We start from the raw sequence: 113,540 nt of genomic DNA, 5'->3' as shown, positions 1-113,540 counted from the left end.
AGAGTTGCGAACAACTGATCGGCCGCATGCACATTGGCCTCTGTTAAGCGATTAAATAACGAGGATTTGCCGGCATTGGTATAGCCTACCAGGGACAATACCGGTACGGCAGCCCTTTGTCTGGCCTGCCGTCCCTGCTCACGCTGCCGGCTTAGCTTTTCCAGACGCTGGCGCAGTGCGGTCATGCGCTGACGCAACAAACGCCGATCGGTTTCCAGCTGGGTTTCACCCGGTCCGCGCAGACCAATGCCGCCTTTTTGCCGTTCGGCATTGTCCCACCCCCGCACCAGGCGGGATGACAGATGACGCAGCTGCGCCAGCTCGACCTGCAGCTTGCCTTCATAGCTGCGGGCGCGTTGAGAAAATATGTCCAGAATGAGAGTGGTGCGATCAATGACCCGGCACTGACAGCAACGCTCCAGATTGCGGGTTTGGGCAGGACTAAGTTCGTGATTGAAAATCAGCACTGTCAAGGCTTCTGCCTCGACACGCTGCGCCAAGGACTCGGCTATACCCGAGCCGACAAAGTAACGGCTGTCTGGCCGCTGTCGACGGCAGCACAAAGTATCGACCACAGCAACGCCTGCGGTACGAGCGAGCAACACCAGCTCTTGCAAGCTGTCACGCGGAGTCTGTGCTGAAAAGCTAACCTGAACCAAGACGGCCCGCTCCTGCTCTGTCACCGCAGTTGCGAACCTGTCTTGCTCAGTAGATGCAACAGACTTAATCGTCTGATTCGTCAGAGTCATTCCCACTGTTGGCATGAGCCATCATGGTATTTACTGCCCGTGAAGGCACCACAGTAGAAATGGCATGCTTGTACACCATCTGACTGACGGTATTCTTCAGCAAAATGACAAATTGGTCGAACGACTCAACCTGCCCCTGCAATTTAATGCCATTGACCAGATAAATAGAAACCGGGATACGCTCCCGCCGTAAAGTGTTCAGGAAAGGATCCTGTAATGATTGGCCTTTTGCCATGTGCCGCATTCCTTATTGTTATAAGTCCGCTAGATTTATGGTTTGTTTCGATTTTTTCAAGTTGCAGAACCGACTTTATTTTTTTGCATGCCAAATTTAGCTTAGCGAAGATAACACTGCTTGCAAGTTTTCGCTCGGTTTTGCTTCTGTTTTCAACCAGTTCACATCTGACCAGCCCCGCAACCAAGTGAGCTGGCGCTTGGCCAATTGCCGGGTAGCGGCAATGCCTTGCTCCAGCAGTTGTTCTGCATTCAACTCGCCATCCAGATACTGCCACATCTGCCGATAGCCGACACAACGCATCGAAGGCAGTTGCAGGTGCAAATCGCCACGCTGACGTAATTGCTGCACTTCCTGCTCAAAGCCTGCTGCCAACATCTGCTCAAAGCGTAATGCTATACGCTGGTGCAGCTCGGCCCGATCGGTCGGCGCGATGGCAAATTGCTGCACCGGGTACGGCAAGGCTGCGCCTTGTTGCGCGGTTAGCTCCGTCATGGTTTTGCCGCTGATGCGGTAAACCTCCAGCGCCCGGTTAATCCGCTGCGGATCATTTGGATGTATCCGGGCAGCTGAGACCGGGTCAATGCCCGAAAGTTCCTGGTGCAATGCCTGCCAACCTTTTTTTTGCGCTTCTTGCTCCAGCTCTGCCCGAATGTTCGGATCGGCCGCAGGCAAGGGCGAAATGCCCTGCAACAAGGCTTTAAAGTACAGCATGGTGCCCCCCACCAGCACCGGTTGCCGGCCTTGCTGGTAACTGCGCTCAATGCAAGCCAGCGCATCGCTGCGAAAATCAGCCGCCGAGTAGGCTTCCACCGGATCTTTAATATCAATCAGGTAGTGCGGTGCCAGCGCCTGCTCTTCCACGCTGGGTTTGGCTGTACCAATGTCCATGCCCCGATAGATCAGTGCACTGTCGACACTGATAATATCGACCGGCAACTCCCGTGCCAGCGCCAGCGCCAGATCGGTTTTACCGGAGGCCGTTGGCCCCATTAAAAAAATCAGTGGCGGCTGCATGCTACACCTCCAACGCCTGGATGGCCGGGCTGAGATCAAGAGGTACCGCAGCATCGGCCAGCTCAGTTGTTAGCAGCTCTGGCAGCAAGTCTGCCAAAAAACCAACATCCAGCCAATGCGCCTTTAGCAGCATATCGCACCCAGCTGCCAGGCCAGCCTGCTGCCACAGTTGGCAAAAAGGCAGCAAGCATTGTGCCAAGGGGCTCTGCTGCAGCCAGAGCGGCACAGCCCGGACAATTAACAGCTTGTCGTGCAGTACCAAATCAAAACCCGTCTGCGCCAAGTCGGTTGCCAGTTGCTGCAGTAGCTGCACTTCCTCATCGGCCAGCTTCAGCCGCAGCGGGATCAGCAGCGCTTTAGAAACAGATTGCCGGGGACTGAGTTGAGCCAGAGCTTTGGCGATGCTGCGCAGCTGCAAGCCATCCCTCTCTGGCAACACCACAAAACGATTCTCAACCACCAGCAACGAAGGGGCTGGACCTGGCGCTTCCTCGCAAGGCGCAGCAGGGGCCATCACATAGCCCGGCTGGGGATTTTCTTTCAGCTGGTCCAGGTAACGCAGTTGGCGGGCTACCTCGCTGCTAGCGGGTCGGTTCGCCGGATAGGATGAGCTGCGATGGATAGCGCCGCGGCCAGCAGTGGCGGCGACGGCTGCCCCGTGGTCACTGGCAGGGCGCTGCTGAGCAACTGGCTGCCCAAGGTGCGCTGGCTCTGCCAACGCCGGGGTATCGATAGCAGCTGACTGAGTCAGCGACTCGGGGGCAAGCTGACGCAAGGCATTTTCCAGTGCAGAGCTGACAAAGTCGTGCACCAGCCGGGCCTGATGAAAACGCACCTCGTGTTTGGCAGGATGCACATTGACGTCCACCTCCGAGGCCGGCAACTCCAGAAAAAGCACAAAAGCCGGCTGCTGTTCCTGCGTCAGTAAGTCCCCATAGGCCTGCCGAATGGCATGATTCAGCAACTTATCGCGCATCATCCGGCCATTGACGTAACTGTACTGGCAATTGCTCTGACGCTCGATGGCCGCCGGCGGCAACAGCCAGCCCCAGAGCCGCAACCCCTGGTGCTGATTCTCAATCCAGCAAGCGCTGTCACCGAAACGGCGGCCACACAAGGTGGCGACCCGTTGCAACTGTCGGTCCTGATCCGTAGCAGGCTTTAATCGCCGCAGCACCTGACCGTTGTGACTGAGCGTCCAGCCGACGTCAAAGCGACTCAGCGCCAGCCGCTTGATCAGCTCATCAATATGGAAAAACTCGGTTTTCTCGGTACGAAGAAACTTGCGACGGGCCGGGGTGTTAAAGAACAAATCCAGCACCTCGACCGTGCTGCCAACCGGGTGGGCCGCAGGTTTTAACTGCACCTGCATCTCCCGGCCCTCGGCACTGGCTTGCCAGGCGGTGTCCTGAGTTTGCGGGCGGGATGTCAGGCTTAGCCTGGCGACCGAGCTGATACTGGCCAGCGCCTCGCCACGAAAGCCCAAGCTGACTATTTGCTCCAGATCATCCAAACTGCTGATTTTACTGGTGGCGTGACGGCTCAGCGCCAGCGTCAGCTCATGCTGTGCAATGCCACAACCATCGTCACGAATACGGATTAAACGGGCGCCGCCTTTTTCAATCTCGATGTCGATTTGGTGGGCGCCGGCATCCAGTGCATTTTCAACCAGCTCTTTGACGACAGAAGCAGGACGCTCAACCACCTCGCCGGCAGCAATCTGATTGGCCAGCTGCGGCGGCAAAATCTGAATCGGCATCAGTCGGGAATCCGCAGTACCTGGCCAATACGAATGGTATCGCCACTGAGTTGATTGTGTTGGCGCAAAGCCTCAACAGTCACATTGTAACGCTGCGCCACCAGCGACAGCGATTCACCACGCTGCACCCGATGCTCACGGGAACGATGCTGCGCAAAGAGTGAGTCGGCCGGTGGCGACTCCCTAAAATGCCGCCGCAACCCCTGAAACATCGACTGGGCCAGCCGTTGCTGATGTTGGCTGGTCCGCAGCTGCTGTTCTTCTTGCGGGTTGGAGATAAAGCCCACTTCCACCAGAATGGAGGGAATATCCGGCGAGCGCAACACCGCCAGACTGGCCGCCTGCGGCTCCCGCCGGTGCAGCCGGGTAATCTGGCCCAGCTCCGCCAACACATGGGTCGCGGCCTGATGCGCCGACACCATGGAATGATTCATCGACAAATCCAACACGGTTTGTGCCAGGTAGCGCTCCTGCGCCGAATCGCGGATAATTTCACCCACCCCGCCCAGCAGCTCGGAGTGCCGCTCTTTTTGCTCCAGCATGCGGCCAACTTCTGAAGTAGCACGGCGCAGCGACAACACCCAGACCGCAGCGCCCCGTGGCTGTGGCGAGGTAAAGGCATCGGCATGGATCGATACCAGCAGGTCGGCCTGCAACTCGCGGGCGATGTCGGTACGACGGTTCAAATGCACAAAGTAATCGCCGGTACGGACCATCACCGCTTTCATGCCTGGCTCGTTGTTGATCAGCTCAGCCAGCCGGCGGGCAATCGGCAAGGTCAGGTTCTTTTCGAAGGTACCTGCCGGACCTATCGAGCCGGGGTCTTCCCCGCCATGGCCGGCATCGATGGCAATAATGATATCACGGCCGGGTTGGCGCTGAGCTCTGGCCTGCGCCACCGGCAGCTCACGCTGTTCGCCTTTGAAATCGACCACCAGACGATGACCGTAAGGCCCTGTTGGCGGCAAACTGAAAACGCTGGCACTGGCTTTGTCGGATAAGTCCAGCACAATGCGCAGGGTTTGATTGCTGGCAGTGTAACTTGAGCGGATGCTTTGAATCAGACTGGCTTCACCGCTGGCAGCGGGCAACCTTGGCTGAGACCGACTTTGGCGCAAATCAATGACAAAGCGATCCGGGTTATCGAGCGCAAAGCTACGGTGTTCCGGGGCTGCAGCCAAATCAAACACCACCCGGGTATTTTCGGGCGAAGGCCAAATCCGAATACTTTTAACTTCGTTGCCGGCAGCCAGCAGCCAGCTGGACCAACTGCATAACAGCAGCGCTGCCAAGCCGATAAAACTGATGTTTTTGTTATTCTTAGTCATCCGTACGCATCGCTTCCACTAGTGTCCACCCCAGCCGGGTTTGCCCAGTCAGGCAAAGCAAGCGCTCGGATGGCTCGTCCCCAGCCCGATAGTTCAGTTGCAGTACCAGATCAGGCTCGGGTAAAAAGCCAACACCGCGCTCCGGCCACTCGATCAGGCATATGGCCTCTTCGCTGAAATAATCTCGCCCGCCAATAAATTCCAGCTCTTCCGGGTCCGTTAACCGGTATAAATCAAAATGATAGACTTGTCTAGTTGGCAGCTGGTAGGGCTCCACCAGGGTATAGGTCGGACTTTTTACCGCGCCCTGATGCCCCAGCGCCTGCAAAAGCCCTCGGCTGAAGGTGGTTTTACCGGCTCCCAGTGGGCCTTGCAAAAACAGCACGGCTTTTGCGGGCAACAAAGAAGCCAACCGGGCAGCCAACTGCTGCGTCTGGCTCTCATCGGTTAAAGCAACATCAAGACTTGGGGACACCGACACAGCTGTTCTCTCTGGTTTAGGGGTATGACCGGTGATTTTAACAAAAATTCCGTGCAACTGTTATCCTTATGCTACCATCCGGCCATGCATTGCCAATCCAAACCTGGGCTATGGATCTAAACGCCCTCGCTGCCGACATTAAAACCTGGGCCAAAGCACTGGGATTTTCCGACTGCGGTATTACCGATACCGATCTGAGCCTTGAAGAGCCACGACTAAAAGCCTGGCTGGCCAAAAACTACCACGGCGAAATGGACTACATGGCCCGCCATGGCATGGTGCGGGCTCGCCCCCAGGAGCTACTGCCAGGAACCTTGCGGGTGATATCCGTGCGCATGGATTACCTGCCCAGGAACGCAGCTTTTGCCACCAATCTGAAGGATCCGCAACAAGCGTACATCAGTCGCTATGCGCTAGGGCGTGATTACCACAAAGTGATTCGCAAAAAGCTCAAGCAGCTGGCCGAGCGCATTGAAAGCAGCGGACTTCGCCTCGGCTACCGACCCTTTGTCGACTCAGCGCCGGTGCTGGAGCGTCCTTTGGCACAAAAGGCGGGGCTTGGCTGGGTGGGTAAGCACAGTCTGCTGTTAAATGAGCAAGCTGGCTCCTGGTTTTTTCTTGGCGAGCTGCTGGTGGATATTCCATTGCCGATCGATGCCCCCCACAGCGGCGATTGTGGCAGCTGTGTCGCCTGCATCACCAGTTGCCCGACCGGTGCCATTGTCTCGCCCTACGTGGTGGATGGCAGGCGCTGCATCTCTTATCTCACCATCGAATTAAAAGGCGCCATTCCGACCGAGTTACGGCCACTTTTGGGCAACCGCATCTATGGCTGCGACGACTGCCAGCTGGTGTGCCCGGAAAACCGTCAGGCACCACTCAGCCTCGAAGCCGACTTTCAGATTCGCAACCACTGGCGCGATCAAAGCCTGGTGGCGCTGCTGGGCTGGGATGAAGCGACTTTTTTGCAGCGCACCGAAGGCAGCCCGATTCGGCGCATCGGTTATCAGCGCTGGCAGCGCAACCTTGCGGTGGCGCTTGGCAATGCCCCTTATTCGACCGCCATTGTGCAGGCGCTGCAACAAGCCCGCCCCGAGGCATCCGAGCTGGTGCAAGAGCACATTGACTGGGCTTTGCAGCAGCAAAAGAAAAAGCAGTGGCTTCATGCGTCGCTGTTACCGCGCAAGACCGAGCGGCTGGTGCGGATTATTGAAAAGGGCTTACCACGGGATGCCTGAGCTCAGGTCGCAGGGGAAAACTCAGGGGCTATAAACCACAGAAGCAGAAAGCAAAAAAGCAGCCATAAGGCTGCTTTTTCAGAATTTGGAGCGAGTAACGAGGTTCGAACTCGTGACCTCGACCTTGGCAAGGTCGCGCTCTACCAGCTGAGCTATACTCGCATTATGTATCAGGTCTGGCATCGTCCTGATGCCGCGCATTTTACAAAAACCAGCGGCTATTGCAAGCCCTTTATTGCGGAATTTTGAAAAAATGCGTGCGATAGCTGACTAATTCACCAATGGAATCGCGAATGTCGTCCAATGCCAGATGGCTGCCCTGCTTTTGCACTTGCTTCAGTACCTCGGGCGCCCAGCGCCGGGCCAGCTCTTTTACCGTACTGACATCCAGGTTGCGGTAATGAAAGTAAGCTTCCAGCTCTGGGGCGTACTCGACCAAAAAGCGCCGGTCCTGACCGATGCTGTTGCCACACATCGGGGATTTGCCCGCTGGCACGTATTGGCGAACAAAGGCCAGGGTTTGCTGCTCGGCCTCGGCCAGACTGACTGTGCTTTGGCGACAGCGCTCTGTCAGGCCACTTTTACCGTGCTGCTCAACACACCAAGGGTCCATGCCATCCAGCACCGAGTCCGGCTGTTTAATGGCCAGTGACGGGCCTTCCGCCAGAATGTTTAACTGGCTGTCAGTGACGATGGTGGCAATTTCCAGAATAACGTCTTTTTTCGGGTCCAGCCCGGTCATTTCCAAATCCAGCCAAATTAAATTCTGTTCATTTGCTGCCATCTTTGAATTCCTCTGCCGGCCATGCCTGCCGGACACTTTGTAACTGAACGGATAAGCGGTATCATACACCCCATTGCACAGCGCGACCAGCAAACAACAGGCACAACCGAGTGAGCCCGAAACGTCGTTTAACCAAACAGCAGCAAGCCCGCATTGCCCGGCACAATCAAAAGCGGCTCGATACCAGCCAAGGGCCGGATCCGGCCGAGGATGCCATCTACCTGGCCGCAGAGCCCGGCTTAATTTTAAGCCGCTTTGGCAAGCACGCCGATGTCGAAGCAGAGGATGGTCAGGTCATCCGCTGCAACCTGCGCCGCACTCTGACATCGGTCGTCACCGGCGATCGGGTGGTGTTTCGCCGTGCCCGTCAGTCGCAAGGTGGGGTTGATGGCATTCTTGACGCCGTCGCTGAACGAACCACCGTCTTGCTGCGACCCGACTTTTACGACGGTTTAAAACCAGTCGCCGCCAACATTGATCGCATTGTGGTGGTCTCTGCGGTGCTGCCCGAGTTCTCTGCCCACATCATAGACCGCTACCTGGTGGCTGCCGAGGTGACGGGCATTCCCCCTGTACTGGTGCTCAATAAAACCGACTTGTTGGATGCCTCGCAACAGAAGGCGCTTGAAGATCAACTGCAGCTGTACCAAGCACTTGGCTACCCCTGCCTCTGGCTGAGCGCCAAACAAGGTCAGGGCATGGCTGAACTGCTGGCCTTATTGCAACAAGGCACCAGCATTTTGGTCGGTCAGTCGGGGGTTGGTAAATCCTCCATCATGAATGCCATTTTGCCGGAGTTGGCGTTATCCACCCAGCAGGTGTCGGATGTCTCCGGGCTCGGCCAACACACCACCACCGCCTCCCGCCTCTATCATTTGCCTGGCGGCGGCCAGCTCATCGACTCGCCCGGCATCCGGGAGTTTGGCCTCTGGCATTTTAGCCCGGAGCAGGTAACAGCCGGCTTTACCGAGTTTCAGCCCTTGCTCGGCCATTGCAAGTTTCGGGACTGCAAGCACATCAAAGACCCTGGCTGTGCTATCCTGCAGGCTGTGGCCGATGGCAGCATCAGTGAACAACGCTACCAAAGTTACCTGCGCATTCTGACCAGCATGGCAGAAGATAAACCCAATCATTTTTAACCGTGAAGAGCCCGTTATGGACCAAGTAAAAATTATCCTGCAATACCTTCTGCCCAAGCACCTGATCTCGCGACTGGTCGGCTATCTGGCAGCAGCCCGGCTGGGTTTCTTCAGCCACTTGCTGATCAAGCTCTTTATCAAAGCCTATAAAATCGATATGACTGAAGCCAAGTTTGAGCAAGCGCGTGATTACCGCAGCTTTAACGAGTTTTTCACCCGTCCACTGAAAGACGGTATCCGGCCACTGGCAGACGCTGCCGATATCATTGCTCATCCGGTTGACGGTACCATCAGTCAGTTAGGACCCATTACCGATGGTAAGCTGGTGCAGGCTAAGAACCACGATTATTCGCTGCAAAGCCTACTAGGAGGCGAAGCAAGCACCGCTGAGCCTTTCATCGATGGCCACTTTGCCACCATTTACCTGGCGCCGAAAGATTACCACCGCATCCATATGCCGGTTGCAGGCACCCTGCGGGAAATGATTTATGTGCCGGGCGATTTGTTCTCCGTCAATCCTTTAACGGCAGAAAATGTCCCCAACCTCTTTGCCCGCAACGAGCGGGTGGTCACCATCTTTGATACCGAGCTGGGTCCGATGGCACTGGTGCTGGTGGGGGCAACCATCGTTGCCAGCATTGAAACCGTCTGGGCCGGAACCATTACCCCACCGACCGGCAAAACAGTGCACCGCTGGCAGTACCCGGCCACAGGACCGACTGCGGTGCGATTGGAGAAAGGCGCTGAAATGGGTCGCTTTAAGCTGGGCTCGACCGTGGTGCTGGCTTTTGCCCCGGAGCAACTGGCGTTTTTACCCGAGCAAGAGCCCGGCAGCGTCACCCGGATGGGCGCGCCTTTTGCGCGGCGCCTGCAAGACAGCTAAGCTAACAGCAACAGTCGTCGCTGAGGAGTTCGCATGGAAATCATTGCCCACCGCGGTGCCAGTGGCGACTTCCCGGAAAACACCCTGCTGGCGATTGAGCAAGCGCTGCTGCAAGGTGCCGATGCCATTGAAATTGATGTCTATGCGGTCGAAGACGAGCTGATTGTCATCCACGACCCCAAGCTGGAACGAACCACCAATGGCAGCGGCACCATCTATCAGCATGCACTAAGCTACCTGCTGCAACTGGATGCCGGACAAGGCCAGCGCATCCCGACCTTATGGCAGGTGCTGCAGCTGACCCACGGCAAATGCTGGCTCAATATTGAATTAAAAGGCAAAAATACTGCCGAGCCTTTGCTGGCCTTACTTACCAAAGCAGAGCAACAACTGGGGTTGGACCCAGCTCAATTGCTGGTCTCATCATTTAACCATCATCTGCTGCTGCAATTGCAACAAGCCTGCCCCGCGCTCAAGCTTGGCGCTCTGACAGCCAGCCTACAACTGAACTATGCCCGTTATGTTGCTGATCTAAAGTTTTATTCCATCCATTGCGACGTCAACTTTATTGATCAGTCCTTGGTGGATGATGCCCATGCCCTGGGGTTGAAAGCCTATGTCTATACGGTGGACGAACTGGAAGATATTCACGCGATGCAGCAGCTTGGGGTGGATGGCATTTTTACCAATTACCCGGCCCGCAGCCGGGTCATTGCCAGTGAGCACCTAACGACAATGAGCTCGCTGTAGTAGAGCAGTAAAGTAGTAGAGTAGTATCAGACCGGTTCAGCGCTGTCTTTGCAGCCAAGGGGTTTGGTTGCACTCGCCTCGGTAGTGCAACCTTTGCAGCGCTTGCAAAGCCGCATATTCAGCAAATGCGCCAACACCACAAAAGCAGCCCCTACGGTCACTACCAGAGGCTCCCAATGGTGCCCGAGGCTGTCTTTGTGCCAGTATATAAAGCCACCCAGAAACAACGAGTAAAAGGGATACAACTTACGGTGGTAACGGTGAAAGCCGAAGAACAAAGCGATAAAACCAAGCACGATGGTGATCAGCAACACAGCACGTTCAAAGCTTTCGTCGGCCAGAAAGCTGGCCCCCAACAGCGGTAACACCGGCAATAGCACAGGCAGCAGAATGCAATGCAGCGCACAAAGCGATGTCAAGGCAATGCCTGCTTTATCCATCAGATTGCGTCCAAGATTCAGCACTGTTGTATCCGGGTTGGTTGTTTCAGAGATGAGATGATATAACAAATCGGCTAAAATTGAAAGAGAGGCCCCCGCAAAGGGCCTCTTTATGGCATAATCGACGCTTTGTACCGAGGAGTAGGCGGATGGAGCAATTGCTGGATCAACTGGATGCCAATCTTAAAGAGCTGTACCGAAAAGCACTGGATGCCGACCAGGCGCTGGATGCCCTGAAAAAGCAAGGCCAGGGCAAGCACCAGGCCATTTTCCCAGCCAGCGCCGGTTTTCAGCAGCAAAGCGATCGTTTTATGCCTTACCTGGCTGAAACAGCCGAACTGGTTGCAGCCATGCGTCAAAGCAAACAATTCAATACCGCCACCTTGCAGCGGGCCGTGCAGCAACTCAAGCAGCTGCACCAGACCTTGCTGGAGTTTCAGCAAGCGGTTAAGTCGTAACCACAAAAAAACGGCAAGCCCCGGCCTGCCGTTTTCAGAGTGTGTTGACCTTAAACCGGTTGCTCAGTCACTGACTTTCGGCAGTTTTGCCTGATGGGCCTCGACCTCAGCCAGCAGATCGCGCTCAAACCAGCGCTTAAGCATGGTGTACTCATAACGCAGCTCCTGATGGCGCGGACCGACCATACGCGGGCTTTGCATAAAGCCCATGTCCCGCAAATTCACATCACCAGCCGCAACCTGTGCGCCGTAGGCATCGCGCAGCTCATGACTAAAAGCCACCCGGGGTGAGTAAATATCTTTAACCACCCGAATGTCCTGCCCGGCACGGCTGTACATCGGGTTGACATCCCCCGCCAGATCGATGTCGGTGACCGTCACCTGCCAACGGTAGCCCTCTGGCAGCTCGGCAGCAAACTCTTGAAAAATGCGCTCAAAGCCCGCCAAAGTGCGTTCACGAAAACGGGCACGGCTTTCATTGGCTGGCCGGATATCGGTGAATTTCTCTGGCTCCTGAAAGCTCAGACTCAAATTGGAACTCTCGTCTGCCAGCGCATGAACGCTTACCCCCAGCAGACCGCTGAGCGCCACTGCCATTGTTAATTTACGCCAAATAGGTTTCATGCTTGCCTCCAATACGACAGCGTTTTACCACAGCACAGGAAGGACACATTGCCCCTCCTGTGTATAAAGTTTAGTCAAGTGTATATGACTATAGACTGAACTGGGTTCATTAAGTTGTCATTTTTTGTAATGGGTTGTCGCTCAACAGCAAAAAGCCCGGTGCTGTGGCCGGGCCTTGTCACAAGGTCGGTGATGCTTTTTACCGCTTGCGTTTGTTCCAGAACTGCTGCGATATCTCATTCAGGTCTTTTGATAAATTGACCACAGCCGAAACACTGGAGTGGTTGTTTTCACCATACGCCACATTGTCATTGGCTGCATCACGAATGCAGTTCACGCCCCGATGTATGTTGCTGCTCATCACGCCTTGCTGCTCGGCAGCAGCGGCAATTTGTACGTTCATTTCGCTGATTTCATTAACTTTCCGTCCAATGCTTTTCAGTGCCAATGCCGCTTTCTCCGCATCCCCGACACAGCCATTGGCTTGCGTACTGCTTTGCGTCATAGCTGTGACAGCGGTACGGGTTCGGTGCTGCAAGCCTTCAATCATTTGCTGAATATCTGCTGTGGATTGCTGGGTGCGACCAGCCAGACTTCGGACTTCATCAGCTACCACAGCAAAGCCCCGGCCTTGTTCACCTGCTCTTGCTGCCTCAATCGCCGCATTTAAAGCCAGTAAGTTGGTTTGCTCCGCAACACCCTGAATTACCTCCAGCACTCCGGAAATCTCGACACTCTGTTTTTCCAACTCGTGGATGACTTGCGTTGCCTTGCCAAGCTCCAACTCCAATTGCTTGATCGAACTTCGAGCAATCTCCACCAACCGTTCACCCTGAGCCGTTTCTTTATTCGCCTCTTCAGCTGCGCTGGCAGCAACTTGAGCACTGGTTACTACTTGTTGAATACTGGCAGCCATTTGTGTCACAGCCTCAGCCATTTGATCCGTTTCACTTTGCTGCGCGGCACTGGCTTTGTTGCCAGCCATGACCTGCTGCAATGAGCTTCGGGTATGGGTAGTCAGCTTGTCAGACGCATCATTAATACGTCCAACCACGGCACCGGTTTCTGCCTGCAACATCCGTAAAGCAAATTCTACCTCACCCAATTCATCCATACGATTGGTATAGAGTTTCTGACTAAGCGGGTTATTAGCAATACCGCTGGCCATTGCCTGCAATTTTTTTAACGGACTTAACCAATGGTGTACTGAGATCGCAATCAAAGCCAGCGGCAGGGCAAAAGCACTGAACAGCTGCAACCAGAAACTACTCATTGCAAAGCTGACAACTTGCCCAAGTGTCAAAGCAAAAACAGAGCACAGCAACAGCTTGGTTCGAATCGACCACCTGTTTTGGGCTGGCACCGCTTTGCCGGACTTCAACCCGGCATAGCACTGCTCTGCCCTGTGAATAGCTTCTTGGCTGGCTTTGGTCCGCACAGACTGAATTTCAGTGATCTCTCCATTTTTTGTAATGGGAGTGACATAAGCACTGACCCAGTAATAATCGCCATTTTTGCAGCGATTCTTCACCAAGCCCATCCAGGAATTCCCGGATTTAACGGTGGACCACATATACTTAAAGGCTGCTTCCGGCATATCGGGATGACGCACCATATTATGCGGCTGCCCAAGCAGCTCTTCCTCGGTAAAACCACTGATCTGGATAAAGTCCGAGTTCACATAGGTGATTCGGCTATCTGGTTGGGTGGTCGACAAAATATTGGAGGCATCACTCAAGTGCACCTCTTGGTTGGTCACAGGTAAATTATTTCTCATGGAGCAAACTCAAGGCGGCTAAAAGCCAATGGTAGGAAACGCTAATGCGGTAATGCACTCAACGTTTGTATGGTTCATGACTGAACTTGGGCGGAGAATATTTGAACAATAATCCAGAATACAACGAAATAAATCGATTAAGATAATCCATTTTATCGATAATGAGCAGCCATAAGGCCTGGCGAATAAATCACCAAATTACAGCCAGTCAAAAAGAAAAACCCGGCGCACTGGCGCCGGGTTTTCCAAGGTCAGACGAGGTCTGAGTGCATCACATCATGCCACCCATGCCGCCCATACCACCCATGCCGCCCATATCCGGGGCTGCTGGCTCATCCTTAGGGATTTCAGTCACCATAGCCTCGGTGGTGATCATCAAAGAGCCGACAGAAGCAGCGAACTGCAGTGCAGAACGGGTTACTTTGGTTGGGTCCAGGATACCCATTTCCAGCATGTCGCCGTAGGTCTCGTTGGCAGCGTTGTAACCGTAGTTGCCAGAGCCATCTTTCACTTTGTTGACGACCACAGACGGTTCTTCACCGGCGTTGGCGACGATTTGACGCAGTGGCGCTTCCATCGCACGCAGGGCGATTTTAATGCCGTGGTTCTGATCTTCGTTTTCCGCTGTCAGGGCGCTCAGTTTGGCCGCAACACGGACCAGAGCAACACCACCGCCAGGGACCACGCCTTCTTCAACGGCGGCACGGGTTGCGTGCAGCGCGTCTTCAACGCGGGCTTTTTTCTCTTTCATTTCGATTTCAGTGGACGCACCGACTTTGATCACGGCAACACCACCCGCCAGCTTGGCCAGGCGCTCTTGCAGTTTTTCTTTGTCGTAATCTGAGGTCGCTTCTTCGATTTGCTGACGGATTTGCTTCACGCGGCCAGCAATGGCGTCTTCGTCACCGGCACCATCAATGATGGTGGTGTTGTCTTTGGTGATCACCACACGCTTGGCTGTGCCCAAGTCTTCCAGCGTGGCTTTTTCCAGCTCCAGACCAATTTCTTCAGAGATCACAGTACCGTTGGTCAGTACAGCGATGTCCTGCAGCATGGCTTTACGACGGTCACCAAAGCCTGGCGCTTTGACCGCAGCCACTTTGACGATGCCGCGCATGTTGTTGACAACCAGAGTTGCCAGCGCTTCGCCTTCAACATCTTCAGCGATGATCAACAACGGCTTGCCTGCTTTGGCCACACCTTCCAGCACCGGCAACAGCTCACGGATGTTGGAGATTTTCTTATCCACATTCAGGATGAACGGGCTGTCCAACTCGACCTGGCCGGCTTCCTGATTGTTGATGAAGTAAGGCGACAGGTAGCCACGGTCAAACTGCATGCCTTCAACCACATCCAGCTCGTTGGCCAGCGCCTGACCTTCTTCAACCGTGATGACGCCTTCTTTGCCCACTTTGTCCATCGCGTCGGCGATGATCTGACCGATTTCAGCATCGGAGTTGGCAGAGATGGTACCGACCTGAGCGACTGACTTGCTGTCAGCACAAGGTTGAGACAGATTTTTCAACTCTGCAACGGCTTCAACCACAGCTTTGTCGATACCGCGCTTCAGATCCATCGGGTTCATGCCCGCAGCGACGGCTTTGACACCTTCGTTGATGATGCTTTGCGCCAGCACAGTGGCTGTGGTGGTGCCGTCACCGGCTTCGTCGTTGGCTTTAGAAGCAACTTCTTTCACCATCTGGGCGCCCATGTTTTCGAACTTGTCTTCCAGCTCGATTTCTTTGGCGACAGAAACACCATCTTTGGTGATCAAAGGCGCACCAAAGGACTTATCCAGGATCACATTGCGGCCTTTCGGGCCCAGAGTCACACGAACGGCGTTGGCCAGGATGTTGACACCTTTCAGCATTTTATTGCGAGCATCATCGCCAAAACGAACTTCTTTTGCTGCCATTTTTCAATTCCTTCCTCAATTAAACTGTTGGTTACGACGGGGGCACTGCTTATTCAGTGATCACGCCCAGAATGCTGTCTTCTTTTACGATGACGTATTCTTCACCATCAATTTTCTCGGTGCGCTCAACATAGGCACCAAACAAAACTTTGTCTCCGACCTGAACATCCAATGGACGAACTTCACCATTCTCCAGAATACGGCCTTTGCCAACCGCAACCACTTCGCCACGGGTTGACTTTTCTGCGGCGGAGCCGGTCAGCACGATGCCGCCAGCTGATTTGGTTTCAGCTTCCAGACGTTTGATGATGACACGATCATGTAAAGGACGAATATTCATGCTCTATCTCCTAAAGCGAGTTTGCGTTTTAACATGGGTTGTTAAAAAGGGTTGCGCTCTATATGGGGTAAGCAAAAACTGAATCCAAGGGGGCCTGGAAATTTTTTTTTGCCAATTTTGCTAATGGTGGCCTCTGGCTGGTATTGTATCGCTTCGAACCAGACCAGAAGCATCTTGTTGGCGTATGCTCTGGCAGTGACCATGCAAACCGTGAAGTAGGATCCGATGTTAAGAGCTTTATTAAGTTGTGTAGCGCTGCTTTGGCTGACGCTGCTTCCCGTCCAGGCGCAGGACAGCATTCTGGCCAGCCTGACCGGCGAGTCGTCCCGTTTTTTACCGGTTGATGATGCCTTTGTGTTTGATTTTCGTCAGAACGACGACGAGCTGATGCTCAGCTGGACCATCGCCGACGGTTACTACCTGTACAAAGAGCAGTTTCAGTTTGCCGGCATCGCCGTCAGCTTCTCGCATCCGACCTACCCGGCCGCCATGACCATTGAAGATGAATTCTTCGGCGTCACCGATGTCTACTACCACCAGGTTATTTTGCGCTTGCCGTTATCCGACATTGGTGAAGACGCAGAGCTGAGGATCCGTTACCAGGGCTGTGCCGAAGCAGGCTTTTGCTACCCTCCGACCACCAAGACAGTGCCGTTAAGCCCGACTGGAGCGACTGGTGCAGCAGAGCCGATTGCTGCGGGCGGTGCTGGTACGGCACCGGTTTCCAGCCAGAATACTCTGGCCGAGCGCTTAGCCGGCTCTGGTTTTTTGCTGACGCTGGGGGTGTTTTTCCTGCTGGGGCTGGGGCTGGCCTTTACCCCTTGCGTCTTTCCAATGTACCCGATTTTATCCAGCATCATCGTCGGCCAGGGCAAGGATTTATCCAATAAAAAAGCCTTTACCCTGTCCTTTGCCTATGTCCAGGGCATGGCGCTGACCTATGCCCTGCTTGGCCTAGTGATTGCCAGCCTGGGGGTTCGTTTTCAGGCCATGCTGCAACACCCGGCCATTCTGCTGGTCGTGAGCCTGCTGTTTGTGTTACTGGCGCTGGCGATGTTTGGTGCGCTGAATTTTAGTCTACCCAGCGCCTGGCAAGCCAAAGTAGCAGCCATCAGCAACAAGCAACAACGAGGCTCCAGCAAAGGCGCCTTTGTGATGGGCAGCCTGTCGGGGCTGATTGCCTCACCCTGCACCACGGCGCCGTTAACGGCGGCATTAATTTATGTAGCACAAAGCGGCGACTTGCTGCGCGGGGCCATTACCCTCTATGTGCTCAGCTTGGGCATGGGCTTGCCACTGCTGCTTCTGGGCAGCTCGGGGGCCAAGTTGTTGCCCAAAGCCGGTCAGTGGATGTACGCGGTGAAAAACATCTTCGGCTTTTTGCTGCTGGCGGTGCCGGTCTGGTTATTGGATCGTTTTGTGCCCGGCTGGGTAACCCTGCTGCTCGGTAGCTTGCTGGCGCTGAGTGCCGCCTACTACCTGCATTATGTGTCGCAGCAGCTGAGCAATGCCAAAGCCCGCAGCGCGCTCTGGTTGCCGGCCCAACTGCTGGTGATCCTGACCGTGCTGATCAATGTGCAGCTGCTCTGGCCGCAATCCTCTGGCACTGTTGCAGCGCAAACGACAGCAGGCCAACAGCTGCCCGGCCAGTTCCGCTTACTGGCCGATCAGGCCGAGCTGGAGCAGGCGCTGGCCGAAGCCAAAGCCAATGGCCAGCATGTGGTGCTGGATTTCTACGCCGAGTGGTGCGTCGCATGCAAAGAGTTTGAGCTGCTGACCTTTCCGTCCGACCAGGTCCAACCCTACTTGCAACAAATGGTGTTGCTGAAAGTGGACGTGACCCGCATGACGCGCGCCGACCAGCAGCTGCTCGACCGTTATCAGGTGCTGGGCCTACCCACCCTGTTGTTCTTCGATGCCGAAGGCAAGGAGCTGACGCAGTCGCGGGTGACCGGCTTTATGGCAGCCCGGCCTTTCGGCCGGCACCTGGCCGCCATTCTGGACTAAAGCCTCGTCTTCAAGCGCTAAGCCCCAAGACAGCACACTGGTCTTTTCCTGCTGATTAGACCAGTATTTTGCTGCCATTTGTCACGATTTCACTATAATAAGCCGTTAAATCGAAACCAAGCGCACGTTTTGACCATCGAAAGCTTCAGGCTGCTGTTTATTCTGGCAGCTTCAGGCATAATGGAAACAACAAACGTGAACGTGCAGGATATGTGCAGCTTATGGTGAATAAAACCCGGATTTTGTTGTTAAATGGTCCAAACCTGAACATGCTGGGGGTACGGGAGCCTGAGGTCTATGGCCGGCAAACCCTGGCTGAGCTGGTGGCGCAACTGGACGCCTTTGCCCAGACACAACAGGCAGAGCTCAGTCACTTTCAGAGCAATGCCGAGCATGCGCTGATTGACCGTATTCACCAAAGCTTGGGCCAGGTTGACTTTATCATCATCAACCCCGGCGCCTTCACCCACACCAGCGTTGCGCTGCGTGATGCGCTGCTGGCGGTGGCCATTCCCTGCATCGAAGTACACTTAAGCAATGTGCATGCCCGGGAACCCTTCCGGCAACACTCGTATCTTTCCGACATTGCCAAAGGCGTGATCTGTGGTCTGGGGCCACAGGGCTATCGCTTTGCCATTGAGGCGGCCGTGTCGTACATCGCATCCAATCCATCCACCTAGAATGACAGGTTAAACCTTTATGGACATTAGAAAAATTAAAAAACTGATTGAGCTGGTCGAAGAGTCCGGCATTTCTGAACTTGAAATTACCGAGGGCGAAGAATCCGTTCGCATCAGTCGGCAAAGTACCGCACCGCAACCGCTGCACTATGCGGCAGCACCGGCGCCAGTGGCCGCACCCGCCCCAGCGGCAGCCGCACCAGCAGCGTCTTCAGCGCCTGCAGCAGCACCAGAGCCAAGCGGGCACCAGGTCCGCTCGCCAATGGTCGGCTCTTTCTACCGGGCTCCGTCACCAACCGCCAAGCCCTTTGTTGAAGTGGGTCAAAGCGTCAAAGTCGGCGATACGATCTGCATCGTGGAAGCGATGAAAATGATGAACCAGATCCAGTCCGACAAAGCCGGTGTGGTGAAAGAAATCCTGGTTCAGGACGGTGAGCCGGTAGAGTTTGACCAGCCTCTGGTGATTATCGAATAAGCAAAAGGCCTATCCTATGTTAGAGAAAGTCTTGATTGCCAACCGGGGCGAAATTGCACTGCGCATTCTGCGTGCCTGCAAAGAACTCGGTATCAAGACGGTCGCTGTGCACTCCACGGTTGACCGTAACCTGAAACACGTGCTGCTGGCCGATGAAACCATCTGCATTGGCCCGGCACCTTCGCCAAAGAGCTACCTCAATGTGCCGGCGCTGATTGCCGCTGCCGAAGTGACCAACGCTCAGGCCATCCATCCCGGCTACGGCTTTTTGGCAGAAAATGCCGAGTTCGCCCAGCAAGTGGAAGAAAGTGGCCTGGTCTTTATTGGGCCGCGCCCGGACTCCATTCGGCTGATGGGTGACAAAGTCTCGGCCATTGAAGCGATGAAAAAAGCGGGCGTGCCTTGTGTACCGGGCTCCGACGGCGCTGTCGGCGATGACGCTGCCACCAACAAAGCCATTGCCAACCGCATTGGTTACCCCATTATTGTCAAAGCGGCCGGTGGCGGTGGTGGTCGCGGTATGCGGGTGGTGCGCTCCGAAAGCGAGCTGGTCAGCTCCATCGAGATGACCAAAGCCGAGGCCAAAGCGGCTTTTGGCAACGACATGGTCTACATGGAAAAATTTTTGGAAAACCCACGCCATGTGGAAGTGCAGGTGCTGGCCGATGGCCAAGGCCATGCCATTCACCTGGGCGAGCGTGACTGCTCGATGCAGCGTCGGCACCAGAAGGTGGTCGAAGAAGCACCGGCTCCGGGCATCAATCAGGAGCTGCGTGACTTTATCGGCGGCCGTTGTGTCGAAGCCTGCAAGGTAATGAATTACCGCGGCGCCGGTACCTTTGAGTTCCTGTTTGAAAACGGCGAGTTCTTCTTTATTGAAATGAACACCCGTATTCAGGTTGAGCACCCGGTCACAGAAATGATCACCGGGGTCGATCTGATCAAAGAGCAACTGCGCATTGCCTCCGGTTTGCCGCTCAGCATCAAACAAGAAGACATTGTCATTCGTGGCCATGCCATTGAGTGCCGGATCAATGCCGAAGATCCTTCAACCTTTATTCCTTCACCGGGCACCATCACCCGCTTCCACCCGCCGGGTGGTCTGGGCGTCCGCTGGGACTCGCATATTTATGCCGATTACACCGTGCCACCAAACTACGACTCGATGGTTGGCAAGTTGATCACCTATGGGGATAGCCGCGAGGTGGCCATTGCCCGGATGCGCAATGCCCTGGCGGAGCTGCTGGTTGGCGGTATTAAAACCAACATCCCGCTGCACAAAGACATAATGAATGACGCAGGCTTTTGTGCCGGCGGTACCAACATTCATTACCTGGAAAAGAAACTCGGTTTATAAGCCGGGCACTCACTCCTTTTGAAACAGGCTCTGCGGAGCCTGTTTTGTTTTTAAGTGCAGGCTTTTTTCCGCTTTTTGGTTGCGGGTGATAGAATACCGTTTTTAGCACAACGCCGAGACCCCTCATGCCCTGGATCCAACTTCGCATTCAAACCACCGAACACCATGCCGAGCAAGTCAGTGACATGTTGATTGGTTGGGGCGCTCAGGCCGTGACCTTTATTGACAGCAAAGATACCCCGATTTACGAACCTTTGCCCGGTGAGGTGCTGTACTGGCAAGACACCACGGTGATGGGGCTGTTTGAAGCCGATCACCCGATGCAGCAGGTGCTGACCCACCTAAAACAAACCAGCCTGTTTAAACAGGGCCTGTCCTACAAGCTGGAGCAGCTGGAAGACAAAGACTGGGAGCGGGAATGGATGGACAATTTTCATCCTATCCAGTTTGGCGAGCGGCTCTGGGTCTGCCCCAGTTGGCGCGACATTCCGGATCCCAGCGCCATCAACGTGCTGCTGGATCCGGGCATTGCCTTTGGCACCGGCACCCACCCGACCACCGCCCTGTGCATGCAGTGGCTGGATGCACAGATCCGCCCCGAGCAAACCGTGGTCGACTTTGGCTGCGGCTCCGGCATTCTGGCCATTGCTGCTTTAAAGCTGGGGGCGAAGCGGGTGGTCGGCATTGACATCGACCCGCAGGCCATTCAGGCCAGCCTGGCCAATGCCGAGCGCAATGGCGTGGCCGATAAACTGGAGCTGTACCTGCCGAAAGACCAGCCCAGCTTAAGCGCCGATGTGGTGGTGGCCAATATTCTGGCCGGCCCGCTGACGGAGCTGAATGGCATCATCGCCGACTATGTGCGCCCCGGCGGCAACCTGGTGATGTCGGGCATTTTACCGCAGCAGGCCGAACAGGTGATGGCAGCTTACCGCGACCGTTTTGACTTTGACCCTGTGGTTGAACTGGATGAATGGGTCCGATTGAGCGCCATCAAACACCAAGCGTAAACAGACACCCGACCGAATCACCGCTCAATGGCCACAAAACAGCGGCCAAAGAGCTGGTCAGCACCAAGCATTTAATGTTATGTTATAACAAATCATAACCTGACTATGGAGATTTGTTGTGCGTACATCCACCTCTTTCCCGCTGGCGGCTGGTCTGGCTTTGGCCAGTGGCTTGTTACTTACCGGTTGCAACGACAGCCATACCTATTTGGACACCGTTGCCGATGACTCTCATGACCATGGGCATGATCACGGCCACGATCATGGCCATGATCACGACCACCACAGCACCGAAGGGGGCCGGCTGATCATCACAGCGGCGCCACATCACGACGATGAGCATGACCACGATCACAGCCATCATCATGTCTATGTGTTTGACTTGCATGACAACGACATCATTGCCGAACTGGAAACCGAGCATGAAGTCTCCCAACTTTTCGCCAGCCCCGGTTTTCGCTTTGCGTTGCTGAACCAACGTAGCGACAACATCACCCAGCTGCTGGATGGTGGCCAGTGGCAGGAAGATCATGGCGATCACATGCACGACTATGTACAGGCGCCTGCCATGCTGAGCTTTCAACTGGAAGGCCCAGCCCCAACCCACTACGAAGCACACGAGGGTCTGGCGGCTCTGTTTTACGATGGCTACGCCGATCCGCAGCAAAACGCAGCAGTTGCCGTATTTAGCGATCACGACCTGGCCCATGGCCGCATCGGTGCCAGCCTGACACTGGATATCGACCAACACGGCACCGCTGAGGTGCGCGGTGATTACCTGCTCACCACCTACCGGGCAGCAGGTACCGCGACCACCTTACCGACTCAGGTTGAGCTGTACCATCGCCACGATGACCACTACGATTTTGAAATCCGTTTTACCGAGCCTTGCGATCGCTTGCATGGCAGCTTTTCCATTGCAGATTACACCCTGTTTGGCTGTGCCGACGGCGTGCTGCTGGTAGAACAGCGTGGCACCCAGTTTTTAGCCAGTAAAATTGCCAACGATGAAGCCCTGACCGGCCGTATTGGCAGCTTCAGCGGCCACAAGCACCAACATGAAGTTGTTGGCTATGCCGGCCAGGCCATCTGGATCATCGACGCCGTAAACGGCACCATGCGCGAGCTGGACTGGCGTGGAGACTCCGAGGTCACCCGTATCGCCTCCGCAGTCGACGGCCACGGTGAGCACTATGCGGTACTGGACAGCAGCGGCAGCTTGCATGTCTTTGACTGGGATGCCGGTTTTGCGCTGAAAGACAGCTTGGCGCTGATTGAAAGCATCGACAACAACAACCGCCCGCGCATTGCCGTGAATCAGCAAAATGAAACCATTTACCTGACCGATCCGGTCGCGAAAGAATTGGTGATGGTCGACTTGCACAGCCTGACGGTCGAGCGCATTGAGCTGGATTTCGAGCCGGCACTGATCACCTGGTTGGGGGTTGCTGAGCCCGCTGACGATCACCACGATCACTAAAGGGTCCTTACCCTCCCTGTTTCCCGCACCTCTGTTCCTGAGTGTTGGATATTGGCGTCACTTCGCAGTGACGCCTTTTTTCTGCCCAGCCAAAGCCGGTTAAAATTCAGCCAGTTCGATTTTGTCAAGCCACAAAACGGCAATAAAATTGAAAATTGTTTAAATATTAGCCTTTGCAAGGCCAGTAAAAATCCGTAAACTTAGCGCCCCTTACGGGGTATGCGCTGTATGAGCCGGGGGTAACGATGCGGATTGGTCCGTACCAGCTGCCAAACAATGTGATCTGTGCGCCTATGGCCGGCGTGACGGATGTCGCCTTTCGGCAACTGTGCCGTCGCTTTGGTGCCGGACTGGCGGTATCGGAAATGCTGTCAAGCAATCCGCAAGTGTGGCAAAGCGAGAAATCGCAAAAACGCATGACCCATCAGGACGAGTCGGGGATCCGCTCGGTCCAAATTGCTGGCGCCGATCCACAACAAATGGCGGAAGCAGCGCAATACAACGTGGAGCTGGGCGCCGATATCATTGATATCAACATGGGCTGCCCGGCAAAGAAAGTAAATAAAAAACTGGCTGGCTCTGCGCTGTTGCAATACCCATCCTTGGTGGAACAGATCATCCAGGCTGTGGTCCAAGCCGTGTCGGTGCCGGTCACGTTAAAAATCCGTACCGGCTGGCACCCGGACCATCGAAACGGAGTTGAGATTGCCCGTATTGCTGAAGCCAATGGCATTCAGGCGCTGGCGGTTCATGGCAGAACCCGCGCTTGTATGTACAAAGGGAACGCAGAATACGATACAATCCGCGCCATCAAACAGGCCGTCACCTTACCGGTGATTGCCAATGGTGATATCACATCACCGCAAAAAGCCAAAATGGTACTCGATACCACCGGCGCCGATGCCATTATGATTGGCCGCGCAGCGCAGGGACGCCCCTGGATCTTCCGGGAAGTCGTGCACTTCCTGGCCACGGGCCAAGAGTTAGCGCCTCCTGCACTGTCGGAGGTCGAGTCCATTTTGCAAGAGCACGTACAAGGATTGCACCGGCTCTACGGGTCTCATTTGGGGCCACGCATCGCCCGCAAACATGTTGGCTGGTATCTGGCTGAGCATGACGCGGCAGGTGCATTTCGTCGGGAATTCAATGCCATCGAGTCGCCGGAGCGGCAACTTGCGGCATTAACTACGTATTTTCATCAACTAGCAGCAACTTAAGTAAAGAGAATCGCAATGTTTAATGAAACTGTTTCTTCGCCTTTTATCACCAATGCCCATGTGCAGTCTCAGGAAAAACCACAAGCGCTGAGAACCGCTGCTCAAAAAGCCGTTGCGCACTACCTGCAGCAACTGAATGGCCAGGACGTCAATGACCTGTACGAGCTGGTCCTGTCTGAGCTGGAGCGCCCTTTGCTGGAAGAAGTGATGAAGTATACCCGTGGCAACCAGACCCGTGCTGCCAATCTGATGGGTATCAACCGCGGTACGCTGCGGAAAAAGTTAAAACAGTATGGCATGAGCTGATACTGGCGCAGGGGCCCCGCCCCTGCTTAAAAGCACCGCAAGGTGCTTTTTTCGTTTTAATCGCCCCGTTTAAGCAACAGAGAACTCAAGATGACAACCTATCGCCCCATTCGTCGCGCACTGCTGAGTGTGTCGGACAAAACCGGTATTGTTGAATTTGCCCAGGCCCTGCACCAGATGCAGGTCGAAATCCTCTCGACCGGTGGTACTGCCAAGCTGTTGGCCGAACATGGTATCCCGGTGCAGGAAGTTTCCGACTACACCGGGCACCCGGAGATTATGGCCGGCCGGGTCAAAACCCTGCATCCGAAAGTACATGGCGGCATTCTGGCCCGCCGTGGCCAGGACGAAGAGGTGATGGCCGAACATGGCATTGGTGCCATCGATCTGGTGGCGGTTAATCTGTATCCTTTTGCCAAAACCGTGGCCAACAAAGATTGCAGCCTGGACGATGCCATCGAGAACATCGACATCGGCGGCCCAACCATGGTGCGCGCTGCGGCCAAAAACCACAAAGACGTGACCATCATCGTCAATGCCAGCGATTACGATACCGTGCTGACTGAGATGCGCTCGCATCAGGGCGGCACCACCCACTCCACCCGCTTCAGCCTGGCCATTGCGGCCTTTGAGCATACCGCCCAGTACGATGGCATGATTGCCAATTACTTTGGCACCATGCTGCCGGCTTACGACACCCCAGCCGAGCCTGCCAGCCGCTTCCCGCGCACCTTCAACAGCCAGTTTGTCAAAAAGCAGGATCTGCGCTACGGCGAAAACAGCCATCAGCAAGCCGCTTTTTATGTCGACTCAGCTGCCACAGAGGCCTCTGTCGCCACCGCCACCCAGCTGCAGGGCAAGGCGCTGTCCTACAACAACATCGCCGACACCGATGCGGCCCTGGAGTGCGTAAAAGAGTTCAGCGAGCCGGCTTGTGTCATTGTGAAGCACGCCAACCCTTGCGGTGTCGCCATTGGCGACAGCATTCTGGCGGCCTATGAGCGTGCTTATCAGACCGACCCAACCTCGGCTTTTGGTGGCATCATCGCCTTTAACCGCGAGCTGGATGAGACCACCGCCAAAGCCATTATCGAGCGGCAATTTGTCGAAGTGATCATCGCACCGAAAGCCACCGATGCGGCCGTTGCTGTGATTGGCAGCAAGCCCAATGTGCGCTTGCTGGTGTGCGGTGACTTCAGCGCACCAGCTGCAGCGGTGGATATCAAGCAGGTCAATGGCGGTGTCTTGCTGCAAGACCGCGATCAGGCCAGCGTCAGTGCGGATGACCTGAAGGTAGTCAGCAAGCGCCAACCAAGCGAGCAGGAGCTGCGCGATTTACTGTTCTGCTGGAAAGTGGCCAAGTACGTCAAGTCCAACGCCATTGTCTACGTCAAAGACAGCATGACCATTGGCGTGGGCGCCGGCCAGATGAGCCGGGTCTACAGCGCCAAGATCGCTGGTATCAAGGCAGCCGATGAAGGGTTGGAAGTGAAAGGGTCAGTGATGGCCTCGGATGCCTTTTTCCCATTCCGCGATAGCATCGATGCCGCCGCTGCAGCAGGCATCACCGCCGTGATCCAGCCAGGTGGCTCGATGCGCGATGCCGAAGTGATCGCCGCCGCCGATGAGCACGGCATGGCCATGGTCTTTACCGGGGTGCGGCACTTCCGCCACTAACACCAGCTTTTTGGAATCCACGGCAGCCACTGGCTGCCGTTTTTTTTGGCGGCCAGACTGGTCTATAATCAGTGAGCATCGGATAAACAAGGAGCCCCCATGCACCACGAACGTTGGGACTTGCTGATCCAGGGCAAGGTCCAGGGCGTGTTCTACCGCGCCTCCACCGAGCAACAAGCCAAAATGCTGGGGTTAACCGGCTACTGCCAAAACCTGACCGATGGCCGGGTCCAGGTGGTGGCGGAAGGTTTGCCCGATGCGCTGCAGCAATTGCTGGAATGGTGCTGGCAAGGACCGGCCAGAGCCGAGGTCCGTCAGATTGATGTTGAGAAATCAGTGCCCACCGATGAATGGTCCGACTTTCAAATCCGGCGCTAATGGCATGCCCTGCCTTTGTTCGCCTATTTTAAGACGAGAACCCAAAATTCATCCATGATTCAGTCTCAGCGCCTATACTTGCCCTGAATTCAGCAAGCGAGGAACCATGCCATGCGTTCATTACCCATCCCCTTCTTACTGGCCAGCCTGTTGCTGCTCGGCTGCAGCGAGCCCGAAATCGCCGTCAGCACCCAGCCGGATGACACCGTGCAGCTTGCCGATCCAGCCCACAACAGCCGTAATGCGCTGGACTGGGATGGTCGCTACGAAGGCATGCTGCCCTGTGCCGATTGTGAGGGCATTAAAACCCGTTTAACCTTGCAGCAAGATGGCCAATTTATGCTGGAAACTCAGTATCTGGGTAAATCCGACGACTGGTTCCACGAACAGGGCGCCTTTCAGTGGGACAGCAGCGGCCAGATTGTAAAGCTTGAGCGTGAGCGCTCCGGCCCGGCTCAGTTTTTTGTGGGTGAAAATGTGTTGTGGCAGTTGGATATGAGCGGCCAGCGCATCCAGGGTGAGCTGGCCGAGCGCTACCAGCTGATTAAAGTCCCGCCTGCCGAGTTGGCTCAGGCCCCTCTGGCCGGTACTCGTTGGCAACTGGTCGAGCTGATGGGCCAGGCAGTGCCTGCCGACAGCCCGGCGTACATCGTGTTCAGTGGCACAGAGCCCAAAGTTTATGGCAATGCTGGTTGCAACCGCTTTTTTGGCAGCTATGCCCTGGTCAGTGAGCAACAGCGGTTGAGTTTATCCGGCATTGGCATGACGATGATGGCCTGCCCCGAGAGCCCTATCGAGCCGGGCTTTGCCGAAGTTTTGCAGCGCTTTGATAACTTCAACCTGAGCGACGACAGCCTGACGTTGAACCGCGCCCGCATGGCGCCGCTGGCCCGCTTAACGGCGGCCGGTCCGGCCGACGAGTAACGGCACCGGAAAGGATGAATGACAGCGTTGTCATTTGTCCTTTTTTCTGCTACCTTAGCTGCATAAAATTCCGCCGTCTGTTCCAGCACGGTTTGAGTCAGGCCACAGGAACCCCTTATGCAGATAGTGATCCAACCCAATGCCGATGCCGTCGCCGAATACGGTGCCGAGCAATTTCAGCGTTTATTGAGTAAAAAGGCCGATGCCGTGCTGGGGCTGGCTACCGGCTCTACCCCGGTGGCGCTCTATCAAAAACTGATTGCCCGCCATCAGGCCGGTGAGCTCAGTTTTGCCAGGGCGACCAGCTTTAATCTGGACGAATACCTGGGCCTATCGCCCGAGCATCCGCAAAGCTACCGCTATTTTATGCAGCAGCAATTGTTTGGCTTGATTGATATCGCCCCGGAGCGCACTCATGTACCGCCGGGCGATGCCGCCGACCCCATCGCTGCCTGTCACGACTACGAAGCCGCCATTGAAGCCGCAGGTGGTATTGATTTGCAGCTGCTGGGAATTGGCCGCAATGGCCATATTGGCTTTAACGAACCCTCGTCCGGCCTGCGCTCGCGCACCCGGGTCAAAACCCTGACTCAGGCCACCATCGACGACAATGCCCGCTTTTTTAGCGAGGGTGAGTACCAACCGCACTTGTCCATCACCATGGGCATCGGCACCATCCTGGATGCCCGCAAGGTGCTGCTGCTGGCGACCGGCGCAGCCAAAGCCGATGCGGTTAAAGCCATGGTGGAAGGGCCGCTAAGCGCTGCCTGCCCGGCCTCAGCCCTACAGCTGCATCAACATGCGGTGGTGGTGCTGGATGAAGCTGCCGCCAGCAAGCTGGCTGATCTGGAGTTTTACCGCCATATCGAGCGGGAAAATCAGTTGCTGCTGCAGCGGTTGGGAAAGCTCTAAATCAGGCATAAAAAAACGGCCACACGAAGTGGCCGTTTTTTGGTATAGCGCTGCAGCTGTTAGCTCCAGTTCAGGATCACTTTACCGGATTGGCCTGAGCACATAATATCAAAGCCCTGCTGATAGTTATCGACCGGCATTTCGTGCGTGATCATTGGGCTTAAGTCCAAACCAGATTGGATCAGGCTGGCCATTTTGTACCAGGTTTCAAACATCTCCCGGCCATAGATGCCTTTGATGATCAAGCCTTTAAAAATCACCTGATTCCAGTCCACCGCCATATCCGATGGTGGAATACCCAGCATAGCAATCTTACCACCGTGGTTCATGGTGCTAAGCATGCTGTTAAAGGCCGACGGTACGCCGGACATCTCCAGGCCAACATCAAAGCCCTCGGTCATGCCGAGCTCTTGCATCACATCGGTCAGCTTTTCTTTGCTGACATCCACCGCCCGACTGGCGCCCATATTCAGCGCCAGCTGCAAGCGGTACGGATTGACATCGGTGATCACCACATGGCGGGCTCCGACATGGCGCGCTACCGCTGCGGCCATAATGCCAATCGGGCCAGCGCCGGTGATCAGCACATCTTCGCCGACCAAATCAAACGACAGCGCGGTATGCACCGCATTGCCGAAGGGGTCAAAAATCGAGGCGATGTTGTCCGGAATGTTGTCCGGGATTTTAAAGGCGTTAAAGGCCGGAATCACCAGGTACTCGGCAAAGGCACCAGGCCGGTTCACCCCTACCCCGGTGGTGTTGCGACAAAGGTGCACCCGGCCAGCACGGCAGTTACGGCAATGGCCGCAGGTAATGTGGCCTTCGCCGGATACCCGATCACCGACCTGAAAGCCGCGCACTTCCGAGCCCATGCCTTCGACCACCCCAACGTATTCATGGCCGACCACCATGCCATGCGGGATGGTGTTTTGCGCCCACTCATCCCATTTGTAAATGTGCACATCGGTGCCGCAGATGGCGGTTTTTTTGATGCGGATCAGTACATCGTTCGGGCCGACCTCGGGTTTGTCGGCCTCGGTTAACCAGATGCCCGGTTCGGCTTTTAATTTGGCTAAGGCTTTCATTGAATCACTCCCATCTCTTTGCCAATGCGGATAAAGGCATCAATGGCCTGATCCAGCTGCTCGCGACTGTGGGCCGCCGAGATCTGGGTACGGATACGGGCTTGCCCTTTTGGCACCACCGGGAAAGAGAAACCCACCACATAAATGCCTTCGGCCAGCATCCGTTGCGCCATCTCAGCGGCGACTTTGGCATCGCCCAGCATCACCGGGATGATGGCGTGATCTTTACCCGCCAGGGTAAAGCCAGCCGCTTCCATCCGCTGCCGGAAATATTCGGCGTTTTGCCACAGCTGCGCCCGCAGCGCACCGCCTTCCGCCAGCAAGTCCAGCACCCGAATCGAGGCCGTGACAATGGCCGGAGCGACCGAGTTGGAAAACAAATAAGGGCGCGAACGCTGACGCAGCCACTCGACAATCTCTTTGCGCGCCGAGGTATAACCGCCGGATGCGCCGCCCAGGGCTTTGCCCAAAGTGCCGGTAATAATATCGACTCTGTCCATCACCTGGCAGTACTCGTGGGTGCCTCGGCCGTTGGCACCGACAAAGCCTACCGCATGGCTGTCGTCGACCATCACCATGGCATCGTATTGATCGGCCAGATCGCAGATGCCTTTCAGGTTGGCAATGACACCATCCATCGAGAACACACCATCGGTGGCAATCAGTTTATAGCGGGCACCATCGGCTACCGCTTGCTGCAGTTGCTTTTCCAGTTCGGCCATGTTGTTGTTGGCATAACGGTATCGCTTGGCTTTGCAAAGCCGCACCCCATCGATGATGGACGCATGGTTCAGTGCATCGGAGATAATGGCATCTTCCGGCCCGAGCAAGGTTTCAAACAAGCCGGCATTGGCATCAAAACAGGAGGTGTACAAAATGGTGTCTTCCATGCCAAGGAAGTCACTGATTTTCTGCTCCAGTTGTTTGTGGATATCCTGGGTACCGCAAATAAAGCGCACCGAAGCCACGCCGAAGCCATGACTATCCAGCCCCTGCTGGGCGGCTTTAATCAGCTCGGGATGATTGGCAAGCCCCAGATAATTGTTGGCGCAAAAGTTCAGCACCTCGCGCTCACCGACCCGGATGGCAGCACTTTGCTGGGAGCTGATCAGACGCTCGGCCTTGTACAGGCCTTCGGACTTCACCTCATCAATTTGCTGTTGTAAATGCTGCAAAAACGCAGTGGCTGGCATAAAACACTCCTGAAAAAAACGGCATGAATAGTCATCAATACTGCATATTGTACTGACTTGGTCGCCGTTCTGCAGTGTTTTTCACAGCAGACCTGTTGGCAAAATGCCGCCCTGTAAAGTTGCTTATACGCTGATACGGCTGGCCTGCTGTGCCAGCTGCTGATAATGGCGCTGCAGTTGCAGGATACGGGGCATGGCCAGCGTACTGGCGTAAGGCTTGAACAGCAGCAAGACTTTCAGCACCCCCTGGTAGACACTGGCTTTGTCGATACGTTGCTCGGGTGCCTGGGTTTTCAGATAGCTGATCCAGAAGGTCACCACCAATTTGACGGTATGAGCGAACTCGGCCGTCTCTTCGGGTGGCATCTCAATAATGCCGGCAAGACGCAAGGCATCCAACACCTTCACCACCCGGGCCAGCACCTGCTCCTGCACTGCTTGGTACTCCTGGTGCAGCACCGGGTCCCGCGCCAGAATATCCGGCAGATTGGCGTAAAAAAAATGGAAACGCCACATCAGCTCAAACACCACATCCAGGTAATTGGCCAGTGCATCCAGCGCTTCGGCATGGTGCCCCGGCGGCTGAATACGACTTTCCAGCAGCCGGCTGTATTCTTTGAAAATATGACGCAGGATGTCTTCTTTATTGCGGAAGTGGTAATACAGGTTGCCCGGACTGATGCCCAGATGGGCAGCAATGTGGTTGGTGGTGATTTGGCGCTCACCCTGCGCATTAAACAGCTCGATGCTGGCCTGCACAATTTTGTCTTTGGTGCGAAGTTTCTTTTCCATCCCGGCCTGACTTTGTTGTTTTTATTTGGACTGGTTTCTTTGTATAGTAACGCTAAACTGACTAAAAACTCTAGTCGCTATTTTCAGACCTGTGGATACCTGCCTGCCGATGAATATTACCGCCATTTACCCCGGAACCTTCGACCCGCTGACCAATGGCCATGCCGATCTGGTGTTGCGTGCTGCCCGGCTGTTTAGCACCGTACTGGTGGCAGTGGCAGCCAACCCAAGTAAAAAGCCATTGTTTACCCTGGGCGAGCGGGTCGAGCTGGCACGGGAGCTGTTTGCCGGCCACAGCAATGTCAGGGTGATTGGTTTTTCCGGTTTGCTGGCCGATCTGGCCCGCGAGCAGGATGCTCAGGTGCTGATCCGGGGGGTGCGGGCTGTGGCCGACTTCGAGTACGAGTTTCAGCTGGCCAGCATGAACCGCACGTTAAACCCGAAACTCGACAGTATTTTTATGACGCCTTCGGAGAAAAATACCTTTATTTCCTCCACTCTGGTCAAAGAAGTCTGCCGCCACGGCGGCGATGTCAGCGGCTTTGTTTCACCCGAGGTGGAAAAAGCCTTAAAGACGAAGTTTGGCCAGTAGTTATTCAGCAGCCTCATCAGGCCGTAATTGCCGCTGCAGCCCCATCAAAAAGTTACGCAAAATCTGATTGTGGCACTCGCGATAGTTCTTGTGATCTGGCTTGCGGAAAAAGGCGCTGAGTTCATGCTTGCTAAGCCGAAAGTCCACCAGCTGCATAATCGCCAGAATATCCTCCGCCTGCAGGTTTAATGCGATACGCAGCTTTTGAAACACCATATTGTTGGTGAGTTTGCTTTCCACTTTCGGCTGCTCGCCCTCGCGCTTGCCGCGCTTTAAGGCAATAAAGCCATTTAAAAAGGCAGCCAGTTCGCTATCTGCCAGCGCCACAAAACCTGGCTCGTCCTCTTTTTTCAGCCAGGCTGTCACTTGCTGCTGATGAACAGGGACTTCGGCCAAGGCAAACACCTCAATAAGAGCGCTGTTTTTTAAATCAAATACATAGCGAATACGGCGTAAAATATCGTTGTTGGTCAAAATAGATCCCAGTCTTAGGTGGGCCAGCAGCATCACCACGATGGCTGGCAAACCGGGATTTTAGCAGACATAGTGCCGAAGCCCTATCATTGGCTGGCTGTTCATGCCGGATTTCGACCGCTTAAAGCTTGATAAAAATCCGCCGCTGATACAGCCAGTACGACAGCCCCCAGAACAGCAGCACATGCAGCAGGGCAAAAACCAGCGAGGCCAGCTTGGCTGGTAGCAGTACATTCAGGCTATCAAAACCAAACTGATAGAGGCTGATGGTCTGGCCGCCATAGCTAAAACGTATCAACTGACTGGCCGCGCTGGCCCAGAGCCAGGACAACATGTAAATAAACAGCGGATTGCTGCCGTACACCACCAGCGGCTGCAGCGTTTGCCGCTGCCGGACATCCATCCACCAGACCATGGCAGCCAGCAACAACAAGATTAAGCCACTGGAAAATACGACGTAACTGCCCGACCAGAGCGGCTTATTGATAGGCCACAGCAAGTGCCAGAAGAGCCCAAACAGGCATAGTGCCAGGCCCCACCGCAGCAACCAGAGCACACTGCTGGCTTTGTCCATTTGCCGCAGTGCCGTCGCCACCAGATACCCCACCAAGACCGAGCTTACGGCAGGCAAGGTACTGAGCAGCCCTTCCGGGTCAAAAGCAGCGCCAAAGCCTTGATACAGATGAGCGCTGCCCAGCAACCAGAGGTCGAAACGCTGCACCGCATTGCCACTTAGTTCATAGGGGTGCTGGAGTGAGAACTGCCACAGCAGCCCCCAATACAACAGTGGCAGCAACACCGCCACCCACAACAGAGGGCGCGGTTTCAGATAAAGCAGCAACAATGCGGCCAGGCCATAACAAAGCGCGATGCGTTGCAGCACGCCAGGAATCCGCAGCTCCGTCAGGCTTTGAGAAAAAGGAAACCAATGCAGAAATAAGCCGCAGCCAAACAGCAATAAGGTGCGTTTGGCTATTTTACCAAAGACAGCCGCGGTTGGGGTGGCTTTGGCCATGGAAAAGGCCATCGCAGCCCCTACCGCAAATAAGAACATCGGGAAAACAAGATCGGCAAAGGTAAAGCCGTGCCATGGCGCATGCAACAAAGGAGCGTAGACATGGCTCCAGGAGCCGGGCGTATTGACCAGAATCATCAGGGCAATGGCCAGGCCACGCAACGCATCCAAAGCGATAAAACGCCCGGATGTCGTATCCGGGCGGGGTACCACAGGGGTGTTCATGCTATTTCCAGCTTTTCATCTTATGACCTTTAACGGCATAGAACAAAATAAAGGCGTAGCACGGCAGCATGACAAAGTAAGCGCCCTGTTGGCCTAAACCTGTTCCGCTAAAGAGACCCCAGAACAGCGGACCGAAAGCGCCACCGGCAATGCCCATAATAAGCAAAGCAGAGCCGATGCTGGTCAGATGGCCCAGGCCAGACAACGCCAGAGGCCAAACCGCCGGCCAGACAATGGCATTGGCAAGGCCCAGCAGTGCAATAAACATCAGAGTGTCTGGCAAGGCCACACCACCAAAAGGAACCAGCACTGCATTGGCAATGGCGTAGGACTCGTTATTGCCAAAGACCACCGCCAGGGTCAGCACCACCCCAAGCACCGCCGAAATCGCCAGCGCATTTTGCTGGGACAACACCCGCGGGATCAGCGCAATACCCAAACAGTAGCCCACCACCATACAGACCATGGTGTAGGAGGTCATCACGCTGTAACGTTCGACACCAAGCGACAAGGCATACATGCCAATGGTATCGCCGGCAATGACTTCCACCGCCACGTAGACAAAGAGTGCCACCACACCCAGCACCAATGCCGGTTTGGCCAACACCGCTTTCAGTTGGCTTTGGTCGGCACTGGTCGCATCCGCCTGCTCTTCTTCCAGTTCCGGCAAGGGTGAAAAGCGCACCGCCAGTGCCAGCAAACCAAGAAAGACCGCCAGCCCCAGATACGGCAACACCATGCGATCGGCCATGGTGTCGATTTGCGTTTGTGTCAACTCGGTTCCGGTAGGTGCACTCAAGCTACCAATCACCAGGGCAGTAAATACCAAAGGTGCCACCACACCGGCCCCTTTGTTCAAAATGCCCATAATGCTGACCCGCACTGCGGCCGTTTCTTCCGGGCCAAGCCGTACCACGTAAGGATTGACCGCGGTTTGCAGCAGAGTCTGGCCGGCACCAATCACCAATTGGGCAAACAGAAACACCGCAAAGATCTGGGTTTTCGCTGCTGGAATGTACAACAAACCCGCCAGCATCATCACGCCAATCCCCAGCGCCATGCCATTTTTGTAACCTACTTTCCGAATCAACCAGGCCGATGGAATGGCGGTAAAGGTCACGGCGATGTAAAAGGAAAACAAGATCAGCGAGGCTTGCAAAGGTGTCAGTTGCAGCATCTGCGTCAGATACGGCATTAAAGAACCATTGAGCCAGGTGGCAAAACCCAGCACGAAAAACAAAATTGCGACGATCACCATCGGCATCACTTGCGTCCGCCGGTTGGCTTGTCTGACTGCAGCTTCCATAAAGTACCCCTTGTTGAACTGAATGCCCGGCTACAGCCGGATCTAGTTACAGCGCCGAGGCGCCAATTTTTTACGCTGAAACACTCAGCTGCGGCTGCCCTTGCCACCAGCTTTGCTGGCAGTTCAACTGGTCATCCAGCAGCACCATATCGGCCCAAAAGCCTGGCAACAGCTTGCCCCGCTTATCGGCACAGCCAATGGCCTGAGCCGGGTAAAGCGATGCCATGCGCAGCGCTTCGCCCAGTTCAAGCTGCAGCACCTGGACGGCGTAGCGCACCGCAGCCGCCATATCCAACACCGAGCCCGCCAGGGAGCCGGCTTCATTGGTCAATTTGTTGCCCTGCCGCATGACTTTGCCTTCGAAAAAAGCAAACTCGGTGTCGGTGGTGCCGACCGGTGACATCGCATCCGTCACCAACAGCAGCTTGCCCTTCGGCTTGGCAGCTAAGGCAACCTGTGCAGCGACAGGATCCATGTGGTAGCCATCCAGAATGATGCCGCACCAGCTACTGCGATCAGCCAGCGCCACGCCCACCATGCCTGGCTCGCGCGAGGTCAAAGGCGACATGGCATTGTACAAGTGGGTAAAGCCAGTAGCTCCAGCTGCAAGCGCCGCCTGCACAGTGGCGGCATCCGCATTGGAGTGGCCTAAAAATACAATGACACCGGCATCAGCCAACTGCCGGATTTGCTCAGGTGCTATGGTTTCCGGCGCAACAGTGACCATGCGAATACCTATGTCCTGACGTTGATACAGCGCCAGCTCATCGGCAGATAAAGGACGGATGTGGTGCGCCGGGTGCACTCCCTTTTTCGGCACCGACAAATGCGGCCCTTCAAAATGAATGCCGACTATGCCTGGCAACTGCTCTTTGAGAGCGGCAGCAACGGCGTCAGCGGCCTGCTGCATGGTGTCGAGGTTATCGGTAATAACGGTCGGCAGCATGGCTGTGGTACCAAACTGAGTGTGGGCATTAAAGATGGTGCTCAAGCTGCTTAAAGTGGGCGCCGTGTTCAACAAAGCGCCGCCCCCGCCATTCACCTGCACATCAATAAAGCCAGGAACCAGGGTGCCGGAGTCCACCGTGCCGGGATCGCAAGGCGTGATGCTGTGAATACGCCCCTGCTCCAGCTGGACCGCTGCATTGCGATGCCACTGCTCGCCATCAAAGAGTTGTGCGACCCGAAGTTCTGCTGTGCTGCTCACGCGGTTTTCTCCTGCTGCTGTGCCAGCTTTTGAGCATACCATATTGCTCCCCACTCCGGACTGGCATCCGCGGTCACTAGGCACTTACGCACAGCGGCATCCAGATAGGGTTCCAGCTTATATGCCAGGCCACCAATCAACGCCAATTTCGGTGGTTGAATGCTCAGCAAGCGATGGGCAATGCCATTAATATGAGCCGCTCCCTGCTGCACAATGCGCTGGGCACAAGCATCGCCTTGCTCGGCACAATCAAACACCAGAGGGGCATACTGGGCATACAGGGTTGGGCTGGCATGCATAAAGTGCTGCACCAGCGCCAGTTGATCATGGCAGTGGCTGGCTTTTAAAAGCGCCTGGCTCAGGCTGGTCGGAACGCTCAACCCATCCAGACTTAACAAAACATGATGCACCAGCTGCAAACCAAACCAGGCACCACTGCCACTGTCGCCGTAAGGAAAGCCATGGCCGCCGATTTCCAGCATCTGTTGCCCTGACTGCGCCAGACCGCAAGAGCCGGTCCCGATAATAATCACCGCACCGTCCTGGCCATGATGCGCCCCCATGCAAGCGATGTGCAAATCGCTGGTCAGATGAAATGCCGCAAAGGGATGCTCCCAGTCACGGAATAGTGCATGGTACTGCGGCACATTGACCCCAGCCAAACCAGCACCGACGGTCAAATCGGCCATACTGCGCTCCGGCAAGCCAGCACACAGCAGCGCCTGACGGGTCGCATCCATAATGGAGGCGGTGGCAATTTCCATACCGCGCAACGGATTCCCCGGCCCGGCAATGCCCTCCCCCAAGACCGTCATCTGCTGATCGACCAGAATAGCGCGACACTTAGTGCCGCCACCATCGATCCCCAGATACAGCGGTTGCGACTCTGCTGATGTGATCATTCCCCTACCTCGATGCAAGCTGTGGCTTAACGCTGTCGATAAACTAGACAAAAAACCCGATTGACAGCGTTGTCATTTTTACCAAACAGCATATAATAAATCTGTGAAATGACAAGACCCATGATGATTATTTGAGCTTATTTTTTCGGGCAGTATGGTGTAAGCTTATGAAAATACGGAGATAAACCGATGATAAAAAAGTTACTGACACTCAGTCTGGCGGGGTTAAGCTGGCTGGCACTGGCCGGACCATTTCAGAGTCAGCAGCAGCTGGCTGATTTTACCGGGCAGAGTCAATGGTTCTTCGCCGTTGAGTCCAACCTGCTGCCTGAGCCTGGCCGCTTTAGCGCCCGCATCGAGGTTTACAATGGCTCCAATCATGCCTTGCCAGCCGGCGAAAGGGACTGGGCCTGGTATTTTCATTCCATTCGAAAAATTGACACCACCCAGAGTCAAGGCTTGCAACTTGAGCACGTTCAAGGCGACTTACACCGTATTCGCCCCACATCGGAATTCGCCGGGTTGGCCGCAGGTGACAGCATTGCTCTGCGCTTTACCTCCGCCCCCTGGATCATCAGTTACTCCGATTGGATGCCGCGCGCTTTTATGGTATCCGGCAGCCTGGCGCCGTCCATTTTTGCCAACACCGACAGCGAAACCTTTCATGATTTTGTGCGCCCAATGACTGAGCCTGAGCAGCTGCTGCGCAACTTTGGCGATGGCGACCAGTTTCAGACCATGACCCCAGAGCGTCGCTTTGCCAACAACAGCAATAACCCAAGCAGCACGCCGCTCAACGCGAGTCAGCTGCAGCAGCGCATTATTCCCCAGCCGGTACAACTGCAGCATCGCCGCGGCCACACCAGCTTTGGACCACACTGGCAGCTGCAAGCCCGAGGCGCTTTGGCGCAGGAAGCCGACTATTTAACGGAGCAGCTGAGCCAGTACTTTGGCCAACCGCTATCCAGCGCCCCCAATAGCCCGCAGATAGAATTGCAGCTGGACAGCAGCCTGCCTAACTTAAAACCTGAAGGCTACCAGCTGAGCATAGAGCGGCAACGGATCCGCATCACCGGGTACGATGAGGCCGGTGTCTTTTACGGCATTCAAAGCTTGCTAGCACTGTTACCAGTGCAAAGCGCTGCCGAAGTGACGCTGCCGCAGCTCAGCATGCTGGATTACCCGCGTTTTTCCTGGCGCGGCATGCACTACGATATGGCACGTAATTTCCATGGCCTGGAAGTGACCTTGCGCTTAATTGAGCAAATGGGACGCTACAAGTTAAACAAGCTGCATCTACACCTGACTGAAGATGAGGGATGGCGGCTGGAAATTCCGGGCTTGCCCGAGCTGACCGAGATCGGGGCCAACCGCTGCTTTGATTTGACCGAGCAGCAGTGCTTACTGACCCAGCTGGGTACCGGGCCATTCAGCGATGGCACTGGCAATGGTTACTACAGCCGGGAGGATTTTATTCAGATCCTGCGCCATGCCAAGAAACACCACATTGAAGTGATCCCGGAAATCGATATGCCAGGCCACGCCAGAGCGGCCATTAAAGCAATGGAAGCACGCTATCAACGCTTGCAGGCGACTGGGCAACCCGAAGAAGCCCGGCGCTTTCTGCTATCGGAAGCCGATGATCGCTCCGAATACCTGACGGTGCAAAACTACAATGACAACTCCATCAATGTCTGCCTGGACTCCAGCTATGCCTTTATTGATAAGGTAATGTACGAGCTGCAACAGATGTACCGCGAGGCCGGTTTGCGCCTGCGGGTCTTTCATATGGGCGGCGATGAAGTCGGCGCGGGCTCCTGGCAAGGGGCGCCCGCTTGTCAGCAGCTGATGGCAGAGCCACTGAATGGCGTGGCCGGTGTGGGCGATTTAAAACCTTACTTTATTAATCGGGTTGCCCAGCTGGCCAATCAGCGAGGCCTGGCAATGGCCGCCTGGGAAGATGGCCTGATGGCCGACAGCACCCGACCATTTCGCCGTGAGCAGTTTGACAACAGCGAGGTCATCGTCAATGCCTGGGATAATATTTGGGAATGGGGCTATGGTGACAGAGCTTACCGCTTCGCCAACGAGGGCTATCAGGTGGTGCAATCAGCTGGCACCAACCTGTACTTTGATCACCCACAAGATGTGCATCCGGAAGAGCGGGGCTATTATTGGGCGGCTCGCTACACCGACACCGAAAAAGTGTTCTTTTACCGCCCCGATCACCTATACAGCAATGCCGAGTATACCCGGGATGGCACCCCCATCACCGACTTAGAAGCCTTGCTTGGACGCGCCTTGCCTGAACTGGAGAAACCGGACAATATGCTGGGCATCCAGGGGCAGGTCTGGACAGAGACCATTCGAACTGCAGAGCAGCTGGAACCGATGATCTACCCTCGCCTGATAGCGCTGGCCGAGCGCGCCTGGCACAGGGCCGAGTGGGAGCCAAACAAACAGAGCGCTCCAGCACGTCTGAGTTGGCAACAGTTTCTGCAACGACTGACTAGCGTTGAATTTCCCCGCCTGGCACAAACGGGGGCCGGCCATTATATGCCGCCACCGGGCGCCATCCGAGAGCAAGGCAACATCAGAGCCAATCATGCCTGGCCTGCGATTCGCATTGAGTACAGCCTGGATCAGGGACAAAGCTGGCAGCAGTATCAGCAGCCATTGCAGCACGATGGTGATGTCTGGTTGCGCGGCCGCAGTCTGTCCGATCAACGCAGTCGTATCATCCGGCTGTAACTTTTCAAGCCCAGAGCCCCGCAGCTGCGGGGCTTTTTTTATAGCAAAAAAAGCCAGCAAAGCAAGCTTTGCTGGCAAATGACCCTTGGATAAAGGATTGGCAATCAACTCAACATCCGTGTCTGCCGTGGGTGTTTATTACCAACTACCAATAACAAACACCAGGGACTTACACTCTGATCCGGCATCATCAGAATCCCAGGGAGTGGGTGCGGTGAGACACCCAAGCGCTGCCAACTCAGGATGACAGCGCTGTCAAAAGAAACTATATGCTGTTTTTTTCAGCAATGCAAGTGTTGGATAAAAAAAAGGGCCTGCCGGCCCTTTTTCAATACAAAAACACGGTTAGCCGTTGGCAGCCTGCGCCGCAGGGGCTTCGCGCTCACTCTGCCAGCGCGTTAAACGCTGCACTTGCTGGATCGACAGCATGTGGGCATAGATAGCCGCCAGGTAGCCTTGCTTACGCAGCTCGACAAACTGCTCATCCGTTAGCTCATTCAGCTTTTTCTCATCGATCAGGAAAAGACCGTTGATTTCACGCTTCTGGCCATTGATCTGCACTGTCAGGGTTTTACCTTCCAGCAAGTTCAGCTCGGTCAATTTTTCAACAAAGGTGCGGGTTGCCCGGCTGGTATCAAAGAAATCGGCCAATTGCTGTTTGGCGCGTTGCAGCAGCTCAGACTCTTCACCTTGCTCCGTATACAGCGCTTCGCCTTCGTCTTTACCCAGCCGCGGGCTGTTTTCATCGATACCGATGGTCAGTTGCTTGTCGTTTTCCGGATCCGGGGTCAGGAAAAATGGGTAATTACGAGCAGCTAGTGGCACGTAAGAAACCTGCATTTGATCATCTTGCAAATACAGGTTTTGACCTTGCTCCAGGCCCATTAAAGCGACAGGCTGGAAATTGCCGGAGTCGTTGTTTTTGACAAAAACAATGGGAAACACTGCCGCTGTCGGACCAAACTCATGCACCACGACTGGCAACAAATGTTCAGAAGCAATATGCGCAAAAGGTTGTTTGAAATTAACTCGCAGCCCTTGGTGCTGCTCTTTGGAAAGAGGAACTATCTTCGTAGTCATAAAAAATCCATACGTCCTGTTGTGTACAAAAAAATCGCTTGCCTACCTTACTGCAGTTTGCGGCTTTCAGCCAGCCCAAAACAGCAAAACTTTGTGCAGGGTTTTAGCCGGAGCCTTGTTGAGCGTTTACATATTGCTGTAACTCATTAACCAGCCAACGATAAATTTCTTGCTCTCTCGGACAGCTGCCTTCAGCCAGTACACCCCGCTTACTTTTTGGGATATGCGTCAGTTCAGCCTCACCGGTATTCAAGTAATGCAAAAAAACGGCTTGCCAGGACTTCTTCTGTGCTTCGGGTAGTTGCCGCAGTTGCAGCAGACTATGCAACAAGGCCGCAAATGGACTGCCTCTGTTGTCAGCGTTGCCAATCGAGCCATTCCACCAATAGTTGCACAACAAGCTGAGGTCCGAACAGGATTCCACCTGATGCCACCACAAAGCTGGAATATAGAGTGCGTCGCCTGGTTCCAACTCAGCGACCTGAGCATGGGCCAGAGCTTCAGTTGCTTTGGGGTAACGTTGCAAATCCGGTTCAGAAAAGTTCACCAGGCTGATAGGCGTTCCGGTTGGCGCATAATCGAGCGGCCCAATGTACATATTACCGATCTGCTCTGGTGGGAATAAGGTAAAGCGCCGCCGGCCGGCAACCACGCAGGCCAGATTATCCGCATCATCAAAATGCGCCGGCACCATCACCCGGTTGCCGAGCCAAATCCGTGGCCTCACCTCACTGGGCAATAATGGGTTAACATTGTCTTGCTCAAAGCCAGGCAAGCACTGATGCACTAAAGCACTTTGTGCCGCTATGCGTACGGCTTGCGCTTGCCCCTGAGTTTGAATCAGTTGTGCCACAATAGCCGATACAGGATAGTGCCGTCGCTCAAAATTGAAACCATCCAGCTGTGGCTGGTAGCCGATTTGCCCTTTCGTTTCAGCCGCAAGTAGCAAGGTTGTGACTTCATGGCCGTTATCAAAACCATGCAGGTACCTGCCTAGAGCCCCATCCGACTGCAGCCCTTGCTGCACTGCAGGCCAGTTTGCAACCAGGCCTTTTAACACAGCAGGCTGTTGCAGCGGCCAAATTTCGTTAAAGAACACCTCTGAGGTTGGTGCCTGCCAACTGCGAATAGCTCGGGTCATGTCAACTCCTGATAAAAAAAGGGCTACACTGGATGGTAGCCCTTTCTAATCCGTCGGGTAACCTGTTTAGAAAGCGACCCGGATGCCTGCCACGAAGCGACGGCCATTCTCATAAATAGAGAAAGTACGTGCTTTGTTGGTGTTGTACTCCAGCACCTGCTCATTGGTCAGGTTGATGGCCTCCAACGCTAAGCTGACATTGTCCGACACATTGTAGGTGAAGCTGGCATCCAGTTGACCATAGTTGTCATTCCACAGCTCAGAGCCATTGAAGTGCAAACCTTTGTACCACTCAGTGCGGTAGTTGTACATTAAACGGGCGCTGAACAGGTCAGTTTCATAGTAGGCGGTCAGGTTGTACATATGATCCGAAGTGCCTTCCACCAAGCCCGATCCTGGCATGCTTTCATCACGCGTTTCGCTGCGCTTAGCATCGGTGTAAGTGTAGTTGGCAATCACACCAAAGTGCTCACCAAAAGCTTGCTGATAAGTCAGCTCCAGGCCTTTGGTCGAGCCACCAGGTCCATTTTCAGGACGAGTGAAGGTCACATCAACCATCTGGTCACCCTCTTCCCAGTAGCGCTGATCGACAAAGGTACTGAAGCTGCGGTAGCTTTTAATGCGCTTGTAAAACAGCGTCGCGGCCAAGACAGATTGCGGGTTAAAGTACCACTCATAGGCCACATCAAATTGGTCGGCTATGATTGGCTTTAAGCCGGGGTTGCTGGCCGTACCGGTGGGTTGGGCTACATTCAGCGAGCCATAGGTAATGGACGTTGAAATATCGTTCCAATTTTGCCGCGCCATCACCCGGGCTGCACCAAAACGTAAGATGGTGTCATCGGCCAAATCATAAGCCAGGTTAAAACTAGGCAAAATTTCCTGGTAATTATTTTTTTGCTCAACCCAGGCCAGCTCAGCTGGCGTTAGCCAGTCACGGTCAATGGTCAGAAAGCCCCAGCTATCACCGGAAAACTCATAGCCGCCGGAGGTCTGACGGGTATCGACATAACGTACCCCGACATTGCCTCGGAAGTTGTCGCCCTCGAAGTCACCCTGAATGTATAGGGCAGTAATGTCCTCTTCCACCGCCCAGTTCTCATCCAGAATCAGTGAGCGCGCATAATCGGCCGGTACGCCGTTTAACCCGACAAAGGCGATTTCTTCCATGCGGGCACGGTTGTGCGCAATTTGCTGCGTCATATTGCCACTAACAACAGCATCAATATGATGGGTGCCCTGAGTCAGGCCGCAATCGGCCATGGTTGGGCAGCTATCAAAAATATACTGCAGATAAACCGGCCAATCCGGCGCCAGGCTCTCGTCGCTCAAGGTGTTGGGACCATGCCAGCTGTAGGCAATGCGATCTTGAGTTCGCTTGGCGGCCCGGTATTTCACACCGGCATGGATGTCTGTAAAGGCACCGGCTTGCACTGGAAAGCTCAAGTCCAGTTGAGCATAATTCTCCCGATCGGTCGTGGGCTTTTCACCACCCCAGATCCAACCCGCATTGAACTGGCTGGCATCGGTCGCGTCGACGTCAGTGCTGGCCGATGGGGTCGAGCCGCGCAAATCAAAGTTGTAGCCGGTTGCTGCGCCATATTCCCATGAGGTTTCGCGCAGTGTCCCCCCTTTAGCACGGGTGCTTCCGACCTGGGCATGAACTTCAAAGTCATCGCCACTGTAGTTGATGTCCAAATCCAGCGAGCGGGTTTCGGTCGAGGCAACCCGATTGATAAAGTTAAATGCAGAAGTTCCACCATCGGCTACAGAGCCCGCCACAATGCTGTTATCGATGGTGGTTAGCCCGCCCAGGCTGGCTGCATCATTGTTGACAAAAATCAGCCAGTTTGAGTTTTGGTTGTCCGCATCCACTTTGGAGTTCAGGGCATTGAAGGTGATATCCCACTCATGGCTTGGAGCAAATTGAAAGGATGCAAACACCGTTTCGCGCTGACGCTTTTGTTGAAAACGCGCCACACCAATGTGGCTGGGGACTTTGAGCTCCAAATCGGGATTATCCGGCCAACCCAACACCTCAAAGCCTTGACGGACAAAGTCACGATCCTGGCGCATGGCTGAAACCAACACACCAAAGGTTTCATCCTCGTTTTTCCAGGAATACAAGCCGGAAAGCTGAGGATCCCAATTTCCAGAGGTTTCCGTGTACTGCATTTCAACACCCAGGTTGACGGTGTTGGCATCCAGATTGAGCGGACGACGAGTGCGCAGAACAACAGTACCCCCAATGGAGCCTTCATCAATGCGCGCCATTGGCGACTTATAGACTTCTAAATCCGAAACGAGAGCAGATGGCAACATGGTGTAGTTAAAGCTACGACCTGGCGCATCCAGAATAAACCAATCTGCAGTAGCGATGGTCTGGCCATTGAGCAAGGTGCGGTTGGTTGCAGAGCTGGCACCACGAATGGTAATTTTTTCACCTTCCCCGAATTCACGACTTACACCCACCCCCGTGATCCGTGACAAGGATTCAGCCACGTTTTTATCCGGAAACTTACCGACATCTTCTGCAGTTACCACGTCGACAACGGCATTGGCAAAACGTTTCGCATTCAGGTTGGCTTCCTGCGAAGCACGAATACCACGTACCTGAATCACTTCGACATTGTCTTCAGTGACCCCGTCATTGGCCATGGCTGGCATGCTAAGACTCAAGGCCCCAGCCATTAAGCCCATTTTTACCGCCAGGGCACACTTGTTGATTTTATTGCTGGACATAAGCTTCTCCCGTTCCTCTTATTGTCATCTGCTGTCTTTATTATTCCTGATCCTTAATGACAACGCTGTCATTAAAATTAAACTTACACAAAAAAATTTGCGATTGCAAACCAAAATCGATGAAAATTTCAACTATTTCCAAATGGCGCCAGCTGGCTCACTGCTCTTCCTCGGTAAAACACCGGGCAAAACCCAGCTAAACAAAGGGTTGTCCCTACTTTATTTACAACAAATCAGCTGTGCAAGGACGCATCCAGATGGCCAGATTGCTTGCGATTCGGTCAAAAAAAGCGTATCACTATCACAATGATGCTATAATTTTGACCAGCGCTGTCATCGTTACTTGCCAGTAGGCCCACTTACCTGCTGCCGTTACTGCGTTCTGCCAAAACCAAAACAACAAAGGATGCTGCATGAAAGTCACCATCAATGATGTGGCCAAACAGGCCGGAGTGTCGATTAAAACCGTCTCCCGGGTGATGAACAATGAACCTTCGGTTCGCAAAGATACCTTCGACAAGGTGATGGCGGCCATCAACGAGCTGCATTACCAACCCAACGCGGCGGCCCGCAATCTGGCCAGCACCCGCTCGTACAGCATTGGCTACATCTACGACAATCCCAATGCCTATTACATCATTGATATGCAAAAGGGCTTGCTGGATAGCTGCAAAAAGCATGGTTACGAGCTGCTGATCCACCCCACCAATGCCAAATCCCCCGGTATTGTGGACGAAGTGAAAGAACTGGTCACCAAATCAAGACTGGCGGGTCTTATCCTGACGCCGCCTTTTTCCGAGATGCCGCACATTGCAGAAGCGCTGGAAGATATGAAGGTCGACTTTGTCCGCATTGTATCGGGCTCAACGCCATCGCCTGGCGTGCACAACTGTGTGTTGATTGATGACTTTACCGCCGCCTTTAAAATCACCAATCATCTGCTTGAGCTCGGCCACACCGACATCGCCTTTTTATGCGGTGACGAAGAGCACAGCTCCAGTGGCGAGCGTTTAGCCGGCTTTAAAGCGGCCCTGACCAAGCGCGGCTTAACGGTCAACCCCAAGTACATCGTCCCTGGCCATTATTCGTTTGAGTCCGGGGTGGAAGGCGCTAAAAAGCTGATGGCGTTGCCGAAACGACCCAGTGCCGTCTTTGCCTGTAACGATGAAATTGCCGCCGGTGCCTTGTTCAGTGCCCGGCTGATGAACATTCGTATTCCGGACGAGCTGTCCATTGCCGGCTTTGAGAACAGCCCTTTCTCGCGTCAGACCTGGCCACCGCTCACCACCGCCCATCAGCCGAACAGCACCATAGCCTCTCAGGCGGCAGAGCTGTTGTTTAAGCACACCCGCCCCAATGCCAACAAAGCCCAAATCCAGGCACAACCGGTCTTTATTCCGGAGCTGCTGGTGCGGGAATCGACCAGCCCACTAGACGGCGAGAAAAGCAGCAACCAAAGCGCAAAGCCATAAAAGAAAAGGGCAGCCTGACGCTGCCCTGTCTTGTCGGAAACGACCCTAGCCTTCGAAGCTGTAGTAAGTCGGTGAGCCCGGCCCAACCGGCAAGCCCAGCACAAAGACCCAAACACAAAACAGCGTGACCCAACCGACAAAGAACACCATGGTGTAAGGCAACATGGTGGCAATCAGGGTTCCGATGCCCATCTCTTTTTTGTAGCGGGCAGCGACTGCCAGGATCAGGCCAAAGTAGCTCATCATCGGTGTAATCAGGTTGGTGACCGAGTCACCAATGCGGTAGGCCGCCTGCACCACTTCCGGTGAGTATCCGATGATCATCAGCATGGGCACAAAAATCGGCGCGGTAATGGCCCACTGCGCCGAGGCCGAGCCCAGCATCAGATTGACAAAACCACACATGGCAATAAAAAGCACAAACAGCAGTGGCCCGGTCAGCCCCATTTCCTGCAGGAAGGTTGCGCCCTTAACCGCAAAAATGGTGCCTAAGTTGGTCCAGCCAAAGAAGGCAACAAACTGCGCAGCAAAGAACACCAGCACAATGTAAAGCCCCATCGAGCTGATGCTTTTCGACATCGCATTGATCACGTCTTTGTCGTTTTTCATGGTGCCGGCAATTTTGCCGTAGACAAAGCCCGGAATGGCAAAGGTGATAAAGATGTAGACCACGATGCCACGCAAAAACGGCGAGCCCAGCACGCCACCGGTATCCGGGTTACGCAAAACGCCATTTTCCGGCACCACGGTCAGCGCCAGCAGGCCCAGCAACGCCGCCAGGGTTAAACCGGCACCGATAAGACCGCGCTTCTCTTCCGCTCGCAGCGGCTCCAGCCCCTGGTTATCCAGGTCCACGGTCGCTTCCGAGCGGTCGTACTTGCCCAACTTCGGCTCAACAATTTTCTCGGTAACAATGGCACCCAAAATGGCAATCACAAAGGTGCTGACCACCATAAAGAAGTAATTGGCTTCTGGCCCGACCGTGTACTCGGGATCAATCAGATGTGCGGCGGCCTCGGTAAAGCCTGCCAGCAGCGGATCGATGGTGCCGATCAGCAAATTGGCGCTGTAGCCACCGGAGACTCCGGCAAAGGCCGCGGCCAAACCTGCCAGCGGATGGCGCCCCAGCGAGTAAAAAATGGCTGCAGCCATCGGGATCAGCACCACATACCCCAGTTCAGAGGCGGTGTTCGACACAATGCCGGCAAAAACAATGGTCACGGTGACCATTCGCGGTGAAGCGTTCATCACCAGGCCGCGCATGGCAGCTGAAATTAAGCCGGAGTGCTCGGCCACACTGACGCCCAGCAGCGCCACCAGCACCACCCCAAGCGGCGGGAAGCCGGTAAAGTTTGTCACCAGATTGGAAACAATGCGCTGCAAACCTTCGACACTGAGCAAGCTGACCACGGTAATAACGCCATCGGGGGAACGGCCAGCAGCGCCTTCCGGCCGGGGATCAATGGCGCTTAACTCAAAAAATGCCGCCACGCCACTGCCCAGCACCACGGCCAGAGCAAAGAGCGCGAACAGAGTTACCGGATGGGGCAGCAAATTGCCCAGCCACTCCACGGTATCCAAAAAGCGGGTAAACCAGCCGCGCTTTTCCGTTGGGGTATCAAACTGCTGTGAACCAGCCATAACAAAGCCTCTTTTATCTATTGCGGTCGCTGGCCAGAGCTGCCACAAGCAGGCTGCCATTACAAAAGCACTGTTTTTAACAGCTTATCGCGAAAAAAATGGAAAGCAGCGCAAAGTTAACAGTAAAACATGCTGGAACAGGCCAAAAGCGACACTTTTTATCGTTTTAAACCGCCAGACTGTACCACAAAGCAGCGGCGTGACAAAAGCCGATCAGTTGAATTCAGCCGTTCCGGCCACCCAGATAGCCAAACCCGATAGCAAGCCACAGAGCGACCTAGCACTAAAGTACCGTTGCCGATGCCGGTTCTTGCACCTAGCATGGAGTGATTGTGACGAGATTGTGCCGAACAGGAGTCCCCAAAATGCGTATTGTCATTACCGGAGCCACCGGTGGTATCGGCTTTGCCGTAGCCGAACACTTTGCCCGCCAGTCCCACCAGGTGGTGCTGGCAGATTTACTGCCCGATCGCATTGAGCGCTGTGTCGAACAGCTGCGCCAGCAGGGCTTTGCCGCCGAGGGGTCGGTACTGGATGTAACCGATGCCGATGCGATAGCGCGCTGCGCCCGGGACTTTCCGGCCGATGTGCTGGTCAACAATGCCGGCATCCAACATGTCGCAAGGCTGGAAGACTTTCCGGCAGAGAAGTGGCGCTTGCTGCTGGAAGTGATGCTGACCGGCCCGGCCATGCTGAGCAAAGCCATGCTGCCTGGCATGCAGCAGCGGGGCTTTGGCCGCATTATCAACATTGGCTCCATCCATGCGTTGGTGGCGTCGCCTTTTAAGTCGGCCTATGTGGCAGCCAAACATGGCCTGATTGGCTTTAGCAAGGTGGTGGCGCTGGAAAACGCCAGCCACAACATTACCATCAACACCATCTGCCCGGCCTACGTCAAAACCCCGCTGGTGGAGCAACAGATTGCCGCTCAGGCCAAAGAGCACGGCATCAGCGAGCAGGAGGTCATCGACAACATCATGCTGGCGCCGATGCCACAAAAGGCCTTTATCGATGTGGCGGAAATTGCTGCCAGCGCGGCTTTTCTGTGCTCGGATGCCGCCCGCCACATCACGGCGCAGACCCTGGTGCTGGACGGTGGCTGGACAGCGCGGTAAGCTCAACAAAACGCTGGCTGCCAGCCCCTTAGGATAGCGCATGAAAGAACCCGCCGAATTGATCGCAGAGCAAGGCCACATTGGCCTTGGCACCATAGCGGTGATTTCGGTGCTCTATCTGGTGGTACTCTTTAGTGTCGGTTACTTTGGCCGCCGCATCGACGGCAAGCATCCACTGGCGCCCTGGGTTTTTAGCTTTGCGCTGTCGATTTACTGCACCTCCTGGGCTTTTTATGGCGTGACAGCCCAGGCGGCCGTCAATGGCTGGTGGATCCCGCCCACCTACATTGGTTCCTTTATCTTGTTCTGGTTCGGCTTTCAGCTGATGGCCCGCATCGCCATTGCCTGCCGCCGCTACCGCATTACCTCCATTGCCGACTTTATTGCCACCCGCTTTGGCCATTCCCGGCTGTTGGCGGTCAGCATTACGCTGATCTTGTTTTTAGCCGTCATCCCCTACATTGCCCTGCAGCTGCACGCCGTCTCGACCAGCATCAATGTGCTGGTTGCCAGCGAGCAAGCCAGCGACTGGTTTCGGGATACCGGCCTCTATGTCAGCCTGTGGATGGCGGTATTTGCACTGCTCTTTGTCAGTAAAAGCGCCAAGGCCCACCAACCCAACCCCGGCTTGATGACGGCCATTGCCTTTGAGTCGCTGGTCAAACTGCTGGCGTTATTGGCGATCGGTGCCTTTGTCTGCTTTGGCATTTACGATGGTTTTCAGTCCATTTTCAGCGCCGCCCGTGAGCATCCGGGACTGGCCGAGTTGCAACGTCAGGCGCTGCCTACCCACAGCTACTGGATCCATGTGCTGCTGGGCTTTACCGCCACCCTTTGTTTACCCCGCATGTTCCATGTCTCCTTTGTCGAGAATCAACGCTTAGGGCATTTGCGCAGTGCCCGCTGGATTTTCCCGCTTTACCTGCTGCTGATGAGCCTCTTCACCCTACCGCTGGCACTGGCGGGTGTCATGTTGCTGGGGCATGAAGGCAATATCGATCTGGTGGTGGTGCAATTGCCACTGGCAGCCAACCGCACCGACATCGCTCTGCTGGCGTATCTGGGCGGTTTTTCTGCGGCCACCAGCATGGTGGTGGTGGCGACGGTGGTACTGGGCATTATGATCACCAACGAACTGCTGACTCCGCTGCTGTTTCGTGCCCGCCAAACCGAACACAATCCGCCGGGCTTATTAAAAATCGCCAATCTGCGCCGGGTGTCGATGCTGCTGGTGCTGATGCTGGGCTTTGTCTATTACCGCTGGATAGGCACCGAAACCGGTCTGGCGCAACTGGGACTGATGGCCTTTGCGCTGGTGGCACAGCTGGCACCGGCGCTGATCCTGGGCCTGCTGTCTCGCCGGGTCAACCAACAGGGTGCGCTGGCGGGCTTGCTCAGCGGTGCCCTGCTCTGGGCCTACATCCTGTTGTTGCCGGAGCTTAGCCGGGCCGGCTGGCTCGGCAATCAATGGCTGACGCAGGGGCCTTTTGGCATCGGCTGGCTGGCACCGCACCAGCTGTTTGGTCTGGAATACGATGCCATTACCCTGGGGGTACTGCTCAGTTTAAGCTGCAACTTGCTGATGGTATTGCTGGTCAGTCAGCTCACCCAGACCCGGGTGGGCGAATGGCTGGAAAGCGGTCGCTTTTTGCAAAAACAAGCCCCCAGCCAGGCCCTGAGCAATCGTCAGGCGCGTCTGTCGGTGCAGGACTGTTATTTGTTGCTGCGCCGTTTTGCCGGCGAGTCGGAAGCAAACCGGGTGCTGCAGCGCAGTGTGCGCAGTACCGAGCCCGAGCAATACACCCCGGCACCGGCCAATCTGGTGCAGGCCTGCGAACGTTCCTTATCGGCGGTGATTGGCGGCGCCTCCATGCGGCTGGTGATGGATGCTGCCAGCCGTCACAGCCAGTTGCCACTGGAAACCGTGGCCCGCTTTGTCGATGAAGCCAGCCAGGTGTTTCAATTCAATCAGGCGCTGCTGCAGGCCACCATCGACAACATCAGCCAGGGCATCAGTGTGGTGGACGCCGATCTGCGGATCATTGCCTGGAACCAGCGCTATCTGGATATGTTTGCCTACCCTGCTGGTCTGGTCGACGTTGGCCGGCCGGTGGCCGATTTGATCCGCTTTAATGCCGAGCGCGGTTTGATCCACAGTGCCGATATAGAAAGTGAAGTGGAAAAACGTCTCAGCTACCTGCGCCAGGGCAGCAGCTACAAATTCCAGCGACCACAACAAGACGGTCGGGTGTTCGAGATGCAAGGCAACCCGTTGCCGGGCGGTGGCTTTGTCACCACCTTCACCGACATCAGTTCCTTTATTGAGGTGCAACAAGCGCTAGAGCAAAGCAATCTGACCTTGGAGCAACGGGTGGCCGATCGTACCCGCAAGCTGGAAACCCTGAACCAGCAGCTGCAACAGGCCCAGCAAAAAATTGAAGCCAGTACCCAGGCCAAGACCCGTTTTTTTGCCGCTGCCGGCCACGATTTGATGCAGCCTTTCAACGCCGCCGCTCTCTTTGCCGGTTTGCTGCGGGAAAAAGCCGACTCCATTGAGCAACAGCAGCTTAGCGAGCACTTGATCCGCTCGCTCGACTCGGCCGAAGAGCTGCTGGCCTCTATTCTGGAGTTGACCAAGCTGGACGCCGGCGTAATCAAAGCCCACCACCAGCCCGTCGCCCTGACCGACCTGTTGGACGACAGTGCGCGCGATGCCGGTGTGCTGGCGGCTGAAAAGGGCCTGAGTTTTCGTTATCTGCCAAGCAAACTGGCGGTGCATACCGATCGCAAACTGCTGAAACGGGTGGTGCAAAACCTGCTGGCCAATGCCATCCGTTACACCGAGCAGGGCCGGGTGGTGCTCGGCTGCAAACGCCGAGGTAGCCAGTTGGAGATCCGGGTCATAGATACCGGCATTGGCATCGCAGAGCAGGATCAGCAGCGGATTTTTGAAGAATTCCAACAAGGCGACAGTCAGCATCAAAAAGGCCTGGGCCTGGGTTTGGCCATTGCCAACCGCATCAGCAGCATGCTGCAGCATCCACTGAGTGTGCGCTCTGCTCCGGGCCAGGGCAGTTGCTTTAGCATTCAGCTGCCACTGTGCGCATTGCCTGCACCGCAAGCCAAAACCGGCAGCCCGGCCGATATCAAAGCCAGCTTTGCCGGCAAAACCGTGTTGCTGCTCGACAACGATGCGCAGTTGTTGCAGGCCGTGACCGAATTGCTGCGCAGCTGGGACTGCCAGGTGCATCCGATCACCGGCCCGGAACAGGCACTGCAGGCCATTCGTGACGGCCTAAAGCCCGATGTGCTGTTGTTTGATTACCATCTGGATAACGGCGCCACCGGTGTGATGGTGGCGGAGCAGCTGTGCAATCACTTTTCGCTGCAGCTGCCGGTGGTGATTCACTCGGCCGATCACAGCGAGCAAATCCGGGAAGACGCCTTAAACGCCGGCTTTCATTTTTTGCTAAAACCCCTGAAGCCGGTAGCCCTAAAACGGCTGTTTCAACGGCTGTTGCGTTAAGGTCATTAGGCCCTAATCAACGCTCAGGAGCCAGGTACTCATTGTCGTAAAAAGTGCGCAGCCAATGCGGCCGGAACAGCGCCATCAGCGTGACCGCCATGCCATTGAGCAAGGCTTCGGGGAAGCTAATCAACAGCGCCAGCACTAAGTAATTATCCTGAATGATGTGCCAGGGGTAACGCCCGTCCAGATAAAACCAGAGCGCGGTAAGCCCCATATGCAGCGCTATGGTCAGGGCCGCTGCAAAAAAAGCCGCCACAAAAATGTAGATAAACAAATGTCGGGGCAAAAAATAATAGCTAAACCAGAACACCGCCGCACTAAAAAGCCCGGGCAGCACAAAGGTGGTCAGGGCATAGAGGCCGCCATCGGCCAGGGAAACCTGGCCAAGCGCCAGCAAAACCAGCCAGGGCAACAGGCAAATCCAGATCGCAATGCGCCAACCATGGCAGAGGGTCAACACCGTAATGGCCAGAAAATGCACTGCCAGGCCCTGGTAGATACTGGCTTGCAACAACCACAGCAGCAGCAACACCGCCGCCGAACCAAACACCAGATGCTGGTACTCCGGCTCGGCCCTGAGCTTGGGCCAAAATTCGCGCGGGAAGCTCCACCAAAGCGCCAACACCCAAGCTCCCCACCCCAAACCAGTTAAAATCATTGTCACTACCTCACCACACTGCTTCGCTTTGCTATGGTATCATCTTACGCTTCGACTGACTTAGGCTTCTCATTCACCAAAACACTCCACCAGCAAAAGGGTTGAAATATGCTGATTGCACTGTGCAGCTTGCTGCAGCTTTTTTATTTATTGGCACTGTGGCACTTAGGCTGGGGTTTTTATTATGCTTTTGAAGCTCTATCCACCGAAGATCCCCGCTTGGTGGCCGGTGCTTTGTCAGAAGGTATCGTCCTATCTTGGCTGGCCGTCATTCCAGCGACTGCAGGCCTAGCTCTCAGCGTCTATCTTACCGGACGCAACAAGGCATTAGCCCGTTGGTTCAGCCATTTTACCCGTATAGCATCCTTTTGCTGGCTGGCGTTCATTCCTATCGGAACCGTGCTTGGTCATTTGCAATTGAAGCGCTTGCGTCAACAGCGATAAACATCCTGTGCCACCCCTTATAAGCGCATGCATCCTGACCCCCACTCCATTAGGCTGATCTTTTCACCAATGAACGAGTGCCGCTATGAAATCATTGCTAGGCCTGTTGCTCGGTTGTGCTCTCCCACTTCAGGCAGCGATCACCCCCGCCAGGCTTGATACCCAAAGCGCCCAGTAAGCCATACAGGATAGCAAGCTTAGAACGGGCAATAAAAAAGGGCAGCGCAAGCGCTGCCCAATCACAAGCCCCAACCAGGCTTAGAACTGATTCATGGTGTTGTCTTTGCCGGATGCTTTTAAGGCCGCATCACCAGAGAAGTACTCTTTGTGATCGTCGCCCATATCCGAGCCCGCCATGTTCTGGTGCTTGACGCAGGCAATGCCCTGACGGATTTCTTTGCGCTGTACGCCGGCCACATAGCCCAGCATGCCCGCTTCACCAAAGTACTCTTTCGCCAGGTTGTCGGTCGAAAGCGCTGCCGTGTGGTAGGTCGGCAAGGTGATTAGGTGGTGGAAAATACCGGCTTCACGGGCTGCATCGGCCTGGAAAGTCTGGATGCGACGGTCCGCCTCAATCGCCAGCTCGCTGCTGTCGTACTCGGCGCTCATCAGTTTGGCGCGATCATAGGCAGAGACATCTTTGCCTTCTTGCTGCCAGCCATCAAATACCTGCTGACGGAAGTTCAGCGTCCAGTTAAAGGATGGGCTGTTGTTGTACACCAGCTTGGCATTGGGCACCACTTCACGAATGCGGTTGACCATGGCAGCAATCTGGCCGACATGCGGCTTCTCGGTTTCAATCCACAGCAAGTCAGCACCATGCTGCAAGGAGGTAATGCAATCCAGTACCACCCGATCTTCACCACTGCCAGGGCGGAACTGGAACAAACCGCTGGCCAGACGCTTTGGCTTTAACAGCTTGCCATTGGCTTTCACCACCACATCGCCGTTGGCAATGTCGTCGGCGCTTTGCACGTAGTCGCCATCCAGGAAGCTGTTGTACAAGTCGCCCAGATCGCCCGGCTCTTTGGTCACTGCAATTTGCTTGGTCAGGCCAGCACCCAGCGAGTCGGTACGGGCCACAATGACGCCATCCGGCACGCCCAGCTCTAAAAAGGCGTAACGTACGGCGCGAATTTTGGCCAGGAAGTCGGCATGAGGAACCGTCACCTTGCCATCCTGGTGGCCGCACTGCTTTTCATCCGACACCTGGTTTTCAATCTGAATACAGCAGGCACCGGCTTCAATCATTTTCTTTGCCAGCAAGTAGGTGGCTTCTTCGTTGCCAAAGCCGGCATCGATGTCGGCAATGATCGGAACGATATGAGTCTGATGGTTGTCGATTTGCTGCTGCAGCTCAGCCACTTTGGCGTTATCGCCCGCTTCTTTGGCGGCATCCAGCTGGCGGAACAAACCACCCAGCTCGCGCGCATCGGCCTGGCGTAAAAAGGTGTACAACTCGGCGATCAAGCTGGGCACCGAGGTCTTTTCATGCATCGACTGATCCGGCAATGGGCCAAACTCAGAGCGCAGCGCTGCGATCATCCAGCCCGACAGATACAGGTACTTTTTGCTGGTGCTGCCAAAGTGTTTTTTAATCGCAATCAGTTTTTGCTGGCCGATAAAACCATGCCAGCAGCCCAGCGACTGGGTGTACTGGCTGCTGTCGGCGTCGTAGTCGGCCATGTCCTGGCGCATAATGCCGGCGGTGTAACGGGCAATATCCAGCCCAGTTTGAAAGCGGTTTTGCAGCGCCATGCGGGCGGCGTATTCCGGGCTGATTTCCTGCCAGCTTTGGTCGTGGCTGCCAATCAGGGTGGCGAATTTATCCAGGGTGGCTTGGTAAGTCATGCTGTTTTCCTCAGGGCGTATGGCTGTTGTGGTTTTAATCTAGCCCTGATTGACGCATAAATACAATCAATAAACCCCATTCCTGCCATTCATCAATATTATGACAAGATTCACCTGAAACCCTGTTCAGAACAAAGGACATAAATGCAGTTAACCATTGATTTTTAATGAATTACTAAAGAATTCCCCGTTTTTCTTACCACAAGCAGGCTGTGCACAGCACGCCAACAGTAAAAGAACAGCCACAAAAAGCAGGAATTGACTGGCAAAAACCGCCTTTATCATAAATAGGATAAATGCATAGCATCACAGGCATTGATTGAGGGAATACTAAGAGCCCGTTTCCGGCAGCTTCAGTTTTTCGAACAGAATACCGGCCAGAGTACGGTTGTTGACATTGAGCTTGCGTAAAATAGCCGACACATGCTGCTTGATGGTGGTCTCCTGCACATTCATCTCGTAGGCAATTTGCTTGTTCAGCAAGCCATCGGCAATCATTTTCAGCACCCGGAACTGTTGCGGCGTCAGCTGCTCCAGCCGACTGGCAAAGTCATCATCAATCAGACTGCTGGCTTCGGCCACTTCCTGGCTGAGCTCGGCCGGTAACCAGCTATCACCCTGCTGCACTGCGGCGATGGCTGCCGCCATCAGATCCAGCGGTGCCGATTTAGGCACATAAGCAGCAGCGCCCAGCTGCATGGCCTGTTTGATCACCGCAGGATCTTCCACCGCCGAGACCATCAGCACCGACACATCCGGGTACTCGGTGCGCAAAGCAGTCAAGCCGGCAAAGCCATCGGCGCCGGGCATTTTTAAGTCGAGGAAAATTAAACTGGTATCCGGGTGCTGACGCAATAATGCCCAGACCCGCTCCATGCTGTCAGCTTGCAGCAACAGCGCCTGGTCGCCCAGAATGGTTTGTGCGGCCTGAGACAAGGCTACACGGAAAAGCGGATGATCATCGGCAATGATGGCAATCATAGCGGTACCAGGTTAGCAAACAAGAAGGCGTGACCACTATCATAGCCGGAACTGACCCTAACAGTACAGTTCCGGCCACAGTAACCGCCTTAGAAGCGGTAGCCGACCGTCAGGCTGATGGTGCGGGGATCGCCGTAATAACCGATCAGGGTATTGTCGCCACCCAAGCCCGGAATAAAGCTACCGTCATCGGCAATGGAAATAAAGGCATAATTCCCCACCAGGTACTGCTCATTGGTCAGGTTTTTGCCATGCAGACCCACCGTCCAGTGGCCATTGGCGCTCAACCAGTTGACCGATAGATTCAACAAGCCATAACTGCTTTGCTCCAACAGGTTACCCACTTCAGTCAGTGAGTATTTGCTGCGGTAGGCATAGTTGCCGTTGAAAATCAAATCCCCACTGGAAGCCAGCGGCATTTCATAACTAAAGCCCAGGTTTGCAGTGGTTTTTGGCGTATTGGTGATGACAAAGTTATCGGTAATGTCGATCTGCTGACCAGTCGTAGCATCAAAGCTAAAGACATTTTTAAACTTCGCATCAATCAAACCAAGGCTACCGTAAAACTGCAGGTTGCGATTAGCCATCCAGGTAAACTCAAACTCAGCACCGGTCGCATCGGATTGGCCCACATTGCCCAACCGCTGGTTCAACACCGAGGAGTCGTTTGGATCCGGGATCACCGAGATGTACTGGCGGTTTTTGTGATCCAGCATAAACAAGGTGGCATTGAGGCGGAAGGTATTGGTCAGATCGCTCTTTACCCCAATCTCATAGGAGTACACATCTTCCGGGTTGGCTGCTGGTTCAGCGGTTTCGGCCCGTGGATTAAAGGTACCGGATTTAAAGCCCTGACTGAAGCTGGCAAAAAACATGGTATCGGCGCTGTGCTGGTATTCTACCCCAAACTTCGGAGTCCACTTGCTCCAACTGGCGCTGTCATCCAACACCACCGGGGTTTGCAGGCCATCTGGCCGAACATAACCTGGGATCCAACCCGACTCTGGGTAAACAGTATCGAAAATCAGGCCATTGCGGACCAGGGCATCTTTTTTGTCCTTGGTGTAACGAAGGCCAGCAGTCAGGGACCACTGGTCATTCAAACGATAGGTTCCCTGAGCATAAGCCGCACTGCTGTCGCTGTCGCTGCAGCCAGCCACTTCACGGGTCAACCCAGGTGTCCCAAAGGCGGTTTGCCCCAGCACTTCCAAAATGGCATCGAACACCCCGCACGACTCAGAGGTGAAGTAGTACAAGCCAGACACCAGACTTAGGTTGTCGCTGCGGTAATTCAGCTGCAACTCCTGAGTAAACCATTTATCTTCGTAAATCGCTGGCACATCAAAAATACGCAGAGGCGTGTTGTCAAAGTCGATATTGACCGGCGAGTAATTTTCCCGCCGTGAGGTAATGGACTTGACACTGATGCTGTCGCTGACCGCCCAGTCCATCAACAAGCTCATGCCTTCGGTTTCAACCCGGGTCCAGGTTGGCAGGCTGGTGTAGGAATCGTAGACACTGTCTGGCACCGGCGCATCGGTCAGCAAGCTTGGTAGCAGGCGGAAGCCGCCTTTGGAGTTGGATTTGTCGTCGGTTTTGTCGTAATTCAACCGCATAAAAAAGTTATCGCCAGGACGAAACTCCAGGGTGGCCCGAAAGGCCTGAATGTCTTTGTTGTAGTTTTCTTTGTCCTGATTGGGCAGGTCGGAAATCAAAAACTCACCGTAACCATCCCGCTGCAAATTTGCATAGCCCAGACCGAAATAGAGCCGGTCCTGGATCAGCGGCAGCTGGCCGGTGACTTTCAGGTCACGCTGGTTGTAGCTGCCCACCGTGCCATTGATGGAAAACTCCGTATCGCCCGTCATTTGCCGCGTGACGTACTTGACGGCGCCACCGATGGTGTTTTTGCCGTACAAGGTCCCCTGAGGCCCGCGCAGCACTTCCACCCGCTCAATATTGAGGATATCCAGTACCGCACCCTGAGGCCGGGCGACATAGACATCATCGATGTAAATGCCAACACCGGGCTCATAACCCCACAGCGGATCTTCCTGGCCTACGCCACGAATGAAGGCCGTTAAGGTGGAGTTGGTGGCGCGACTTTGCTGCAAAGTGGTATTGGGCGAAAATTGCTGCACTTCCAAAATGGTTGATAGCCCGCGTTGCTCGATGTCATCGGCACCAATGGAGGTCACGGCAACCGGCACACGTTGCAAGTTTTCTACCGTGCGACGGGCGGTGACTTCAATCCGCTCCAGCTTCAGTTCACTAGCCTCCGCTGACTCTTCATCACCAGCAATGGCCGTTGTCGCCATCAGGCTGGCGCCAACCGCCAGAGCCAGTGCGCTGATGGTAAATCCCCGTGTTGTCACCCTGCTGTTTTTTAGATTTTCGTTCGTTGCCATCATGGCTCTCCTGCGTGAGTCGTTAACATTACGCCCCTACTGTAGGCTTAAATGCAGAATTTTTAACCTGTACCTTAGTACTATGGCCTGAGTCAGGCTGTTGTATCACACTGAATCAAAATTAAACGAGGAATTTTGCATGCTGGGGTTATTCGGGTTAATCCTGGGGTTGCTGCTGTTGATCGTGTTGACGATGCGGGGCTTCAATCTCTTTATCACAGCGCCGTTGTGCGCACTGATGGTGGCCGCCACCAATGGCATTCCTTTTTGGGATATCGCCGATAAGGTCGACTTTGTTCATGGTTACATGAGTGGATTTTCTGGCTTTGTCGCCGCCTGGTTTTTAATGTTTTTGCTGGGTTCTTTGTTTGGCAAGCTGATGGAGCACACCGGCGCTGCCGATGCAGTGGCGCTGGCGATTGTCAAACGCATCGGCCACACCCGGGCGGTGCTGGCAGTAGTGATGGCCTGTGCGGTCTTGACCTATGGCGGCGTCAGCGTCTTTGTGGTGGCCTTCTCGGCCTACCCGATGGCGGTGAGCTTGTTTAAAGGCGCCAACCTGCCAAGACGCTTTATCCCGGCAGCACTGGCACTGGGCTCGGTGACCTTTACCATGACCTCGGCGGGCTCACCGGAAATCCAGAACTGGATCCCCATCCCATACCTAGGCACCACCCCCTATGCCGGTTGGGAAGTCAGCCTGGTAGTGGCGGTCATTATGGCCATCAGCGGCTACATGAGCCTGATGTGGATGATCCGCAAAGCGGTGGCCAAGGGCGAGCATTTTATTCAACGCGCCAGCGATCCCGAGGTGGAAGACCGCAACCTGCCCAACCCTATTTTTGGCATTATCCCCCTGCTGGTGGTACTCACCCTCTCGTTCTTTTTGCATGAGTCCTTGCAACAGGCAGCGCTGATTGTGGCGCTGGCTGGCGGCGTCAGCAGCTTGTACCTGCTCAATATGAAGTTTTTACGCAATCCGGCCGCTGCAACCAACGAAGGGGTACTGGGTGCCTTGCTGGCGATTGGCAATACGGCAGCCGTAGTTGGTTTTGGCAGTGTCGCTCGCTTAACACCAGCCTTTGCCGGTGTGGTCGACTACATGACGCATCTGCCTGGCCCTGAGCTGCTGGGGGCTGCCGTAGCCGTCAGTGCCATTGCGGGTCTGACTGGCTCTGCTTCCGGTGGCCAGGCCATTGCACTGCCGGAAATTGCACCGACTTACCTTGACCGTGGGGTTGACCCGGAACAATTGCATCGGGTGGTGGCTATTTCGTCCGGTGCACTCGATTCCTTGCCGCACAACGGCTATGTCGTCACCACCATTCGTGCTATTTGTGGTGAAACCCACCAAAACGCCTACTGGCCGGTAGCGGTGGTCAGTGTGTTGGTGCCTTTGGCCGGCGTTTTTGTCGCCATTGGCCTGTTCCAATTAGTTTAAGGAGATAACGCATGTTGCTTCGTAGTCTGCTGCTCGTCGCTTTGCTGTTCAGCGGCCTGGCCAAGGCCATGCTGGTCGAAAAACAGCGCTTTGAAATCGCCGAATTCACCACCGAAAATGGCCAGGTCATTGCGCCGGTTCAGGTGGGCTGGGAAGCCTATGGCCAGCTGAATGAGGCCAAAGACAATGTCATTTTAATCACGCACTTTTTTTCCGGTAGTTCCCATGCAGCGGGCAAGTACAGTGCCGATGACCCTGTTCCAGGCTATTGGGATGCCATCATAGGCCCGGGTAAAGCCATCGATACCGACCGCTTTTATGTCATCAGTGTCGATACCCTGGTCAATGCCAATGTGTTTGACCCCAACGTCATCACCACAGGCCCGGCCACCATCAACCCAGCCACCGGCAAACCCTGGGGACTGGACTTCCCGGTAGTCACCATTGGCGACTTTGTCGAGGTGCAACGCGCTTTGCTCGATAGCCTGGGCATTGAACGCCTGCATGCGGTGATCGGGCCATCGATGGGTTCTTTTCAGGCCATTGAGTGGGCAACCCGTTATCCGGAACGAGTAGAGCGGCTAGTGCCGGTGATCGGCAGCGCCTTTATCGATGCCTGGGCAGCCGTTCGCCTGGAGCGTTGGGCTTACCCGATTAAAGCCGATCCGGCCTGGAACAACGGCGATTACTACGCCACTGGGCAACCGACCGAAGGCTTGATCACGGCGTTATCCTACATCATTCAGGATGCGGTCTACCCCACCGGCTTCAACCTGCGTTACCCGGCGCCCTACACCGATGCAGCGCCCCATCAGGACATACGAGCGGAGTTTTCTGCCTGGCAGCAACTGCGTGAGCACGCTGCCATCCGCGCAGCTTACCAGGATGCCAACCATATCCTCTATCTGGTGCGTGCATCCCAGCTCTTTCGAGCCGGCATGGGGGACAACTGGCAACAAGCCTTAAAGCAGGTGCAAGCACCGACCCTGTTGCTGCCTGCTGCCGGCGATCAGCTGCTGCTGCCACAAATGAGCCGTACCACCCAACAAGCGCTGGAAGCCGCCGGTAGAACAGTCCACTACCATGAAATCCCCGGCATCTGGGGGCACCTGGATGGCGTGGTTGGCATGGCGGCCGTGGCGGATGTACTGCGCGACTTTCTGACCGACTAACTGCGGTGTTTTGGGCTGCTCTCCTGGTTGCTTTGCCCACTTTGGCGCCCTGATGGGCGCCTTTCTTTTGTCGCGCTCTAGGGCGTGTTGACCTGTGCTGTTTAGATTTTGTTCGCTGCAAAAACAAACAGCAAAGGTCAACACGCCCTAACGTTTTCTGCCATACTAAAACAAAGTAACCGCGACATCCGGTGCCATGAAAGCGACTGCCATCGGGTTTGGTCTGCTGCTTGCCAGCTACGTTATCTGGGCCGAACCCCTGTTAATTGCCAGCTCCGATTACAGTCCACATACTGGCGAGCACCTGCCAGAGGGCGGGGCTTTGACCGCCATTATGCAGGCCGCCTTTGATAAGATGGAGCAACCAGTCGAAATCCATTACATGCCCTTTGCCAGAGCCATGCAAGCCAGCCGTCTCGGCCAGTATGCGGCGGTGCTTGGGGTCAAACATACCGACGAACGTGAGCAGGCGTTTTACTTTCCGGAACCTATTTACCAAACCGCCATTGTTTTTTTTAAACGCGCCGATAGCCATTACCACTTTGATAGCTACCTGGACCTGGTGCATCAAGGCGTACGCTATGGCTCTGTGCTGGGCTACTCTCACCCGGATGGACTGCTGGAAACCCGGATCCGGCATTATCAGGTCTCCAGTGAAGAACAGTTGTTTGTGTTGCTGCGAGCAGGCAGAGTCGACCTGATGGCCGGTGATAAACTCAATGGCATTTATTTGCTGCATCATGAGTTTCCCGAGTTTCTGCCCTACATTGATTGGGTAGAACCACCGATTGAGCAGCAACCCCTCTATCTCTTGTTTTCCCGCCAGCACCCACAAGGGGAAGCCTTAAGCCAGGCTTTTAGCGAGGCCATTATGCAGCTTAAGGAGAGCGGCGAACTGGCGCAAATAAAACAGCGATTGTTACCGGATGCGCGCAGCCTGCAGTCTGCACCGAAGCCACAGTAATGCCATTCCCCTTTTCGGGCTGACCAGCCTGCATGCAGCTGTACGCCATTGCGCTTTAATGCGAGTTCACTTATCTTTGATATCTGCCCCCTTGAAGGAGCCCGCTAGCTGATGACTGCAGCGCCCGAGAAGCCCAGCGCCACACATTCTGAAGACAGCCTGCTGGAGCTGCGATCCAGACGCTTGCTGCAAATATCCGCTGCAACTTTGTGTGGTGTCTTGCTGGCAGCCACCGTTTCATCCGGCCTGACTCAGGCTTTCTTACTGACTGGCGCTGCTTTTTTAGGCATGGCGTTCGCGGCCGCCTGGTGGCAACGCTCATTGCTGGCAGCCTACATTTTACTCTGGTCGATGGCGTTGATGCTGACGGGGCTGGCCGTCGCTTCCGGCGGCATTCGGGATCTTGCTGTGGTAGGTTTCCCCGGCGTACTTGTGTTTGCAGCAATTTTAGGCAGCCGTAACTTATTTCTCTCCTTACTGAGCTACATGATACTGGCCTCTGCGGCCATGGGTTATGCCAGCATGCAAAGCTGGCTGGTACCCTACCTGCCGGCCGATAGTTGGCGCCATATCCTCTATATCTGTGTCATTTTAAGCATCATTGGCTTTAGTGTCTTGCTGATGGCGCAGGATCTGCACCGCTCTTTGCGTGCCCTGCAGCAGGAGAATAAGCGGGTGCGCGAAACGCAACAGCAGCTTGAGCGTCTGGCGATGCACGACAAACTGACCGACCTACCTAATCGCAACTTGTGCGAACAACTGTTTCGGCAAATGCAACTGGACTGCCTGCAAAACCAGCAGCGTCTGGCACTGTTGTTTCTGGATCTGGATAATTTTAAACCGGTCAATGACGCCCTGGGCCATGCCGCCGGCGATCAGTTGCTGCAGCAGCTGGCCAAGCGGTTGCAAGACGAACTGTCAGAGCGAGATGTGCTCTGCCGCTTTGGCGGCGATGAATTTATGGTGCTTAGCCCATGTAACGACGATGACAGCCAGTTGGCCGATTTGGCGTCCCGCTTGCTAAAGCAAAGCACCGAAGCCTTCACCCTGATGCAAACCAAAGTTGAAGTCTCTGGCTCGGTAGGCATTGCCACTGTGCCGGCCGATGGCATTGAGTTTCATGTGCTGTGCCGCAAAGTCGATATGGCGATGTACAACGCGAAAGAACAGGGGCGCAACACCTGGTGCTTTTACAACGACGCCATGGATCAGGCCAATACCGACAAGTTTAATTTACTGCAACGCATTCGTGCGGCCATGAAAAGCCAGAGCTTTGCGCTTTATTACCAACCCAAAGTCTGCCTGCGCAGCCAGCAAATTCTGGGAGCAGAAGCCTTGCTACGCTGGCCGCAGGACGATGGCAGTTTTATCAACCCGGCCGAGGTCATTGAACTGGCGGAGCGCAGTGGCCTGATCCTGGAGCTCGGTGCCTGGGTGCTGCAACAGGCCTGCATCGACTGCCAACAATGGCGTCAACAAGGCTTTCCTGATGTTCGGGTTGCGGTGAACTTATCCCCCTTGCAATTTCGGGATGGCAAACTGCAACAAACCCTGCTGGCGGCTCTGGCCAACAGTGGCCTGCCGGCAACGGCTCTCGAACTGGAGTTAACCGAATCGCTGCTGATTGACGACACCCAGCTGGTGCAAAACCAATTGCAACGGCTTGGCGCACTCGGCATCACCTTTGCTATTGATGATTTTGGCACCGGTTACTCCAACCTGGGGTATTTGCGCCAGTTTAATGCCTCAAGCCTGAAGGTTGATAAGTCCTTTATCAGTTCGCTTTCGGTATCTTTACGGGATGAGCCTTTGATCAAGGCGATTATTCAGCTGGCCAAAGGCCTGGAGCTCAGCACTGTGGCCGAGGGGGTGGAGGATGACGCCACCATGCAACGCTTGCAGCAATGGGGCTGCGACGCCGCTCAGGGCTATCTTTGGTCCAAAGCCCTGCCAGCCCCCGACTTTTTACAGTACTTACAGCAGCAGCGCTAAAATCAGTTGTCGTAAAGCGCGGATTCTTTTAAGGTAAAGCCATTCCAATCCGGTGAGATCCCCATGCACAGACTCCTACTGTTATCTGCCGGCCTGTTGCTGACAGGTTGTGCCACCCTGAGTAAAGACGAATGCCTGCAAGCAGACTGGCAAACCCTGGGCTATGCCGATGGGGTGCAGGGCCGTTCACCTGCCCGCATCGATACCTATCGCCAGGATTGCGCCAAACACCAGGTGGTGCCTGATCTGGCTTTGTACCAGCGCGGCCATCGCCAGGGCTTGCAGTTGTTTTGCCGCACCAGCAATGGTTTTGAATATGGCCGCTCCGGTCAAAACTACCAGGGCGTTTGTCAGGGGGAGGCCGAAGCCGACTTTTTACTGGGTTTTGATGCCGGCCGCCGCATCTTCTTGTTACGGCAGCAGGCACAACAAAGTGAGCGCCAACTAACACAGCTGGATAACGACTACCAGCAGTTGGCCGAACAGATCCGTGACAAAGAAGCCTTAATGTTTGGCGATGCACAGACGCCGGAAGGCAGGCAGCAACTGTACCGTGAGATCAGCGAACACCGGCAGCAACAAGCCGCTCTGGTGCGTCAGCGTACCCAATTGGAGCTGCAACTTGAAGGTTTACAGCACCAAATCATCGAGCTGGAGCAGGCGTTTTCTTTTTACTGAGCCAGCTCTGCATGGGCTGATGCCAACCGCGGATACACCACCATGTGGTCAAGATCGAGCCGAATGCCGATCATTTCACCCACCGCATGGTTGTGGTGACTGAGCGCCAGACAATAGACCTGATCGCCGCTGTGCAGCTCCAGACTGTAGAGTATGTGGGAACCACGAAAGGACTTTTCCAGCACTTTGGCAGTCACTCCGCTGTCATCGTCGTGCACGATATCATCCGGCCGGATCAGCACATCGACGCTATCCCCCTGCTGCAGACCCGGCTGGTAACTCTGCCGGAAAATACCAAAGGATGTCTGAACCCGTTGACTATCGAGCATCTTACCCGCCAGCAAAACTCCGCGACCGATAAAGTCGGCAACGAAGCGATTCACCGGCTTGTGATACAGCTCGTAAGGGGTCGCCCATTGCTGCATACGTCCATGCTCCATCACCCCAATCAAGTCCGCCATGGTAAAGGCTTCGAACTGATCGTGAGTCACCATCACGGCGGTCATCTGCTCCTGTTTTAAAATCTGCCGGATATCGCGCGCCAGCGACTCCCGCAGCTCCGCATCCAGACTGGAAAAGGGTTCATCCAGCAACAGCACTTCGGGTTTGGGCGCTATCGCCCGGGCCAGGGCAATCCGCTGCTGCTGACCACCCGATAATTGGTGGATGTAGCGCTCGGCCAGATCGGGCAAGCCGACCAGCCGTAACAACTCCCGCACACGCTGCTGACGTGCACTGCGGCTTAGTTGCTTGATGCCAAAACCAATGTTTTCAGCGACGGTCAGGTGCGGAAAAAGCGCAAAATCCTGAAACACCATGCCCAGTTTGCGCTGTTCAGGCGGACAGGCGTGATTGGGGGCACTAACCACACCTTGCGCCAGTCGAATCGCCCCTTTAGCGACGGGCTCAAAGCCGGCAATGGCGCGCAGCAAGGTGGTTTTGCCACAACCCGAGGGACCGACCAGACAGCCAATCTGGCCTTTTGACAGCGAAAAGGTAATGTCTTTCACCACAGTATGGGTGCCATAAGCGACGTCAAGTTGCTCCAATACCAGCATAGTTCGTCCGTTTTAGTGCGCCCGCTCCATGGAGCGGGCTAAGATAATCACCGGCAATAACCCAACCAGCACAATCGCCAGCGCCGATAAAGACGCATCGGCCAGACGTTCGTCGGACGCCAGCTCAAAGGTACGCACTGCCAGGGTGTTGAAGTTAAAGGGCCGCAAAATCAGGGTTGCCGGCAGCTCTTTTAGCACGTCGACAAACACCAACAGCAAGGCTGTCAGTACACTACCACGCAACAGCGGGACATGCACCCGCCACAACACCTGGCGCGGCGAGCACCCCAGGGAGCGCGCCGCCTGATCCATATTGGGGCGAATACGCTCCAGGCCAGCTTCGATGCTGTGCAGCGAGACCGCCAGAAAACGCACACTGTACGCCAACAGCAACGCAAATAAGGTCCCGGAAAACAGCAAGCCAGTGCGAATACCAAACCATTGCTCGGCCAGCAAATCAATATGCCGATCCAAAAATGCCAGCGGCAGCATCACACCAATGGCGATCACCGTACCAGGAATGGCATAGCCCAGCGCCGCCAGGCGCACCGGCACCAACACCAGCCAGTCACGCCTGAGCCGCCGGGCATAGGCAAAAATCAACGCCAGCAACACCGCCAACAGCGCTGCCATGGCCGCCAGCGAGAAACTGTTCCACACCAATTGCAAAAAGCGCTGGTCCAGGGTGTCGCGCCAGGTCGCCAAGGCCCAGATCAGCAATTGTGTGGCCGGCACCACAAAACCAAAAACCAGTGGCAGCAGACAAAGTGCCAACACCCCCAATGCTCTGGGGCCTTGCAATACTTTGCGCGGGGCCTGACTGTCTTTTTGTCCTTGATGGTAATAGCGTATTTTGCGCCTGGACCATTGCTCCAACACCAACAAAAACAGCACAAAGCTGCTCAGCATCGCCGCCAGCTGCGCCGCAGCCAGACTGTTGTTCAGGCCAAACCAGGTGCGGAAAATGCCGGTGGTGAAGGTGTCCACCCCAAAGTATTGCACGGTGCCATAATCGGCGAAGGCTTCCATCATCGCCAGTGCCGTACCGGTCAGAATGGCGGGACGCGCCAGCGGCAAGGCCACTTGCCAAAAATGCTGCCGGGTGGTCAGCCCGAGAGTACGGCTGGCCTCTTGCAGCGAAGCGGCCTGCTCACGAAAACCATTGCGGGCCAGCATGTAGACATAAGGATAGAGCACCAGCGACAGCATCAGAATAGCGCCGCCTAAGGAGCGGATTTCCGGAAACCAGTAATCGCCATAACGCCAGCCGAATGCATCACGCAACTGGGTTTGCACCGGCCCGGCAAAGTCCAGCAAGCCGGTGTAGGTATAAGCAATGATGTAGGCCGGCATCGCCAGTGGCAACAGCAGCATCCACTCCAGCAAGCGTCGGCCCGGGAACTGGTACTGCGAAACCAACCAGGCACTGCCGGTACCAAGGAATAAGGCACCAAAGCCGACCCCAAAAGCCAACAGCAAGGAGTTGCTGATGTAGAGCCAAAGCACGGTCTGGCGCAAATGCGACCACACCTCCCACTGCGGCTGCAGCAGGCTCAGCAAAATCACCAGTACCGGCAAAGCCAACACGCTGGCTGGTATCACTACCAGCCAGCGCCAGGGATCAGGTCGCCACCCGAATTGTTTTAACACCGGAGGGGCCTACAGCGACTACAGCAACAACCAACTAGCGCCAACGTGCTCTGTCCATTAAGCGCAATGCTTCCGCATTCAAAGTTCCCAGCCGCTCCAGTGGCAGAGTATCGGCTTTAAAGTCACCATAGGATTGCAAAGTCTGGCTGTAAGCCACACCGGGGCGAACCGGGTACTCGTGGTTGGCTTCGGCATACCACTGTTGGCTGTCTTGCTGCACCATAAACTCCAGCAGTTGCAGCGCGGCTGCAGGGTTGGGTGCATGGGTGGCCACACCGGCACCGGAAATGTTGATGTGGGTACCAAGCCGATCTTGCTCAGGCCAGTACACCGCCACCTCAGCCGCAGCTTGTTGATCGCGCGGGTCATTCATCATGCCAGCCAGATAGTAGGTATTGGCGATGGCCAGATCACAGACACCGGCTGCCAGAGCCCGGATTTGATCCCGGTCACCACCGCGCGGTGGGCGGGCAAAATTGCGTACCAGACCGCGAACCCACTGCTCGGTTGCTGCAGTGCCGTGATGTGCCAGCTTGGCTGCCACCATCGATTGATTGTAAATGTGGCCAGAGCTGCGGACACAGATACGGCCGCTCCAGCGTTCGTGGGTCAGGTCGTGCAACACGGCTTTGTCCGCCTCGTCCAACCGCTTTGCAGCATAGAGCACCGGCCGGGCGCGCACCGTCAGACCGAACCAGTAGCCGGCATCGTCCCGCAGATGAGCAGGGATGGCCTGTTGCAGCAACTCCGATTGCTGCGGTTGCAATACTTGCTGCTGCTTGGCCCGGTACAAACGGCCCACATCGGTGGTGATCAGCAAATCGGCCGGACTGTTACGCCCTTCGCTGACAATGCGGGTAATCAACTCATCGGCATTGCCGGTAATCAGGTTCACCCGAATGCCGGTGCTGGCGGTAAAATCATCCAGCACCGGTTTGATCAACTCTTCCTGCCGGGCGGAATACACATTGACTTCGGCACTGAACACCGCCGTACTTTGGCCCGCAACCAGCATCCAGGCACTGCACCACAACAAAACCGCCGCAAAACGCATAGCAACTCCAGCTGAAAAGGTCGTTCAATCAAATGATGACGGCAAGTATAAACCCAATGAGAACGATTCTCAATAATACTTTTCAGGTATTCAGCGCTGCTTTTGCTAAATTAATCGAACTTGCAGCCGCGGCAGTAAAAAGCCATGGTAGGCGAGGGCGTGTTGACCTTTGCTGTTTAGGTTTTGTTCGCTCTGGCGGCGCTTTGATCGCGAAACGAGGAGCGTAGTTTAGTGATTCTAAATAAGTGACGAGTGACAAAGAGCAGAGCGTCGCCAGACGAACCCTTCGGGCAGCGCTTGGCTGGCATTTCTACTGCGTTAAAGCTTGTTTCATGTAGAATAACTACACCTTACAACCTTTGCCTTGTATAAATACCAGCCAAGCAGCTGCAAAAACAAACAGCAAAGGTCAACACGCCCTAAAGCAATTCATTCAGTTGCAGCAAAGCGGCTGCCAGTGGGCTTTGCTAGCATGGCACTGTAAATTAGGCCATAATACAATTCGTTATACACTGCGTGCTTGTTTTCAAAGGAGCGACACATGATGCTGATGGCCGTGCTGTCATGCTTTATTTTAGCTTGCTTTGCCCCCTGGGTGCATCGCTTTACCGGACGTCACAGCGGCTGGGCGCTTGCGCTGTTACCGGCAACCTTGTTTGCTTACTTTGCCAGCATGCTGCCGATGGTCAGTCAGGGCGAAAAGTTGCAGTTTAGCTACAACTGGTTCCCGGGACTGAACATTCATCTCAGCTTTCTGGTGGATGGCCTCTCCCTGCTCTTTGCCTTGCTGATCACCGGCATTGGTTTCTTTATTTTGGCCTACGGTGGCCGTTATCTGGAAAAGCACCGGGATCTGGGACGCTTTTTTATCTTTTTACTCGGCTTTATGGGCTCCATGCTGGGCGTGGTGCTGTCCGATAACCTGATCAGCCTGTTCGTGTTCTGGGAGCTGACTACCATCACGTCCTTTATGCTGATTGGCTTTAACCATGAGCAGGAAGAATCGCGCAAAAAAGCCCATCAGGGCCTGATGGTCACGGTGCTGGGCGGCCTGGCGTTAATGACCGGCCTGATTATGTTGGGGCTGGTCGGTGGCAGCTTTGAATTAAGCGAAATTTTAGCCGCCGATGGCCTGACCGAGCATCCGCTGTACCTGCCGATGCTGATCCTGCTGTTGCTCGGCGCCTTTACCAAGTCGGCCCAAACCCCCTTTCATTTTTGGTTACCCAACGCCATGGCAGCCCCGACGCCGGTTTCGGCCTACCTGCACTCGGCAACCATGGTCAAAGCGGGCATCTATTTGTTGGCGCGCCTGAGCCCGGGCTTAGGTGGCACCGAGGTCTGGCTGCTGACCTTGTCTTTCTTTGGTGCTCTGACCATGCTCACTGGCATTTTCCTGGCCAGCCGGGCTACTGGCGTAAAGCGGGTACTGGCTTACTCGACCGTGATGGCATTGGGAACTCTGACCATGCTGCTGGGGCTGGGCACCGAAAAAGCGGCTCTGGCGGCGGTAACCTTCTTGCTGGCTCACGCACTGTACAAAGGTGCACTCTTTATGGTGGCCGGTATATTGGACCATTCAGCCGGTGTGAAAGATTTCCAACAAGCAGGCGGCTTGCGCCACAGCATGCCCAAAACCACAGTGGTGGCGGTGCTGGCATCCTTGTCGCTGGCAGGCATCATCCCGTTGTTTGGCTTTGTTGGCAAAGAGTTGCTGCTCGAGGCGGTGCTGACCGCATCCAGCTGGCACATCGGCCTGACCATTGCCACTGTGGTTGCCAATATACTGGTGGTACTGGTGGCAGCGGTAATGGCACTCAAACCCTGGTTTGGCCCCGCGGTTGAGACGCCCAAAAAGCCAAAGGATCCTGATTTTGCGCTGCTGATAGGGCCGGCCGTTTTAGCCAGCCTGGGACTGTTGTTTGGTCTGATGCCCTTTTTGGCTGACAAAGGCCTGTTGGCAGCAGCGGCAGCAGCCGTCTACGGCCAGCCTATCGAGCTGTACCTGGCGCTGTGGCACGGCATTAACCTGCCGCTGATGCTGAGCTTAACCAGCCTGGCGCTGGGCCTGCTGCTGTTTAAAGTCTGGGATGGCTGGCGTCAGGCCACGGACTTTATGCAGCGGGCAGAGAAAATTGGCCCGGAAGTGATTTACGAGCGCCTGATGCTGGGCATGACTCAGTTTGCCGACTGGCAGACCAAAACCCTGCAAAATGGTTACCTGCGTAACTACCTGATCACCACCCTTGGCACCGTGATCATCATCGTTGGCTGGGCCTTGTTACGGGTCAATCAGTTGGAGCTGAATCTCAGCATTCAGGATATCCGGGTGCACGAAGTCGCTGTCATCCTGGTCTTGATTCTGGCGGCTTTAACTGCGGTGCTGGTCCGCTCCTTTCTGGCAGCCGTGGCCATGCTGGGGGCGCTTGGCTTTGGTGTCGCCCTGCTCTACGTTTTCTTCAGCGCGGTCGATGTCGGTATTACCCAGGTGCTGGTTGAAACCATCACGGTGCTGCTGCTGGTACTGGTGCTGTACCGCTTGCCCGAGTTCCGCAGCTTGTCGTCGACCGCCAACCGGCTGCGCGATGCCGTTATCGCGGGCATGACCGGCCTGCTGATGACGGTGCTGGTGCTGGTGATCACCGGCGCCCGCCAGCTGGACGGTATTTCCGACTACTTCCTGGAAAACAGCGGGCCGCTCGGTTATGGCCGCAACGTGGTCAATGTCATTTTAGTGGATTTCCGTGCCCTGGATACGCTGGGTGAACTCTTTGTGCTGGCACTGGTCGCCATCGGTGTCTATGCAATGATTCACCTACGCACCGGAGCCTTGCCAGTTACCAACTCGGATCGCCGGGCAGCTTTTAACCTGCGCCGGGCGCAAAAGGAAAAAGCCAAGGCCGACGAAACGGCGAAAGCGTCCACCAACCAGGGAGAGAGCTCATGAAACCGCGTCGCTTTAATATGCGCTCTTTGATTCTGAACACCGGCAGCTCCTTATTGCTACCGCTGCTGGTGTTGTTCTCATTGTTTTTGTTGTTACGAGGCCATGATGAGCCCGGTGGCGGCTTTATCGGTGGCCTGGTCGCCGCTGCTGCTGTGGCATTGAAATTATTTTCTGAAGACTACAAAGCAGCCCGCGATATGCTCCGGGTGCACCCGTTGCAGCTGGTCGGCATTGGCCTGGTGCTGGCGACCATCGCCTCCTTTCCGCCCTTGCTGGTCGGTGACTCCTTCTTTACCGCTCAGTGGTGGACCTTGGATCTGCCGGTCTTTGGCGAATTTAAACTCAGCACCCCACTGCTGTTTGATATTGGTGTTTATCTGGGGGTGATTGGTACCGTGCTCACCGTGGTCTTTACTCTGGCGGAGGCTGAACACTCATGACAACCTTAATGGCCATTCTGATTGGCACCTTTTATGCCGCGGCCATCTACATGATGCTGCGTCGCTCCGTGGTGAAACTGGTTATCGGGCTGATACTGCTGTCCAACGCCGCCAACTTGCTGATTTTTACCGTGGCCGGACTCAACCGTGGTATTCCGCCGCTGATCCCGGAAGGTCAGCTGGTGATTGACGGGCCCGCAGCCGATCCGCTGGCTCAAGCCGTTATCCTGACCTCCATTGTGATTGGTTTTGGCGTACTGGCCTTTGCGGTGGTGCTGATCCACCGTGCCTGCGAGGTGGTGCAAACCGATGATATGAACGAAATGAAAGGAACCGATTGATGGATCTGGAAGTCTTGGTCGCTCTGCCGATTATCATCCCGCTCCTGATCGGCGCATTGTCCCTTACCCTGCTGAACAACCACAGTGCCCAGCGCTGGCTGGGTGCCATAGGCACCGCCATTTTATTGATCAGCGCTGTGTGGCTGCTGCTGCATACACTCGAAGTCGGCATTCAGGTGCTGGAAGTTGGCTCCTGGCCGGCTCCTTTTGGCATTGTGCTGGTCGCCGACATGCTGGGCGCCATTATGGTGTTGCTGGCATCAACGCTTGGGTTTATCACCGCCCTCTACAGCTTAAAAACCATCCGCAAACGCTTCGAACGCTTTGGTTACTACCCACTGCTGCATCTACTGCTGGCTGGCGTCAATGGTGCTTTTTTAACCGGGGATATTTTTAACCTCTACGTCTGGTTTGAAGTGCTGCTGGTTGCCTCCTTTGCTTTGCTTATCTTAGGCGGCGAGCGGGCACAAATGGAAGGGGCCATCAAATACGTCACCTTGAACCTGCTGTCATCGGCCTTGTTCCTGACGGCCATTGGTTTAACCTATGGCTTGGTCGGCACCCTGAATATGGCCGATATTTCCGTGAAACTGGCCAGCCTGGAAGACCAGAAAATGGTGACAGTGATCGGCAGCCTGTTTTTAATCGCTTTTGCCATTAAAGCCGCTGCTTTTCCATTATTTTTCTGGCTACCGGCCTCCTACCACACGCCCCAGGTGGCCGTCTCGGCGATTTTCGCCGGTTTGTTGACCAAGGTCGGGGTCTATGCGCTGTACCGGGTTTTCACACTGATTTTCACCGCCGATACCGGCTTTACCCACGAGGTCCTGCTTTGGATGGGCGTCTTTACCATGCTGACAGGCGTTTTGGGCGCTGCGGCACAATTTGAAATCCGCCGCATTCTGAGCTTCCACAGCATCAGTCAGATTGGCTACATGATGCTGGGGCTGGCCTTGTTTACGCCACTGGCGCTGATTGGTGGGATTTTTTACATCGTGCATCACAGCGTGGTGAAATCCAGCTTGTTCCTGACATCTGGCCTCATCTACCGCTTAGGCGGCAGCTTTGAGTTAAAGAAGCTGGGTGGCTTGTACCGCAAACATCCTGGCCTGGCGATTTTATTCTTTGTGCCCGCCTTATCCTTGGCAGGGGTGCCACCGCTGTCGGGTTTCTTTGCCAAATTTATCTTGATCAAAGCCGGTGTTGAAGTCGGCTCATGGTGGGCCATTGGCATCGCCTTGTTGGTGGGCCTGCTGACCCTGTATTCGATGATCAAAATCTGGAATGAAGCCTTCTGGAAGGCCACGCCGGAGCCAAACCCACCGGTGCCGGCACCAACCCGCAATGGGCTGATTTACGCCTCCATTGGCATCCTGGCCCTGTTAACAGTAGCGCTGGGTGTCTTTGCCCAACCCATGTATCAGATTGCGGAAATTGCCGCCCAGCAGCTGCTGAACCCAGCGGCCTACATTGAAGCGGTCTTAGGGAGGACATCCCCATGAATGTGTTACTGGCTAACCTGGTATTGGCGCTGATTTGGGCTGCCTTAACCGATACCATGAACGCAGGTGGCCTGGTGATTGGCTTTTTCATCGCCTACCTGGTGTTGGTGCTGGTGTTTCGTCAACACCCCGATGTCCGCCAGTACCGGCTGCGGGTGCCGCGCATGTTCAGTTTTGTGGTGTTCTTCACCAAAGAGTTGATTCTGGCCAACCTGAAAGTTGCCTACGATGTATTGACTCCGATTCATCTGATGAAGCCCGGTGTTATCGCCATGCCTCTGCGGGCTGAAACCGATTTGGAGATCACCATGCTGGCCAATGCCATTTCATTAACCCCGGGCTCACTGAGCCTGGACGTTTCGTCCGATCGCAAGGTGCTCTACGTGCACATCATGTATCTGCACAACGAGGAAGAAGTGATGAATGAACTGAAGCGGATGGAAACTAAAATTCTACGGGTGATGCGATGAATCCGGTACTCGATTATACCCTCTGGCTGTGCTTTGCCATCTTAAGTGCAGCCCTATTCTTTGCGCTGTGGCGTTTATTCAAAGGACCGACCCTGCCTGATCGGGTAGTGGCGTTGGAGCTGATTGCCTCGATGACGGTGGGCCTGATTGGTTTGTACGCCATACGGACCGGCCGCGATGCCTTTATTGACGTTGCCATGGTGCTGGCACTGACCGCATTTTTAGCCGCCATCGGTTTTGCCCGCTACCTGGAAAAAGGGAGTCACCGCGATGATCACTGATATTCTGGCAGCCTTTTTTGTGCTGGCTGGCAGCTTCTTTATGCTGGTTGCCTCCTTGGGTGTGTTCCGGATGCCGGACTTGCTCACACGGATGCACGCAACAACCAAGTCCGGTGTGCTTGGCGCCGGTCTGATTATGTGTGGCGTGATGCTGTTCTTTTTGGACAGTGGTGTGGTCTTACGCGCGCTGGCGGTAATGGCGTTCACCACCCTGACCTCCCCCATCGCCGCGCACGCCATTGGGCGCGCCGGTTACTTCATTGGCGTCCCTTTGTGGGACAAAACCGTGAAAGACGAACTGCATGGCCGCTACGACGAAGAAACCCATGTGCTGCACAGCCCAGAGCACATTAAGGATCTGCAAGACAAACCCTAGGTTGCTGTCTTAAAGCGGTTCTGGTGCTGGCTAAAGTCCGGCACGCTGCGCTGGTAGTCCTGCTGCAGCAAGCTGGAGTGCACAATAAAATCAGCGGTGGCTCTGTTGCAGGCCACCGGGATATTCCAGACCACAGCCAGCCGAATCAAGGCTTTCACATCCGGATCATGCGGTTGCGAACTGAGCGGATCCCAAAAAAATACCAACCAGTCAACTTGTTGCTCTGCAATTAAAGCACCTATCTGTTGATCCCCTCCCAGTGGACCACTGGCCAGGCAATGGACCTCCCGCCCAAGGCTTTCTGCCAACAGCGCGCCTGTGGTGCCAGTGGCGTAAAGCTGTTTACCCACAAAAAAATCTGCATGGGCCTGCACCCACTGCAACAACTCTTGCTTCTTGCCATCGTGTGCTACCAAAGCAATTGTCTTCATACCGGCCCTCCAGGCTTCATTCTGTTGTCAACATAACCAAATGCACCGCAAAAAAAAAGCCCTGCAAAGCAGGGCAAACAACCAAGGTCCACGTATAACATCGTTATTGGTCCGGCAGTTGCTGCGCTTCTGGCGCTTTGCAACTCACCGTTGACCACATCATTCGTTGGCGGCACCACGAAACGGCAAGGATGACGTTTCATGCTCCACGCTATTTAGTGCTCTGCTGCGACAATTTTCTTCATCGCCGTCATGTAACCCCTTAGGGTTTTGCCGACTTGCTCCACCGGGTGAGTGCGGATAGCGTCATTGATGGCAATCAGCTCCAGATTGTCCACCCCTGCCTGAGGGGCAGCCAGGCCCTTACCTACCAGCTCTGCCGGCAGGCTGTTGACGGTATCACGCAGCAGCGGGATAGCCGCATTGGCGAATAAGTAGTTACCGTATTCAGCCGTATCCGAAATCACCACGTTCATCTCATACAAACGTTTGCGAGCGATGGTGTTGGCAATCAAAGGTGTTTCATGCAGCGACTCGTAGTAGGCTGACTCGGCGATAATGCCTGCGTCCACCATGGTTTCAAAGGCAAGTTCAACCCCGGCTTTGACCATCGCAACCAATAAAATACCGCGATCGAAATAACTTTGTTCAGCAATCTGCTCATCCGATACTGGCGCCTGCTCAAAGCCACTTTGGCGGGTTTCCTCGCGCCAGCGCAGCAAGTTGGCATCATCGTTGGCCCAGTCGGCCATCATGGTGTGCGAGAACTCACCGCTGATGATGTCGTCCATGTGCTGTTCAAACAAAGGACGCAACTGCTGTTTTAACTGCTCAGCCAGGCGGTAAGCTTTGACCTTGGCCGGGTTAGACAGCCGATCCATCATGTGGGTGATACCACCATGCTTCAGTGCTTCGGTGATGACTTCCCAACCCTGTTGAATCAACTTACCGGCATAGCCCGGCTCCATGCCATCGGCTACCATCCGATCAAACGCCAAAATAGAACCGGTTTGCAGCATGCCACACAAAATGGTTTGCTCGCCCATCAGGTCTGATTTTACTTCGGCAATAAAGGACGAGTGCAAGACACCGGCCCGATCACCACCTGTTGCCGCCGCATAGGCTTTGGCAATGGCCAAGCCCTGGCCTTTTGGATCATTTTCAGGATGCACGGCAATTAAGGTCGGTACACCAAAACCACGCTTGTATTCTTCCCGAACTTCGGTACCCGGGCATTTAGGTGCCACCATAATAACAGTGATGTCCGGTCGGATTTGCTTGCCTTCCTCAACGATGTTGAAACCGTGCGAGTAAGCCAGAGTTGCGCCTTCTTTCATCAGCGGCATGACGGCATCAACCACCGCACTGTGCTGCTTATCCGGGGTCAGATTCAGTACCAAATCCGCGGTGGGGATCAGCTCTTGGTAAGTGCCCACTTTAAAACCATTACTGGTTGCTTTCTGATACGAAGCACGCTGCTCACGGATAGCCTCTTCACGCAGTGCGTAGCTAATGTTCAGCCCAGAGTCGCGCATGTTCAGTCCCTGGTTTAAACCTTGGGCACCACAACCAACAATGACAATGTTCCAGTCTTTAATCGCGTTGCAGCCATCGGCGAATTCACTGCGATCCATAAAGCGGCATTGTTTCAGCTGTTTCAGCTGCTGCCGTAAGTTCAGGCTGTTAAAATAGTTGCTCATACTGTGTCTCTAAAATTCTGGTACGCTGGCCAGCCACTCTGGCTCTGGCAGACAAAGCTGCTGCGTTGATGAAAGCATCATAGCCGACTGTACTTATTGCATGAAGTGATTTATTCTGAATTCAGTATTTCACAAAATGAAATAAAAGTATGGATATTCGCAGCACCCAGTTGTTTTTGCATTTGGCATCCAGCTTAAGCTTCGCCAAGACCAGCGAGCAAATGTATGTTAGCCCCCCAACACTGACCCGGGTGATCCAACGCTTAGAGCAAGAGCTTCGTACCCAGCTCTTTATCCGCGATAAGCGCTCTGTCCGCCTGACACCGGAAGGCCGGCGGGTGCAGCAATTTGCTACCTTATGGCTGGACGAATGGCATCAGTTGCAATTGGACCTTGCGCTGAGCAGCGCGGAATTGGTAGGCGAAATCAAACTATTTTGCACCGTGACAGCAAGCTACAGTCACCTGCCCGCCATTTTGGATAAGTTCCGTGTGCTGTGCCCGAAAGCCGATATCACACTCACCACCGGCGATGCTGCACTAGCGGTGGAAAAGGTCCGCGCCGGAGAAGTCGACATTGCACTGGCAGCCCGGCCAGAGCAATTGCCATCGAACATGGCTTTTCACAGCATTTGTCGGCTGCCAGTAAGCCTGATTGCTCCAGCCCTGCCCGGCAAAGTCAGCGAGGCACTGGCACAGCAGCCGCTGAACTGGTCGAGCATTCCGATGATTCAGCCTGAAAGAGGGCCCGCACGCAGTCGTTTTGATCGCTGGCTGAGCGACAGTGGCATTCGCCCCTGCGTGGTGGCCAAAGTCGATGGCCATGAGGCCATGGTCAGTATGGTTGCGCTTGGAACTGGCATTGCCTTGGTACCCGAAGTGGTTGTCCAGCACAGTCCGGTAAAAGATCGTGTCAAACCGCTAAGGATCGGTTACAATTTCACCGATTTTGATCTAGGTATTTGCCTACTGAGCAAGCGCAATGAAGAGCCACTGCTAAAAGCCTTCTGGCAAGTGGCCACCAGGTAGGACCAGATCGTCAGTATATTTGACAACAGCTGCGACCATCAATGAATATCTTCTTTGAAAACAGTAGCTAACATGTTGGAATGAATTTTGCTTATATTCAGACCAGTAGTTTTACGATAAGGACTTTGTATGTTGAAGTTAGTTACCTTTGCCGCATCCTTTATGGTTTTTACCCTTAATGCAGCCACCACTGAAACCTGGGACTTCACCGGCAACGGCAGCTGGAACTCCAGTGTCACTCTTCAGTCGGACCTGGGCAACTCTGCAACCCTGACGGCCTGGTCCTCCGCCGCCACTAATGGCACCGTTGCGCAATCAAATTTTTACCTGAACAGTTATGGTACCAATGTCAATGGACACGGTGTTGACAGCTTCAATGGCTCGCAATTTATTTTGCTCGAGTTTGATCGCGCGGTTGAGCTCGGCGCTTTGATGACCAGTTGGAATGAGTGGAATGGCAGCGCCGGACAGGCATGGTTGTCAGTCGCAGGCTTTGACAGCAATCCTTTTGCTGGCACTCAAAATTGGTCCGACATCGCGGCTCTGACCAGTGTCAAATCTGCTTACAGCAACTCTCAGTTAGTTTCAGGCAATGCAAGCCAAGCCGGCGCAATGCGTCTTACCGACTTTTCCGATGCCGCTCAGGTTCAGGTCAGTGGTAACACTGTCGTTTCTGGCATTGCCAAAACCACCTGGCTAATTGGTGCTTACAACCATCACTTTAACCAAAGCTCAGATTTATTTTACGACAGAGATAAATTTAAGTTCAGCTCGTTGACCACTGTATTTAATCAGCCGACCACCGATGTTGCGACACCGGCCTCTCTTGGCTTGCTGGCACTGGGTCTGTTGTTGTTGCGCGGACGCCGTCGGCAAATTAAGCTAGCCTAAAAGCTTTCGTATCTACATAAAGGGGCTTTGGCCCCTTTATTTTTATCTCAGCAAGTCCGTGATCTGTTATCAGTCTGTGAGGCTTACCATGAAGTTTGCTTTGTCCGCAGTATTGTTGTTGTTGTCTACCTTGGTGCATGCCGATAAGCAATACAACTTTGAGACCGCCCTATCGCTGTTTCAACAGCAAGACTATGGCAGCGCCTTTATTCACTTACGGCACGTACTTCATCAAGAGCCCGATCACTTACCCGCCAAACTATTACTCGGCGATATCTTTTTCCAACAAGGCCGTTTTTTTGAAGCCATTTATGTCTACGAGGAAGCGTTAACTGAAGGCGCCGACATCAATTTGATGCTGCCATCTTTGCTAACCAGCTATCAGATTAGCCGATACTTTAATGCAATTTTACGGCTGGAAAACCAGGGTGGTATGCAGCCACAGCATCGATTTCGGTGGCTGCTTAGTGCTGCCGCTGTCCATGGCCGGGATGGTAACTTTGATCTGGCAGCAGAAAAGTTGACAACCGCAGCTGCAATCCCAAGGCAAGATCAGGTGCAATTGTTGAATGCCAAAGCCGCATTGCACTTGCAACAGCAAAACTTTGCTGAAGTTGAGTCGCTGCTGGCAATGGCCATGGACATGGATCCTAAGCGCGCGGACAGCTGGCGTTTAAAAGGGGACTTGTTAAGACAGCAGGACGACTTTCCTGCTGCAACGAAGGCTTACCAACAAGCCTGGCAGCAGGCACCGGATGATCCGGTCATAATGCGCTCCTTAAGTGCGGCCTTTATCGCCATGGCCAAGCTCGAGGAGGCTCAAAAGCTGCTGGACACGATGCAGCAGCAAGGCATGCTCGATCCCTATATTCGTTTTTCTTCAGCTTTCCTGGCTGCCATGTTGCGTCAGGACGCAACAGCCCTAACCAGTTTACAGAGCTTGCATGATGATCTTGCTGCGTTGCCATCCTCGCACTTTGACGATCAATCGGAACAACTGTTTCTACGTGCCTCAGCTGGCTACCTGCTGGGCAACACCGAGCAAGCACTGCGTGATTTTGAAAGCTATTTGCAGCTGGCACCCAAGGATTTAACGGCTCTGGGTATGGCGGCTGATATTTACCGCCGCCACCGGCCAAGAGCTCAGACCCTACGCTTTCTGGAGCAACACCCAGCCAGTGTGCAGCGGTCACCGCAACTGTTGGCTTTACAGATCCAGCTAATGCAGCAGCTCGGACGCAATGAGGCCGCCGATCAATTGCTGACCCAAGCGCGCGGTCAATACCCTGGCCATGAAGCCTTAATTCTGCTGGAGAGCCAGCGTATTGCCAGGCAACAAGGCGCGGCTTCTGCCAGCGATTTTTTGGGTCGGATGGCATCGACAGCATCCGCTCCGGTGCTGCTGCAGCAAGCCTTATTGCTGTTGGAGCAACAGGATCTTGAAGCAGCCGCAGCTTTGGGCTCGGAACTGCTAAACATCGAACCCAGTGCCGATAACCTGAGTCTACTGGCCGCTATCCGGTTTAAGTCAGGCCACTGGCAGGATGCCGAGCAGCTGCTAAGTCAGCTCTTTGCACAGCAACCTGATCATTTTGCCGGCCGCTTAACCCAGGCCAACCTGTATTTCCAGCAGCAGGATTTTCAGCAAGCCGAAGCACTGCTAAAAACCATGCTGCAGCAGCAATCCCGCCATTTGAAAGCCATCACACTTTTGGCTGCCACAGAGCTTCAATTGGGTAAGGTTGATAGTGCTGAAACACGCCTTCATGAGTTATTGAACCGCCAGTATTTTCGCCCCGCAGCAGAGTTGCTGTCACAACATTACCTGAGCCAGCGGCAGTATGAAGCAGCCCTTGCCATTGTGCAGCGGGCACTTCGCCAGGAGTTTATGGCACCAGATTGGCTGTTGTTGCAAGCTGAAATCCAAACCCGGCTCAATCAGCCCAACCGAGCCAACCAAACCCTTGGCAACCTTGCGAAACAGCCCGGTTTGACCGCCGACATCTGGTACCAAATCGGCCAACGCTACCTGGCTCTGAACCAGCCAACAGAAGCCAAAGCGGTATTCCGGCAGCTGGGTGCAACGCATCCGGACGTGTTGCTCTATCAGTTGGAGCTGGTCAAGGTTTTGCTGCAGCAAGACCAACTGGATACCGCTCAGGCCTACCTCACTAACTTATCCCAACAATTTGTGCACTCACCCGATATTTTACGTTTGCAGGCAAGCATCGCTCAACGCCAGGGTACTTTAATTGATGCGGCTAAGTTGTTAGAGCAAGCCATCACCCTTGATCCAGACTATCGCCGGGCCTGGGCCGAGCTCTATGAACTTGCTCGGGATGATGCACTGGCGGCTCAGTTTAGTAGTTTGGCACAGCGGCAGCTGAACAAAGCAGCGGATAACTTTTGGCTACGCCGTCTCTATGCCGAGCACGCAATGAATCATGCTGATCACTCAACCGCTGCCAGCTTGTACCAGCAACTGCTTGAGCAGGGTCATTATCAACAGGATCCAGCCTTACTGAATAACCTGGCGATCGCCATACTTGCGGAAAGGCCCGATCAAGCCAGGGGGTTTGCCCAGCAAGCGGTTTCCATCACGCCAATGCATCCTGGCCGGCTGACCACCTACGCGTCGACGCTGATTGAGTCAAAGGAGTACGAAACAGCACTGCCGTTGTTACGACGTGCTCACAGTCTCGATAGCGGCAATGTTGAAGTGTTGTATCTCACTGCAGTCTGCTTGCTTGGTCTGGAACGACAGGAAGAAGCCATTCGGCTATTGCGTCAGCTTAGTGCAAATGACGACCACCCGGGATTGGCCGACCGCGCTCAAAAACGCTTGTCGGCTTTGACACAGTGACCATCACTTGATAACGGTAAGATGGCCTTTCTTTTTGGCGGGAGTTTTGCTTTGCAGCTCTGACTTGCTGTCAGCCTTAGCAGGTGCTGCAGGTTCCAAACTAGGCTCCTGCTCAAAACCCTCATCGTCCTCCAGGGTAAAGACGGTACCAGCACCATTTTCCTTGGCGTAAATTGCCAGCACAGCTCTAACCGGTATGTGCAACGCAAAGGGGTGACCGCCAAAGCGGGCGCTGCAACTGATCACCTCATTGCCCATTTGCATTTGCGCAACGGCGGATGGTGCCAGATTCAGCACGATTTGACCATTTTGCACAAACTGCTGCGGTACCCGGGTCTCCGGGTACTCCGCATCCACGACCAGGTAAGGCGTGCAGTCGTTGTCCACTATCCACTCGTAAAAAGCGCGCAGCAGGTAGGGTCGGTTCGGTGTCATTTCAGACTCCTTTAGCGCGCCGGTACTCGCGTTCGGCATCGGTCAAGGAGGCGAGGAAAGAATCGCGATCAAACAACCGTCCCATGTAGTTCAGCAAGGTTTTACTGCCGGGACCGGATAGTTCAATGCCAAGCTTGGGCAAACGCCACAACAAGGCTGCCATGTAACAATCAACCAAGCCAAACTCTTCACTCATAAAGAATGGGGCTTCATCAAACAGCGGGGCGACGGCCAGCAAACCTTCCGTCAAATCCTGACGGGCTTGTTCGGCATCCTCGTCATGGTTCAGGATCTTCTCGGCCAGTGCGTACCAGTCTTTTTCAATACGGTACATCATCAAGCGAGCCTGACCACGGGCAACCGGGTACACCGGCATCAAGGGTGGGTGTGGAAAGCGTTCATCCAGGTACTCAATGATGATCTGAGCCTGGTAAAGCGACAGTTCCCGATCCAGCAGGGTTGGCAGACTGCCATAAGGATTCACTTCATACAGCTCCTCAGGCAGGTTATCCTGAGTGACCTGGAGAATATCAACACTGACGCCTTTCTCTGCCAGTACGATGCGTACCTGATGACTGTACATGTCATCAGCAGCAGAAAACAGTGTCATCACAGGGCGTTTGTTGGCTGAAATCGCCATGCATTCCTCCGGTTTACAATAAACAGCAAAGGGGCCATCAGGCCCCTGTTATCAAAATAGAATCCAAATCAGATGCTTACTTAACATCTTTCCAGTATTCTTTCTTCAGCAGGTAAGCGAGTACAAAGAAGATGGCCAGGAAGATTAATACCTTCACACCCAGGCGCTCAGACTCCAGCCGATAAGGCTCTCCGGCATACACCAGATAGTTCACCAGATCGGCTACAGCACGGTTGTATTCTTCTTCGCTTAACTCGCCTGAGCCATCGGTGCGAATGCCAACATAGACTTCGGTTGGCTGACCATCGACCAGGCGTGTCTCATAGGCCTTGTAGGGCACACCTTGCAATTCCTGCAACACATGCGGCATACCTACCATCGGGAAAACATCGTTGTCGACCCCGAATGGACGGCTGTCATCCTTGTAGAAGGACTTCAGGAAGGTGTAGATCCAGTTCGGACCACGCACCCGGGCCACGTTGGTCAAGTCTGGGATGGCATCACCAAACCATTCGGCCGCATCGGCTGGATCCATCGCATTGGTGATGTGATCCCCGACCCGCTCGCCGGTGAACATCAGGTATTCCATACCCAGCTCTTCCGGGATATCCAGATCGCGGAAGCTGCGAGCATAGCGTTGGTATTGCATCTGGTGACAAGCCAGGCAGTAGTTCTGGAACAGCTTAAAGCCACGCTGCAACGACTCAGTATCCCGGATATCCACCGGAGCGCGCTCCAGTGGGATATTGGGGCCGGCCGCCAAAGCAACTGTCGAGGCCAACAAAGCCGCTGCTGCGATAATATGTTTCAACATCAGGTCAACCTCTCAGGCAATGGCTTGGTTTTTTCATTCTTGCTGTAGAACCACAACAGGATAAAGAAACCGAAGTAGGTGAATGAGAACAGCTGAGACAAAATTGTGTACAGCGGTGTTGCTGGCAGTACACCCAGGATCCCCAGCGCAACAAAGCTAACACAGAAGTTCACCAGATTCAGCTTGTGCAGGCCACAGCGGTAGCGGACAGAGCGCACCTTGCCGCGGTCGATCCATGGCAACAATGCCAGGGCCAGGATGGCCAGGAACATCGCCACAGCACCAAACAATGGATTCGGAACCGCGCGCAGAATGGCGTAGAAAGGCGTGAAGTACCAAACTGGTGCAATGTGCTCCGGAGTCTTCATCGGGTTCGCTGCTTCAAAGTTTGGTGGCTCCAGGAAGTAGCCGCCGCCTTCAGGCATAAAGAAGATCACGTAGGCGAACAAGAACAGGAAGCCTGCCAGCCCCACCAGGTCTTTCACCGTGTAGTAGGGGTGGAATGGAATGGAGTCAATAATGACTTTCTTACCACCTTTGGTGAAGTTGTCGTGGAACTCAAACTTACTGACGGCTTCTTCCGGTACAGTGCCGTCGTTATCGCGTTTAGTATCAATACCATCCGGGTTGTTCGAACCCACTTCATGCAGAGCCATGATGTGCAGGAACACCAAAATCACCAGCACCAGCGGCAATGCAATGACGTGCAGTGCAAAGAAGCGGTTTAAGGTGGCACCGGAAATAACGTAATCACCGCGGATCCAAAGTGTCAAGTCATCACCTATCACCGGGATAACCCCAAAGATGGAGATAATGACCTGGGCACCCCAGAATGACATCTGGCCCCATGGCAGCATGTAGCCCATAAAGGCTTCAGCCATCAACACCAGGTAAATCAGCATGCCGAAAATCCACAGCAATTCCCGTGGTTTTTGGTAGGAGCCGTACATCATGCCGCGCAGCATGTGCAGATAAACCACCACAAAAAACGCAGAGGCGCCGGTGGAGTGCATGTAGCGCAGCAACCAACCGTACTCAACATCGCGCATGATGTACTCGATGGAGCGGAAAGCACCTTCAGCAGAAGGTTCGTAATTCATCGTCAGCCAGATACCCGTCAGGATCTGGTTGACCAGCACGACGATGGCCAAAGAGCCAAAGAAGTACCAGAAGTTAAAGTTTTTTGGCGCCGGATACTGCGTCATGTGGATTTTCATTTTTTCCACAACAGGCAGACGGTACTCAATCCAATTGATCAGGTTTTTCATCAGGCCGTCTCCTCGTCTTCACCGACCAAAATGGTGAACTCATCCGTGAACATGTACGGCGGAACCTCAAGGTTGGTGGGGGCAGGTACGTTTTGAAAGACCCGGCCGGCAATATCAAAGCGCGAGCCATGGCAAGGACAGAAGAAGCCAGAACGCACACCTTCCGCCTGAGCTGCAAATTCGTTGGGCAAATACGTTGGCGAGCAACCGAAGTGGGTACAGATGCCCACCGCTACAAAGAACTCAGGACGAATAGAGCGATGGCGGTTCTGGGCGTAGTGTGGTTGCTGAGGCTCACGCGACTCAGGATCACGCAAACGGTTCTCGTGATTCGGCAAAGATTCAACCATGTCTTGGGTACGTTTTACAATCCAGACCGGTTTTCCACGCCACTCTACCCGTATCAGCTGTCCTTCTTCCATTTTGCTGACATCTGCACTGACTGCAGCGCCAGCCTGGCGAGCCCGTTCACTCGGACTCCAGGACGCAATAAAGGGAACAGCGGCTCCAATGGCTCCTACCCCGCCCACGACCGATGTTGCAATGGTCAGGAAGCGGCGTCGGCCATGATCGACAGGCGCGTTGCTCATCCACTCATCTCCACATTAACGCTTAAAAACGACGTACTTTAAGCGGCTGTATGCCAGCAATTATTATAAATGAATAAATAACGACGATCATAATGAAAAGCCACGCTTTACACAAGGATTAACCGCCGCTGAATCGCAATAAAAAACCCGACACAAGGTCGGGTTTGGAGGTGTAAATACAGCTTAACGCTTGGAGTACTGTGGACGCTTACGTGCTTTACGCAGACCCACTTTCTTACGTTCAACCTGACGGGCATCACGGGTCACAAAGCCTGCTTTACGCAGCTCTGGACGCAATGTTTCGTCAAACTCCATCAAAGCACGGGTAATGCCGTGACGGATAGCGCCGGCCTGACCGCTGATACCACCACCTTTAACGGTGATGTGCATGTCAAACTTGCCAACCATATCAACCAGCTCCAGTGGCTGCATCACCACCATGCGGGCAGTTTCACGACCAAAGTACTCGTTCAGCGAGCGCTTGTTGATCACAATGTTGCCTGAGCCGGCTTTTAAAAATACACGGGCCGTTGAGCTTTTACGACGACCAGTTCCATAGTATTGATTCTGTGCCATGGGATGCTCCGATTAGATGTCTAAAACTTGCGGTTGCTGAGCAGCATGCTGATGCTCGGCGCCGGCATACACTTTTAACTTACGGAACATAGCACGACCCAATGGGCCTTTTGGCAACATGCCTTTGATGGCTTTTTCCAGCACCATCTCAGGTTTTTTTGCCAGCAGCTTTTCAAAGTTAATTTCTTTGATGCCGCCTGGGAAACCACTGTGCGAGTAGTACATTTTGTCTTTGGCTTTGTTACCAGTAACCACCACTTTGTCCGCATTGACTACGATGATGTAATCGCCGGTATCCACGTGTGGCGTGTACTCAGGCTTGTGTTTGCCACGCAAACGGGCAGCGATTTCAGTTGAGATACGTCCCAGAGTCTTACCAGCCGCATCCACAACATACCAGTCGCGTTGTACGCTTTCTGGCTTAGCAGTAAAAGTTTTCATTGAAATAGTCCAAAACTTACATAGTTACACCTGATACCCGCAGGGCTATTGCGCAGTATCGTGACCGTACCCCTTCGAGTACAAGTACTGCCTGGCTAAAGGGCAGTAAGGCTGTAACGTAGGCCGGGCGCGGATTATAATGCATCTACAACAAAAGATCAGCCCTTATGGTTAAAAAATATCAATTTTTTTCTGCGCAGCGACTTGCTCAAGGAAGATGGGCCCGCGCCAGATACTCGTGTGATTGCATTTCCTGCAAGCGGCTGATGCAGCGCTTAAACTCGAAGCTCAGGATACCGCCTTGGTACAAGTCGTCCAGTTCGGCCTCGGCCGACAAAATCAGGGTAACATTGCGCTCGTAAAACTCATCGACCAGGGCGATAAAGCGCCGGGCGACATCATCATTGTGCTGCCCCATCCGCTTGACACCGGACACCAACACCGTGTGGTAGCAACGGCTAAGCTCCATGTAATCGTATTGACTGCGGGCACTTTCACACAAGGCACTGAAGTCAAACCAGACCACGCCATCGGCTTCATGTCGGGCCAGAATGGTCCGGTTTGCCACTTCAATGGCAGCATTGTGCTGCCGTGGCTCATCCGACAAAGCGTTAAAATACTCCGTCAAATTCAGCTCGGCTTGCTGATCCAGCGGGGCATGAAAAATCTCAGCCTGCTCCAGCGTACGTAGCCGGTAATCAATACCACTATCGACGTTTACCACCACCGTGTATTGCTTGATCAAATCAATTGCCGGTAAAAAACGGGCCCGTTGCAAACCATTGCGATACAAACCGTCCGGCTCAATATTGGAGGTGGCCACCAGGGTAATGCCCCGACGAAACAACGCCTGCATCAGGGTACCCAGCAGCATTGCATCGGTGATGTCGGAAACAAAAAACTCGTCAAAGCAAATGATATCGGCTTCTGCTTTAAAACGATCAGCGACCAGCTCGAGCGGATTGCTCTGGTGCTGCAAGCTTTTTAGCTCTTCATGCACCCGATGCATAAAACGGTGAAAATGCACCCGCATTTTACGCTGCAAAGGCAGGCACTCGTAAAAAGTATCCACCAAATAGGTTTTGCCCCGACCAACGCCGCCCCAAAAGTACAAGCCCATCACCGGCGGTTTGGCTTTTTTACTGAATAACTTTTGCCACAAGGTATCCGGGCAGTGATAGCGCTGCAACAGCTCATCGTACAACCGCTGCAAATGACGAACAGCCTCCGCCTGAGCAGCATCGGGCTGGAAATCCTGACGGGTTAAATCTTGCTGATATTTTTCCTGAGGTGATGGCATACCGGTTCTGCTTGAAATCAAATTATTCAGCCACAATTAAGATGAATATCTTAACATGCCTTACCACTGGAACTGAAAAAATCGGTTACACTTACCTTAAGACCGACGCCAACCGGATTCGGAAATCCTGTTGGCGTCGAAATAAACGTTTTCTTTGATCTGGATGCAGGAGCAAATATGACCCTAACGATGACTTTAGTTTGGCTGGCAGTAGGCTTTGTATCGGGTGGTCTTGTGGCCTGGTTTCTTGCCCTGCGGCAGCACAATCAGAGCCAGTTGCAGCAAGAGCTGACTCAAACCCGCAGTCAACTGGAAAAATACCGCAGCGATGTATCGAATCATTTGGAAACCACCAATGAGCTGATTACCCAGCTGCAGCAAAATTACAGCAAAATCGCCAACCACTTGCAGCAAAGCAAAATGGAGCTGGTAGAAAAACCCATGCTGGAGAAAAAAGCTGAGCCTATCTCCTATCTGTCATCGGATACGGCCAATCAAATCCGCGCTTCCATCCACCAATTGGATGAGCGCAAACCAACCTTCTCCGAGTCCTACGAGCAGCCGAAAGATTACGCCGGTGGCGCCAGTGGCCTGCTGAAGGAAGGCAGCAAAAAAACGGCTACAGCTGAGGGTTAATCGCACACCACTGAACTTTTTTATGCGCTGAGCGTCTTTAGCAACATTCTGAACCATAACTTTTATGCTCAGCGTGTTTGATGGAGAACTGCGTGTATGAAAAAAAGTATCCTTTCTGTTAGTGGCCTGCTTGCCAGCCTGTTTTTAACCGTTGGGCTGGCACAGGCAAACCTCCCATTAGCGCAACTAAGCCAGGGCGAAACCCCAACCCTGGCGCCCATGCTGGAACAGGCCACACCCGCCGTGGTCAACATCTCGGTGCAAGGCAGCCGCGAGGTACGACAGCGAATGCCGGATGCTTTTCGGCACTTTTTTGGTCCCAGAGCACCAGGTGAGTTTCGAGAAGAGCGGCCCTTCCGTGGTTTAGGCTCCGGCGTCATTATTGATGCCGAACATGGTTACATCGTCACCAATGCCCATGTCATTCGGGACGCATCCGATATCGTGATCAACCTGCAAGATGGCCGCACCTTCACCGCAAAAAAAATCGGCGAAGATCCGGAAAGTGATGTCGCTCTGCTGCAAATTGAAGCCAAGGATCTGGTGGCCTTGCCTATCGCCGACTCGGATCGGCTACGGGTCGGCGATTTTGCCATTGCCATAGGCAACCCTTTTGGCCTTGGACAAACCGTAACTTCCGGCATAATCAGTGCACTGGGCCGGGGCAATCTGGGTATGGAAGGCTACGAAGACTTTATTCAAACCGATGCGGCCATCAACAGCGGCAATTCAGGTGGTGCTCTGGTCAATTTACGCGGTGAACTGATAGGCATTAATACTGCTATCTTGGGCCCGCATGGCGGCAATGTCGGCATTGGCTTTGCCATTCCCTCCAACATGATGAAAAACCTGGTCGACCAAATGATAGAGTTTGGTGAGATCCGTCGTGGCAGCCTGGGTATTCGCGGCATTGATGTCACCTCGGAGCTTACTGAAGCGATGGGGCTGTCGGTCACCCAAGGTGCTTTTGTCAATGAGGTCTTGCCCGACTCGGCTGCCGAAGAAGCAGGCTTACGCTCAGGCGATGTCATTGTTGGGATGAATGGCAACCGTATTCTGAATTTCCGCGAATTAAGAGCCAAAATTGCCACCCTGGGGGCTGGCCGCGATGTGCGTTTGTCCGTTTTGCGTGATGGCCGGACGCTGGATATCGATGTCACCCTGCGCCGGGCCGAACAAACCCAGGTGGCTGCCAATGTCATACATCCAATGTTGGAGGGAGCCACTCTGGTGAATGATCAAACTCAGGATGGCAAAGCCGGGGTGCTGATCAGCGAACTGGAACGAACGGCTCCTGCCGGCCGTATTGGTCTGGAAAAAGGGGATGTCATTATTGGCGTCAACCGACAACGGGTCCATAACCTGGCCGAGCTACGCAAAACCTTGCAAGAACAACGCGGTGTGGTCGCGCTGAACATTCAGCGTGGCAATCAGACGCTGTACATCCTGATCCGCTAAACCACATCCACCCAGCAAGCAGTAGCGCCAGGCGCTACTGCTTTTTTCAATTTAATGATATCCTTAGCACATGGTTTCCATCTGCTAAGCGAATGTCAGTGCAAAAGTTTCTGTTATTGCTGCTCCGAAGTACAGCCTATGGCCTGGCACTGGCCTTTGTGTTGTTGCTGCTGTTTCCTCAGCAACTCCGTTTTCAGTGGCCGGCGCTCTCTCAGAGCGAGGCCGAGCTTCAACCAGCCCCGGTCTCTTATGCCCGGGCCGTTCGCAAAGCTGCGCCTTCCGTGGTTAACGTTTATACCCGCACCACTATTTCGCACCCGCGCTCATTGCGAGCCCGCACCATTGAACGGCAAGAGCTCGGCTCGGGCGTCATTATGAGCCCCAAAGGCTACATTTTAACCAATCACCATGTGGTCTACGGTGCCGATCACATTGAGGTCGCACTGCAAGATGGCCGCCTGCTGGAAGCCTTGCTGATAGGGCACGATGAAATCACCGATCTGGCTTTGCTTTATGTCGAAGCCGAAAACCTACCCGCCATACCGCAAGAGCCGCAACTGCAATCCCAGGTTGGCGATGTGGTGCTGGCCATCGGCAATCCATTGAACTTAGGCCAAACCATCACTCAGGGCATTATCAGTGCCAATGGGGTCGATGGCTTAAGCTCACGCGGTTACATCGATTTTATGCGAATGGATGCAGCCATCAATGCTGGCAACTCCGGTGGTGCCCTGGTCAACAGCAATGGCACTTTGGTCGGCATCAATGCAGGCACCTTTCAACGACAGAATCAGGATGTGCAAGGTATTTTCTTTGCGGTACCCTACAAGCTGGCCTATCAGGTAATGGAAAAGCTGATCCAGCATGGACGGGTGATTCGGGGGCATCTGGGCGTTAATGGTGAGCCGGTGATCAATGCTGCCGGTGATCGCTTAACCTCCAGTGGCCAGACGCTGTACGGTGTTCAGCTGACATCCATCAGCCCGCATAGCCCGGCAGCTGAGGCAGGACTGCAGGTCAACGACATTCTACTGGAAATCGATGGCCAGCCCTTGCAAAGCACCCAGCAAGCTCTGAATGTCATTGCCGAAACTGCACCGGATACCGTGCTGAAACTGACCATTAAACGAAACAATGAGCGCCTGGTGATCCCGGCACTCATCCGCGAATTCCGCTAACGCAAACTGGCTTTTGTTTTAAAAAAGCCAGCAAATCACCAGTAAAATTAGCCTACTCGCTCGATGCGTGCACCCAAGGCAGCCAACTTGTCTTCAATCCGTTCATAGCCGCGGTCGATGTGGTAAATGCGATCGACCACGGTGGTGCCATTGGCCACCAGGCCGGCGATCACCAGACTGGCCGACGCCCGTAGATCCGTTGCCATCACTTGGGCAGCGGTCAAATGCTCGGTATGCTGACACAAGGCCGTATTGCCTTCCAGCTGAATTTTCGCCCCCATCCGTTGCAGTTCAGGCACATGCATAAAGCGGTTTTCAAAGATGGTTTCTGTCACAGTACCCACGCCCTGAGCGACCACATTCAATACGGTAAACTGTGCCTGCATGTCGGTTGGGAAGCCTGGATGGGGAACTGTTTTCACCTGCACCGCTTTCAGGGAGCGGCCAGCCATATTCAGCCGGATCCAATCGCTTCCAGTACTGATGTCCGCCCCGGCTTCGCGCAGCTTATCCAACACCACTTCCAGCTCTGCTGGCTGGGTGTTGCGGCAAGTGACGTCGCCACCGGTTACCGCCGCAGCCACTAAAAAGGTGCCGGTTTCAATCCGATCCGGCAGCACCCGATAGGCACCGCCGCCCAGACGCTCGATGCCTTCAATCCGAATGGTATCGGTACCAGCGCCCTCAATACGGGCGCCGAGGGCGATCAGGAAGTTGGCCAGATCAATGACCTCCGGCTCGCGGGCGGCATTCTCGATGATGGTGGTGCCACTGGCCAGAACGGCTGCAGCCATCAGGTTTTCGGTACCGGTCACACTGACCATATCCATCACAATGTGGGCGCCTTTGAGCCGGTCAGAGCGTGCTTTGATGTAGCCATTTTCGACCACAATCTCAGCGCCCATTTTACGCAAACCGTCTATATGCAAATTCACCGGGCGGGCACCAATGGCACAACCACCGGGCAAGGACACTTCGGCTTCACCAAAGCGGCTGAGCAAAGGCCCCAGGGCCAGAATGGAAGCCCGCATGGTTTTCACCAGATCGTAAGAGGCCTTGTGGCTGTGAATAGGGCCGGCATTGATCAAGACCCGATGCCCATCGCGTTCGACGGTCGCGCCAAAATCACGCAGCAGTTTGAACGTAGTATCAATGTCCTTCAGCTCAGGCACATTGTCGATAGCAACCTGACCATCGGACAGGATGCTGGCAAATAAAATAGGCAGGGCTGCGTTCTTGGCACCGGAAATGGTAACCTCGCCACGTAGTTCAGCACCACCGGTCACAAGAAATTGCTGCATAGGTGATTACATCGGTGAGTTAAGTAGTTTTTCTCTACGCCATTGCTCTGGGGTAAAGGTGCGTATTGAGACCGCATGAATGCTGCCATCCTGAATGGCCGCCATCAAAGGCCCATAAATCATTTGCTGTTGCCGCACCCGACTGACATTGGCAAAGCACTCACCAACAGCCCGTACCGAGTAATGCGATCCTTCAGCTTTGACTTCGACTTCAGACAGCTGCAATTGTTCCTGCAGCAGTTGCTCTATTTGTTGAATATCCATGATTGTCCGGTTTTATTGTGCAATGGGTAGCAACTCAAGCACATCACTGACCCTCGCCAGAGAGCGTAGTTGCTCAGGAACCTGCTGCAATTGAACCACCAAGCCCGCCTTGCTGGCAAGTGCTAATTGCTTTAGCAACCAGGCGAGACCCGCCGTATCGATGCTCTGCAGTTCAGAAAAATCAAATACCACGGTGCCGGACAGGGTATTCAGCTGCTGAAATGGCCAATAGTTCAGCAAGGTGTTTCTATCCAGCACGCCCCGAAAGGTCAGCCGCTGCGGTTGCACGTCGATGGTCAGCACCGCTTAATCCTCAGGCTCAGACAACTCGATGGGTTGCTTGGCCCGCTCTTGCAGCAGCTCTGTCACACGGGTCAAGCCTTGTTGCCGGATCATGCTGCCCAATTCAGCGCGCTTGCTGTCCAACAGCGAAATACCTTCGGCGACCATATCAAACACCTGCCAGTATTCGCTGTCACGATGGCGGATCAATTTAAACTCGATGGTAATATCGGGCTTACCAGGGTCAATCACCCGGGTACGAACCGTCGCAATACGACGATTGCCCACATCCTGACCGGATTCCACCACCACCTGCTGATCCCGGTACAAGGTAAAAGTGCCGGCATAGGTTGAAATCATGTATTCCTGAAATGCGCTGACAAAAGCATCGCGCTCTTCTTCAGTGGTATTGCGAATGTGATTGCCAATCACCCGGAAGGCAGCGTAACGCACATCAATGTAGGGCAGTAGCTCCTGATGCACCATGGTACGCAGAATTTCAGGGTTTTGCTGAATATTGTCTTTTTCCTCTGCCAGACGACTGAAGGCATGGTCTGCAACCACAGTGATCATCTGATAAGGATCGGTAAAGCGCTGCACTTCCGCCTGCAACGCGGTGCTCAGCAGCACCGCTGCTGCCAGCATCATTTGGCTTAGTCGTTTAAATGCTTTCATGATTAGTTCCGGTTAAAAAGAAATTGACCAATTAATTCTTCCAGCACCATGGCTGAGCGGGTGTCTTCAATCAAATCGCCATCTTGCAACAGATGCACGCTGTCATCGATAAAACCTGGCTGCAAGCCCAGGTACTGTTCGCCCAACAAGCCCGAAGTCAGAATCACCAGCGAGCTGGTTTCAGGGAAGTTATCGTATTGCCGGCTGATTTCCAGCCGTACTCTGGGAGTGTAGTACTGTTTATCCAGCTCAATGGCCGCCACACGACCAACCACCACGCCGCCCACTTTTACCGGCGAGCGGGGTCTTAAACCGCCAATGTTTTCAAAGTCGGCGTACAGGGTGTAGGTATCGCCGGAGCCGGTAAAACCGGTATTGGCAACTTTTAATGCCAACACCAAAAAAGCGCCAATAGCAAAAGCCACAAAGACACCGACCAAAAGTTCAATTTTCCGAGAGTTCATCTTATCCACCAAACATAAGTGCGGTTAATACAAAGTCAAACGCCAGCACGGCCAAGGAGGCTGTCACTACCGTTTCTGTGGTTGCTTTGGCAATGCCTTCCGATGTGGGAACAGCATCAAAGCCTTTGTGCAACGCAATGGCCATCACCACAAAAGCAAAGACGATACTTTTGATAATGCCGTTAAACACATCCTGATGCAGATCCACATTGGCCTGCATCGACGACCAGTAACTACCGGCATCAACACCCAACCAATCCACACCTACCAGGTGGCCACCCAGAATGCCGACTGCGGTAAAAATAATCGCCAGCAATGGCATGCTGATCACCCCAGCCCAAAAGCGCGGTGCAATAATACGGCGCAACGGGTCAACCGCCATCATTTCCATGCTGGAAAGTTGCTCCGTCGCTTTCATCAGGCCAATTTCGGCCGTCAAAGCACTGCCAGCCCGGCCCGCAAACAGCAAGGCGGTTACTACCGGCCCCAGTTCACGCAGCAAACTAAGCGCGACCAAAGGGCCTAACATGCCCTCGGCACCAAACTTCACCAACACGGTGTAGCCTTGCAGGCCCAGCACCATGCCAATAAAAAGGCCAGAGACCAAAATAATCAGCAGCGACAAGACCCCGACCACATACAGCTGCTTGATTAACAGCGGAAACCCTTTGCGAATATTGGGTTTGCCAAAGACGGCTCCGGCCAGCATCAGTGCCGCCCTTCCCAGTCCGGCAATGCTCTGCAGCGTAGTAGCGCCTAACCGTTGCACTCGATCCAGCAACATCACAACAACTCCATCAATTCATCGGCATAGGGCGCCGCTTTGTAGTGGAAGGGCACAGCGCCATCGGCTTCCCCTTTTAAGAATTGCTGCACCAAAGGCGATTCGTGCTGGCGCAGCTGCTCGGGCGTACCTTCACCAATCACCCGCTTTTCTGCCACCAGATAGACGTAATCGGCAATGCTCATCACTTCGGCAACATCATGCGAGACGACGATGGAGGTCAGCCCCAGGGCATTGTTGAGCTCCCGAATCAGCTTGACCACAATCCCCATCGAGATCGGATCCTGCCCGGCAAAAGGTTCATCGTACATAATCAGCTCTGGATCCAGTGCAATGGCTCTGGCCAGAGCAGCGCGACGTGCCATGCCTCCGGAGAGCTCCGATGGCATCAGATCCCGGGCACCCCGCAAGCCTACAGCCTCCAGCTTCATCAACACCATGGTGCGAATGAGACTCTCTGGCAACTTGGTGTGCTCGCGAATCGGAAAAGCGACGTTATCAAACACCGATAGCTCGCTAAACAAAGCGCCACTTTGAAACAACATGCTCATCGACTTGCGGGTTTGGTACAGCTCGGCCCGACTCATCTTCGGAATCGAGCGCCCTTGAAACAAAATGTCGCCCTGATCAGGCTTAAGCTGGCCACCTATCAGTTTAAGCAGCGTGGTTTTACCGATGCCGCTCGGCCCCATGATCGCAGTGACCTGGCCACGCTTCACCCGCATGCTCATGCCATCGTAGATCAGCCGCTCACCGCGGCTGAATGTCAGATTTTGAATATCCACCATCAAATCGGACAAGGTTTTCTCCATTCATTGCTGCACCGTGCCGGATGCAGTGGCGCACTATACCGATGCCACCTGGCTATTTCAATCGCCAAACCACTATGCCCGTCAGAGCTGTGGGCTGCCTTGCCGAGAATTGTAACAAAATTACCTCAGCAACACCTTCCTATAATTCGTAACAAGTCGTTGCAATCCATCGAATGGTTCAACAAGTTGCGACCAACTTAATGACTGTTCCAGCTGCAGTTAGTTTTGCTTTTCCTGTCAATAAACGGGAAAATGCCCTCACTGGATCCATGCATTAAGGAACAACTGGTGTCTCCGTTAATTGCTGCCACCTTTTTTGTGCTGGTGGGCTTGGTATTGCTGATTTGGAGCGCGGACCGTTTTGTTTACGGCGCTTCATCGATCGCACGCAACCTCAATATCTCTCCAATGATCATTGGCCTGACCATTGTTGCCATGGGCTCCTCCGCACCTGAAATCATGGTCTCGGCTACCGCCGCCTGGCAAGGCCGCCTCGATACTTCTGTCGGCAATGCTTTGGGCTCCAACATCACCAATATTTTGCTGGTGATTGGCGCCACCGCACTCTTAAAACCCATTGCCGTCGCTTCCATGACGGTAAAGCGTGAGTTTCCCTTGCTGATTCTGGTGACACTGCTTGGGTACCTGTTTTTAGCCGACCAAAGCTTAACCCGCGCTGAAGCGCTGATTTTTCTTGGCTGCTTTGTGCTGTTTATTGGCCTGATGGTGTATTGGGGCAAACATGCCCGGCCGGATGACCCGCTGCTGGCCGAGTACGAAGCTGAGCTGCCAGAGCAGATCCCAAGCTGGAAGGCGATAGGCTGGATTTTGTTAGGGCTGGCTTTTCTGCTGGCCAGTTCTCAGTTGCTGGTGCATGGTGCTGTTACCATCGCCAGCCATTTTGGGCTCAGCGATCTTATCATCGGCCTGACCATTATTGCCATCGGCACCAGTTTGCCAGAACTGGCCGCCAGTTTAATTGGCATTCTTAAAGGCGAAGATGACTTGGCGCTGGGCAACATCATTGGCTCCAACATTTTCAATATCCTGGCGGTACTGGGCATTGGCGCCCTAATTGCGCCCGGCGCCATTGACCCCTCTGCAGCCGGCCGTGATAGCTACGTGATGCTGGCCGCTACCTTGGCTTTATTGCTGATGAGCCTGCGGCTGGGTAAACTTCGGCGGATTAATCGGGTCGAAGGCTTTATCTTGCTGGCAGCCTTTATCGGTTACCAATACCTGTTATTTGTCAGTTTCCATTGATGGACTCCCCATGACTACAGATTTTAAACAACAAGCTTTGCAAGTCCTGCAGATAGAAGCCACCGCCATCAGCGAGCTGGCACGTTTTATCGACCAGGACTTTGAACAAGCCTGCCAGCTGATCCTAACCAGTACCGGACGGGTTATCGTCTCAGGCATGGGCAAATCAGGCCACATCGCCAATAAAATTGCAGCCACCTTTGCGTCCACTGGCACGCCAGCCTTTTTTGTTCACCCGGGCGAAGCCAGCCATGGCGATCTTGGCATGATTACCAAAGACGATGTGGTACTGGCCATCTCCAACTCAGGGGAAACCGGAGAGGTTCTAACCATCATTCCTGTGCTTAAGCGTATAGGTGCGCGTCTGATTGGCATGACCGGCAACCCAGCTTCGACTTTAGCCCGGTTGGCCGATGTGCATGTCTGTGTGCAGGTGGAACAAGAAGCCTGCCCACTCGGACTGGCCCCGACGGCCAGCACCACAGCGACACTGGCCATGGGCGATGCGATGGCCGTTGCGCTGCTCAATGCGCGCGGCTTTTCTGCCGATGATTTTGCGCTGTCACACCCTGGCGGTAGCCTGGGACGCCGCTTACTGTTGCGGCTGGAAGATGTGATGCACACCGGCGCCACCATCCCGATGGTGCCAATGAACGCCACCATTAAGGCCGCCTTGCTTGAGATGTCGGCCAAAGGGCTCGGCATGACCACCGTGGTCGATGAAAACGGCGTCTTGCAGGGTATTTTTACCGATGGTGACTTGCGGCGTATTCTGGATCAACGTTTTGATATCCATGAGACACCCATTACAGCGGTAATGACACGGGATTGCATTACCGCCAAACCTCAGATGCTGGCCGCTGAAGCTTTAAAGCTGATGGAACAACGAAAAATCAATGGCCTGGCCATTGTCAACGACCAGCAACAAACGGTAGGAGCCATGAACATGCACGATTTACTGAAAGCTGGGGTGCTGTAATGCAAGCATTATTTACCCAGTGCTATCAACCAGTTACCGACTCACTGTGGCAGCGAGCGGGTCAGGTCCAGCTGTTGATTTGCGACGTCGACGGCGTTTTTTCCGATGGCCGCATTTATTTAGGCAATCAGGGAGAAGAGCTGAAAGCTTTTCATACCCGTGATGGTTTTGGCGTCAAAGCTTTGCGTAAAGCGGGTATCGAAGTTGCTATCATTACCGGTCGCCGGTCCGACATCGTTCGCGATCGCATGCAATCACTGACCGTCCCTTACATCTACCAGGGACAAGAACACAAAACCCCCGCTTTTCAGGAGCTGCTGGAAAAAACGCAGTTGGCACCAGAACAAGTGGCCTACATTGGCGATGACTTAAGTGACTGGGAGGTAATGCAAAAGGTTGGACTTAGTATCGCCGTCGCCGATGCTCACCCCTATTTACGCCTGCAGAGCCAGTACGTCACCCAATGCCCAGGCGGCTTTGGCGCGGTGAGGGAAGCAGCCGATTTGTTGCTGATGAGCCGGGATGCCTTTAATCAGTTTCAAGGCAGCAGCTCATGAGACGTTGGTTGTTGCTGCTGCTTGCTGTGACGCTGTCGGCCAGCCTCTGGTATTGGTGGAGCCATAGCGATGATGATCAGCGGCCAGCCACCGAACCGGAACTGATCCCGGACTTTATTGCCGAAAACCTGACCCGAATCGTCTACGATGAACAGGGTCAACTTAGCGAGCTGGTGCAGGCTGTACGGATGGAGCATTACGATTTGCTCGGCTTCACCCAGCTGGAAAAGCCGGTATTTACCTTGCTCGATAGGACACAGCAGCGGAATTGGCAGCTGTCCAGCAACAGTGCCGTCTTGTATCCGGATGATAAGCTGATTCTGGACGGAGCCGTGCTGCTGCAGAACCTGTCCGCCGACGCATTGATTGATCAAGTGCAAACCGGTTATCTTGAAATGCTGTTACCTTCAGAGCAACTAGTCACCGATGAAAGGGTCGAACTGGTTGGCGATGGCTTTTCAATTGTTGGCCGAGGTCTTAGGGCCAGCATCGTGCAACAAAGCATCGAACTTAAAGAACATATTCGGACGGATTACCATCATGAACCTTAAGATCACATGGCTCGCATTGTTATTCACCCTATCGGTGGCAGCATCGACCCAAAATGACTTCCAACAGCCTTTAAGTATCGACTCGGAAGCCTTTTTCACCGACCTGCAAAGTGCCAATGTAGTCTATGAACGCAATGTTCTGGTGCAACAAGGCAGCCTGATCATTCGGGCTGACCGATTGGAGGTTGATGGCTCCGCTGGTAAAGGCCTGGAAATCTTTATTGCCACCGGCAGCCCGGCCACCTACAGTCAACAGATGGAGGATGGCAGTCTGGTCGAAGCCCAGGCTCAAGAGGTCCGCTATGACCGCGCCAGCCGTATTCTAATCATGACTGGCGAAGCCGAACTTAAGCAAAGCGGCAGCCTGGTGCAAGCTGCTCGTATTGAATACAACATGGAAAGTCAACAGATGCAGGCAGAGCGCGGAGAAAATGGCCGGGTTCGCACTATTTTCGCGCCGGAAAGCCTGCCTCAGCCTGAACCCAAACCCGAGAGTCAACAGCCATGAAGTTAACGGCCAGTCACCTTGCAAAGAGCTACAAAGGTCGCCAGGTGGTGAAAAATGTCAGCCTGGAAGTTAGTGCAGGTCAAATTGTTGGCTTGCTTGGCCCGAATGGAGCCGGCAAAACCACCACCTTTTACATGATTGTGGGTTTGGTCCCCAGTGACCGCGGTGAAATCCGGCTGGGCGAGCAAGATCTAACCGATCAGCCCATTCATCAGCGTGCCCGGCTGGGCATTGGCTACCTGCCGCAAGAAAGCTCTATTTTCCGCAAGCTGACGGTTCGTCAGAACCTGATGGCAATTCTGCAAACCCGGTCGGATCTCAATGCCGCAGCTCAGGAAGAAACCGCAGATGACTTGCTGGAAGAATTTCACATCGGCCACATCAGCAACAGCCTGGGCATGAGCCTGTCCGGCGGTGAACGGCGACGTGTTGAAATCGCCCGGGCACTGGCAGCCAATCCCGGCTTTATTCTGCTCGATGAGCCTTTTGCCGGTGTCGATCCCATCTCGGTGCTGGACATCAAAAAAATTATTCAGCACCTCAGTCAACGGGGTATTGGCGTTCTGATTACCGATCACAATGTACGGGAAACCCTGGATGTCTGTGAAACGGCTTACATCGTTAGCCATGGTGAATTGATAGCCAAAGGTTCCCCTGCCGACGTCCTGGCAAATCAGCACGTCAGAGATGTATACCTAGGTGAGCAATTCAGGCTATAGTTAATGAGTCAGGCTTTTTCATTTTTGCAGGAGCATAAGTCACGTCAATGAAGCCATCTTTGCAACTTCGTCTTGGCCAGCAACTTACGATGACCCCCCAGTTACAGCAGGCAATCCGGCTGCTGCAGCTGTCGACCATCGAGTTGCAGCAGGAAATTCAGGAGGCACTGGATGCCAACCCGCTGCTGGAATCGGCAGAGGACTATGAGTCGCAAAATGGCAGCGATGAGCATGGCCTGGGTGAGCTGGCGGCAGATGCCCACAAAGAACACACCAACAGCACAGACGACAGCAACGACGAACCCATCGAGCCCGATACCGGTGAAGCCATGACCAGCCAGGACATCAGCGACGACTTGCCGCTGGATAATCACTGGGATGATCTGGTCAGTGCCGCCCCAGTCAGCACCGGCAGTTACAATGGCGAAGACGACAGCTTGTATCAAGGCGAAACCACCGAAACCCTGCAAAGTTACCTGCGCTGGCAAATGGAGCTGACCCCTTTTTCCGACACCGATCGCGCCATTGCCGAAATAATCATCGAAGCCATCGATGAAAGCGGCTTTCTCACCATCAGCTGTGACGATATTCTCGAGTCTTTGGGTATGGTCGATGTAGAAGCCGATGAAGTCGAAGCGGTACTAAAGCGCATTCAATTATTTGATCCCATCGGGGTTGGCTCGCGCAGTGTGCAGGAGTCTTTGCTGGTTCAGCTGCGTCAGTTCGAGCCAGATACCCCGATGCTGGCAGAAGCCAGGCAGCTAATCAGCCAGCATGCAGACTTGTTGGCCAACAGGGATTTTCGCACCCTGATGAAGTTGACCAGGCTAAAAGAGCATGAACTACGCGATGCGATGAAGTTGATCCACAGCCTAAATCCACGGCCTGGTACCACTGTGATCCGGGAAGAACAAAGCTACATTATCCCGGATGTCACCGTGAAGAAGGTGAAAGGTCGCTGGCAAGTGGAACTTAATCCGGATTCGATGCCCAAAATACGTATCAACCAGCAGTATGCGGCGATGAGCAGAACGGCGAAAAACTCAGCAGACAGCCAGTTTATTCGGTCCCATTTACAAGAAGCCAAGTGGTTTTTAAAAAGCATTGAAAGCAGAAACGACACCCTGCTCAAAGTCGCCAATTGCATTGTGCAACAACAGCAGGGATTTTTTGAACATGGGGAAGAAGCGATGCGACCCATGGTGCTGAATGATGTCGCTGAAATGGTCGGCATGCACGAATCCACCATTTCCAGGGTCACCACACAAAAGTTCATGCACACCCCGCGAGGGATTTTTGAACTGAAGTTCTTTTTCTCCAGTCATGTCAGTACCGAAAATGGCGGCGAATGCTCTTCGACTGCCATCCGGGCACTGATTAAAAAGTTAGTGGCGGCGGAAAACCCGACAAAACCACTGAGCGACAGTAAAATGGTGGAAATTTTGTCGGATCAGGGCATCAATGTTGCCCGCAGAACTATTGCCAAGTACCGCGAGGCCTTGCTTATCCCGCCGTCAAATCAACGCAAGACCTTGATCTGAGTACTTAACAAGAAGGAAACAGGCTATGCAAATCAATCTTACCGGTCGTCATGTCGAAATTACAGAAGCCTTAAAAGACTATGTAGACAACAAGTTTGCCAAGCTCGAACGCCACTTTGAGCACATAAACAATGTACATGTGGTGCTAAACGTGGAAAAATTACAACAGATTGCAGAAGCCAAGCTCAACCTGAATGGCGGCGAAGTCTTTGCCGTATCTGAGAGTGAAAATATGTATGCTGCCATTGACCAGTTGATCGACAAACTGGATCGCCAGGTCATTAAGCATAAAGAGAAATTAGCCCGACACTAATTAAGATGACAACACTAAGCACCATGTTATCGCAGGACTGCACCAAAAGTGCAGTCCTTTTTAACAGCAAAAAACGCATTCTTGAATACATAGCAGAGCTGGCCCATCAGCAACTGCCGGATACCTCTGAATATGCCATCCTGGAATCGCTGATGACCCGGGAACGCTTGGGTTCAACCGGCATCGGGGGCGGAATTGCGATTCCGCATGGCAAGTTAAAAGACGTCGAACAGCCAGTGCTGGTCTTTGTCGTCAGCCAGGATCCGATTCAGTTTGATGCCATCGACAACCAAGCGGTGGATATTTTTTGCGCCATTCTGATCCCGGAAAATCAATGCCAGCTGCACTTGAATACCCTGGCATCCATTGCCAAGCTGTTGTCAAAGAAAGAGCTGACCCGGAAAATTCGCCATGCCCAATCGGATCAAGATTTGTATCAAATCCTGCTCAGTGCCAATCAGGAAACGGAGCGTTAAATGAAGCTTTTGGTCGTCAGCGGTCGTTCAGGATCCGGCAAGTCGGTCGCCTTACGAGTGCTGGAGGACCTGGGTTACTACTGCGTTGACAACATTCCTGTCAACTTACTGCCCACCCTGGCCAATGCCGTGATGGACAAGTACGAGCGGGTCGCGATTAGCATTGATGTGCGTAACTTGCCGGAGGATCCGGATGAACTGGCCGAAATTCTGACCTACCTGCCCCGTAAACTGGAACTGACCATTTTGTATCTGGATGCCGATCACAACAGCCTGATCAAGCGATTCAGTGAAACCCGTCGTATGCATCCATTATCGCATCAATCGATGTCACTGGATGATGCCATTTTACGTGAGCAGCAATTGCTGGATCCTATCGCCAGCCGGGCCGATCTCTACATCGATACCACCGACCTGAATGTCTATCAACTGTCCGATCAAATTCGCGAGCGTTTATTAGGGCAGCAATCAGGTCGCCTGGTGATCCTGTTTGAGTCGTTCGGCTTTAAATACGGCATTCCAAAAGATGCAGACTTTGTGTTTGATGCCCGCTTTTTACCGAACCCACACTGGGAGCCAGAGCTAAAGCCACAAACCGGATTGGATTTGCCAGTGCAGCAGTACCTGAGTGCGAAGCAGGTGGTGCAGGACTACATTCAGCAAATCCATCAATTTGTCAGTCAATGGCTGCCTGAACTGGAAAAAAACAACCGCAGCTACCTGACCATCGCCATTGGCTGCACCGGTGGCCAGCACCGTTCTGTTTTTATCGCCGAGCAATTGACCGCCCTGCTGCGTGAACAGCGCAGCGACATTCAAATTCGCCACCGCGAACTGGTACGTCATCATGGCCACAAGGTGTAGCACTCAGGTCACCATTGTCAATGCGCTGGGGTTGCATGCCCGCCCGGCAGCCAGGCTGGCACAGCTGTGTCAGCAGTTTCACAGTCGGATTGAACTACGCCAGGAAACAAAAACTGCCGATGCCAGCAGTGTGTTGGCTTTGTTGATGCTGGCAAGCAGCCAGGGCAAGTCGGTTGAAGTGATTGCCGAAGGCGACGATGCCGAAACCGCAATGCAGGCGGTGGTGCAGCTGATCGCCAACGGTTTTGAGGAAGGTTAAGCCGCTGCTGCATTCAAACCGGCGGCGATTGACTGGCAAAACCCGGAAGCGCCAGCAAAGCGCTCCCGGTTCTCTCACTTAAGGGCGCTGCTGCTGCGCCTGACGCACCATCTCCAGCAAGAAGCCATACTCTTCAGCCACCTGCTCTTGACGGGCGAAGCGACCTGAGCGTCCGCCATGGCCGGCTTCCATGGTGGTACGGAACAAAATAGGCCGCTCGGAGGTATTGACCGTACGAAGCTTAGCCACCCACTTTGCCGGTTCGAAGTACTGCACCTGGGAATCATGAAAGCCGGTGGTAACGAACAATGCCGGATACGCCTGCTCCCGCACCTGATCGTAAGGTGAATACGACAACATGTAGTCGTAGTAGACTTTGTCGTTCGGGTTGCCCCACTCATCGTACTCATTGGTGGTGAGCGGTAGGCTTTCATCCAGCATGGTGGTCACTACATCGACAAAAGGAACATGCGAGACCAGGGCCAGGTATTTTTCCGGTGCCATATTAGCGACGGCCCCCATCAGCAAACCACCGGCACTGCCGCCCATGCCAATCACAGTATCTGCTGCCGCATACTTGTGCTCAACCAGATAATCGGTGACGGCAATAAAATCGGTAAAGGTATTTACTTTATTCAGCAGTTTTCCATCTTCGTACCAATGCCGCCCCATTTCCTGACCACCGCGGATATGGGCAATGGCGTAGACAAAGCCCCGATCAACCAACGACAGAATATTGGAACGGAAAAATGGGTCCATCGAAAAACCATAAGAACCATAAGCGTACTGGTACAACGGTGCCGAGCCATCACGCTCAAAGTCTTTACGATACAACAGACTCACCGGTACCTTCACACCATCTTCGACCGGGACCCAGACCCGCTCAGTGCGGTACTGGCTTTGATCAAAGCCACCCAACACCTCCTGCTGCTTCAATAAACGGCGCTCGCCAGTTTTCATATGCACTTCGTACACGCTGGAGGGTGTCGTGAGCGAGGTATAGGTATAGCGAAGCCATTGCTGGTTTTGTTCCGGGTTCACTGAAAACGCCATCACATAACTGGGTTCATCGGAGGCCAGAAACTGTTGCTTGCTCAGATCCTGCCAATCCAGCAAACGGATACGACGCAGACCATCACTGCGCTCATTGATCGCCAGGTAGTCTTCAAAGGCGATAAAGCTTTCAATAAAGACCTGTTCGTCGTGGGCGATCAATTCCTGCCAGTGATCACGGTTGCCCAATTTCTCCTGGCCAACCGTCATAATACGATTGTTGGGTGCATCCCAATCGGTACTGATAATCCAGCGGCCTGCTATGTGATCGACCGAGTATTTAAAGTCCCGCTGTCTTGGCGCGACCAGTTGAAACTCGCCCTCAGGCTGAGATGCATCCAGCACATGGAACTCATTGGACACCGTACTGTAAAGCCCAATGATCACAAAGTTTCTATCCCGGGTATTGCCAACGCCCATAAAAAAGCTGTTGTCGTGCTCCTGATACACCAAAGCGCGCTCAGCAACAGGCTTGCCCAGCTGATGCCGATAGACCTTGGTACTAAGAAGCGTCACGGGATCATTCTCCACCACAAACAGATGCTTGCTGTCGGCACTCCAGGCCAGTGAGGAAGATAAGCCCGTAATGCTGTCATCCAACAAAGCACCTGTGGTCAAATCTTTAATCCGCAGCTGGTACTGGCGCCGCCCAGTGGTGTCTTCCAAATAAGCCAACTTGGTTTGATCCGGACTGACCGACCAGTTGGCCACCACAAAGTAGTCGTGACCTTCAGCCAATGCATTCACATCCAGTATAATCTGCTCGTCACCACCGGCCACAGGTGTCCGGACATAGATCGGGTGCTCTTTACCGGCTTCATAACGGCTGCTGTAAAGATAATCTCCCATCACATAGGGCACCGAGCTGTCGTCTTGTGGCATACGGCCAATCAGCTCCTGGGTTAATTTTTCCACCACCGGCTGGTAGGCAGCCTGAAAAGCTAAAGCATAGGCATTTTCAGCCTCCAGGTAAGCAATGACTTCCGGGCTGCTGCGCGCATCATCTCTAAGCCAGTAGTAAGGATCAATGCGATCGCCGTGAGGCGAAGTCACAGTATGGGGGCGAACATCGGCCAGCGGAGGCTGAGGCAGCTCAGCCCAGGCTGCACCACTGACCAGCAGCGGTACACTCAAAAGGGTTGTGGTTAGTTTCATCATGGCTTCCTTGGTTTGTTGCAGAAAAATTATCATGCTGTGGCTAACCGCGCCAGCACCGGGTTGCAGCAAAATGTAACCAGGTATTGCAGTCTGGTCGAAAATTTAATTCACAAAGTGCTGAATTTGCGCTTTACTTAGCACAAATGACAACAAAGGATGCAAGGACACCATGATGAGCCTGATGAGTGTAGATGAAGTAGCTGAGTTTCTTGGCGTGCAAGCCATTCGGGTAGAGCGCTTAGCGCGGGAAAACCTGCTGGTAACCTCGGATAAAGATGAGCAAGGCAAGCCATTGTTCAAAAAAGAAGATGTCGAACGTTACAAGCTTTTGGCCGAGCGGTTAGGGGGACTCTGAGCCTGCCTCAGGGTTGCTGTCGCAACAATGCATGCAGCCGCTGTTGATGTGGCTGCGCCATAGCCTCCCCTTCAGGCAGGGTCCGGTACCAAAGCCAGCAAAAGGCCTGATACACCACTCTGGCGGCCGCCAACTTCTGCTGCCACTGCTCCAGGCTTAAACCTGCACTGCGCTGCTGTACATAGCACTGCAGCAATTGCTGGCTAGCGGACTCATCCAGCGCAAAGTTTTCCACCACCGACGCCAAATCCAGGCTGCTGTCTGCCAGCTGCGCATATTCGAAATCCAGCAGCCAAATCCGTTGCTGTTGCCAGAGTAAATTGCCGTCATGCAGGTCCAGATGGCACAACACCTTATCTTGCGGCAATTGTTCGAAGCGGTGTACGACCTGCAAGCACTGTTCAAACAGTTGCCGCTGCGCCGGATTAAAATCCGATTGCGCATGGGCGTTCAGCTCGGTGATGTAGCGGCCGGGTTGCAACTGCGGCGTTTGCACCCGCAAACGATGCAAAGCAACCAGCAACTGCGCCATCGGCGCCAGCAGCGCATCATCCAGTTGCAAGGGAGCACCGTCCGGTAAAAACTCGGAAATCAGCACCTGCTGATGGTTGTTCAGACACAAAGGAGCCGGTGCCAGCCCGGCCACGGCCGAGGCGTGTTGGCAACGTAGCTCCTGCTGACGACAGACACCACTGACATCCGGGGCATAATGGCGCACCGCGTACTGGCCACGGCTGGTTTGTATCCAATAGGTCAGATTGGTACTGCCCTGGGACAGGGCTTTCATGGCAAGCGGTGGGTGACTGGCAAAAAACTCAAGATGCAGGCAGAGCTGGCGGATCCGCTGCTCGGCTTGCTGCGTGCTCAGACAGGCTGCAGCGCCTGCTCGCTGGTAGGTTGTTGTTGCCGGTAGTGGCTGCGCCATGCCAGATATCCTATTACGGCCAAGAAAGTGTAGAGTACAAAGAGGCCGGTGGTAAAGTACAGGCCCTTCTGAAAATAAACATAGATGCAAACAGCATCAATCACCACCCAGTACAACCAGTTGGAGAGCACTTTACGTACTACCAACAAGGTGGTCAGAATGCTGAAGGTGGTGGTTTGCGCGTCCAGCCAGGCAAAGTCGGCCTGGGTGTAATTGGCCATGTAGTAGCCCAACACCAGACCAGAACCGGCGGCCAGGCCTATCCAGCCCAAATGCTGTTTCAGCCCCCACTCAATCACCGGTTTGACCTTCTCGGGTTGCTGCAACTGACGCTGCAGCTGTTGCCAGTGCAGCAGACCGTAGACCGCCATGGCGGCGTAATAGAGTTGCAGCAGGGTTTCGGAGTACAACTGGTGCTGCCACATCACATAGGTGTAGATTAAGGTACTGATTAAAGCGGCGGGCCAGCACCAGAGGCTGTGCCGCATCGCCAGCAACAGATAAGCCAGCGCCAGCAACATGGCAACCAGCTCCAGGCTGGTTAACAGCTGCCATTCCTGCCAAAACTGCTGCAAGGCAGCCATCATGGACGCAAATCACCCGGAATAAACTTGCAGACAAACACCTGCTTGCCATACTGCTCGAACGACCAGCGCATGCAGCGCTGCAAGGCCGCCATCACCGCATCGTAGTCGCCAAAAATCTGAGTGCTCATGGTATTGGTGACGATGTGCAGTTCCGGCTCTTGCTGCAAGCGGCCAATAAAGGCCTTAATCGGGCCAATGTAGTCATCGGCCAACGGGTATTTGCTGATTTCTACCGACAGTTGCATGGCGCACTCCTTAGAATTGATAACTGGCACTTAAACCAATGCGACGCGGCTCACCCCACTGCTGGTAGGTATGGGGAGCGTACTCGTCGCGCGGGTCATTGCCAAAGAAAAAGCCCCGTACACCATAGTCCTGATCAAAGGCATTGCGCAACCAAAGAGCGAATTGCCAGTGCTCAAGCTGATAGCTCAGCCGCAGATTGACCAACTCCGAGCTCTCAGACTTCGCATTATGGCCATCGGAGTAATAAAAGCTGCTTTTGCCCTGCACGCTGGCTTGCAAGGTGAGCTGGTCCGTCAAGAACCAGTCGCCCGCTAGCTGGTAGGTAAAGCGCGGCGCATGGGCCTGATCCCGGCCGGTCATATCCAGTTCGGACTGAGTGATGTAAGGCCCCAGTTTGGATTTCAGCAAGCCCGCATTCAGATGCAGCGTAAAGCTCGGATGCAGCACAATCCGGTTTTCCATCTCCAGGCCATAGTTGCGCCCACGACCGGCATTGTCGATAAAGCCAGCAAACTCCGGCCCTAAATCCGGGTTCAACCAGCCTTTGACTTGCATGTCATCACGCCACATATGAAAGACCGCCACCCGGGTGACCAGACTGCCATCGGCGGCAACGCCTTTTACCCCAAACTCGGCATTGACCAGGGTTTCCGGCTTAAAGGTCGCTTGTTGCAGCAAGGCTTCCAGGCCATCGTCACCGGCTCTGGACAGCGCCTCGCCATTGACCCCACCGACCTTGTAGCCGCGCGACAGCAAAGTGTATATCATCGCCTGATCGCTGGCCTGGAAATTCAGGCTGATCTTGCCGCCCCACATGGTATGGCTTTGATCGATGCTGATGCCACCACTGTCACGGTATTCATCCTGATAGCGCTCGATCCGCCCACCAACCACCAGAGTGGTTTGCGCCGAAATCGGCGTACTGGTCTCGCCATAGGCCGCCAGGTTATCGCGCTGCAGACGGTTGTCAAAGGCACGCAAGCGCGAGCCAGAGCGCCGATCCCGCTGCAGGGTCAGATCGCGGCCACTGACGTAAAAACCGAGCACCCAATCGGTGGCATCAACCAGGCGGCCTTGCTCATCCGACACCAGGCGGTAGTCCAGTGTCCATTGCTCACGAGTGCGCTGGTAGCGATCAAAGGCTGAGTACTCCCAGCCAGGCCGGATACCAACAAAAGCCCAATCTTCATCAAAGCTGTAATCCGAGTCGGCACTCAGCCAGCTGAGCTGCCACATCAAGTCTGCTCCGACAAAGCCGCTGTAGTCGTTTCTTAGCGCCAGTGCTTTGCTGCGCAGCCGATCCTGACCTGGTTCATCCGACAAGGTGGTACGGTTTTTATCCAACGAAAAGGCATCGTAGCCGTTGTTTTGCTCAATAAAGTGGCCAATCAGCTGCCACTGCGAGGCATCGCTCTGGCGAAACAGCAAGCGGGTGCGTGCCGTAAGCTCGTCAATGTCGTTGGTATCTTTGCGGCCCAGGTGGGTGTTTTCGATAAAGCCATCGGATGCTTGCTTGTCCAGCGTCAGGCTATAAGCCAGCTGCTCGCTGAGGGCATCGCTGAGCATGCCACTTAACTGCCAGCTGTTGTAATTGGCCAGGCTGGCACTGAGCGCACCTTCGCGCTGAAAGCCCGGCTGCTTCGAAGACAAGTTCAGCATGCCGGCCATGGCGTTGGTGCCAAAGCGGGTGGCCTCGGGACCGCGAAACACTTCCAACTGCTCGGCATGGGCAATGCTGCTGATGCCAAGACCAGAGTAGTCGATGCCATCAATCAGCACCCCGACTGAAGGGTTGATCACATCAATAAATTCGCTGCGCTCACCGATGCCCCGTACCTGCACAAAGCGGGCGCGCGAAGCGCCAGCAGCAAAGTTGACATTGGCCAGTTGCCGCAGCACATCGTCCAGGTGCTGGGCCGAGTTGCGCTCCATATCCTGCTCGGAAACGACCGCTATGCTGCCGGCAATGTTCTGCACCGACAAACGACGAAAATCGCCCTGCACTTCCAAACGTTCAATGGACTCTTCGGCAACAGTGGTAAAGGAGGCAAGAATACAAGCGGCAACAACGGAATAACGACAGCGCATGGTGATCTCCGGTAAGGGATCATCCGCGCAAAAGGAGTCAGCAACACCATCCCTCCGCCGGCATGATCCGGATCAGGTTCTTGGGGTTCGCTTAGCAGCATCTCAGCACTCTTTCGAGCACACCCCCTGGTAGGCGCGCAGTGTAACGATTTTCGTGCCAGCTGGCAATCCTGCTAGCACACAAGAGAAAAAACACAGAATTTAACTTGACATCATTAAAATTAACAACAATGATTAAATTGCGCGCAAAACACACAATAATTCTACTTTAAGTATACATGAGGATACTTCCAATGAAACAACTTAGCAGGATTGCTTTGTGTCTACCGCTTTTACTGCTCAATATTGAGCATACCCCGGACACCAATGTCTATGAACAACTTAACGAGCCATCATCATTGATTAGTGTTGGCTGGGGTTGGCGCCTGACATTGAATACTGCAGATGCAAGCCAACAATGCGAGTCACCATGGGGCGGTGATATGGTTACATGTGGTCAACAACCACCTGGCTGGGATCCAATTTGGCCTGACCCATGGGACGATCCATGTCGCTATGGTTGTAATGATAATTCTGATGGTGGCGGTGGCGGTTCTGGACCAACGCAGCCATCTGAGCCAACACCACCAAATGATTATAGACCTGTTAGCTATGAAAGATGCATAGCGGACGCGGGGAATGATAAAGAGCACTGCCAGTACTTAGCCGGCTCTGTAGCTGTACTGACCACTGCACTGTGTACTGGTTTTACATTTCCCCCAGCAGTAGCAGCATGTATTGCTGTTGCGACTGCGGGGGGACTTTGGGAAGCCAGAAATTGTGGTATTAGATACAATGAGCATGTATACGAATGCAGTACACTATTTGCGTCCCATGGAGGTGGATCTGGCGGTGGACATTGCGGCCCATATGGATGTACTGCAATACCATGAGTGCTGATTATTGTGTATGACAAGCATCATAATCTGCTCTAGAAATTATGAAGTAAATATGTACTGGGAAGCTGCTATTGTGTCACTTCCCAGTATAACAGCTTTAACTAACTTACTTTCAATCAGACAAATAACTTGAAGCGGGTTTGAAATGACAGATTCAATCAAACGTACAATTAGAAATGGGAAGCGTACTACTATTTCACTGCTTACTTTGCTAACGTTCACAATTTATTTTCTTGAGTACTATTTCTTAGGATCTATTGGAGTTAGCTTTTTCTCACCATCGATAGGCTCATTTGCTCTAATCATGCTAACAGCAAGTAGCTTCTTCTACTACCTCGAAAAAGCTGCAGCAATGATTAAGTAGAAAGCTCTACAAATGGTAAAAACAATACCTTCAATTGTATGGGCTAGCTACTTGTCACTCAGCCCCCCAATACAATCAGAATTTAACATTGCATCAGATAATGGATGTACGACATGAAAAAAACTCATTTGTGGACGATAGGCTGCTTATCCGTCATAGGTGTGACTTTCGTTTTCTTACACGACTTAACAACTGCCTCAGATCAAGATGCTACAGTGGTACCATATAAGGGGCAACTCAATCCCGCGGTTTATTCAGCTAAAACTGCCCCTTTATCATCGCAGAAAGAGGCAGTTCATGATTCTTTCTGTGAAAACTTCGAGTCGTTAAAAGCTGAGCTGGCAGAGATGCATCGAGAGATGCAGCAAGCCGAAGCCAGGTTGTATGATTCCTTAATACAGGCCAATATTTCCATTCAGGGAAAAAACACGATCTACCATGCGGCAGGTTTTTCGGTCAGTGATTTCCGCATCAAGCGGGTCGGCTTTGCCCCCAATAACATCACTCACTTTGCCTTTGAGGGTAGACCAGAACAACTGCCCCCAAGGGTGGATTATCAAGTGATGTTAGCACTAGCCAACGCAGACTACGCCACCATCTTTCAACTGGTTGAGCAAGGTGAGTTAACCCAGAACACCATGATCGCTGGCCAGAATATTTTGTCGAGCCTGATGCTACATACTCAACTAACGCCCGACGCCTTGCAGCAGTTGCTGAGTGCCGGACTGCGGGTAACAATGGCCGACTTGGTGTTTGCCACCCTGACCCGCCAAGATCCGCTGGTATTGGATACACTTGCTCACCGCTTTGATGGTGATTTACATGCAACCTTTCAGGCCAATGGCAAAACCTACAACCTGGTAACCCTAAGTACCGAGTTGCTGCATTACCCCGCACTGCAACTGTGGAGTGGGCTGAGCGTGTCACACGATGTTGAAGCTGATCTATACAGCTCACTGGATATCCTGCCAGTGCCAACCAACCAACACGAAAAAACACAGGCACTGGCTGTGCTGGACTTCTTAGTCAAGTATGGCGTGCAAGCCCACTCCCAACATACCATTAGCCGAATCAATCAATGGAGCAATCATCAGTATCGGGATTTACTGCAGCTATCTGATAGCTTTGAGAAATTGCTTATGAGTAGCAGTATGCCGGAGGAACAGGCAGACTATTTGCGGCAAATGCGTGCTGCGCAGTCTTATTACTATGCCCTGTTTGATCAATTACACGTCCAAAAGCAACAATGCGGTGAGTTAGACATCAGCCAGTATACCCTTTTCGATCACAGCAGCCCCAAAAGCATGCAGGACTGGCTGGCCTCACTCCCTACCATGCATCAACTAAGCGAAGCAGATATATTGGCTTTTCAAATGGCGCTGGATACCCAAAAAGTGGTGGATGCCGGTGATGCTGACAGTGTGGTCGCTTTACTGGAAAAACATGGCAGCCTGGGCGGTGCGCACCCCGAATTTGATCAGGTATTATTTATCAGTATGCTGAACCAGCATGCCAATACCGAGCAATTGATTCAACTGGCGCAATACGCGCCGATCCCGGACTATGCCATCTTTATGTTGATTGCTCAGCAGCGGATTGATGCCATCCCAAGCCTGATTCCTTATGGCCTGAATATGGATGCCACCGATCCTCAG

The 113,540-nt window shown here is 54.2% G+C and carries 107 protein-coding genes, 1 tRNA gene and 1 riboswitch (2 of these 109 cut by a window edge); of the genes, 54 read left to right on the top strand and 54 right to left on the bottom strand.

Annotated elements, in window-relative coordinates:
• The 6 genes from hflX to tsaE all read right to left on the bottom strand — a co-directional run.
• Window positions 1-683, bottom strand: the 5' portion of a protein-coding gene (gene hflX / locus Q3O59_RS00795; protein ID WP_305944431.1) for a ribosome rescue GTPase HflX. The gene continues 601 nt to the left of window position 1, outside the view; only the first 683 of its 1,284 coding nucleotides appear in the window; its start codon is at window positions 681-683; its stop codon lies off the left edge, out of view.
• Window positions 684-723: 40 nt separating this feature from the next.
• Complete coding sequence (gene hfq, locus Q3O59_RS00790; protein ID WP_228589914.1) at window positions 724-984, bottom strand: RNA chaperone Hfq; 261 nt, start codon at window positions 982-984, stop codon at window positions 724-726.
• A 96-nt stretch (window positions 985-1,080) separates the two neighbouring features.
• Window positions 1,081-2,001 (bottom strand): tRNA (adenosine(37)-N6)-dimethylallyltransferase MiaA, encoded by a 921-nt coding sequence (gene miaA, locus Q3O59_RS00785; RefSeq protein ID WP_305943791.1) that lies wholly within the window; start codon window positions 1,999-2,001, stop codon window positions 1,081-1,083.
• Window position 2,002: 1 nt separating this feature from the next.
• Entirely contained in the window at window positions 2,003-3,760 is a 1,758-nt protein-coding gene (gene mutL / locus Q3O59_RS00780; RefSeq protein WP_305943790.1) for a DNA mismatch repair endonuclease MutL, read from the bottom strand.
• Complete coding sequence (locus Q3O59_RS00775; protein ID WP_305943789.1) at window positions 3,760-5,088, bottom strand: N-acetylmuramoyl-L-alanine amidase; 1,329 nt, start codon at window positions 5,086-5,088, stop codon at window positions 3,760-3,762. The genes mutL and Q3O59_RS00775 overlap by 1 nt, the downstream gene beginning before the upstream one ends.
• Window positions 5,081-5,563 (bottom strand): tRNA (adenosine(37)-N6)-threonylcarbamoyltransferase complex ATPase subunit type 1 TsaE, encoded by a 483-nt coding sequence (tsaE, locus tag Q3O59_RS00770; protein ID WP_305943788.1) that lies wholly within the window; start codon window positions 5,561-5,563, stop codon window positions 5,081-5,083. The genes Q3O59_RS00775 and tsaE overlap by 8 nt, the downstream gene beginning before the upstream one ends.
• Window positions 5,564-5,637: 74 nt before the next feature.
• On the opposite strand from tsaE, the gene queG reads away from it, so the two are divergent.
• The gene (queG, locus tag Q3O59_RS00765; RefSeq protein WP_369812335.1) at window positions 5,638-6,807 is read left to right on the top strand and encodes a tRNA epoxyqueuosine(34) reductase QueG; all 1,170 of its coding nucleotides are present in this window, start codon (window positions 5,638-5,640) and stop codon (window positions 6,805-6,807) included.
• Between the two features lie 86 nt (window positions 6,808-6,893).
• Here queG and Q3O59_RS00760 read toward each other — a convergent pair.
• Together Q3O59_RS00760 and orn are read right to left on the bottom strand one after the other, a co-directional pair.
• Window positions 6,894-6,969, bottom strand: a tRNA-Gly gene (locus Q3O59_RS00760).
• Window positions 6,970-7,039: 70 nt separating this feature from the next.
• On the bottom strand, window positions 7,040-7,591 hold the full coding sequence (orn, locus tag Q3O59_RS00755) for an oligoribonuclease (protein WP_228593098.1): 552 nt from the start codon (window positions 7,589-7,591) through the stop codon (window positions 7,040-7,042).
• Between the two features lie 110 nt (window positions 7,592-7,701).
• Between orn and rsgA the strand changes: the two genes are divergently transcribed.
• The 3 genes from rsgA to Q3O59_RS00740 are packed head-to-tail and all read left to right on the top strand — an operon-like array spanning window position 7,702 to window position 10,363.
• On the top strand, window positions 7,702-8,730 hold the full coding sequence (gene rsgA, locus Q3O59_RS00750; protein WP_305943786.1) for a small ribosomal subunit biogenesis GTPase RsgA: 1,029 nt from the start codon (window positions 7,702-7,704) through the stop codon (window positions 8,728-8,730).
• Window positions 8,731-8,746: 16 nt separating this feature from the next.
• On the top strand, window positions 8,747-9,613 hold the full coding sequence (asd, locus tag Q3O59_RS00745; protein WP_305943785.1) for an archaetidylserine decarboxylase: 867 nt from the start codon (window positions 8,747-8,749) through the stop codon (window positions 9,611-9,613).
• A gap of 33 nt (window positions 9,614-9,646) precedes the next feature.
• Window positions 9,647-10,363, top strand: coding sequence for a glycerophosphodiester phosphodiesterase (locus tag Q3O59_RS00740; protein ID WP_305943784.1), 717 nt, complete (start codon window positions 9,647-9,649; stop codon window positions 10,361-10,363).
• A 26-nt stretch (window positions 10,364-10,389) separates the two neighbouring features.
• Here Q3O59_RS00740 and Q3O59_RS00735 read toward each other — a convergent pair whose 3' ends face one another.
• Window positions 10,390-10,827: a MerC domain-containing protein gene (locus tag Q3O59_RS00735; protein WP_305943783.1), complete on the bottom strand. Its 438-nt coding sequence runs from the start codon at window positions 10,825-10,827 to the stop codon at window positions 10,390-10,392.
• A gap of 125 nt (window positions 10,828-10,952) precedes the next feature.
• Between Q3O59_RS00735 and Q3O59_RS00730 the strand changes: the two genes are divergently transcribed.
• Window positions 10,953-11,261, top strand: a complete 309-nt coding sequence (locus tag Q3O59_RS00730; protein WP_305943782.1) for a prephenate dehydrogenase — start codon at window positions 10,953-10,955, stop codon at window positions 11,259-11,261.
• A gap of 63 nt (window positions 11,262-11,324) precedes the next feature.
• Here the strand turns inward: Q3O59_RS00730 and Q3O59_RS00725 are convergent, their stop codons facing one another.
• The 4 genes from Q3O59_RS00725 to Q3O59_RS00710 form a co-directional block, all read right to left on the bottom strand.
• Entirely contained in the window at window positions 11,325-11,885 is a 561-nt protein-coding gene (locus tag Q3O59_RS00725) for a DUF3016 domain-containing protein (protein ID WP_305943781.1), read from the bottom strand.
• 199 nt (window positions 11,886-12,084) lie between these two features.
• Window positions 12,085-13,662, bottom strand: coding sequence for a methyl-accepting chemotaxis protein (locus Q3O59_RS00720; RefSeq protein ID WP_305943780.1), 1,578 nt, complete (start codon window positions 13,660-13,662; stop codon window positions 12,085-12,087).
• A 271-nt stretch (window positions 13,663-13,933) separates the two neighbouring features.
• Complete coding sequence (gene groL, locus Q3O59_RS00715) at window positions 13,934-15,577, bottom strand: chaperonin GroEL (RefSeq protein WP_228590993.1); 1,644 nt, start codon at window positions 15,575-15,577, stop codon at window positions 13,934-13,936.
• 49 nt (window positions 15,578-15,626) lie between these two features.
• Window positions 15,627-15,917 carry a co-chaperone GroES gene (locus Q3O59_RS00710; RefSeq protein ID WP_228590991.1) on the bottom strand — a complete coding sequence of 97 codons (291 nt, stop codon included), beginning with the start codon at window positions 15,915-15,917 and terminating at the stop codon, window positions 15,627-15,629.
• A 225-nt stretch (window positions 15,918-16,142) separates the two neighbouring features.
• Here Q3O59_RS00710 and Q3O59_RS00705 point away from each other — a divergent pair, with 225 nt between their 5' ends.
• The 12 genes from Q3O59_RS00705 (at window position 16,143) to nagB (ending at window position 28,340) form a co-directional block, all read left to right on the top strand.
• On the top strand, window positions 16,143-17,924 hold the full coding sequence (locus Q3O59_RS00705) for a protein-disulfide reductase DsbD (RefSeq protein WP_305943779.1): 1,782 nt from the start codon (window positions 16,143-16,145) through the stop codon (window positions 17,922-17,924).
• Window positions 17,925-18,145: 221 nt separating this feature from the next.
• Entirely contained in the window at window positions 18,146-18,604 is a 459-nt protein-coding gene (aroQ, locus tag Q3O59_RS00700) for a type II 3-dehydroquinate dehydratase (RefSeq protein ID WP_228590987.1), read from the top strand.
• A gap of 19 nt (window positions 18,605-18,623) precedes the next feature.
• Window positions 18,624-19,079: an acetyl-CoA carboxylase biotin carboxyl carrier protein gene (gene accB / locus Q3O59_RS00695; RefSeq protein ID WP_305943778.1), complete on the top strand. Its 456-nt coding sequence runs from the start codon at window positions 18,624-18,626 to the stop codon at window positions 19,077-19,079.
• Between the two features lie 16 nt (window positions 19,080-19,095).
• The gene (gene accC / locus Q3O59_RS00690; protein WP_228590983.1) at window positions 19,096-20,436 is read left to right on the top strand and encodes an acetyl-CoA carboxylase biotin carboxylase subunit; all 1,341 of its coding nucleotides are present in this window, start codon (window positions 19,096-19,098) and stop codon (window positions 20,434-20,436) included.
• A 125-nt stretch (window positions 20,437-20,561) separates the two neighbouring features.
• On the top strand, window positions 20,562-21,446 hold the full coding sequence (gene prmA, locus Q3O59_RS00685) for a 50S ribosomal protein L11 methyltransferase (protein ID WP_305943777.1): 885 nt from the start codon (window positions 20,562-20,564) through the stop codon (window positions 21,444-21,446).
• A gap of 118 nt (window positions 21,447-21,564) precedes the next feature.
• Window positions 21,565-22,926, top strand: a complete 1,362-nt coding sequence (locus Q3O59_RS00680; RefSeq protein ID WP_305943776.1) for a hypothetical protein — start codon at window positions 21,565-21,567, stop codon at window positions 22,924-22,926.
• A 245-nt stretch (window positions 22,927-23,171) separates the two neighbouring features.
• Window positions 23,172-24,143, top strand: a complete 972-nt coding sequence (dusB, locus tag Q3O59_RS00675; protein ID WP_305943775.1) for a tRNA dihydrouridine synthase DusB — start codon at window positions 23,172-23,174, stop codon at window positions 24,141-24,143.
• Between the two features lie 15 nt (window positions 24,144-24,158).
• Window positions 24,159-24,449: a DNA-binding transcriptional regulator Fis gene (gene fis, locus Q3O59_RS00670; RefSeq protein WP_228590975.1), complete on the top strand. Its 291-nt coding sequence runs from the start codon at window positions 24,159-24,161 to the stop codon at window positions 24,447-24,449.
• 90 nt (window positions 24,450-24,539) lie between these two features.
• Complete coding sequence (gene purH / locus Q3O59_RS00665) at window positions 24,540-26,126, top strand: bifunctional phosphoribosylaminoimidazolecarboxamide formyltransferase/IMP cyclohydrolase (protein WP_305943774.1); 1,587 nt, start codon at window positions 24,540-24,542, stop codon at window positions 26,124-26,126.
• Between the two features lie 99 nt (window positions 26,127-26,225).
• The gene (locus tag Q3O59_RS00660) at window positions 26,226-26,504 is read left to right on the top strand and encodes an acylphosphatase (protein ID WP_305943773.1); all 279 of its coding nucleotides are present in this window, start codon (window positions 26,226-26,228) and stop codon (window positions 26,502-26,504) included.
• Window positions 26,505-26,615: 111 nt separating this feature from the next.
• A complete protein-coding gene (locus Q3O59_RS00655; RefSeq protein ID WP_305943772.1) occupies window positions 26,616-27,428 on the top strand; it encodes a copper resistance protein NlpE N-terminal domain-containing protein in 813 nt (270 codons plus the stop codon).
• A 117-nt stretch (window positions 27,429-27,545) separates the two neighbouring features.
• Window positions 27,546-28,340, top strand: coding sequence for a glucosamine-6-phosphate deaminase (gene nagB / locus Q3O59_RS00650; RefSeq protein WP_305943771.1), 795 nt, complete (start codon window positions 27,546-27,548; stop codon window positions 28,338-28,340).
• A gap of 59 nt (window positions 28,341-28,399) precedes the next feature.
• Here nagB and tdh read toward each other — a convergent pair whose 3' ends face one another.
• From tdh to Q3O59_RS00635, 3 genes are all read right to left on the bottom strand, one after another.
• Entirely contained in the window at window positions 28,400-29,425 is a 1,026-nt protein-coding gene (tdh, locus tag Q3O59_RS00645) for an L-threonine 3-dehydrogenase (protein WP_305943770.1), read from the bottom strand.
• Complete coding sequence (locus tag Q3O59_RS00640) at window positions 29,422-30,618, bottom strand: glycine C-acetyltransferase (protein ID WP_305943769.1); 1,197 nt, start codon at window positions 30,616-30,618, stop codon at window positions 29,422-29,424. Before Q3O59_RS00640 ends, tdh begins: the two co-directional genes overlap by 4 nt.
• A 123-nt stretch (window positions 30,619-30,741) precedes the next feature.
• Entirely contained in the window at window positions 30,742-31,410 is a 669-nt protein-coding gene (locus tag Q3O59_RS00635) for a TetR/AcrR family transcriptional regulator (RefSeq protein WP_305943768.1), read from the bottom strand.
• A 109-nt stretch (window positions 31,411-31,519) separates the two neighbouring features.
• Here Q3O59_RS00635 and coaD point away from each other — a divergent pair, with 109 nt between their 5' ends.
• Window positions 31,520-32,002: a pantetheine-phosphate adenylyltransferase gene (gene coaD / locus Q3O59_RS00630; RefSeq protein WP_305943767.1), complete on the top strand. Its 483-nt coding sequence runs from the start codon at window positions 31,520-31,522 to the stop codon at window positions 32,000-32,002.
• Here the strand turns inward: coaD and Q3O59_RS00625 are convergent, their stop codons facing one another.
• The 5 genes from Q3O59_RS00625 to nagK all read right to left on the bottom strand — a co-directional run bounded on the left by Q3O59_RS00625 (window position 32,003) and on the right by nagK (window position 37,131).
• Window positions 32,003-32,476 carry a YehS family protein gene (locus Q3O59_RS00625; RefSeq protein WP_305943766.1) on the bottom strand — a complete coding sequence of 158 codons (474 nt, stop codon included), beginning with the start codon at window positions 32,474-32,476 and terminating at the stop codon, window positions 32,003-32,005. It lies immediately after the preceding gene.
• A 121-nt stretch (window positions 32,477-32,597) separates the two neighbouring features.
• Window positions 32,598-33,716 (bottom strand): acyltransferase family protein, encoded by a 1,119-nt coding sequence (locus Q3O59_RS00620; RefSeq protein WP_305943765.1) that lies wholly within the window; start codon window positions 33,714-33,716, stop codon window positions 32,598-32,600.
• A gap of 1 nt (window position 33,717) precedes the next feature.
• Complete coding sequence (nagP, locus tag Q3O59_RS00615; RefSeq protein ID WP_305943764.1) at window positions 33,718-35,022, bottom strand: N-acetylglucosamine MFS transporter NagP; 1,305 nt, start codon at window positions 35,020-35,022, stop codon at window positions 33,718-33,720.
• A 70-nt stretch (window positions 35,023-35,092) separates the two neighbouring features.
• Window positions 35,093-36,271, bottom strand: a complete 1,179-nt coding sequence (nagA, locus tag Q3O59_RS00610) for an N-acetylglucosamine-6-phosphate deacetylase (protein WP_369812334.1) — start codon at window positions 36,269-36,271, stop codon at window positions 35,093-35,095.
• Window positions 36,226-37,131 carry an N-acetylglucosamine kinase gene (nagK, locus tag Q3O59_RS00605; protein ID WP_305943762.1) on the bottom strand — a complete coding sequence of 302 codons (906 nt, stop codon included), beginning with the start codon at window positions 37,129-37,131 and terminating at the stop codon, window positions 36,226-36,228. Before nagK ends, nagA begins: the two co-directional genes overlap by 46 nt.
• A 189-nt stretch (window positions 37,132-37,320) precedes the next feature.
• Here nagK and Q3O59_RS00600 point away from each other — a divergent pair, with 189 nt between their 5' ends.
• Window positions 37,321-39,882, top strand: coding sequence for a family 20 glycosylhydrolase (locus Q3O59_RS00600; RefSeq protein WP_305943761.1), 2,562 nt, complete (start codon window positions 37,321-37,323; stop codon window positions 39,880-39,882).
• 345 nt (window positions 39,883-40,227) lie between these two features.
• Here the strand turns inward: Q3O59_RS00600 and Q3O59_RS00595 are convergent, their stop codons facing one another.
• From Q3O59_RS00595 to Q3O59_RS00585, 3 genes are all read right to left on the bottom strand, one after another.
• Window positions 40,228-40,962, bottom strand: a complete 735-nt coding sequence (locus Q3O59_RS00595) for a SapC family protein (protein WP_305943760.1) — start codon at window positions 40,960-40,962, stop codon at window positions 40,228-40,230.
• 103 nt (window positions 40,963-41,065) lie between these two features.
• The gene (locus tag Q3O59_RS00590) at window positions 41,066-42,103 is read right to left on the bottom strand and encodes a cupin-like domain-containing protein (protein ID WP_305943759.1); all 1,038 of its coding nucleotides are present in this window, start codon (window positions 42,101-42,103) and stop codon (window positions 41,066-41,068) included.
• Window positions 42,104-42,169: 66 nt separating this feature from the next.
• Window positions 42,170-44,845, bottom strand: a complete 2,676-nt coding sequence (locus Q3O59_RS00585; RefSeq protein WP_305943758.1) for a TonB-dependent receptor — start codon at window positions 44,843-44,845, stop codon at window positions 42,170-42,172.
• Window positions 44,846-45,258: 413 nt separating this feature from the next.
• On the opposite strand from Q3O59_RS00585, the gene Q3O59_RS00580 reads away from it, so the two are divergent.
• Window positions 45,259-46,317 (top strand): LacI family DNA-binding transcriptional regulator, encoded by a 1,059-nt coding sequence (locus Q3O59_RS00580; protein ID WP_305943757.1) that lies wholly within the window; start codon window positions 45,259-45,261, stop codon window positions 46,315-46,317.
• Between the two features lie 45 nt (window positions 46,318-46,362).
• Here Q3O59_RS00580 and Q3O59_RS00575 read toward each other — a convergent pair whose 3' ends face one another.
• Window positions 46,363-47,958, bottom strand: a complete 1,596-nt coding sequence (locus Q3O59_RS00575; RefSeq protein ID WP_305943756.1) for an AbgT family transporter — start codon at window positions 47,956-47,958, stop codon at window positions 46,363-46,365.
• 365 nt (window positions 47,959-48,323) lie between these two features.
• Between Q3O59_RS00575 and Q3O59_RS00570 the strand changes: the two genes are divergently transcribed.
• On the top strand, window positions 48,324-49,073 hold the full coding sequence (locus tag Q3O59_RS00570) for a 3-hydroxybutyrate dehydrogenase (RefSeq protein ID WP_305943755.1): 750 nt from the start codon (window positions 48,324-48,326) through the stop codon (window positions 49,071-49,073).
• A gap of 40 nt (window positions 49,074-49,113) precedes the next feature.
• The gene (locus Q3O59_RS00565) at window positions 49,114-52,599 is read left to right on the top strand and encodes a PAS domain-containing hybrid sensor histidine kinase/response regulator (protein WP_305943754.1); all 3,486 of its coding nucleotides are present in this window, start codon (window positions 49,114-49,116) and stop codon (window positions 52,597-52,599) included.
• Window positions 52,600-52,615: 16 nt separating this feature from the next.
• On the opposite strand, the gene Q3O59_RS00560 is transcribed toward Q3O59_RS00565, so the two are convergent.
• The gene (locus Q3O59_RS00560) at window positions 52,616-53,260 is read right to left on the bottom strand and encodes an energy-coupling factor ABC transporter permease (protein ID WP_305943753.1); all 645 of its coding nucleotides are present in this window, start codon (window positions 53,258-53,260) and stop codon (window positions 52,616-52,618) included.
• 108 nt (window positions 53,261-53,368) lie between these two features.
• On the opposite strand from Q3O59_RS00560, the gene Q3O59_RS00555 reads away from it, so the two are divergent.
• Window positions 53,369-53,704, top strand: a complete 336-nt coding sequence (locus Q3O59_RS00555; protein WP_305943752.1) for a hypothetical protein — start codon at window positions 53,369-53,371, stop codon at window positions 53,702-53,704.
• A gap of 258 nt (window positions 53,705-53,962) precedes the next feature.
• Here Q3O59_RS00555 and Q3O59_RS00550 read toward each other — a convergent pair whose 3' ends face one another.
• From Q3O59_RS00550 to Q3O59_RS00540, 3 genes are all read right to left on the bottom strand, one after another.
• Window positions 53,963-55,555, bottom strand: coding sequence for an isocitrate lyase (locus Q3O59_RS00550; protein WP_305943751.1), 1,593 nt, complete (start codon window positions 55,553-55,555; stop codon window positions 53,963-53,965).
• 330 nt (window positions 55,556-55,885) lie between these two features.
• The gene (locus Q3O59_RS00545) at window positions 55,886-56,536 is read right to left on the bottom strand and encodes a response regulator transcription factor (protein WP_305943750.1); all 651 of its coding nucleotides are present in this window, start codon (window positions 56,534-56,536) and stop codon (window positions 55,886-55,888) included.
• Between the two features lie 89 nt (window positions 56,537-56,625).
• A complete protein-coding gene (locus Q3O59_RS00540; RefSeq protein ID WP_305943749.1) occupies window positions 56,626-58,944 on the bottom strand; it encodes a TonB-dependent receptor in 2,319 nt (772 codons plus the stop codon).
• A gap of 139 nt (window positions 58,945-59,083) precedes the next feature.
• Between Q3O59_RS00540 and Q3O59_RS00535 the strand changes: the two genes are divergently transcribed.
• The 5 genes from Q3O59_RS00535 (at window position 59,084) to Q3O59_RS00515 (ending at window position 65,191) form a co-directional block, all read left to right on the top strand.
• Window positions 59,084-60,385, top strand: coding sequence for a GntP family permease (locus Q3O59_RS00535; protein WP_305943748.1), 1,302 nt, complete (start codon window positions 59,084-59,086; stop codon window positions 60,383-60,385).
• Between the two features lie 11 nt (window positions 60,386-60,396).
• Window positions 60,397-61,557, top strand: coding sequence for an E22 family MetX-like putative esterase (locus Q3O59_RS00530; RefSeq protein ID WP_305943747.1), 1,161 nt, complete (start codon window positions 60,397-60,399; stop codon window positions 61,555-61,557).
• A gap of 196 nt (window positions 61,558-61,753) precedes the next feature.
• A complete protein-coding gene (locus Q3O59_RS00525; protein ID WP_305943746.1) occupies window positions 61,754-62,521 on the top strand; it encodes a substrate-binding periplasmic protein in 768 nt (255 codons plus the stop codon).
• 111 nt (window positions 62,522-62,632) lie between these two features.
• On the top strand, window positions 62,633-64,513 hold the full coding sequence (locus Q3O59_RS00520; protein ID WP_305943745.1) for a putative bifunctional diguanylate cyclase/phosphodiesterase: 1,881 nt from the start codon (window positions 62,633-62,635) through the stop codon (window positions 64,511-64,513).
• 63 nt (window positions 64,514-64,576) lie between these two features.
• The gene (locus Q3O59_RS00515; RefSeq protein WP_305943744.1) at window positions 64,577-65,191 is read left to right on the top strand and encodes a DUF2799 domain-containing protein; all 615 of its coding nucleotides are present in this window, start codon (window positions 64,577-64,579) and stop codon (window positions 65,189-65,191) included.
• Here Q3O59_RS00515 and Q3O59_RS00510 read toward each other — a convergent pair.
• Genes Q3O59_RS00510 through Q3O59_RS00500 form a run of 3 tightly spaced genes read right to left on the bottom strand, consistent with a single transcriptional unit; the run spans window position 65,185 to window position 68,914 of the window.
• The gene (locus Q3O59_RS00510; protein WP_228589550.1) at window positions 65,185-66,249 is read right to left on the bottom strand and encodes an ABC transporter ATP-binding protein; all 1,065 of its coding nucleotides are present in this window, start codon (window positions 66,247-66,249) and stop codon (window positions 65,185-65,187) included. The genes Q3O59_RS00515 and Q3O59_RS00510 overlap by 7 nt on opposite strands.
• A 12-nt stretch (window positions 66,250-66,261) precedes the next feature.
• Window positions 66,262-67,899, bottom strand: coding sequence for an ABC transporter permease (locus Q3O59_RS00505; protein WP_305943743.1), 1,638 nt, complete (start codon window positions 67,897-67,899; stop codon window positions 66,262-66,264).
• A 34-nt stretch (window positions 67,900-67,933) separates the two neighbouring features.
• Window positions 67,934-68,914: an extracellular solute-binding protein gene (locus Q3O59_RS00500; protein WP_369812345.1), complete on the bottom strand. Its 981-nt coding sequence runs from the start codon at window positions 68,912-68,914 to the stop codon at window positions 67,934-67,936.
• A 583-nt stretch (window positions 68,915-69,497) separates the two neighbouring features.
• On the opposite strand from Q3O59_RS00500, the gene Q3O59_RS00495 reads away from it, so the two are divergent.
• The 7 genes from Q3O59_RS00495 to mnhG are packed head-to-tail and all read left to right on the top strand — an operon-like array spanning window position 69,498 to window position 75,310.
• Window positions 69,498-71,900: a putative monovalent cation/H+ antiporter subunit A gene (locus Q3O59_RS00495; protein ID WP_305944430.1), complete on the top strand. Its 2,403-nt coding sequence runs from the start codon at window positions 69,498-69,500 to the stop codon at window positions 71,898-71,900.
• Window positions 71,897-72,340 (top strand): Na+/H+ antiporter subunit B, encoded by a 444-nt coding sequence (locus Q3O59_RS00490; protein WP_305943741.1) that lies wholly within the window; start codon window positions 71,897-71,899, stop codon window positions 72,338-72,340. Before Q3O59_RS00495 ends, Q3O59_RS00490 begins: the two co-directional genes overlap by 4 nt.
• The gene (locus tag Q3O59_RS00485; RefSeq protein ID WP_305943740.1) at window positions 72,337-72,681 is read left to right on the top strand and encodes a Na+/H+ antiporter subunit C; all 345 of its coding nucleotides are present in this window, start codon (window positions 72,337-72,339) and stop codon (window positions 72,679-72,681) included. Before Q3O59_RS00490 ends, Q3O59_RS00485 begins: the two co-directional genes overlap by 4 nt.
• On the top strand, window positions 72,681-74,183 hold the full coding sequence (locus tag Q3O59_RS00480) for a Na+/H+ antiporter subunit D (RefSeq protein WP_369812333.1): 1,503 nt from the start codon (window positions 72,681-72,683) through the stop codon (window positions 74,181-74,183). The genes Q3O59_RS00485 and Q3O59_RS00480 overlap by 1 nt, the downstream gene beginning before the upstream one ends.
• Window positions 74,180-74,653, top strand: coding sequence for a Na+/H+ antiporter subunit E (locus tag Q3O59_RS00475; RefSeq protein ID WP_305943739.1), 474 nt, complete (start codon window positions 74,180-74,182; stop codon window positions 74,651-74,653). Before Q3O59_RS00480 ends, Q3O59_RS00475 begins: the two co-directional genes overlap by 4 nt.
• Window positions 74,650-74,934 (top strand): MrpF/PhaF family protein, encoded by a 285-nt coding sequence (locus Q3O59_RS00470; protein ID WP_305943738.1) that lies wholly within the window; start codon window positions 74,650-74,652, stop codon window positions 74,932-74,934. The genes Q3O59_RS00475 and Q3O59_RS00470 overlap by 4 nt, the downstream gene beginning before the upstream one ends.
• The gene (gene mnhG, locus Q3O59_RS00465) at window positions 74,927-75,310 is read left to right on the top strand and encodes a monovalent cation/H(+) antiporter subunit G (RefSeq protein WP_305944428.1); all 384 of its coding nucleotides are present in this window, start codon (window positions 74,927-74,929) and stop codon (window positions 75,308-75,310) included. Before Q3O59_RS00470 ends, mnhG begins: the two co-directional genes overlap by 8 nt.
• On the opposite strand, the gene Q3O59_RS00460 is transcribed toward mnhG, so the two are convergent.
• Together Q3O59_RS00460 and ilvC are read right to left on the bottom strand one after the other, a co-directional pair.
• Complete coding sequence (locus Q3O59_RS00460) at window positions 75,307-75,741, bottom strand: methylglyoxal synthase (protein ID WP_228594418.1); 435 nt, start codon at window positions 75,739-75,741, stop codon at window positions 75,307-75,309. The two genes, mnhG and Q3O59_RS00460, sit on opposite strands and share 4 nt — an antisense overlap.
• A 215-nt stretch (window positions 75,742-75,956) precedes the next feature.
• A complete protein-coding gene (ilvC, locus tag Q3O59_RS00455) occupies window positions 75,957-77,441 on the bottom strand; it encodes a ketol-acid reductoisomerase (RefSeq protein ID WP_305943737.1) in 1,485 nt (494 codons plus the stop codon).
• Window positions 77,442-77,590: 149 nt separating this feature from the next.
• Between ilvC and ilvY the strand changes: the two genes are divergently transcribed.
• From ilvY to Q3O59_RS00440, 3 genes are all read left to right on the top strand, one after another.
• Window positions 77,591-78,469, top strand: coding sequence for an HTH-type transcriptional activator IlvY (gene ilvY, locus Q3O59_RS00450; protein ID WP_305943736.1), 879 nt, complete (start codon window positions 77,591-77,593; stop codon window positions 78,467-78,469).
• A gap of 129 nt (window positions 78,470-78,598) precedes the next feature.
• Window positions 78,599-79,360 carry a hypothetical protein gene (locus Q3O59_RS00445; RefSeq protein WP_305943735.1) on the top strand — a complete coding sequence of 254 codons (762 nt, stop codon included), beginning with the start codon at window positions 78,599-78,601 and terminating at the stop codon, window positions 79,358-79,360.
• Window positions 79,361-79,448: 88 nt separating this feature from the next.
• On the top strand, window positions 79,449-82,223 hold the full coding sequence (locus Q3O59_RS00440; RefSeq protein ID WP_305943734.1) for a tetratricopeptide repeat protein: 2,775 nt from the start codon (window positions 79,449-79,451) through the stop codon (window positions 82,221-82,223).
• Between the two features lie 3 nt (window positions 82,224-82,226).
• Here the strand turns inward: Q3O59_RS00440 and Q3O59_RS00435 are convergent, their stop codons facing one another.
• The 8 genes from Q3O59_RS00435 to zapE form a co-directional block, all read right to left on the bottom strand.
• Window positions 82,227-82,658, bottom strand: a complete 432-nt coding sequence (locus tag Q3O59_RS00435) for a ClpXP protease specificity-enhancing factor (protein WP_305943733.1) — start codon at window positions 82,656-82,658, stop codon at window positions 82,227-82,229.
• Window position 82,659: 1 nt separating this feature from the next.
• Window positions 82,660-83,298, bottom strand: a complete 639-nt coding sequence (gene sspA / locus Q3O59_RS00430) for a stringent starvation protein SspA (RefSeq protein ID WP_305943732.1) — start codon at window positions 83,296-83,298, stop codon at window positions 82,660-82,662.
• A 76-nt stretch (window positions 83,299-83,374) separates the two neighbouring features.
• Window positions 83,375-84,112, bottom strand: coding sequence for a cytochrome c1 (locus Q3O59_RS00425; protein ID WP_305943731.1), 738 nt, complete (start codon window positions 84,110-84,112; stop codon window positions 83,375-83,377).
• Window positions 84,112-85,380 (bottom strand): cytochrome b, encoded by a 1,269-nt coding sequence (locus Q3O59_RS00420; RefSeq protein WP_305943730.1) that lies wholly within the window; start codon window positions 85,378-85,380, stop codon window positions 84,112-84,114. Before Q3O59_RS00420 ends, Q3O59_RS00425 begins: the two co-directional genes overlap by 1 nt.
• Entirely contained in the window at window positions 85,380-85,970 is a 591-nt protein-coding gene (petA, locus tag Q3O59_RS00415; RefSeq protein ID WP_305943729.1) for a ubiquinol-cytochrome c reductase iron-sulfur subunit, read from the bottom strand. The genes Q3O59_RS00420 and petA overlap by 1 nt, the downstream gene beginning before the upstream one ends.
• Window positions 85,971-86,153: 183 nt before the next feature.
• Window positions 86,154-86,546: a 30S ribosomal protein S9 gene (gene rpsI, locus Q3O59_RS00410; RefSeq protein ID WP_228590613.1), complete on the bottom strand. Its 393-nt coding sequence runs from the start codon at window positions 86,544-86,546 to the stop codon at window positions 86,154-86,156.
• 12 nt (window positions 86,547-86,558) lie between these two features.
• Window positions 86,559-86,987, bottom strand: coding sequence for a 50S ribosomal protein L13 (rplM, locus tag Q3O59_RS00405; protein ID WP_228590615.1), 429 nt, complete (start codon window positions 86,985-86,987; stop codon window positions 86,559-86,561).
• Window positions 86,988-87,195: 208 nt separating this feature from the next.
• On the bottom strand, window positions 87,196-88,287 hold the full coding sequence (gene zapE / locus Q3O59_RS00400; protein WP_305943728.1) for a cell division protein ZapE: 1,092 nt from the start codon (window positions 88,285-88,287) through the stop codon (window positions 87,196-87,198).
• A gap of 177 nt (window positions 88,288-88,464) precedes the next feature.
• Here zapE and Q3O59_RS00395 point away from each other — a divergent pair, with 177 nt between their 5' ends.
• The 3 genes from Q3O59_RS00395 to Q3O59_RS00385 all read left to right on the top strand — a co-directional run bounded on the left by Q3O59_RS00395 (window position 88,465) and on the right by Q3O59_RS00385 (window position 91,559).
• Window positions 88,465-88,923, top strand: a complete 459-nt coding sequence (locus Q3O59_RS00395) for a Z-ring associated ZapG family protein (protein WP_305943727.1) — start codon at window positions 88,465-88,467, stop codon at window positions 88,921-88,923.
• A gap of 96 nt (window positions 88,924-89,019) precedes the next feature.
• A complete protein-coding gene (locus Q3O59_RS00390; RefSeq protein ID WP_305943726.1) occupies window positions 89,020-90,381 on the top strand; it encodes a Do family serine endopeptidase in 1,362 nt (453 codons plus the stop codon).
• 98 nt (window positions 90,382-90,479) lie between these two features.
• A complete protein-coding gene (locus Q3O59_RS00385) occupies window positions 90,480-91,559 on the top strand; it encodes a trypsin-like peptidase domain-containing protein (protein ID WP_305943725.1) in 1,080 nt (359 codons plus the stop codon).
• Window positions 91,560-91,606: 47 nt separating this feature from the next.
• Here the strand turns inward: Q3O59_RS00385 and murA are convergent, their stop codons facing one another.
• The 7 genes from murA to Q3O59_RS00350 are packed head-to-tail and all read right to left on the bottom strand — an operon-like array spanning window position 91,607 to window position 96,141.
• Window positions 91,607-92,860, bottom strand: a complete 1,254-nt coding sequence (gene murA, locus Q3O59_RS00380; protein ID WP_305943724.1) for a UDP-N-acetylglucosamine 1-carboxyvinyltransferase — start codon at window positions 92,858-92,860, stop codon at window positions 91,607-91,609.
• A 6-nt stretch (window positions 92,861-92,866) separates the two neighbouring features.
• Window positions 92,867-93,124: a BolA family protein gene (locus Q3O59_RS00375; protein ID WP_228590627.1), complete on the bottom strand. Its 258-nt coding sequence runs from the start codon at window positions 93,122-93,124 to the stop codon at window positions 92,867-92,869.
• Window positions 93,125-93,136: 12 nt separating this feature from the next.
• Complete coding sequence (locus Q3O59_RS00370) at window positions 93,137-93,427, bottom strand: STAS domain-containing protein (RefSeq protein ID WP_228590629.1); 291 nt, start codon at window positions 93,425-93,427, stop codon at window positions 93,137-93,139.
• Window positions 93,428-93,430: 3 nt separating this feature from the next.
• On the bottom strand, window positions 93,431-94,081 hold the full coding sequence (locus Q3O59_RS00365) for an MlaC/ttg2D family ABC transporter substrate-binding protein (protein ID WP_305943723.1): 651 nt from the start codon (window positions 94,079-94,081) through the stop codon (window positions 93,431-93,433).
• A 2-nt stretch (window positions 94,082-94,083) separates the two neighbouring features.
• Window positions 94,084-94,545 (bottom strand): outer membrane lipid asymmetry maintenance protein MlaD, encoded by a 462-nt coding sequence (gene mlaD, locus Q3O59_RS00360; protein WP_305943722.1) that lies wholly within the window; start codon window positions 94,543-94,545, stop codon window positions 94,084-94,086.
• A 1-nt stretch (window position 94,546) separates the two neighbouring features.
• Entirely contained in the window at window positions 94,547-95,329 is a 783-nt protein-coding gene (gene mlaE / locus Q3O59_RS00355) for a lipid asymmetry maintenance ABC transporter permease subunit MlaE (protein ID WP_305943721.1), read from the bottom strand.
• Window positions 95,329-96,141, bottom strand: a complete 813-nt coding sequence (locus Q3O59_RS00350) for an ATP-binding cassette domain-containing protein (protein ID WP_305943720.1) — start codon at window positions 96,139-96,141, stop codon at window positions 95,329-95,331. Before Q3O59_RS00350 ends, mlaE begins: the two co-directional genes overlap by 1 nt.
• Before the next feature lie 252 nt (window positions 96,142-96,393).
• On the opposite strand from Q3O59_RS00350, the gene Q3O59_RS00345 reads away from it, so the two are divergent.
• From Q3O59_RS00345 to Q3O59_RS00295, 11 genes are read left to right on the top strand one after another with little or no spacing between them, the layout of a single operon-like run.
• A complete protein-coding gene (locus tag Q3O59_RS00345) occupies window positions 96,394-97,404 on the top strand; it encodes a calcium/sodium antiporter (RefSeq protein ID WP_369812332.1) in 1,011 nt (336 codons plus the stop codon).
• Window positions 97,405-97,414: 10 nt separating this feature from the next.
• Window positions 97,415-98,383, top strand: a complete 969-nt coding sequence (locus Q3O59_RS00340; RefSeq protein ID WP_305943719.1) for a KpsF/GutQ family sugar-phosphate isomerase — start codon at window positions 97,415-97,417, stop codon at window positions 98,381-98,383.
• On the top strand, window positions 98,383-98,940 hold the full coding sequence (gene kdsC, locus Q3O59_RS00335) for a 3-deoxy-manno-octulosonate-8-phosphatase KdsC (RefSeq protein ID WP_305943718.1): 558 nt from the start codon (window positions 98,383-98,385) through the stop codon (window positions 98,938-98,940). Before Q3O59_RS00340 ends, kdsC begins: the two co-directional genes overlap by 1 nt.
• Window positions 98,937-99,491 carry an LPS export ABC transporter periplasmic protein LptC gene (lptC, locus tag Q3O59_RS00330; protein WP_305943717.1) on the top strand — a complete coding sequence of 185 codons (555 nt, stop codon included), beginning with the start codon at window positions 98,937-98,939 and terminating at the stop codon, window positions 99,489-99,491. Before kdsC ends, lptC begins: the two co-directional genes overlap by 4 nt.
• Entirely contained in the window at window positions 99,481-99,999 is a 519-nt protein-coding gene (gene lptA, locus Q3O59_RS00325) for a lipopolysaccharide transport periplasmic protein LptA (protein ID WP_305943716.1), read from the top strand. The genes lptC and lptA overlap by 11 nt, the downstream gene beginning before the upstream one ends.
• Entirely contained in the window at window positions 99,996-100,718 is a 723-nt protein-coding gene (gene lptB / locus Q3O59_RS00320) for an LPS export ABC transporter ATP-binding protein (RefSeq protein WP_305943715.1), read from the top strand. Before lptA ends, lptB begins: the two co-directional genes overlap by 4 nt.
• Before the next feature lie 47 nt (window positions 100,719-100,765).
• Complete coding sequence (locus Q3O59_RS00315; protein ID WP_228590651.1) at window positions 100,766-102,259, top strand: RNA polymerase factor sigma-54; 1,494 nt, start codon at window positions 100,766-100,768, stop codon at window positions 102,257-102,259.
• A 25-nt stretch (window positions 102,260-102,284) separates the two neighbouring features.
• Window positions 102,285-102,572, top strand: a complete 288-nt coding sequence (hpf, locus tag Q3O59_RS00310; protein WP_091339274.1) for a ribosome hibernation promoting factor — start codon at window positions 102,285-102,287, stop codon at window positions 102,570-102,572.
• A 5-nt stretch (window positions 102,573-102,577) separates the two neighbouring features.
• Window positions 102,578-103,048, top strand: a complete 471-nt coding sequence (gene ptsN, locus Q3O59_RS00305) for a PTS IIA-like nitrogen regulatory protein PtsN (RefSeq protein ID WP_228590653.1) — start codon at window positions 102,578-102,580, stop codon at window positions 103,046-103,048.
• The gene (rapZ, locus tag Q3O59_RS00300) at window positions 103,049-103,912 is read left to right on the top strand and encodes an RNase adapter RapZ (RefSeq protein WP_228590655.1); all 864 of its coding nucleotides are present in this window, start codon (window positions 103,049-103,051) and stop codon (window positions 103,910-103,912) included.
• Window positions 103,896-104,171, top strand: a complete 276-nt coding sequence (locus Q3O59_RS00295) for an HPr family phosphocarrier protein (RefSeq protein WP_228590657.1) — start codon at window positions 103,896-103,898, stop codon at window positions 104,169-104,171. The genes rapZ and Q3O59_RS00295 overlap by 17 nt, the downstream gene beginning before the upstream one ends.
• A 78-nt stretch (window positions 104,172-104,249) precedes the next feature.
• Here the strand turns inward: Q3O59_RS00295 and Q3O59_RS00290 are convergent, their stop codons facing one another.
• A complete protein-coding gene (locus Q3O59_RS00290; RefSeq protein ID WP_305943714.1) occupies window positions 104,250-106,379 on the bottom strand; it encodes a S9 family peptidase in 2,130 nt (709 codons plus the stop codon).
• A 175-nt stretch (window positions 106,380-106,554) separates the two neighbouring features.
• Here Q3O59_RS00290 and Q3O59_RS00285 point away from each other — a divergent pair, with 175 nt between their 5' ends.
• Window positions 106,555-106,737, top strand: a complete 183-nt coding sequence (locus Q3O59_RS00285) for a helix-turn-helix domain-containing protein (protein WP_228592970.1) — start codon at window positions 106,555-106,557, stop codon at window positions 106,735-106,737.
• A gap of 7 nt (window positions 106,738-106,744) precedes the next feature.
• On the opposite strand, the gene Q3O59_RS00280 is transcribed toward Q3O59_RS00285, so the two are convergent.
• From Q3O59_RS00280 to Q3O59_RS00265, 4 genes are read right to left on the bottom strand one after another with little or no spacing between them, the layout of a single operon-like run.
• Entirely contained in the window at window positions 106,745-107,662 is a 918-nt protein-coding gene (locus Q3O59_RS00280; protein ID WP_305943713.1) for a phosphotransferase, read from the bottom strand.
• Entirely contained in the window at window positions 107,602-108,249 is a 648-nt protein-coding gene (gene pnuC / locus Q3O59_RS00275) for a nicotinamide riboside transporter PnuC (protein ID WP_305943712.1), read from the bottom strand. The genes Q3O59_RS00280 and pnuC overlap by 61 nt, the downstream gene beginning before the upstream one ends.
• Window positions 108,246-108,494: a YkoF family thiamine/hydroxymethylpyrimidine-binding protein gene (locus tag Q3O59_RS00270; protein WP_305943711.1), complete on the bottom strand. Its 249-nt coding sequence runs from the start codon at window positions 108,492-108,494 to the stop codon at window positions 108,246-108,248. Before Q3O59_RS00270 ends, pnuC begins: the two co-directional genes overlap by 4 nt.
• Window positions 108,495-108,504: 10 nt before the next feature.
• Window positions 108,505-110,583 (bottom strand): TonB-dependent receptor, encoded by a 2,079-nt coding sequence (locus tag Q3O59_RS00265; protein WP_305943710.1) that lies wholly within the window; start codon window positions 110,581-110,583, stop codon window positions 108,505-108,507.
• Window positions 110,584-110,615: 32 nt separating this feature from the next.
• Window positions 110,616-110,720: riboswitch (TPP riboswitch) on the bottom strand.
• A gap of 1,512 nt (window positions 110,721-112,232) precedes the next feature.
• Between Q3O59_RS00265 and Q3O59_RS00260 the strand changes: the two genes are divergently transcribed.
• On the top strand, window positions 112,233-113,540 hold the 5' portion of the coding sequence (locus Q3O59_RS00260; protein WP_305943709.1) for a hypothetical protein. The gene runs 99 nt beyond the window's last position; only the first 1,308 of its 1,407 coding nucleotides appear in the window; it begins with the start codon at window positions 112,233-112,235; its stop codon lies beyond the right edge, outside the window.

This window comes from Alkalimonas delamerensis (assembly GCF_030717955.1).
Lineage (GTDB): Bacteria > Pseudomonadota > Gammaproteobacteria > Enterobacterales > Alteromonadaceae > Alkalimonas > Alkalimonas delamerensis.
This window is presented reverse-complemented; position numbering and strand designations above follow the sequence as displayed.

What these genes read in the sequence shown, in the direction of transcription:
- hfq (WP_228589914.1), bottom strand. Translation starts at nt 984, where the DNA reads ATGGCAAAAGGCCAATCATTACAGGATCCTTTCCTGAACACTTTACGG.
- miaA (WP_305943791.1), bottom strand. Translation starts at nt 2,001, where the DNA reads ATGCAGCCGCCACTGATTTTTTTAATGGGGCCAACGGCCTCCGGTAAA.
- mutL (WP_305943790.1), bottom strand. Translation starts at nt 3,760, where the DNA reads ATGCCGATTCAGATTTTGCCGCCGCAGCTGGCCAATCAGATTGCTGCC.
- Q3O59_RS00775 (WP_305943789.1), bottom strand. Translation starts at nt 5,088, where the DNA reads ATGACTAAGAATAACAAAAACATCAGTTTTATCGGCTTGGCAGCGCTG.
- queG (WP_369812335.1), top strand. Translation starts at nt 5,638, where the DNA reads ATGCTACCATCCGGCCATGCATTGCCAATCCAAACCTGGGCTATGGAT.
- orn (WP_228593098.1), bottom strand. Translation starts at nt 7,591, where the DNA reads ATGGCAGCAAATGAACAGAATTTAATTTGGCTGGATTTGGAAATGACC.
- asd (WP_305943785.1), top strand. Translation starts at nt 8,747, where the DNA reads ATGGACCAAGTAAAAATTATCCTGCAATACCTTCTGCCCAAGCACCTG.
- Q3O59_RS00740 (WP_305943784.1), top strand. Translation starts at nt 9,647, where the DNA reads ATGGAAATCATTGCCCACCGCGGTGCCAGTGGCGACTTCCCGGAAAAC.
- Q3O59_RS00730 (WP_305943782.1), top strand. Translation starts at nt 10,953, where the DNA reads ATGGAGCAATTGCTGGATCAACTGGATGCCAATCTTAAAGAGCTGTAC.
- Q3O59_RS00725 (WP_305943781.1), bottom strand. Translation starts at nt 11,885, where the DNA reads ATGAAACCTATTTGGCGTAAATTAACAATGGCAGTGGCGCTCAGCGGT.
- Q3O59_RS00720 (WP_305943780.1), bottom strand. Translation starts at nt 13,662, where the DNA reads ATGAGAAATAATTTACCTGTGACCAACCAAGAGGTGCACTTGAGTGAT.
- groL (WP_228590993.1), bottom strand. Translation starts at nt 15,577, where the DNA reads ATGGCAGCAAAAGAAGTTCGTTTTGGCGATGATGCTCGCAATAAAATG.
- Q3O59_RS00710 (WP_228590991.1), bottom strand. Translation starts at nt 15,917, where the DNA reads ATGAATATTCGTCCTTTACATGATCGTGTCATCATCAAACGTCTGGAA.
- Q3O59_RS00705 (WP_305943779.1), top strand. Translation starts at nt 16,143, where the DNA reads ATGTTAAGAGCTTTATTAAGTTGTGTAGCGCTGCTTTGGCTGACGCTG.
- aroQ (WP_228590987.1), top strand. Translation starts at nt 18,146, where the DNA reads ATGGTGAATAAAACCCGGATTTTGTTGTTAAATGGTCCAAACCTGAAC.
- accB (WP_305943778.1), top strand. Translation starts at nt 18,624, where the DNA reads ATGGACATTAGAAAAATTAAAAAACTGATTGAGCTGGTCGAAGAGTCC.
- accC (WP_228590983.1), top strand. Translation starts at nt 19,096, where the DNA reads ATGTTAGAGAAAGTCTTGATTGCCAACCGGGGCGAAATTGCACTGCGC.
- prmA (WP_305943777.1), top strand. Translation starts at nt 20,562, where the DNA reads ATGCCCTGGATCCAACTTCGCATTCAAACCACCGAACACCATGCCGAG.
- dusB (WP_305943775.1), top strand. Translation starts at nt 23,172, where the DNA reads ATGCGGATTGGTCCGTACCAGCTGCCAAACAATGTGATCTGTGCGCCT.
- fis (WP_228590975.1), top strand. Translation starts at nt 24,159, where the DNA reads ATGTTTAATGAAACTGTTTCTTCGCCTTTTATCACCAATGCCCATGTG.
- purH (WP_305943774.1), top strand. Translation starts at nt 24,540, where the DNA reads ATGACAACCTATCGCCCCATTCGTCGCGCACTGCTGAGTGTGTCGGAC.
- Q3O59_RS00660 (WP_305943773.1), top strand. Translation starts at nt 26,226, where the DNA reads ATGCACCACGAACGTTGGGACTTGCTGATCCAGGGCAAGGTCCAGGGC.
- Q3O59_RS00655 (WP_305943772.1), top strand. Translation starts at nt 26,616, where the DNA reads ATGCGTTCATTACCCATCCCCTTCTTACTGGCCAGCCTGTTGCTGCTC.
- nagB (WP_305943771.1), top strand. Translation starts at nt 27,546, where the DNA reads ATGCAGATAGTGATCCAACCCAATGCCGATGCCGTCGCCGAATACGGT.
- tdh (WP_305943770.1), bottom strand. Translation starts at nt 29,425, where the DNA reads ATGAAAGCCTTAGCCAAATTAAAAGCCGAACCGGGCATCTGGTTAACC.
- Q3O59_RS00640 (WP_305943769.1), bottom strand. Translation starts at nt 30,618, where the DNA reads ATGCCAGCCACTGCGTTTTTGCAGCATTTACAACAGCAAATTGATGAG.
- Q3O59_RS00635 (WP_305943768.1), bottom strand. Translation starts at nt 31,410, where the DNA reads ATGGAAAAGAAACTTCGCACCAAAGACAAAATTGTGCAGGCCAGCATC.
- coaD (WP_305943767.1), top strand. Translation starts at nt 31,520, where the DNA reads ATGAATATTACCGCCATTTACCCCGGAACCTTCGACCCGCTGACCAAT.
- Q3O59_RS00620 (WP_305943765.1), bottom strand. Translation starts at nt 33,716, where the DNA reads ATGAACACCCCTGTGGTACCCCGCCCGGATACGACATCCGGGCGTTTT.
- nagP (WP_305943764.1), bottom strand. Translation starts at nt 35,022, where the DNA reads ATGGAAGCTGCAGTCAGACAAGCCAACCGGCGGACGCAAGTGATGCCG.
- nagA (WP_369812334.1), bottom strand. Translation starts at nt 36,271, where the DNA reads ATGGTATGCTCAAAAGCTGGCACAGCAGCAGGAGAAAACCGCGTGAGC.
- nagK (WP_305943762.1), bottom strand. Translation starts at nt 37,131, where the DNA reads ATGATCACATCAGCAGAGTCGCAACCGCTGTATCTGGGGATCGATGGT.
- Q3O59_RS00600 (WP_305943761.1), top strand. Translation starts at nt 37,321, where the DNA reads ATGATAAAAAAGTTACTGACACTCAGTCTGGCGGGGTTAAGCTGGCTG.
- Q3O59_RS00595 (WP_305943760.1), bottom strand. Translation starts at nt 40,962, where the DNA reads ATGACTACGAAGATAGTTCCTCTTTCCAAAGAGCAGCACCAAGGGCTG.
- Q3O59_RS00590 (WP_305943759.1), bottom strand. Translation starts at nt 42,103, where the DNA reads ATGACCCGAGCTATTCGCAGTTGGCAGGCACCAACCTCAGAGGTGTTC.
- Q3O59_RS00585 (WP_305943758.1), bottom strand. Translation starts at nt 44,845, where the DNA reads ATGTCCAGCAATAAAATCAACAAGTGTGCCCTGGCGGTAAAAATGGGC.
- Q3O59_RS00580 (WP_305943757.1), top strand. Translation starts at nt 45,259, where the DNA reads ATGAAAGTCACCATCAATGATGTGGCCAAACAGGCCGGAGTGTCGATT.
- Q3O59_RS00575 (WP_305943756.1), bottom strand. Translation starts at nt 47,958, where the DNA reads ATGGCTGGTTCACAGCAGTTTGATACCCCAACGGAAAAGCGCGGCTGG.
- Q3O59_RS00570 (WP_305943755.1), top strand. Translation starts at nt 48,324, where the DNA reads ATGCGTATTGTCATTACCGGAGCCACCGGTGGTATCGGCTTTGCCGTA.
- Q3O59_RS00565 (WP_305943754.1), top strand. Translation starts at nt 49,114, where the DNA reads ATGAAAGAACCCGCCGAATTGATCGCAGAGCAAGGCCACATTGGCCTT.
- Q3O59_RS00560 (WP_305943753.1), bottom strand. Translation starts at nt 53,260, where the DNA reads ATGATTTTAACTGGTTTGGGGTGGGGAGCTTGGGTGTTGGCGCTTTGG.
- Q3O59_RS00555 (WP_305943752.1), top strand. Translation starts at nt 53,369, where the DNA reads ATGCTGATTGCACTGTGCAGCTTGCTGCAGCTTTTTTATTTATTGGCA.
- Q3O59_RS00550 (WP_305943751.1), bottom strand. Translation starts at nt 55,555, where the DNA reads ATGACTTACCAAGCCACCCTGGATAAATTCGCCACCCTGATTGGCAGC.
- Q3O59_RS00545 (WP_305943750.1), bottom strand. Translation starts at nt 56,536, where the DNA reads ATGATTGCCATCATTGCCGATGATCATCCGCTTTTCCGTGTAGCCTTG.
- Q3O59_RS00540 (WP_305943749.1), bottom strand. Translation starts at nt 58,944, where the DNA reads ATGGCAACGAACGAAAATCTAAAAAACAGCAGGGTGACAACACGGGGA.
- Q3O59_RS00535 (WP_305943748.1), top strand. Translation starts at nt 59,084, where the DNA reads ATGCTGGGGTTATTCGGGTTAATCCTGGGGTTGCTGCTGTTGATCGTG.
- Q3O59_RS00530 (WP_305943747.1), top strand. Translation starts at nt 60,397, where the DNA reads ATGTTGCTTCGTAGTCTGCTGCTCGTCGCTTTGCTGTTCAGCGGCCTG.
- Q3O59_RS00525 (WP_305943746.1), top strand. Translation starts at nt 61,754, where the DNA reads ATGAAAGCGACTGCCATCGGGTTTGGTCTGCTGCTTGCCAGCTACGTT.
- Q3O59_RS00520 (WP_305943745.1), top strand. Translation starts at nt 62,633, where the DNA reads ATGACTGCAGCGCCCGAGAAGCCCAGCGCCACACATTCTGAAGACAGC.
- Q3O59_RS00515 (WP_305943744.1), top strand. Translation starts at nt 64,577, where the DNA reads ATGCACAGACTCCTACTGTTATCTGCCGGCCTGTTGCTGACAGGTTGT.
- Q3O59_RS00510 (WP_228589550.1), bottom strand. Translation starts at nt 66,249, where the DNA reads ATGCTGGTATTGGAGCAACTTGACGTCGCTTATGGCACCCATACTGTG.
- Q3O59_RS00500 (WP_369812345.1), bottom strand. Translation starts at nt 68,914, where the DNA reads ATGCTGGTTGCGGGCCAAAGTACGGCGGTGTTCAGTGCCGAAGTCAAT.
- Q3O59_RS00495 (WP_305944430.1), top strand. Translation starts at nt 69,498, where the DNA reads ATGCTGATGGCCGTGCTGTCATGCTTTATTTTAGCTTGCTTTGCCCCC.
- Q3O59_RS00490 (WP_305943741.1), top strand. Translation starts at nt 71,897, where the DNA reads ATGAAACCGCGTCGCTTTAATATGCGCTCTTTGATTCTGAACACCGGC.
- Q3O59_RS00485 (WP_305943740.1), top strand. Translation starts at nt 72,337, where the DNA reads ATGACAACCTTAATGGCCATTCTGATTGGCACCTTTTATGCCGCGGCC.
- Q3O59_RS00480 (WP_369812333.1), top strand. Translation starts at nt 72,681, where the DNA reads ATGGATCTGGAAGTCTTGGTCGCTCTGCCGATTATCATCCCGCTCCTG.
- Q3O59_RS00475 (WP_305943739.1), top strand. Translation starts at nt 74,180, where the DNA reads ATGAATGTGTTACTGGCTAACCTGGTATTGGCGCTGATTTGGGCTGCC.
- Q3O59_RS00470 (WP_305943738.1), top strand. Translation starts at nt 74,650, where the DNA reads ATGAATCCGGTACTCGATTATACCCTCTGGCTGTGCTTTGCCATCTTA.
- Q3O59_RS00460 (WP_228594418.1), bottom strand. Translation starts at nt 75,741, where the DNA reads ATGAAGACAATTGCTTTGGTAGCACACGATGGCAAGAAGCAAGAGTTG.
- ilvC (WP_305943737.1), bottom strand. Translation starts at nt 77,441, where the DNA reads ATGAGCAACTATTTTAACAGCCTGAACTTACGGCAGCAGCTGAAACAG.
- ilvY (WP_305943736.1), top strand. Translation starts at nt 77,591, where the DNA reads ATGGATATTCGCAGCACCCAGTTGTTTTTGCATTTGGCATCCAGCTTA.
- Q3O59_RS00445 (WP_305943735.1), top strand. Translation starts at nt 78,599, where the DNA reads ATGTTGAAGTTAGTTACCTTTGCCGCATCCTTTATGGTTTTTACCCTT.
- Q3O59_RS00440 (WP_305943734.1), top strand. Translation starts at nt 79,449, where the DNA reads ATGAAGTTTGCTTTGTCCGCAGTATTGTTGTTGTTGTCTACCTTGGTG.
- Q3O59_RS00435 (WP_305943733.1), bottom strand. Translation starts at nt 82,658, where the DNA reads ATGACACCGAACCGACCCTACCTGCTGCGCGCTTTTTACGAGTGGATA.
- sspA (WP_305943732.1), bottom strand. Translation starts at nt 83,298, where the DNA reads ATGGCGATTTCAGCCAACAAACGCCCTGTGATGACACTGTTTTCTGCT.
- Q3O59_RS00425 (WP_305943731.1), bottom strand. Translation starts at nt 84,112, where the DNA reads ATGTTGAAACATATTATCGCAGCAGCGGCTTTGTTGGCCTCGACAGTT.
- Q3O59_RS00420 (WP_305943730.1), bottom strand. Translation starts at nt 85,380, where the DNA reads ATGAAAAACCTGATCAATTGGATTGAGTACCGTCTGCCTGTTGTGGAA.
- petA (WP_305943729.1), bottom strand. Translation starts at nt 85,970, where the DNA reads ATGAGCAACGCGCCTGTCGATCATGGCCGACGCCGCTTCCTGACCATT.
- rpsI (WP_228590613.1), bottom strand. Translation starts at nt 86,546, where the DNA reads ATGGCACAGAATCAATACTATGGAACTGGTCGTCGTAAAAGCTCAACG.
- rplM (WP_228590615.1), bottom strand. Translation starts at nt 86,987, where the DNA reads ATGAAAACTTTTACTGCTAAGCCAGAAAGCGTACAACGCGACTGGTAT.
- zapE (WP_305943728.1), bottom strand. Translation starts at nt 88,287, where the DNA reads ATGCCATCACCTCAGGAAAAATATCAGCAAGATTTAACCCGTCAGGAT.
- Q3O59_RS00395 (WP_305943727.1), top strand. Translation starts at nt 88,465, where the DNA reads ATGACCCTAACGATGACTTTAGTTTGGCTGGCAGTAGGCTTTGTATCG.
- Q3O59_RS00390 (WP_305943726.1), top strand. Translation starts at nt 89,020, where the DNA reads ATGAAAAAAAGTATCCTTTCTGTTAGTGGCCTGCTTGCCAGCCTGTTT.
- murA (WP_305943724.1), bottom strand. Translation starts at nt 92,860, where the DNA reads ATGCAGCAATTTCTTGTGACCGGTGGTGCTGAACTACGTGGCGAGGTT.
- Q3O59_RS00375 (WP_228590627.1), bottom strand. Translation starts at nt 93,124, where the DNA reads ATGGATATTCAACAAATAGAGCAACTGCTGCAGGAACAATTGCAGCTG.
- Q3O59_RS00365 (WP_305943723.1), bottom strand. Translation starts at nt 94,081, where the DNA reads ATGAAAGCATTTAAACGACTAAGCCAAATGATGCTGGCAGCAGCGGTG.
- mlaD (WP_305943722.1), bottom strand. Translation starts at nt 94,545, where the DNA reads ATGAACTCTCGGAAAATTGAACTTTTGGTCGGTGTCTTTGTGGCTTTT.
- mlaE (WP_305943721.1), bottom strand. Translation starts at nt 95,329, where the DNA reads ATGTTGCTGGATCGAGTGCAACGGTTAGGCGCTACTACGCTGCAGAGC.
- Q3O59_RS00350 (WP_305943720.1), bottom strand. Translation starts at nt 96,141, where the DNA reads ATGGAGAAAACCTTGTCCGATTTGATGGTGGATATTCAAAATCTGACA.
- Q3O59_RS00345 (WP_369812332.1), top strand. Translation starts at nt 96,394, where the DNA reads ATGCCCTCACTGGATCCATGCATTAAGGAACAACTGGTGTCTCCGTTA.
- Q3O59_RS00340 (WP_305943719.1), top strand. Translation starts at nt 97,415, where the DNA reads ATGACTACAGATTTTAAACAACAAGCTTTGCAAGTCCTGCAGATAGAA.
- kdsC (WP_305943718.1), top strand. Translation starts at nt 98,383, where the DNA reads ATGCAAGCATTATTTACCCAGTGCTATCAACCAGTTACCGACTCACTG.
- lptC (WP_305943717.1), top strand. Translation starts at nt 98,937, where the DNA reads ATGAGACGTTGGTTGTTGCTGCTGCTTGCTGTGACGCTGTCGGCCAGC.
- lptA (WP_305943716.1), top strand. Translation starts at nt 99,481, where the DNA reads ATGAACCTTAAGATCACATGGCTCGCATTGTTATTCACCCTATCGGTG.
- lptB (WP_305943715.1), top strand. Translation starts at nt 99,996, where the DNA reads ATGAAGTTAACGGCCAGTCACCTTGCAAAGAGCTACAAAGGTCGCCAG.
- Q3O59_RS00315 (WP_228590651.1), top strand. Translation starts at nt 100,766, where the DNA reads ATGAAGCCATCTTTGCAACTTCGTCTTGGCCAGCAACTTACGATGACC.
- hpf (WP_091339274.1), top strand. Translation starts at nt 102,285, where the DNA reads ATGCAAATCAATCTTACCGGTCGTCATGTCGAAATTACAGAAGCCTTA.
- ptsN (WP_228590653.1), top strand. Translation starts at nt 102,578, where the DNA reads ATGACAACACTAAGCACCATGTTATCGCAGGACTGCACCAAAAGTGCA.
- rapZ (WP_228590655.1), top strand. Translation starts at nt 103,049, where the DNA reads ATGAAGCTTTTGGTCGTCAGCGGTCGTTCAGGATCCGGCAAGTCGGTC.
- Q3O59_RS00295 (WP_228590657.1), top strand. Translation starts at nt 103,896, where the DNA reads ATGGCCACAAGGTGTAGCACTCAGGTCACCATTGTCAATGCGCTGGGG.
- Q3O59_RS00290 (WP_305943714.1), bottom strand. Translation starts at nt 106,379, where the DNA reads ATGAAACTAACCACAACCCTTTTGAGTGTACCGCTGCTGGTCAGTGGT.
- Q3O59_RS00285 (WP_228592970.1), top strand. Translation starts at nt 106,555, where the DNA reads ATGAGCCTGATGAGTGTAGATGAAGTAGCTGAGTTTCTTGGCGTGCAA.
- Q3O59_RS00280 (WP_305943713.1), bottom strand. Translation starts at nt 107,662, where the DNA reads ATGGCGCAGCCACTACCGGCAACAACAACCTACCAGCGAGCAGGCGCT.
- pnuC (WP_305943712.1), bottom strand. Translation starts at nt 108,249, where the DNA reads ATGATGGCTGCCTTGCAGCAGTTTTGGCAGGAATGGCAGCTGTTAACC.
- Q3O59_RS00270 (WP_305943711.1), bottom strand. Translation starts at nt 108,494, where the DNA reads ATGCAACTGTCGGTAGAAATCAGCAAATACCCGTTGGCCGATGACTAC.
- Q3O59_RS00265 (WP_305943710.1), bottom strand. Translation starts at nt 110,583, where the DNA reads ATGCGCTGTCGTTATTCCGTTGTTGCCGCTTGTATTCTTGCCTCCTTT.